The 115343-nt window shown below is 55.7% G+C and carries 102 protein-coding genes, 2 pseudogenes and 1 other annotated feature (1 of these 105 cut by a window edge); of the genes and pseudogenes, 60 read left to right on the top strand and 44 right to left on the bottom strand.

The genetic code is table 11. The annotated features are described in order from the left end of the window. Window positions 1-207: 207 nt before the first annotated feature. Window positions 208-1158 (top strand): DUF1471 family protein YdgH, encoded by a 951-nt coding sequence (ydgH, locus tag AAZT04_RS11290; protein ID WP_048758739.1) that lies wholly within the window; start codon window positions 208-210, stop codon window positions 1156-1158. A 15-nt stretch (window positions 1159-1173) separates the two neighbouring features. Here ydgH and AAZT04_RS11285 read toward each other — a convergent pair whose 3' ends face one another. Continuing rightward, window positions 1174-1341 (bottom strand): hypothetical protein, encoded by a 168-nt coding sequence (locus tag AAZT04_RS11285; protein WP_165367012.1) that lies wholly within the window; start codon window positions 1339-1341, stop codon window positions 1174-1176. Window positions 1342-1401: 60 nt separating this feature from the next. On the opposite strand from AAZT04_RS11285, the gene AAZT04_RS11280 reads away from it, so the two are divergent. Beyond that, complete coding sequence (locus AAZT04_RS11280) at window positions 1402-2793, top strand: amino acid permease (RefSeq protein WP_128865203.1); 1392 nt, start codon at window positions 1402-1404, stop codon at window positions 2791-2793. A gap of 28 nt (window positions 2794-2821) precedes the next feature. On the opposite strand, the gene AAZT04_RS11275 is transcribed toward AAZT04_RS11280, so the two are convergent. Beyond that, window positions 2822-3238 (bottom strand): hypothetical protein, encoded by a 417-nt coding sequence (locus tag AAZT04_RS11275; RefSeq protein WP_020827058.1) that lies wholly within the window; start codon window positions 3236-3238, stop codon window positions 2822-2824. 126 nt (window positions 3239-3364) lie between these two features. On the opposite strand from AAZT04_RS11275, the gene folM reads away from it, so the two are divergent. The 6 genes from folM (at window position 3365) to AAZT04_RS11245 (ending at window position 9527) form a co-directional block, all read left to right on the top strand. Then, on the top strand, window positions 3365-4087 hold the full coding sequence (gene folM / locus AAZT04_RS11270) for a dihydromonapterin reductase (protein ID WP_129982787.1): 723 nt from the start codon (window positions 3365-3367) through the stop codon (window positions 4085-4087). A 73-nt stretch (window positions 4088-4160) separates the two neighbouring features. Then, window positions 4161-4886 carry a two-component system response regulator RstA gene (rstA, locus tag AAZT04_RS11265; protein ID WP_172958991.1) on the top strand — a complete coding sequence of 242 codons (726 nt, stop codon included), beginning with the start codon at window positions 4161-4163 and terminating at the stop codon, window positions 4884-4886. Beyond that, window positions 4883-6187 carry a two-component system sensor histidine kinase RstB gene (gene rstB / locus AAZT04_RS11260; RefSeq protein ID WP_020827061.1) on the top strand — a complete coding sequence of 435 codons (1305 nt, stop codon included), beginning with the start codon at window positions 4883-4885 and terminating at the stop codon, window positions 6185-6187. Before rstA ends, rstB begins: the two co-directional genes overlap by 4 nt. A 66-nt stretch (window positions 6188-6253) precedes the next feature. Then, window positions 6254-7750 carry a carboxypeptidase M32 gene (locus AAZT04_RS11255; RefSeq protein ID WP_048758738.1) on the top strand — a complete coding sequence of 499 codons (1497 nt, stop codon included), beginning with the start codon at window positions 6254-6256 and terminating at the stop codon, window positions 7748-7750. A gap of 347 nt (window positions 7751-8097) precedes the next feature. Further along, window positions 8098-8403, top strand: a complete 306-nt coding sequence (gene asr / locus AAZT04_RS11250; protein WP_129982786.1) for an acid resistance repetitive basic protein Asr — start codon at window positions 8098-8100, stop codon at window positions 8401-8403. Between the two features lie 302 nt (window positions 8404-8705). Next, window positions 8706-9527 carry a trypsin-like serine peptidase gene (locus tag AAZT04_RS11245; protein ID WP_129982785.1) on the top strand — a complete coding sequence of 274 codons (822 nt, stop codon included), beginning with the start codon at window positions 8706-8708 and terminating at the stop codon, window positions 9525-9527. 3 nt (window positions 9528-9530) lie between these two features. Here the strand turns inward: AAZT04_RS11245 and AAZT04_RS11240 are convergent, their stop codons facing one another. Further along, the gene (locus AAZT04_RS11240) at window positions 9531-10346 is read right to left on the bottom strand and encodes an AraC family transcriptional regulator (protein ID WP_434680064.1); all 816 of its coding nucleotides are present in this window, start codon (window positions 10344-10346) and stop codon (window positions 9531-9533) included. Window positions 10347-10447: 101 nt separating this feature from the next. On the opposite strand from AAZT04_RS11240, the gene AAZT04_RS11235 reads away from it, so the two are divergent. Continuing rightward, complete coding sequence (locus tag AAZT04_RS11235) at window positions 10448-11596, top strand: MFS transporter (RefSeq protein WP_261439500.1); 1149 nt, start codon at window positions 10448-10450, stop codon at window positions 11594-11596. Here the strand turns inward: AAZT04_RS11235 and hrpA are convergent. Continuing rightward, window positions 11574-15461, bottom strand: a complete 3888-nt coding sequence (gene hrpA, locus AAZT04_RS11230) for an ATP-dependent RNA helicase HrpA (protein WP_434680061.1) — start codon at window positions 15459-15461, stop codon at window positions 11574-11576. The two genes, AAZT04_RS11235 and hrpA, sit on opposite strands and share 23 nt — an antisense overlap. Before the next feature lie 269 nt (window positions 15462-15730). Between hrpA and azoR the strand changes: the two genes are divergently transcribed. Further along, window positions 15731-16336: an FMN-dependent NADH-azoreductase gene (gene azoR / locus AAZT04_RS11225; protein WP_020827068.1), complete on the top strand. Its 606-nt coding sequence runs from the start codon at window positions 15731-15733 to the stop codon at window positions 16334-16336. Between the two features lie 128 nt (window positions 16337-16464). Here azoR and AAZT04_RS11220 read toward each other — a convergent pair whose 3' ends face one another. The 3 genes from AAZT04_RS11220 to AAZT04_RS11210 are packed head-to-tail and all read right to left on the bottom strand — an operon-like array spanning window position 16465 to window position 19603. Then, window positions 16465-16788 carry a YdbL family protein gene (locus AAZT04_RS11220; protein ID WP_122079464.1) on the bottom strand — a complete coding sequence of 108 codons (324 nt, stop codon included), beginning with the start codon at window positions 16786-16788 and terminating at the stop codon, window positions 16465-16467. An 8-nt stretch (window positions 16789-16796) separates the two neighbouring features. Next, on the bottom strand, window positions 16797-16994 hold the full coding sequence (locus tag AAZT04_RS11215) for a YnbE family lipoprotein (RefSeq protein WP_020827070.1): 198 nt from the start codon (window positions 16992-16994) through the stop codon (window positions 16797-16799). Beyond that, complete coding sequence (locus AAZT04_RS11210; protein WP_434680058.1) at window positions 16991-19603, bottom strand: YdbH family protein; 2613 nt, start codon at window positions 19601-19603, stop codon at window positions 16991-16993. The genes AAZT04_RS11215 and AAZT04_RS11210 overlap by 4 nt, the downstream gene beginning before the upstream one ends. Before the next feature lie 551 nt (window positions 19604-20154). On the opposite strand from AAZT04_RS11210, the gene AAZT04_RS11205 reads away from it, so the two are divergent. After that, on the top strand, window positions 20155-21147 hold the full coding sequence (locus AAZT04_RS11205; RefSeq protein ID WP_115058732.1) for a 2-hydroxyacid dehydrogenase: 993 nt from the start codon (window positions 20155-20157) through the stop codon (window positions 21145-21147). 19 nt (window positions 21148-21166) lie between these two features. Further along, entirely contained in the window at window positions 21167-21595 is a 429-nt protein-coding gene (hslJ, locus tag AAZT04_RS11200) for a heat shock protein HslJ (RefSeq protein ID WP_187961370.1), read from the top strand. Window positions 21596-21638: 43 nt separating this feature from the next. On the opposite strand, the gene AAZT04_RS11195 is transcribed toward hslJ, so the two are convergent. Continuing rightward, on the bottom strand, window positions 21639-21899 hold the full coding sequence (locus AAZT04_RS11195) for a putative hemolysin (protein ID WP_046373425.1): 261 nt from the start codon (window positions 21897-21899) through the stop codon (window positions 21639-21641). A gap of 471 nt (window positions 21900-22370) precedes the next feature. Continuing rightward, entirely contained in the window at window positions 22371-22703 is a 333-nt protein-coding gene (locus tag AAZT04_RS11190) for an SMR family transporter (RefSeq protein WP_044551516.1), read from the bottom strand. 248 nt (window positions 22704-22951) lie between these two features. Between AAZT04_RS11190 and nifJ the strand changes: the two genes are divergently transcribed. From nifJ to AAZT04_RS11135, 11 genes are all read left to right on the top strand, one after another. After that, on the top strand, window positions 22952-26485 hold the full coding sequence (gene nifJ / locus AAZT04_RS11185) for a pyruvate:ferredoxin (flavodoxin) oxidoreductase (protein ID WP_116690376.1): 3534 nt from the start codon (window positions 22952-22954) through the stop codon (window positions 26483-26485). A gap of 217 nt (window positions 26486-26702) precedes the next feature. After that, window positions 26703-27857, top strand: coding sequence for an efflux RND transporter periplasmic adaptor subunit (locus AAZT04_RS11180; RefSeq protein WP_434680053.1), 1155 nt, complete (start codon window positions 26703-26705; stop codon window positions 27855-27857). Continuing rightward, complete coding sequence (locus AAZT04_RS11175) at window positions 27857-31042, top strand: efflux RND transporter permease subunit (protein ID WP_434680051.1); 3186 nt, start codon at window positions 27857-27859, stop codon at window positions 31040-31042. The genes AAZT04_RS11180 and AAZT04_RS11175 overlap by 1 nt, the downstream gene beginning before the upstream one ends. Further along, window positions 31039-32535, top strand: a complete 1497-nt coding sequence (locus AAZT04_RS11170) for an efflux transporter outer membrane subunit (RefSeq protein ID WP_434680048.1) — start codon at window positions 31039-31041, stop codon at window positions 32533-32535. The genes AAZT04_RS11175 and AAZT04_RS11170 overlap by 4 nt, the downstream gene beginning before the upstream one ends. Window positions 32536-32595: 60 nt before the next feature. Then, window positions 32596-35136: a heavy metal translocating P-type ATPase gene (locus AAZT04_RS11165; RefSeq protein WP_434680045.1), complete on the top strand. Its 2541-nt coding sequence runs from the start codon at window positions 32596-32598 to the stop codon at window positions 35134-35136. Window positions 35137-35170: 34 nt separating this feature from the next. After that, on the top strand, window positions 35171-35479 hold the full coding sequence (locus tag AAZT04_RS11160; RefSeq protein ID WP_434680043.1) for a glutaredoxin family protein: 309 nt from the start codon (window positions 35171-35173) through the stop codon (window positions 35477-35479). A 34-nt stretch (window positions 35480-35513) separates the two neighbouring features. Then, window positions 35514-36014: a Cu(I)-responsive transcriptional regulator gene (cueR, locus tag AAZT04_RS11155; RefSeq protein WP_260628593.1), complete on the top strand. Its 501-nt coding sequence runs from the start codon at window positions 35514-35516 to the stop codon at window positions 36012-36014. 59 nt (window positions 36015-36073) lie between these two features. Continuing rightward, window positions 36074-36274: a heavy-metal-associated domain-containing protein gene (locus AAZT04_RS11150; protein ID WP_115058725.1), complete on the top strand. Its 201-nt coding sequence runs from the start codon at window positions 36074-36076 to the stop codon at window positions 36272-36274. Window positions 36275-36365: 91 nt separating this feature from the next. Continuing rightward, complete coding sequence (gene bhsA / locus AAZT04_RS11145; RefSeq protein WP_048758717.1) at window positions 36366-36626, top strand: multiple stress resistance protein BhsA; 261 nt, start codon at window positions 36366-36368, stop codon at window positions 36624-36626. A 306-nt stretch (window positions 36627-36932) separates the two neighbouring features. Further along, entirely contained in the window at window positions 36933-37865 is a 933-nt protein-coding gene (gene ttcA, locus AAZT04_RS11140; RefSeq protein ID WP_434680040.1) for a tRNA 2-thiocytidine(32) synthetase TtcA, read from the top strand. Between the two features lie 140 nt (window positions 37866-38005). Continuing rightward, complete coding sequence (locus AAZT04_RS11135) at window positions 38006-38404, top strand: VOC family protein (protein ID WP_048758715.1); 399 nt, start codon at window positions 38006-38008, stop codon at window positions 38402-38404. A gap of 215 nt (window positions 38405-38619) precedes the next feature. Here AAZT04_RS11135 and zntB read toward each other — a convergent pair whose 3' ends face one another. Next, complete coding sequence (gene zntB / locus AAZT04_RS11130) at window positions 38620-39603, bottom strand: zinc transporter ZntB (protein ID WP_020827086.1); 984 nt, start codon at window positions 39601-39603, stop codon at window positions 38620-38622. A 146-nt stretch (window positions 39604-39749) separates the two neighbouring features. Between zntB and AAZT04_RS11125 the strand changes: the two genes are divergently transcribed. Together AAZT04_RS11125 and AAZT04_RS11120 are read left to right on the top strand one after the other, a co-directional pair. After that, entirely contained in the window at window positions 39750-40832 is a 1083-nt protein-coding gene (locus AAZT04_RS11125; protein WP_373417536.1) for a hypothetical protein, read from the top strand. Window positions 40833-41025: 193 nt separating this feature from the next. Next, window positions 41026-41274 carry a hypothetical protein gene (locus tag AAZT04_RS11120; RefSeq protein WP_020827088.1) on the top strand — a complete coding sequence of 83 codons (249 nt, stop codon included), beginning with the start codon at window positions 41026-41028 and terminating at the stop codon, window positions 41272-41274. Between the two features lie 174 nt (window positions 41275-41448). Here the strand turns inward: AAZT04_RS11120 and AAZT04_RS11115 are convergent, their stop codons facing one another. Both AAZT04_RS11115 and AAZT04_RS11110 read right to left on the bottom strand, forming a co-directional pair. Continuing rightward, a complete protein-coding gene (locus AAZT04_RS11115) occupies window positions 41449-43083 on the bottom strand; it encodes a peptide ABC transporter substrate-binding protein (RefSeq protein ID WP_041414588.1) in 1635 nt (544 codons plus the stop codon). Window positions 43084-43241: 158 nt separating this feature from the next. Beyond that, window positions 43242-43592: a hypothetical protein gene (locus AAZT04_RS11110; RefSeq protein ID WP_020827090.1), complete on the bottom strand. Its 351-nt coding sequence runs from the start codon at window positions 43590-43592 to the stop codon at window positions 43242-43244. A gap of 207 nt (window positions 43593-43799) precedes the next feature. On the opposite strand from AAZT04_RS11110, the gene mpaA reads away from it, so the two are divergent. Further along, the gene (gene mpaA / locus AAZT04_RS11105) at window positions 43800-44507 is read left to right on the top strand and encodes a murein tripeptide amidase MpaA (protein ID WP_020827091.1); all 708 of its coding nucleotides are present in this window, start codon (window positions 43800-43802) and stop codon (window positions 44505-44507) included. 5 nt (window positions 44508-44512) lie between these two features. On the opposite strand, the gene ycjG is transcribed toward mpaA, so the two are convergent. Further along, window positions 44513-45484 carry an L-Ala-D/L-Glu epimerase gene (gene ycjG, locus AAZT04_RS11100; RefSeq protein WP_434680035.1) on the bottom strand — a complete coding sequence of 324 codons (972 nt, stop codon included), beginning with the start codon at window positions 45482-45484 and terminating at the stop codon, window positions 44513-44515. Window positions 45485-45708: 224 nt separating this feature from the next. Here ycjG and tpx point away from each other — a divergent pair, with 224 nt between their 5' ends. Then, on the top strand, window positions 45709-46212 hold the full coding sequence (gene tpx / locus AAZT04_RS11095) for a thiol peroxidase (protein ID WP_020827093.1): 504 nt from the start codon (window positions 45709-45711) through the stop codon (window positions 46210-46212). A gap of 72 nt (window positions 46213-46284) precedes the next feature. Here tpx and tyrR read toward each other — a convergent pair whose 3' ends face one another. The 7 genes from tyrR to pspA all read right to left on the bottom strand — a co-directional run bounded on the left by tyrR (window position 46285) and on the right by pspA (window position 52520). Beyond that, on the bottom strand, window positions 46285-47856 hold the full coding sequence (gene tyrR, locus AAZT04_RS11090; RefSeq protein ID WP_020827094.1) for a transcriptional regulator TyrR: 1572 nt from the start codon (window positions 47854-47856) through the stop codon (window positions 46285-46287). A gap of 328 nt (window positions 47857-48184) precedes the next feature. Further along, window positions 48185-49246 (bottom strand): TIGR01620 family protein, encoded by a 1062-nt coding sequence (locus AAZT04_RS11085; RefSeq protein ID WP_434680033.1) that lies wholly within the window; start codon window positions 49244-49246, stop codon window positions 48185-48187. Further along, the gene (locus AAZT04_RS11080; RefSeq protein WP_434680031.1) at window positions 49243-50640 is read right to left on the bottom strand and encodes a YcjX family protein; all 1398 of its coding nucleotides are present in this window, start codon (window positions 50638-50640) and stop codon (window positions 49243-49245) included. The genes AAZT04_RS11085 and AAZT04_RS11080 overlap by 4 nt, the downstream gene beginning before the upstream one ends. Window positions 50641-50762: 122 nt before the next feature. Further along, window positions 50763-51011: a phage shock protein PspD gene (gene pspD, locus AAZT04_RS11075; RefSeq protein WP_048758703.1), complete on the bottom strand. Its 249-nt coding sequence runs from the start codon at window positions 51009-51011 to the stop codon at window positions 50763-50765. Window positions 51012-51107: 96 nt separating this feature from the next. Then, the gene (gene pspC, locus AAZT04_RS11070; protein ID WP_020827098.1) at window positions 51108-51467 is read right to left on the bottom strand and encodes an envelope stress response membrane protein PspC; all 360 of its coding nucleotides are present in this window, start codon (window positions 51465-51467) and stop codon (window positions 51108-51110) included. Next, window positions 51467-51694 carry an envelope stress response membrane protein PspB gene (pspB, locus tag AAZT04_RS11065; protein ID WP_012145351.1) on the bottom strand — a complete coding sequence of 76 codons (228 nt, stop codon included), beginning with the start codon at window positions 51692-51694 and terminating at the stop codon, window positions 51467-51469. The genes pspC and pspB overlap by 1 nt, the downstream gene beginning before the upstream one ends. A 160-nt stretch (window positions 51695-51854) precedes the next feature. Then, window positions 51855-52520: a phage shock protein PspA gene (gene pspA / locus AAZT04_RS11060; RefSeq protein WP_020827099.1), complete on the bottom strand. Its 666-nt coding sequence runs from the start codon at window positions 52518-52520 to the stop codon at window positions 51855-51857. Window positions 52521-52704: 184 nt separating this feature from the next. On the opposite strand from pspA, the pseudogene pspF reads away from it, so the two are divergent. Next, window positions 52705-53712, top strand: a pseudogene (gene pspF, locus AAZT04_RS11055) (phage shock protein operon transcriptional activator). Window positions 53713-53904: 192 nt separating this feature from the next. Here pspF and zigA read toward each other — a convergent pair. Genes zigA through folE2 form a run of 3 tightly spaced genes read right to left on the bottom strand, consistent with a single transcriptional unit; the run spans window position 53905 to window position 56584 of the window. Then, a complete protein-coding gene (gene zigA, locus AAZT04_RS11050) occupies window positions 53905-55092 on the bottom strand; it encodes a zinc metallochaperone GTPase ZigA (protein WP_434680027.1) in 1188 nt (395 codons plus the stop codon). Window positions 55093-55104: 12 nt separating this feature from the next. Beyond that, window positions 55105-55665 carry a carbonate dehydratase gene (locus AAZT04_RS11045; protein WP_434680025.1) on the bottom strand — a complete coding sequence of 187 codons (561 nt, stop codon included), beginning with the start codon at window positions 55663-55665 and terminating at the stop codon, window positions 55105-55107. Further along, window positions 55655-56584, bottom strand: a complete 930-nt coding sequence (folE2, locus tag AAZT04_RS11040) for a GTP cyclohydrolase FolE2 (RefSeq protein WP_434680023.1) — start codon at window positions 56582-56584, stop codon at window positions 55655-55657. Before folE2 ends, AAZT04_RS11045 begins: the two co-directional genes overlap by 11 nt. A gap of 205 nt (window positions 56585-56789) precedes the next feature. On the opposite strand from folE2, the gene sapA reads away from it, so the two are divergent. From sapA to AAZT04_RS11010, 6 genes are all read left to right on the top strand, one after another. Continuing rightward, a complete protein-coding gene (gene sapA, locus AAZT04_RS11035; protein WP_262032929.1) occupies window positions 56790-58442 on the top strand; it encodes an ABC transporter substrate-binding protein SapA in 1653 nt (550 codons plus the stop codon). Then, window positions 58439-59404 carry a putrescine export ABC transporter permease SapB gene (sapB, locus tag AAZT04_RS11030; protein ID WP_046373407.1) on the top strand — a complete coding sequence of 322 codons (966 nt, stop codon included), beginning with the start codon at window positions 58439-58441 and terminating at the stop codon, window positions 59402-59404. The genes sapA and sapB overlap by 4 nt, the downstream gene beginning before the upstream one ends. Beyond that, complete coding sequence (sapC, locus tag AAZT04_RS11025; RefSeq protein WP_020827106.1) at window positions 59391-60281, top strand: putrescine export ABC transporter permease SapC; 891 nt, start codon at window positions 59391-59393, stop codon at window positions 60279-60281. The genes sapB and sapC overlap by 14 nt, the downstream gene beginning before the upstream one ends. Continuing rightward, the gene (sapD, locus tag AAZT04_RS11020; protein WP_020827107.1) at window positions 60281-61273 is read left to right on the top strand and encodes a putrescine export ABC transporter ATP-binding protein SapD; all 993 of its coding nucleotides are present in this window, start codon (window positions 60281-60283) and stop codon (window positions 61271-61273) included. Before sapC ends, sapD begins: the two co-directional genes overlap by 1 nt. A 1-nt stretch (window position 61274) precedes the next feature. Beyond that, window positions 61275-62087, top strand: a complete 813-nt coding sequence (sapF, locus tag AAZT04_RS11015) for a putrescine export ABC transporter ATP-binding protein SapF (protein WP_020827108.1) — start codon at window positions 61275-61277, stop codon at window positions 62085-62087. A 585-nt stretch (window positions 62088-62672) separates the two neighbouring features. Next, complete coding sequence (locus AAZT04_RS11010; RefSeq protein ID WP_046373406.1) at window positions 62673-63860, top strand: CMD domain-containing protein; 1188 nt, start codon at window positions 62673-62675, stop codon at window positions 63858-63860. Window positions 63861-63863: 3 nt separating this feature from the next. On the opposite strand, the gene AAZT04_RS11005 is transcribed toward AAZT04_RS11010, so the two are convergent. Together AAZT04_RS11005 and dacD are read right to left on the bottom strand one after the other, a co-directional pair. Further along, a complete protein-coding gene (locus tag AAZT04_RS11005; RefSeq protein WP_046373405.1) occupies window positions 63864-64760 on the bottom strand; it encodes a LysR family transcriptional regulator in 897 nt (298 codons plus the stop codon). A gap of 81 nt (window positions 64761-64841) precedes the next feature. Next, window positions 64842-66011, bottom strand: coding sequence for a serine-type D-Ala-D-Ala carboxypeptidase DacD (dacD, locus tag AAZT04_RS11000; RefSeq protein WP_048758691.1), 1170 nt, complete (start codon window positions 66009-66011; stop codon window positions 64842-64844). 280 nt (window positions 66012-66291) lie between these two features. Between dacD and AAZT04_RS10995 the strand changes: the two genes are divergently transcribed. Further along, window positions 66292-68598 (top strand): FdhF/YdeP family oxidoreductase, encoded by a 2307-nt coding sequence (locus AAZT04_RS10995; RefSeq protein WP_129982770.1) that lies wholly within the window; start codon window positions 66292-66294, stop codon window positions 68596-68598. A gap of 15 nt (window positions 68599-68613) precedes the next feature. Here the strand turns inward: AAZT04_RS10995 and AAZT04_RS10990 are convergent, their stop codons facing one another. Further along, window positions 68614-69468 (bottom strand): LysR family transcriptional regulator, encoded by an 855-nt coding sequence (locus tag AAZT04_RS10990; protein WP_129982769.1) that lies wholly within the window; start codon window positions 69466-69468, stop codon window positions 68614-68616. A gap of 99 nt (window positions 69469-69567) precedes the next feature. On the opposite strand from AAZT04_RS10990, the gene gloA reads away from it, so the two are divergent. From gloA to AAZT04_RS10975, 3 genes are all read left to right on the top strand, one after another. Next, window positions 69568-70095 (top strand): lactoylglutathione lyase, encoded by a 528-nt coding sequence (gene gloA / locus AAZT04_RS10985; RefSeq protein ID WP_020827114.1) that lies wholly within the window; start codon window positions 69568-69570, stop codon window positions 70093-70095. A gap of 185 nt (window positions 70096-70280) precedes the next feature. Then, window positions 70281-72215 (top strand): exoribonuclease II, encoded by a 1935-nt coding sequence (locus AAZT04_RS10980; RefSeq protein WP_046373401.1) that lies wholly within the window; start codon window positions 70281-70283, stop codon window positions 72213-72215. A 229-nt stretch (window positions 72216-72444) separates the two neighbouring features. Continuing rightward, window positions 72445-74502, top strand: coding sequence for a carbon starvation CstA family protein (locus AAZT04_RS10975; RefSeq protein WP_046373400.1), 2058 nt, complete (start codon window positions 72445-72447; stop codon window positions 74500-74502). Between the two features lie 199 nt (window positions 74503-74701). Here AAZT04_RS10975 and fsa read toward each other — a convergent pair whose 3' ends face one another. Continuing rightward, window positions 74702-75367 carry a fructose-6-phosphate aldolase gene (gene fsa, locus AAZT04_RS10970; RefSeq protein WP_048758681.1) on the bottom strand — a complete coding sequence of 222 codons (666 nt, stop codon included), beginning with the start codon at window positions 75365-75367 and terminating at the stop codon, window positions 74702-74704. Between the two features lie 147 nt (window positions 75368-75514). Here fsa and AAZT04_RS10965 point away from each other — a divergent pair, with 147 nt between their 5' ends. From AAZT04_RS10965 to AAZT04_RS10955, 3 genes are read left to right on the top strand one after another with little or no spacing between them, the layout of a single operon-like run. Beyond that, entirely contained in the window at window positions 75515-76414 is a 900-nt protein-coding gene (locus AAZT04_RS10965; protein WP_434680015.1) for a glycyl-radical enzyme activating protein, read from the top strand. A gap of 4 nt (window positions 76415-76418) precedes the next feature. After that, window positions 76419-78851 carry a formate C-acetyltransferase/glycerol dehydratase family glycyl radical enzyme gene (locus AAZT04_RS10960; protein ID WP_434680013.1) on the top strand — a complete coding sequence of 811 codons (2433 nt, stop codon included), beginning with the start codon at window positions 76419-76421 and terminating at the stop codon, window positions 78849-78851. Window positions 78852-78899: 48 nt separating this feature from the next. Beyond that, window positions 78900-79646, top strand: coding sequence for a DeoR/GlpR family DNA-binding transcription regulator (locus AAZT04_RS10955; RefSeq protein ID WP_041414595.1), 747 nt, complete (start codon window positions 78900-78902; stop codon window positions 79644-79646). A gap of 50 nt (window positions 79647-79696) precedes the next feature. Here the strand turns inward: AAZT04_RS10955 and araD are convergent, their stop codons facing one another. Then, a complete protein-coding gene (gene araD / locus AAZT04_RS10950; protein ID WP_020827121.1) occupies window positions 79697-80392 on the bottom strand; it encodes an L-ribulose-5-phosphate 4-epimerase in 696 nt (231 codons plus the stop codon). Between the two features lie 352 nt (window positions 80393-80744). Between araD and osmB the strand changes: the two genes are divergently transcribed. Then, window positions 80745-80963 (top strand): osmotically-inducible lipoprotein OsmB, encoded by a 219-nt coding sequence (osmB, locus tag AAZT04_RS10945; RefSeq protein ID WP_004945176.1) that lies wholly within the window; start codon window positions 80745-80747, stop codon window positions 80961-80963. A gap of 207 nt (window positions 80964-81170) precedes the next feature. On the opposite strand, the gene yciH is transcribed toward osmB, so the two are convergent. Next, window positions 81171-81497, bottom strand: coding sequence for a stress response translation initiation inhibitor YciH (gene yciH, locus AAZT04_RS10940; RefSeq protein WP_020827122.1), 327 nt, complete (start codon window positions 81495-81497; stop codon window positions 81171-81173). 10 nt (window positions 81498-81507) lie between these two features. Next, on the bottom strand, window positions 81508-82236 hold the full coding sequence (gene pyrF, locus AAZT04_RS10935) for an orotidine-5'-phosphate decarboxylase (RefSeq protein ID WP_187961439.1): 729 nt from the start codon (window positions 82234-82236) through the stop codon (window positions 81508-81510). Window positions 82237-82563: 327 nt separating this feature from the next. On the opposite strand from pyrF, the gene bhsA (AAZT04_RS10930) reads away from it, so the two are divergent. Continuing rightward, window positions 82564-82824, top strand: a complete 261-nt coding sequence (gene bhsA, locus AAZT04_RS10930) for a multiple stress resistance protein BhsA (RefSeq protein ID WP_048758666.1) — start codon at window positions 82564-82566, stop codon at window positions 82822-82824. Between the two features lie 170 nt (window positions 82825-82994). Beyond that, window positions 82995-83291 (top strand): Arc family DNA-binding protein, encoded by a 297-nt coding sequence (locus AAZT04_RS10925; protein ID WP_129982766.1) that lies wholly within the window; start codon window positions 82995-82997, stop codon window positions 83289-83291. A 57-nt stretch (window positions 83292-83348) separates the two neighbouring features. On the opposite strand, the gene lapB is transcribed toward AAZT04_RS10925, so the two are convergent. The 3 genes from lapB to pgpB all read right to left on the bottom strand — a co-directional run bounded on the left by lapB (window position 83349) and on the right by pgpB (window position 85883). Next, window positions 83349-84518, bottom strand: coding sequence for a lipopolysaccharide assembly protein LapB (gene lapB / locus AAZT04_RS10920; RefSeq protein WP_020827126.1), 1170 nt, complete (start codon window positions 84516-84518; stop codon window positions 83349-83351). 6 nt (window positions 84519-84524) lie between these two features. After that, entirely contained in the window at window positions 84525-84827 is a 303-nt protein-coding gene (locus tag AAZT04_RS10915; protein ID WP_020827127.1) for a LapA family protein, read from the bottom strand. A gap of 285 nt (window positions 84828-85112) precedes the next feature. Continuing rightward, a complete protein-coding gene (gene pgpB / locus AAZT04_RS10910) occupies window positions 85113-85883 on the bottom strand; it encodes a phosphatidylglycerophosphatase B (protein ID WP_020827128.1) in 771 nt (256 codons plus the stop codon). A 278-nt stretch (window positions 85884-86161) separates the two neighbouring features. Between pgpB and ribA the strand changes: the two genes are divergently transcribed. Further along, window positions 86162-86755, top strand: coding sequence for a GTP cyclohydrolase II (gene ribA, locus AAZT04_RS10905; protein WP_041415420.1), 594 nt, complete (start codon window positions 86162-86164; stop codon window positions 86753-86755). Between the two features lie 48 nt (window positions 86756-86803). Here the strand turns inward: ribA and acnA are convergent, their stop codons facing one another. Beyond that, window positions 86804-89476, bottom strand: a complete 2673-nt coding sequence (gene acnA / locus AAZT04_RS10900) for an aconitate hydratase AcnA (protein ID WP_129982765.1) — start codon at window positions 89474-89476, stop codon at window positions 86804-86806. Between the two features lie 346 nt (window positions 89477-89822). Between acnA and AAZT04_RS10895 the strand changes: the two genes are divergently transcribed. Further along, complete coding sequence (locus AAZT04_RS10895; RefSeq protein WP_434680007.1) at window positions 89823-90425, top strand: hypothetical protein; 603 nt, start codon at window positions 89823-89825, stop codon at window positions 90423-90425. Window positions 90426-90531: 106 nt separating this feature from the next. Here the strand turns inward: AAZT04_RS10895 and cysB are convergent, their stop codons facing one another. Further along, entirely contained in the window at window positions 90532-91506 is a 975-nt protein-coding gene (gene cysB, locus AAZT04_RS10890; protein ID WP_020827132.1) for an HTH-type transcriptional regulator CysB, read from the bottom strand. Window positions 91507-91866: 360 nt separating this feature from the next. Beyond that, entirely contained in the window at window positions 91867-94464 is a 2598-nt protein-coding gene (gene topA / locus AAZT04_RS10885) for a type I DNA topoisomerase (RefSeq protein WP_174574322.1), read from the bottom strand. A gap of 426 nt (window positions 94465-94890) precedes the next feature. On the opposite strand from topA, the gene AAZT04_RS10880 reads away from it, so the two are divergent. Further along, window positions 94891-95142 (top strand): YciN family protein, encoded by a 252-nt coding sequence (locus AAZT04_RS10880; RefSeq protein WP_434680004.1) that lies wholly within the window; start codon window positions 94891-94893, stop codon window positions 95140-95142. A 47-nt stretch (window positions 95143-95189) separates the two neighbouring features. Here AAZT04_RS10880 and sohB read toward each other — a convergent pair whose 3' ends face one another. Further along, window positions 95190-96236, bottom strand: a complete 1047-nt coding sequence (gene sohB, locus AAZT04_RS10875; RefSeq protein WP_020827135.1) for a protease SohB — start codon at window positions 96234-96236, stop codon at window positions 95190-95192. A 358-nt stretch (window positions 96237-96594) separates the two neighbouring features. Here sohB and AAZT04_RS10870 point away from each other — a divergent pair, with 358 nt between their 5' ends. Continuing rightward, complete coding sequence (locus tag AAZT04_RS10870; RefSeq protein WP_020827136.1) at window positions 96595-97356, top strand: YciK family oxidoreductase; 762 nt, start codon at window positions 96595-96597, stop codon at window positions 97354-97356. A 13-nt stretch (window positions 97357-97369) separates the two neighbouring features. Beyond that, on the top strand, window positions 97370-97960 hold the full coding sequence (gene cobO, locus AAZT04_RS10865) for a cob(I)yrinic acid a,c-diamide adenosyltransferase (RefSeq protein WP_261157126.1): 591 nt from the start codon (window positions 97370-97372) through the stop codon (window positions 97958-97960). A 44-nt stretch (window positions 97961-98004) separates the two neighbouring features. Here the strand turns inward: cobO and rluB are convergent, their stop codons facing one another. From rluB to rnm, 5 genes are all read right to left on the bottom strand, one after another. After that, complete coding sequence (gene rluB / locus AAZT04_RS10860; RefSeq protein ID WP_020827138.1) at window positions 98005-98901, bottom strand: 23S rRNA pseudouridine(2605) synthase RluB; 897 nt, start codon at window positions 98899-98901, stop codon at window positions 98005-98007. A gap of 229 nt (window positions 98902-99130) precedes the next feature. Further along, window positions 99131-99928, bottom strand: coding sequence for an alpha/beta fold hydrolase (locus AAZT04_RS10855; protein WP_434680001.1), 798 nt, complete (start codon window positions 99926-99928; stop codon window positions 99131-99133). Window positions 99929-100075: 147 nt separating this feature from the next. Further along, window positions 100076-100435 carry a Rap1a/Tai family immunity protein gene (locus AAZT04_RS10850; protein ID WP_020827148.1) on the bottom strand — a complete coding sequence of 120 codons (360 nt, stop codon included), beginning with the start codon at window positions 100433-100435 and terminating at the stop codon, window positions 100076-100078. A gap of 118 nt (window positions 100436-100553) precedes the next feature. Next, a complete protein-coding gene (locus tag AAZT04_RS10845; protein WP_020827149.1) occupies window positions 100554-101174 on the bottom strand; it encodes an L-threonylcarbamoyladenylate synthase in 621 nt (206 codons plus the stop codon). A gap of 48 nt (window positions 101175-101222) precedes the next feature. Continuing rightward, a complete protein-coding gene (gene rnm / locus AAZT04_RS10840; protein WP_046373391.1) occupies window positions 101223-102110 on the bottom strand; it encodes an RNase RNM in 888 nt (295 codons plus the stop codon). 243 nt (window positions 102111-102353) lie between these two features. Continuing rightward, window positions 102354-102457 (top strand) — a sequence feature (Trp leader region). Between the two features lie 27 nt (window positions 102458-102484). Between rnm and AAZT04_RS10835 the strand changes: the two genes are divergently transcribed. The 6 genes and pseudogenes from AAZT04_RS10835 (at window position 102485) to AAZT04_RS10810 (ending at window position 109566) form a co-directional block, all read left to right on the top strand. Continuing rightward, window positions 102485-104044: an anthranilate synthase component 1 gene (locus tag AAZT04_RS10835; RefSeq protein ID WP_404779963.1), complete on the top strand. Its 1560-nt coding sequence runs from the start codon at window positions 102485-102487 to the stop codon at window positions 104042-104044. Next, window positions 104044-105639 (top strand): annotated as a pseudogene (gene trpD / locus AAZT04_RS10830) (bifunctional anthranilate synthase glutamate amidotransferase component TrpG/anthranilate phosphoribosyltransferase TrpD). The gene AAZT04_RS10835 and the pseudogene trpD overlap by 1 nt, the downstream one beginning before the upstream one ends. A 3-nt stretch (window positions 105640-105642) precedes the next feature. Then, window positions 105643-107004, top strand: a complete 1362-nt coding sequence (gene trpCF / locus AAZT04_RS10825; RefSeq protein ID WP_434680253.1) for a bifunctional indole-3-glycerol-phosphate synthase TrpC/phosphoribosylanthranilate isomerase TrpF — start codon at window positions 105643-105645, stop codon at window positions 107002-107004. 31 nt (window positions 107005-107035) lie between these two features. After that, entirely contained in the window at window positions 107036-108226 is a 1191-nt protein-coding gene (gene trpB / locus AAZT04_RS10820; RefSeq protein WP_020827155.1) for a tryptophan synthase subunit beta, read from the top strand. Then, window positions 108226-109032, top strand: coding sequence for a tryptophan synthase subunit alpha (gene trpA, locus AAZT04_RS10815; protein WP_020827156.1), 807 nt, complete (start codon window positions 108226-108228; stop codon window positions 109030-109032). The genes trpB and trpA overlap by 1 nt, the downstream gene beginning before the upstream one ends. Before the next feature lie 219 nt (window positions 109033-109251). Further along, window positions 109252-109566: a BON domain-containing protein gene (locus AAZT04_RS10810; protein ID WP_020827157.1), complete on the top strand. Its 315-nt coding sequence runs from the start codon at window positions 109252-109254 to the stop codon at window positions 109564-109566. Between the two features lie 44 nt (window positions 109567-109610). On the opposite strand, the gene ompW is transcribed toward AAZT04_RS10810, so the two are convergent. After that, window positions 109611-110255 (bottom strand): outer membrane protein OmpW, encoded by a 645-nt coding sequence (gene ompW / locus AAZT04_RS10805; RefSeq protein ID WP_334647839.1) that lies wholly within the window; start codon window positions 110253-110255, stop codon window positions 109611-109613. A 283-nt stretch (window positions 110256-110538) separates the two neighbouring features. On the opposite strand from ompW, the gene AAZT04_RS10800 reads away from it, so the two are divergent. Both AAZT04_RS10800 and AAZT04_RS10795 read left to right on the top strand, forming a co-directional pair. Continuing rightward, on the top strand, window positions 110539-110979 hold the full coding sequence (locus AAZT04_RS10800; protein WP_020827159.1) for a YkgJ family cysteine cluster protein: 441 nt from the start codon (window positions 110539-110541) through the stop codon (window positions 110977-110979). Between the two features lie 39 nt (window positions 110980-111018). After that, complete coding sequence (locus AAZT04_RS10795) at window positions 111019-111771, top strand: YciC family protein (protein WP_116690350.1); 753 nt, start codon at window positions 111019-111021, stop codon at window positions 111769-111771. A 47-nt stretch (window positions 111772-111818) separates the two neighbouring features. Here AAZT04_RS10795 and AAZT04_RS10790 read toward each other — a convergent pair whose 3' ends face one another. After that, complete coding sequence (locus AAZT04_RS10790; protein WP_434679995.1) at window positions 111819-113522, bottom strand: SulP family inorganic anion transporter; 1704 nt, start codon at window positions 113520-113522, stop codon at window positions 111819-111821. 234 nt (window positions 113523-113756) lie between these two features. Between AAZT04_RS10790 and AAZT04_RS10785 the strand changes: the two genes are divergently transcribed. From AAZT04_RS10785 to AAZT04_RS10775, 3 genes are all read left to right on the top strand, one after another. Next, on the top strand, window positions 113757-114296 hold the full coding sequence (locus AAZT04_RS10785) for a septation protein A (protein WP_020827162.1): 540 nt from the start codon (window positions 113757-113759) through the stop codon (window positions 114294-114296). Between the two features lie 75 nt (window positions 114297-114371). Continuing rightward, on the top strand, window positions 114372-114800 hold the full coding sequence (gene yciA / locus AAZT04_RS10780; RefSeq protein ID WP_020827163.1) for an acyl-CoA thioester hydrolase YciA: 429 nt from the start codon (window positions 114372-114374) through the stop codon (window positions 114798-114800). Between the two features lie 248 nt (window positions 114801-115048). Continuing rightward, a protein-coding gene (locus AAZT04_RS10775; protein ID WP_434679991.1) for a LacI family DNA-binding transcriptional regulator crosses the window boundary here: on the top strand, window positions 115049-115343 show its 5' end (the start). The gene runs 731 nt beyond the window's last position; the window shows 295 of its 1026 coding nt (coding positions 1-295); it begins with the start codon at window positions 115049-115051; the stop codon falls past the right edge of the window.

Genomic DNA, 115343 nt, shown 5'->3' with positions numbered 1-115343 from the left:
ACACTTATGACATCAAAGGCTTTATTATTGAAACTTATGGTGATGCTGCGCAGAATGACGGACATCATTCTTCCGGGAATTTGTCTCATGAGATGACATAAAATGCTGAGACACTGCTCGAGATTACATGTAATAATCGGCGGCTGAATTACACCTAAACAGTTCAGCACGTTATAAACGTTAATGCGCTAGGCGAAAGGATTTTTTATGAAGCTGAAGAACACGATCATCGCGTCAGCCTTGTTATCACTCACTGCGCTGTCCGCTCATGCGGCGCAAGAGTTAACTCCTGAAAAAGCAGCGGCGCTGAAGCCGTTTGATCGCATCACGATTACCGGCCGCTTTAATGCCATCAATGAAGCTGCTGATGCCATTTCCCGCCGTGCAGACAAGCTGGGTGCAGACGCCTTCTACATCCAGGACAGCAACAACAGCAACAATGGCGGCAACTGGCGCGTTACCGCCGATCTTTACCACAAAGATGCGCCGGAAGTGAGCAAAGAACCGAAATACCGCGTGATTAACGGCGTTACCGAGCTGCCGAAAGAACAAGCCTTCCTGCTGGAGCCTTACGATACCGTAAGCGTCAGCGGTTTCTACCGCAGCCAGCCGGACATCAACGATGCCATCACCAAAGAAGCGAAAAAGAAAGGCGCAGCCTCCTTCTTTATCGTACGTCAGGTTGATGCCAACCAGGGCGGCAACCAGTTCATTACCGCCTACATCTATAAAGCCGATGCACCTAAACGTACCGTTCAGAACCCGGATGCCATCCCGGCCGACTCTGAAGCCGGTAAGGCCGCTCTGGCTGCCGGTGGCGCTGCTGCTGCCAATGTGGAAATCCCTGGCGTAGCCTCTTCAGGCTCACCAAGCCGTGACGTAGGTCGTTTCTTCGAAACCCAGTCTTCAACCGGTAAGCGTTATACTGTCACGTTGCCTAACGGCACCAAGATTCAAGAAGTAAACAACGTGACCGCCGCACAGATGGTGCCGTTTGACTCAGTGACCTTTACCGGCCACTTCAACAGCATGACCGACGTTTCTACCGAAGTGGCGAAACGCGCGGCTGAGAAAGGCGCCAAGTACTATCACGTAACCCGTCAGTGGCAGAACAAGAGCGGCGGCAACCTGACCGTCAGCGCTGATCTGTTCAAATAAGTTTCACTTTGCGGTTTACCATCGGGCAGCCATTGAGCTGCCCGTTTTTTTCCCCGCCTGTCGCCCGCCAGTTGAATAATTTTTTGCAAAAATCGCATATTCAATCATTGCATCCGCAGAGATCCATCCGTAGAATTTGCGCGAATTTTTAGGGCTATTGTCTATTTGTTCAGTAATTGCCATTACGTTGTTACTGCCGAGCAGTTCCCTCCCAGTTGTTTATTCTGTGTTCAGGATCCGTCATTGGAAAAGAAACTAGGTCTTACCGCGTTAACCGCATTGGTGCTCAGCTCAATGCTGGGCGCTGGGGTTTTCAGCCTGCCGCAAAACATGGCGCAAGTCGCCAGTCCGGCCGCCCTGCTATTGGGTTGGGCGATTACCGGCGTCGGCATCCTGTTTCTGGCTTTTGCCATGCTGTTGCTCACCCGCCTGAGGCCCGATCTGGACGGCGGTATTTTCACCTATGCGAAAGAAGGCTTCGGCGAACTGGTGGGTTTCTGCTCCGCCTGGGGGTATTGGCTGTGCGCCGTTATCGCCAATGTTTCTTACCTGGTGATCGTGTTTGCCGCGCTAAGTTTGTTCACCGATCGCGGCGGCGAGGTCATTTTAGGTGACGGCAATACCTGGCAGGCGCTGCTGGCTGAGTCGCTGCTGCTGTGGATTGTGCATGCGCTGGTACTGCGCGGCGTGCAAACTGCGGCCAGCATTAATTTGGTCGCCACCCTGGCCAAACTGTTGCCGCTAGGGATGTTTGCCGTCTTGGCGGCGGTTGCCTTCAAAATGGACGTATTCACGCTGGACTTCCACGGCGTCGCGCTTGGCAAACCGGTGTGGGAACAGGTTAAAAATACCATGCTGATCACCCTGTGGGTGTTTATCGGTGTGGAAGGCGCAGTGGTGGTTTCGGCCCGTGCACGCCATAAAAAAGATGTGGGCCGCGCCACTATGCTGGCCGTGGTTTCCGCACTGGCGGTTTATCTACTGGTAACGCTGCTCTCCTTGGGCGTGGTACCGCGCAGCGAATTGGCGGAGATGCGCAATCCGTCAATGGCAGTGTTGATGGTCGATCTTATTGGGCCATGGGGTGATGTGATTATCGCCGCCGGACTGATCGTCTCGGTCTGCGGCGCTTACCTGAGCTGGACGATCATGGCTGCCGAAGTGCCGCTGCTGGCGGCGCAACACGGCGCGTTTCCCAAAATATTCAGCAAGCAGAACAAGAACCACGCGCCTTCGGCTTCGCTGTGGCTGACCAACCTCGCGGTACAGTTCGCTCTGGTGCTGATCTGGCTGACCGGCAGCAACTACAACTCGCTGCTGACTATCGCTTCGGAAATGATCCTGGTGCCCTATTTCCTGGTCGGCGCCTTCCTGTTTAAGGTGGCGATCCGTCGTCAGGACAAGCGGCTGATGTTTGCCGCGACGGGCGCTTGCCTGTATGGCATTTGGCTGCTCTATGCGTCAGGCTTGATGCATCTGCTGATGTCGGTGCTGCTGTATGCGCCAGGGCTGTTGGTGTTTATCTATGCAAGGCGCGGACATGGTGATGTCAAATTGCTGAATCAGCTGGAGAAAGGCAGTATTTTTCTGTTGCTGGTGGCCACGGTACCGGCCGGCTGGTTTATGTTGCAGTAGTGAAAAACGACCGGGTGGAAACACCCGGTCAGTTAGATTGGGACAGGCCCAGGCTGATGCTCATGCGTTCACCCACCTGAGAGATAATCACTCCCTCAACGCACTCTTGTTGGATGGCTGCCAACTGCTGCTTATCGAGCGCATACGGTAGTTTAATGTCGAACACTGCCAGCCCCTGCTGCTGCGCCAGATCGATCAGACGCACAATGTTGGTTTCGTCGCTGACCTGGGTGGAAACCACCTGCAGCGCCAACGCCTTCAACTGCTCTTTCCGCGTTTGTGATGCGGAAGCCTGCGATTTCAATACCATGCCAAAAAACGGCATCACACCATAGATTGCATCTACAAAGCGCCAGTGCTTCTTGCACGATGCGGACAGAAAATCCATGTAATCAAAACAGATTTTCTCACTGCGGGCGACGGGTGCAAGGTGACTACTGTTCATCCCTTCCTCTCATTGCCAGTGTATTACATCCTGAAATGGATAATCGATGCGAAGCTTTAACGAATTTCCGCCGTATAATGGCATAATTCCCCTATTGTTTGCCAGTCTGTCCAGGAGCTTTAATCAATGGAACTTCACAACTCTGCGCCGGTCCTGATCACCGGCGGCGCACGTCGGATTGGGCTGGCCCTGGCCAGGTCATTCTTACAGCGCGATATCCCGGTGATCATTGCCTATCGCAGCACTTATCCGGCGCTGAGCGAGCTAAAAAGACTGGGCACTACCTGTATTCAAGGGGATTTTTCCACCCATGAGGGCATTTACAGTTTTGCCGAACAGGTGCGCCAAACAGCCCCAAAACTGCGCGCGGTGATCCACAACGCCAGCGCCTGGCAAGCCGAATCCCCAGAGGTGCCGCCAGAGCAGGTGATGGCGGCGATGCTGCAAATTCACGTTTATACCCCCTACTTGCTGAATCAGCTGCTGGAACCCTGCCTGCTGGGCCAGGGTCAAGCCGGGGCTGATATCATTCACCTGACAGATTATGTGGTGGAAAAAGGCAGCGACAAACACATTGCCTATGCCGCCAGTAAAGCCGCCCTGGACAATATGACCCGCTCGTTTGCCCGCAAGCTGGCACCGGAGGTCAAGGTCAACGCCATCGCGCCTGCGCTGATTATCTTTAACCCGGGCGACGACGAACATTATCGTCAGCAGGCGTTGGCAAAATCGCTGATGAAAATCGCCCCCGGCGAAAGTGAAGTGGTCAACCTGGTGAACTACTTGATGGACAGTCGTTACGTCACCGGCCGAACCCATGGCGTGGATGGCGGAAGACCCCTGCGTTAGCGCATGATCTGCATGGCTTATCGCGGTGCCCCGCGCTATGCTGAATTTCGTTATTCTGATAAAACCGCTGAATATGCATAAAATTGTTTTTGTTGAAGACGATCCGGAAGTCGGCAAACTGATTGCCGCCTATCTGGGCAAGCACGATATTGAGGTTCTGATCGAGCCGCGTGGCGACAGCGCACAGGCTCGCATCGAGCTGGAGCAACCTGATCTGGTGCTGCTCGACATTATGTTGCCCGGTAAGGACGGTATGACTTTATGCCGCGATTTGCGTCCGACCTTCGCAGGCCCGATCGTGCTGCTGACCTCGCTGGACAGCGACATGAACCATATCCTTTCGCTGGAAATGGGTGCCAACGATTACATCCTGAAAACCACGCCCCCGGCGGTGTTGTTGGCGCGGCTACGCCTGCATCTGCGCCAGCACGGACATCAGCCAAAGGAAGAGTTGACTCAACCAATCACCCAGCACAACGCCTTGCACTTTGGCTTGTTGTGCATCGACCCGGTCAACCGCCAGGTCACGTTGGGCGAAGAGATCATCACCCTTTCCACCTCGGATTTCGATCTGCTGTGGGAGCTGGCCACCCATGCCGGTCAAATCATGGATCGCGAAGCCCTACTGCAAAACCTGCGCGGCGTGAGCTATGACGGCCTGGACCGCAGTATCGACGTCGCGATTTCCCGCCTGCGCCGCAAGTTGTACGACAACGCACTGGAGCCTTTTCGCGTCAAAACCGTGCGCAATAAAGGTTACCTGTTCGCCCCGAACGCCTGGGAGTTCGTGCAGCAATGAGAAAGCTCTTTGTGCAGTTTTTCCTGCTGCTTTTCGTTTGCTTCCTGGTGATGGCGATGCTGGTTGGCCTGGTGTACAAAGTCACCGCTGAACGCGCCGGCCGCCAGTCGATGGACGACCTGATGAAAAGTTCGCTGTACCTGATGCGCAGCGAACTGCGGGAAATCCCGCTGAAAGACTGGAACAAGACCATCGCCACGCTGGATTTGAACCTGTCGTTCAAGCTGCACATTGAACCGCTGGGTAAACAGGATCTGAGTGAAGACCTGAAAAAGCGCCTGCGCCTTGGCGAAATTATCGCGCTCGACGATCAATACACCTTTATGCAGCGTATTCCCCGTAGCCACTATGTGTTGGTGGTGGGTCCGATCCCTTATCTGTTCTATCTGCATCAAATGCGGCTGCTGGATTTGGCGCTGCTGGTGTTTATCGGCATGTCGCTGGCGCTGCCGGTGTTTCTGTGGATGCGCCCGCACTGGCAGGATTTGTTGAAGTTGGAAAATGCGGCCCAGCGCCTGGGGGCCGGGCACCTGGATGAACGTACCCATTTCGATCCTACCTCCAGTCTGAACCGGCTTGGGGTGGCCTTTAACCAGATGGCGGATAACGTCAATACGCTGATCGCCAGCAAGAAACAGCTCATCGACGGCATCGCCCACGAGCTGCGTACGCCACTGGTACGGCTGCGTTATCGGCTGGCGATGAGCGATAATCTGTCCGATAGCGAGCAACAGGCATTGAATCGCGATATCGGCCAGTTGGAGTCACTTATCGATGAACTGCTTACCTACGCGCGGTTGGATCGTCCCCAGGTGGCGCTCAATATAGAGCCGCTCGACTTGCCCAAATGGTTGGAAGACAAGGCGGATGACCTGCGGCTTATCCATCCGGAACGAGAAATTCAACTGGATATCCCCCACGTCGGCGATTTTGGCGGCGTTGATTTGCGTCTGATGGAGCGGGTGCTGGATAACCTGGTAAACAACGCATTGCGTTACTCCGAACAGCGCCTGCGAATCGGCCTGTGGTTTGACGGCGACAATGCCTGCTTACAGGTAGAAGACGATGGCCCCGGCATTCCGCCGGAAGAGCGTGAACGGGTATTCGAACCCTTTGTCCGCCTCGATCCGAGCCGCGATCGTGCCACCGGCGGTTGCGGCCTGGGCCTGGCCATTGTGCATTCGATTGCCGTGGCCTATCAGGGCCAGGTTTATGTAGACGCCAGTTCGCTCGGCGGTGCCAGCTTCCGTTTCTGTTGGCCAATCAAGCCCACTTTCGATTTAAAAGCAGACCCGGTGTAACCCTGTTCACGCGCAGCATGACTACGCGAAAGAGTGATCCGGATTAAAATAATATGGAGCTAAACGATGACATCTGCACATACCCCATCCTCATACGACGAGCTGCGCGCCCTGTTCACCCGCCTGTCGCGCTTCGGCCACCTTTCCGCTATTGCCGGTTGGGACATGCAAACCATGATGCCACCGGGCGGCAGCAAAGCACGTTCGGAAGCGCTGGCTGAACTGAGCGTACTGCAACACCAAATTTTGACCGCAGAAAAAACCGGCCGCCTGTTTGAACGTGCACAGCAGGAAACCCTGGATGACATTGATCGCGCCAACCTGCTGGAAATGCGTCGCCAATATGACAATGCGGTGCTGGTACCGGAGTCGCTGGTCGAAGCCAAGTCGCTGGCCGGCGCGCGTTGTGAACATGCCTGGCGCGCTCAGCGTCCAGCCAACGACTGGGAAGGTTTCGCGGAGAACCTGCGTGAAGTGGTCAAGCTTAGCCGACAGGAAGCGCAGATCCGTGCCGAAGCAGCAGGCACCAGCCGCTATGATGCTCTACTGAATCTGTATGAACCGGGCATGCGCAGCAGCGATATCGACCGCATTTTTGGCGATCTGAAAACCTGGTTGCCTGACCTGCTGCAGAAAGTGGTGACCAAACAGGCTCAGGAACCTTGCCTGATCCCACAGGGGCCGTTCAATGTGGAGACCCAGCGTCAACTGAGTTTGAGCGTAATGAAACTGCTCGGTTTTAACTTTGATGGCGGCCGCGTGGACGTCAGTGCACACCCATTCTGCGGTGGCGTACCTGAAGACGTGCGCATCACCACTCGCTATAACGATAAAGAATTCCTGACGGCACTGCTCGGTATCGTGCATGAAACCGGCCATGCCCGTTACGAGCAAAACCTGCCGCGTGACTGGCTGGGCCAACCTGTAGCTCAGGCGCGCTCAACGGCCATCCACGAATCGCAAAGCCTGCTGTTTGAAATGCAGTTGGCGCGCGGCAGCGACTTTCTGAAGATCCTGCGCCCGTTGGTGACCCAGCAATTTGGCGAGCAGCCGGCGCTGGAAGAAGCTAACTTTATCCGTCTGAATCAGCGTGTAAAACCCGGCCTGATCCGTGTAGATGCTGACGAAGTGAGCTACCCGGCGCACGTAATCTTGCGTTATGAGATCGAGAAAGCCCTGGTTGAAGGCGAGATCGAGGTGGAGGACATTCCGGCACTGTGGAATGAGAAAATGAAGGGTTATCTCGGCCTGGATACCGTCGGCAACTACCGTAATGGCTGCATGCAGGACATTCACTGGACTGACGGTGCCTTCGGTTACTTCCCGACTTACACTCTGGGCGCCATGTATGCCGCGCAGCTGTTCCACAGCGCACGTGAAGCAATGCCATCGTTGAGCAGCGACATTGCCGAAGGCAACCTGAATCCGCTGTTCCACTGGCTGAAACAGAATATCTGGCGCCACGGCAGCCGCTTCCCTACCGATACGCTGATCGCTAACGCGACCGGCGAAGCGCTTAACCCGGCCTATTTCCGCAAGCATTTGGAAAACCGCTACCTGTAATCCTGTCCCCAGGCACAATGTCCCGTGCCTGGGCATTTTCCCCTGCTTTGCCAGCATGATTCCATAGCGCACTTCCCCCTCCTACGACACCTTGGCCGCAGAGAGTGGGTCGGTAACTCTCCATATGTATGTTGTAACTAAAATGGCAAAATTCAGTGCCTATTGGGCATCCGCTCTAACCACGGTTGTCGCTCGCCGGCGCTTTCATCTCCCTTTTCTGTGGGTTCGTACATTAGGTTACACGCCGAAACCAATCACTCACGGAAAGCATTCTGGCGTTTGCCTACTATCTTTACACCGGCCCCGCAGTGGGCTCGATACATGATGAGTCATTTGAGGAATCTACAATGAAAAAAGTATTAGCTCTGGTTGTTGCCGCTGCAATGGGTCTGTCTTCTGTTGCCTTCGCTGCTGACGCTGCCACCACCACGGCAACCCCTGCTGCGACAGCGACTACCACCAGCGCAGCTCCGGCTAAAACCACTCACGTGAAGAAACATCACGCGAAGAAAGCGCCAGTACAAAAAGCGCAGGCGGCTAAAAAGCACCACAAAGCTACTGCCAAAAAAGCGCCGGCTCAGAAAGCCCAGGCCGCCAAGAAACACCACAAAAAAGCCAGCCACAAAAAAGCCACCAGCACGCCAGCGGCATAATCGCAATCTGAAGTGAGGCTCCCCTCACCAGTCCAGGCTTGAGTTGTCCAACACCCGGTTCGCCGGGTGTTTTTTCATCGGGGGTTCTCATCATGCTGCGTCGCTACCTATTTGAAATCATTTTGGCCAGCCTGATCCTTTGCGGGCTCATTGCCGCCTTTTTTTATCTGTAGCCGCTCAGCCCCTCGGGATAAGAAATTATTGAAAAATCAATCACTGCCCATCCACACTGCGACTAAATCAGTCTATAGTTACCATTCAGTGTGTTTATGGATGACCCGTCATTTCCAGGCAAGAAACCTATGCGCATAACCGTTTTGCTGTTGCTGTGCTCATTCCCGCTCGCACTTTCCCTCTCAGCAAGGGCCGATAGCCCTTCCGATGCATCGATCGCTGAGCAAACACGCCTGTTTTTTGGCAAAGATGAACGCATCAAGGTCACCGAAACCGACGGCTGGCCGTGGCAGGCGATTGGTCAGGTAGAAACCGCCAGCGGTAATTTGTGCACCGCCACGCTGATCTCTCCTCATCTGGCACTCACCGCCGGTCACTGCGTGCTGGCACCGCCGGGCCAATTGGACAAGGCGATCGCACTGCGCTTTGTGGCCGGCAACAAGAGTTGGCAATACCAGACCGACAATATCGAGACGCTGGTTGACCGCAAGCTGGGCAAAAAGCTCAAGGCCGACGGCGACGGCTGGATCGTACCGCCCGCAGCCGCGGCGTATGACTTTGCCCTGATCCGCCTGAAGGATAAAAAGCCGCTGCCGATTAAGCCGTTGCCGCTGTGGCAAGGCGACAGCAAGGCTCTGACTCAGGCGCTGAAACAGGCCAAACGCCTGATTACCCAGGCCGGGTATCCGGGAGATCACCTCGACGATCTCTACAGTCACCAAAACTGTAAAGTGACGGGTTGGGCGCAACAAGGCGTACTGTCGCATCAATGCGATACCCTGCCCGGCGACAGCGGCTCGCCGTTATTGCTGAAAACCACCGCTGGCTGGAAGCTCATCGCCATTCAAAGCTCCGCACCGGCAGCCAAAGATCGTTACCGTGCCGATAACCGCGCACTGGCGGTGACCGGTATCCGCGATGCGCTGGACGCACTGGCCGCGGGGAAATAAGCGTTATAAGCTGGCGTGGGCTTCTGCGCCGGTTTCCCTTGAGACGTTTCCCGCCATAAAGCCCTTGGGCGTGGTGCCGGTGAACTGCCGGAAGAACGCGATAAAAGCGCTGTCGCTGGAAAAGCCCAAATGCTGTGCCACGGTGCTGACCCTGGGGATTTCCGCCAGCAGTTCAATCGCCCGCATCAACCGCCATTGTTGGCTCCACTGCTGATAGCTCAACCCGCTCTCGCGCTGAAAAATGCGCGTCAGCGTTTTGGCATGCAAATTCAATTCCTGTGCCAGTACGCTCAACCCCGGCAGTTCATCCCGCTTGTCGAGGTTCCCCAGCCAGCGAGCCAAACGAGCATCCCTGGGCAGTATCAGTCCGGTGCTCTCTAGCCGTGCCGCATTCAGTTCGTTGATCAGCACCTGCACCAGATCGCGCGCCGCCAGGCATTCGATCGCCTGATTAAACGGCCAATAAGCGATACGTTCAATCACCGCTGCCAGCAAGGGATTGACCGCCAATACCGCGCACTCTTGCAGCCTGGCAGGCGCCAATTCAGGCTCCAGATAGATTGAGCGATAGGCCACCTGGCCGTGCAGCTGTACCCGATGCCGGATCTCACCGGGGATCCACAAACAGCGCGTTGGCGGTAAAATCAGCCAACGATCGCTGAGCGTCACCGTCATGCATCCACGGGACGAATAGAGCAACTGAGCACGCCGATGACAGTGCTCTTTAGAGTCATGATTGGCTAGCTCGGCGGCAATCCCCAGCACCGGTGCAGGCCAGCTATCCGGTTCGAAGGCATCCCGTTGGGCAATCAAGGCCATTAATTGTCCTTTTCTCGTTATTTTTTGTCCTGATGATTGTAATTGAACATTTTGGCTTTCCCTATACTGGCGCGATTATTCATTGTTAAAGGTCAATTCCCATGTCGCGCCTTCCTCTGCCATTGATGGTCGCCAGCATAATGGCGCCACAGGTGCTCGAAACCCTTTATAGCCCGGCGCTCACCGCGATCCGCGCCGATTTCAACGTCAGTGCCGCCCAGGCCAGCCAGACGCTGTCGATCTATTTCTTCGCTTTTGCCTTCGGCGTCGCTTTCTGGGGGGTAATGTGCGATCGGTTTGGCCGCAGAGTGACCATGTTGGCAGGGCTGACACTGTATCTGGGCGGCGCGGTGGTGGCGTTGCTGAGCTCGCATTTCACGCTGTTGTTGACCGCTCGCGCCACCATCGCCTTCGGTGCTGCGGTCGGCTCTATCGTCACGCAAACCATGCTGCGTGACGTGTATCAGGGGCATGCTCTGGGGAAAGTCTTCGCCACCCTCGGCATTGCCCTGTCGATCAGCCCGGTTCTGGGTATGTTGGCGGGGGGAATTTTGGTCAGTTGGGGCGGCAGTATGGCGATATTCATTGCCCAGGGGATGCTGGCATGGGCCCTGCTGGTTTGGTGCTGGTACGCTCTGCCGGAAACGCAGCCACCGGGCGGCGCATTACAAGCCTCTGCGGCAAGCAGTGGCTGGATTATCCTGCGCGACCGGCATATCTGGTGTAGTGCCTTATTGGTGGCAGGTTTTAATATTATGGTGTTCAGCTACTTCAGCCTGGCACCGTTCATGTTTGAACGACTGGGGCTGAGCAGCCGACAGTTTGGCTACTCTGGCATCGCCCTGGCGCTGGGCAGCCTGCTTGGCGCATTAGCGAATCGCCATTTGTTGGCCAGGGATATCGGCGCAGAGCGTCAAATCCTGCTGGGTAGCCTGCTGGCGTGTGGCGCGGCGCTGGCATTAGGTTACTGGCAGCACAGCATAATGATGTTGCTGCCCTGCATGCTGATCAGCCTGGCCTTCGGCCTGGCGATCCCCAATGTATTGAGTCAGGCCCTGAATCGCTACCGGCAGCAACTGGGCACCGCCGGCGCGATTTTTGGACTGCTTTACTACCTGCTGATTGGCGCCGGGCTGTCCCTGGCCGCCGTTGGGCAAAACCTGCCCGCAACGCTGCTGGTGTGCAGCCTGCTGTGCCTGGTTTGCACAGGCTGCCTGTTCGCGTTGCTCAGCCCGAAAGCTGCTCGATAGTCTGCAAGATACGCTTGTCAGAGATCGGGTAAGGCGTGCCGAGTTGCTGAGCGAACAGACTGACGCGCAGTTCTTCGATCATCCAACGCACCTCTTTCACCTCTTCATCCTGCTGCCGCTTCGGCGGCAGTTTGTTCAGCCACTGTTGCCAGGCCTGTTGCACCTGTTCCACCCGCAGCATCTGCGCACGATCGCGATGCGGATCGGTCGCCAGCTTCTCCAGACGGCGCTCAATTGCCTGCAGATAGCGCAACGTATCCGACAGGCGCTTCCAGCCGTTGTTGGTCACAAAACCGCGATAAACCAGGCCGCCGAGCTGGTTTTTGATATCCGACAGCGCCAGCGCCAGGGAGATGTCCACCCGGCCTTTCAGCCGTTTATTGATGTTGAATACCGCAGTCAGGATCTGCTCGACCTGTTTGGCTACTGCTACCACCGTTTCATTCAGCTCGGCGCGCACTTTTTCCTGCAGGCGGGCAAAATCCTCTTCCTGCCAAACCGGCCCGCCGTGCTCGGCAATCAGCTTATCGATGCCGCACGAGATGCAGTCGTCAATCAAATCCAGCACCCTGCCATAAGGGTTAAAGTACAGCCCCAGCTTGGCTTTGTTAGGCAGTTTTTCATGCAGGTACTTGATGGGCGATGGAATGTTCAGCAACAGCAGGCGGCGCGTTCCCTGCCACATCGCCTGTTGCTGTTCCTGCTCGCTGTCGAACAAACGGATCGCCACGCTGTCTTTTTCATCCACCAGCGCCGGATAGGCCTTCATCGAATAGCCACCGCGTTTCTGCTCATAAAACTCCGGCAGTTTGCCGAAGCTCCAGATATGCAGATTGCTTTGCTCCAGCCCATCGTCTGCCACCGCAGACAGGGTTTCCTGCACCTTGTCTTTCAGTTGCAGCTTCAGCTCGGTCAGATTTTTGCCTTCCAGCAGGGTTTTGTGTTTTTCCCCCACCACCCGGAAAGTCATTTTAAGGTGATCGGGCACCTGTTCCCACTGCCAGTCATCTCGTGACACCGTCACGCCAGTCATACGACGCAGCTCGCGCTCCAGCGCATCCAACAGCGGCAATTCCAGCGCGGTGACCCGTCCCAGAAAAGCCTCGGCATAGTTCGGTGCCGGTACAAAGTTGCGACGAACCGGCTTGGGCAGCGACTTAATCAGGGCGATCACCAATTCACGGCGAATGCCTGGAATTTGCCACTCAAAACCCTGATCCTCAACCTGATTAAGGATCGGCAGAGGAATATGCACCGTCACGCCGTCGGCGTCGGTACCTGGCTCAAACTGATAGGTCAGGCGCAGCTTAAGGTTGCCCTGATGCCAGGTATTCGGATAGTCCAGCGCACTGACCTTATTGGCGCCGTCCTTGATCAGCATCTCTTTTTCAAAGCTGAGCAAATCCGCGTTCTGTTTTGCGGCGTTTTTCCACCAGTTGTCAAAATGACGCCCGGAGATCACCTCGCCAGGGATGCGCTGATCGTAGAAACTGAACAGGGTTTCATCATCAACCAAAATGTCACGACGGCGCGACTTATGCTCCAGTTCCTCCACTTCCGCACGCAGCTTCAGGTTGGCACTGAAGAATGCATGGCGCGTCTGCCAGTCGCCTTCCACCAGCGCATGGCGGATAAACAGTTCCCGGCACAGCAGCGGATCTATGGTGCTGTAATTAACCTGTCGCGCAGCGACGATGGGCAACCCAAACAGCGTCACTTTTTCGGTGGCCATCACCGCACCCTGGGATTTCGACCAATGGGGTTCGCTGTAGCTGTGCTTCACCAGGTGCTGGGCTAACGGCTCAATCCACTCCGGTTCGATACGTGCGGCGATACGCCCCCACAGGCGGCTGGTCTCAACCAGTTCGGCCACCATGGTCCATTTCGGCGGCTTCTTGAACAGACCTGAACCTGGGAAGATAGAAAATCTTGCGTTGCGAGCGCCCGTGTACTCTTGCTTATCAGCATCTTTCTGGCCGATATGCGATAGCAAACCGGTCAATAACGCGGTGTGTACGCTGCGGTAATCGGAAGGTTCGCTGTTGACCGGCAGCCCCAGCTCTTTCACCACCTGACGCAGCTGGGTATAAATATCCTGCCATTCACGCACCCGCAAATAGTTAAGGAAATCATTGCGGCACAGCCGACGGAACTGACTGGATGAGTGCTCTTTCTGCTGCTCTTTCAGCCAGTCCCACAGGTTGACGTAAGCCAGGAAATCCGAATCTTTGTCGGCAAAGCGTCGGTGTTTCTCGTCCGAGGCCTGCTGCTTGTCCATTGGCCGTTCGCGCGGATCCTGTATCGACAGCGCAGCGGTGATGATCATCACTTCACGCACGCTGCCGCTTTTCTGCGCCTCCAGTACCATGCGCGCTAAACGCGGGTCGATCGGCAACTGCGCTAATTGACGCCCCTGAGGCGTGAGCTGGTAGTGGCCATTGTCGGCCGTTTTAATTGCGCCCAGCTCTTCGAGCAGGCGTACGCCATCGAGAATATTGCGCTTGTCCGGCGCCTCAACGAACGGGAAAGCGGCGATATCCCCTAACCCAAGCGACGTCATCTGCAAGATAACCGACGCCAGGTTGGTGCGCAGGATCTCCGGATCGGTAAACTCCGGACGCGACAGGAAGTCCTGTTCCGAGTACAGACGAATGCAAATACCGTCGGAGACGCGCCCGCAGCGGCCCTTGCGCTGATTGGCGGAAGCCTGCGAAACCGGTTCGATCGGCAGACGCTGCACCTTGGTGCGGAAACTGTAACGACTGATACGCGCGGTACCGGGATCAATCACGTACTTGATGCCGGGCACGGTCAGTGAGGTTTCCGCCACGTTGGTCGCCAGCACGATGCGCCGTCCGTGATGCGACTGGAATACCCGGTTCTGTTCGCTGTTCGACAGACGGGCATACAGCGGCAGGACCTCGGTATGCGGCAAATTAAGACGGTTCAGGGCGTCGGCGGTGTCGCGAATTTCGCGCTCGCCGCTCATGAAGATCAGGATATCCCCCGGCCCTTCGCGGCCCAGCTCATCTACCGCATCGAAAATCGCCTGCAGTTGATCGCGGTCGGTATCGTCGGCATCGTCCACTACCGGACGATAACGCACTTCGACCGGATAAGTACGACCAGAGACTTCGATAATTGGCGCGTTATTGAAATGGCGCGAAAAACGCTGCGGATCGATAGTCGCCGAAGTGATGATGACTTTGAGATCCGGGCGCTTTGGCAGCAGTTCACGCAGGTAACCCAGGATGAAATCAATGTTCAGGCTGCGTTCGTGCGCTTCATCGATAATCAACGTGTCGTACTGCATCAGCAGCCGGTCCTGCTGGATTTCCGCCAACAGGATCCCGTCGGTCATCAGCTTGACCAGCGTGTTTTCGCCGACCTGATCGTTAAAGCGCACCTTATAACCGACGCTGCCGCCCAACGGCGTTTCCAGCTCGTCGGCAATGCGGTTGGCTACGGTACGCGCCGCCAGGCGTCGAGGTTGGGTATGGCCGATCAGCCCTTTTACCCCGCGCCCCAGCTCCAGACAGATCTTCGGCAACTGGGTGGTTTTCCCCGAACCGGTTTCACCGGCAACAATCACCACCTGATGGTCGCGGATGGCCTGCAGAATATCCTGTTTTTTCTGACTGACCGGCAGGTTTTCCGGGTAGGTGACTTTCGGACAGGATGCGGCGCGCGATTGCACTTTTTGCAACGCTGTCGTTATGTCACTTTCCAGCTCGGCGGCGACGGCCAACTGAGCATCGGGATTTTTGATTTTTCGTGCGCCCTGCAGCCGACGTTGCAGACGTTGTTGGTCACGGAGCATCAGCTCGCCCAGTTGGGCAGACAGTGCCGCGAGCGGAGATTTCACGTTCGGTATTCCTTGTTTCATCGCTGCTGTATCAAGCTTTAGCAGCGGTTTGGTAATGGGTTAGCGAGTTTTCAGCTTTAAGTGCGCAGAATAACATAAGCCCCTTTTTCCCCATAATCTCGCCGCTTATGTCCCGGCAGCTTATTCAATAAAATCGAACAAAGGTCTCGAAATATTGCGCTATCACTGCTGAAAAAATGTGAATAGAGTGTACTGCATGCAAAGGACGCGTTGTCCTGATGTCACTGTCATAACGTAAGGAATTACCGATGAGCAAAGTATTGGTTCTTAAATCAAGCATCCTGGCGGGCTACTCGCAGTCTAACCAACTGGCAGATTTCTTCGTTGAGCAGTGGGCAAAGGCTCATGGCAACGACACCATCACCGTGCGTGACCTGGCTGCACAGCCAATCCCGGTACTGGACGGTGAACTGGTTGGCGCCCTGCGTCCTTCCGACACGCCGCTGACCCCGCGTCAAACCGAAGCCCTGGCGTTGTCCGACGAGTTGATCGCCGAACTGCAAGCCAATGACACCATCGTTATGGCAGCCCCGATGTATAACTTCAACATTCCGACCCAGTTGAAGAACTATTTCGACCTGATTGCCCGTGCCGGCGTCACCTTCCGCTACACCGAAAACGGTCCGGAAGGCCTGGTGAAAGGTAAGCGTGCCATCATTCTGACCAGCCGCGGTGGCATTCACAAAGGCACCCCGACTGACCTGGTCGAACCTTACCTGCGTCTGTTCCTGGGCTTTATCGGTATCACCGACGTCGAGTTTGTGTTCGCTGAAGGTATCGCCTACGGGCCGGATGTTGCCACCAAAGCGCAGGCCGATGCCAAAGCCACGCTGGCACAGGTTGTTGCCGCCTGATGCCCGTTGCAGGGGTTTGATGCCCCTGCAAAGCTACAACAGAACAAGCCAAATCCTGTCAAACCCGCTCTACCCTCATAAAAATCCAATGTTATATCGCTATTGCGCGCCTCAGGGCGCGCTTTTTTTTATTTCTTCAACCATTGGCCGTTTATGCCGCGTACGTATTCCCCCACGGGGGCACGTGCGACCAGTTTTTGCCCGGCCATGCGCGCCACATCGTCGATGGCGATATGGTTGCTGTCCGCCACCTGTTGGTATTTCTCGGTGCGTCCGGCATTAATATTTTTCACCAGGGTCAAGGTTTCGGCGTCCTGCTTCACCGGCGCAATATAGCCGTTGAGCGTTTCACCGACGCGCCCCTGTTGCTTGGCCTCATCCAGCGTCAATGCCATTGCCATGCTGCTGAACAGCCAGGCGGCGCCAATCAAGCCTAAATAACGTTTTTTCATGTTGGCTCCTAGAACAGACCGCTTTTGTCTTTCAGCAGATTCTCGACGTCTTTATCCACTTTGATGTGAATTTCATGTTCAATCTTGACGTTCATATTGATGGTGATCGGATCTTTAGGCGTGGCGACCTCGATGCGTGGCACGCAGCCGCTCAGCATTGAGGTGCCGAGCACGGCGGCCAGTAATGGCCCGCTGATGATTTTCATGGTTGTTCCCCAGGTTTGGTGAGGGCCTGTTCCAGCCACTCCTGTAAATTGTCGCCAAAGCGCAGGCTGCGCCAAAGCTGAAACACGTTTTCCTGATGGCTATAGTTCAGGATAACCTCTCTTTTAGCGCTTTTTTGCGGGTTAACCCCGTCAATGCGCGCCTTCAGCGTCAGTTCACCGAGGTTGTCGAGATCGACTCTGGCCTTGGAGCGGTTAATCTCCATATAGCGCAGCCAATCTATCGCGGCGCCGGTCGCCATATTATTACTGCCGATGGCATCGGCCATGTCCTTGTCCAGGCGCAGCGTCAACATGCCAGCGTTGGCAATCCAACCGTTGCGCACCAGCCATTTAGGATGATTCAGGAATAGCGGCAATTCGCCGTCTACCCGTCCTGACATGGCAAACTGTTTTGGCTTCAACGCGGTAAACAAGGCACTGAGATCCACCTTATCCAGCTTCAATACGGCGGCGTCATGCTGCGGCATGCGCAGCGCAGACAGGCTGATGTGGCCGTTCAACGCGTCCATACCGACGTTGCTCAGCGTCAGCGGTGCCTGCTCGCTGTAAGGATAAGCGCCCTGAAGATCGGCGGTAATATTCTGCATTTCGAACAAGTTGCGGAAAGACTTGATGCGCAGCATCATCGGTTGCTTGGCGCCGAGCTGCCAAATGTGATTTTTCAGGCGGTAGGACATGACGAAATCCAGCCCGCTCATCTCACCGTCTTTCAGCCACATGCCGCCCTGCTTCACCACCCAATGGCCACCGGCCTCAAAACCCTGCACCCGTGCGGCAGAGAAGGCCGATTGCGCATAGAATTCACCGTCGCGCAGTTTGAAATTGAGATCCGGCGAGATGAGCGGTTGGAACACCTTCAGCGACTGCTTCGGCCACCAGCCCTCTCCGCGTAAACGATCACCGTCCCAGCGGCCACGTAGCGCTATAGGGCCAATCTGTTCCGCCTGCAGTTTGCCCTGCAGCTGGAAATTATCCGGCGTTGTGCCCTTCATCTGAAGCGCCAACACCGGTGCCGGCAGGTAACCGCCGTTAGTAAAGCTGACCTTGCCCGAAACCAGTTGCAGTTCGCCATTAAACGCCGGGGCTTTCTCGTCCCGCTGCCAACGCAGCGGCTGGCTGAGGCTAAGGCGCGGCGCATCCACCGTTACCATGCTGTACTTCAAACGATCAAAACCAGTGGAAAGCCGATCGAGGATCAGCGTGCTGTCCTGCCAACTGCCGCTGCCGGCAACGTCCCAGGCAGCCTGCAACGGCGGTAATTGTCCGTTGCCCCAGTAGCGCCATTGCCAGTTGCCGTGGTCCGGCCAAAAATCTTGCGCCTTGCCGTCCAGATGCAGTTTAAAACGTCCCCAGTAGCTGTCACTGGCGTTAATAATGGCCTGCAACCGACCGGTGATGCCGGCGGCAGTCACTTTCACCCCGGCCAATGGCAAACGCGCCTCTTCCAATTTCATTTCCGGCGTGGCGTTGCCCCACAGTCGCAGCAGTGAACCGGACTGCAAGACCAGCGTCGGGTTGAGGATGGTGCCGCTGACAATACCGGGGATCGAGGCAGTCATTGAAAAGTCAGACAGATTCGCCTGGCCGGTCAGTTGGAAACGCAGATCGCTGTCGGTCAGGCCGACTTTACCCGGCCCCAGCGTCAATACCGCGTTGCCTTTGCCGTTATGGCCGTCGGTGATGACATTCAAACGGGCGCTGATCTGCGTCTCATCAAAACCTTTACTCCAGTCGTGCAGCGCAATGTTCACCCCGCCGTTTAGCGGTTGCTGGCTGTATGGCCAGCGCCATTCGCCCTGTTTAATGCTGACCTGTTGGGCGTTGATCTCCCAGGGTAGCGTCGCCAGGGGTTTGTTTTCCCCCTTTTCCGTCAGCGTCAGCACGCCCTGCTGCTGTTGCCAGCGCATGTCCAACAGTAAGGGTTTGTCCAGATAGCCGGTCTGCATTTCACCCTGCAGCGCCCCTTGTGCCGGAATACTGTCCAAATCGAGCGGAATGGCTATTTTGCCGGTCAGGTGCAGCGGTTGTGGGCTGTCTGGCGCAGTGATCGTCAGGCCGTTGAGCGTCAATTGCTGCTGCGGATCCAACAGCGCATCGACCTGAATATTCGGCCCCTGATAATGCAGGCGCTGGCCCTCTGCAGAGGAATGTATCTGTAATTTACCGGCGTAGTACTGCCACGGCACCACCGCGAAATCCTTGATGGTAACGTCCAGCAGCGGCAGTTGTTTTTGCAATTGGTCCAGCGCCAGTGGTGCACTGCTGGCGTCAGCGGCGGGTAACTTTGATAAGCAGGCAGTATTAACATTCAGCTTATCGCTGATGAGCTCCCACCGCCCCTGCTGATAGGCCAATCGGGTCGGTCCGACGGCGGCAAGCAAACAGTCTTGTGCCAGAAAACGCGCGCCATCCAGCTGCAATGCCCCCTGACGCCAATGCGGTTTGCCTTGCAAAACCAACTGGCTGCCCTGTGGCAGCCAGTGAGAGATCACACGCGGCAACCAGCGCGGCAGAGTTTGCCACAGCACCAGCAGCAAGATCGCCGTACTGACCACAATCCCTATGAATACTTTCAATCGCTTAGTCATTAAATGATTGCTTCATTCCTGAGTTAGGCCGCTTACCCTGGCCAGAGGGCGTTTTAAGTAAGTCTATGCCTGAATTGGCAATAATGATGGCATGAATTTGACATAGGGTGAAGCCAACGCCGACGAAGATGCCCCGTTTCGGCGCTTTTGCAGCCGTTGATAGGGATACTGTAAATTTTAGTTACATATTCATCACATGAATGCGAACTGTTTCGGACTTTTGTTATTGTCGTTACCTTTGATAATTAATAGTCTTGCAAGCATTCTAACAAAAGTCAGCTGCTAGCTAACTATACTAGAGAAGCCATTCCCCACACCCCCGTGGGGATTTTTTTGCCTGGAACCAACCTCTCTCTCATCTCTCGCGCTTCGCTTTTCAGCCACTCCGCGCCGAATATTCACCCTGTTGTGACGTTGCCAGCTACCCTTAATCAATACCCTTTGCGGCAACGATAACTGCTGCCATTCAAGGCGCATCAAACAGGCTAACCAATTGTAGAATTTACTAAAATCTGTTAAATTGATCACAAAATCACGCGGGAGAAACCACGATGAAATTGGCGATATACAGCACCAAACAGTATGACCGTAAATATCTCGAACTGGTGAATCAGCAGTTTGGTTACGAGCTGGAGTTCTTCGACTTCCTGCTCAGTAAAAAAACCGCCAAAAACGCCGCCGGCTGCAAAGCCATCTGCATCTTCGTCAACGACGACGGCAGCCGTGAAGTGCTTGAAGAACTGGCGGCGTTGGGGGTCGAAATTTTGGCTCTGCGCTGCGCCGGCTTCAATAATGTCGATTTGGACGCCGCCAAAGAACTGGGCATCAAGGTGGTGCGCGTACCGGCCTACTCGCCGGAAGCGGTCGCTGAACATGCCGTGGGCATGATGATGTGCCTGAATCGTCGTATTCACCGTGCCTATCAACGCACCCGCGATGCCAATTTCTCGCTCGAGGGATTGATCGGTTTCAATATGCATAACCGTACTGCCGGGGTGATTGGCACCGGTAAGATCGGCGTCGCCACCATGCGCATCCTGAAAGGCTTCGGCATGAAACTTCTGGCTTATGACCCGTACCCAAGCGAACAGGCATTGGAGCTGGGCGCGGAATATGTCGATCTGCAAACGCTGTACGCGCAATCTGACGTCATTACCCTGCACTGCCCGCTGACGCCGGAAAATCACCACCTGTTGAACACCGACGCTTTTGCGGCGATGAAAGACGGCGTAATGATCATCAACACCAGCCGCGGCGGTCTGATTGACTCATCAGCCGCAATTGATGCCCTGAAGCAACAGAAGATTGGCGCTCTGGGGATGGACGTGTATGAGAATGAACGCGACCTGTTCTTCGAAGATAAATCCAATGACGTGATCCAGGACGATATTTTCCGTCGTCTGTCTGCTTGCCACAACGTGTTGTTCACCGGTCATCAGGCTTTCCTGACCGAAGAGGCGCTGACCAGCATCTCGGAAACCACGTTGCAGAACGTGAGCCAATTGGATCGTGGTGAGCCTTGCCCTAATCAGCTCAATGCCTGATTTGTCCTAAGGAGAGCCGATGAAAAAGTTTATGTTGGTGGCGTTAATACCGCTGCTGTTAGCCGGGTGTGGAATGAGTCAAAACGGAAACACGGTAAAGGAAAGCGACCTGTTGCATCATAACTTTATTTTGCAAAGCGTCGACGGCGTAGCGGTGAAAGCGGGCCAGGGCAAGCAGCCCAACATCGAGTTCGGTGAAACCCTGCACGTTTCCGGTGCCATGTGTAACCGTTTCTTTGGCAATGGCCAATTGCAAAATGGCGTGCTGACGGTAAAAGGTCTGGCTTCAACACGCATGCTGTGCGCAGACCCGCAACTCAATCAGTGGGATCGGGTGATCGGCGACGTGCTGGGCAAAGGAGCAAAAGTCACCCTCAGCGCTCAGCAATTAACGCTGAGCGGCGGCGACCATACCCTGGTTTATACACTGCGCGATTGGGTGCAGTGATCCCTGTGCACCAGGCTGCTCTGCGGCCTGGTGTTATTAACCGTTAGCCGGCGCTCGCGCAGGCACCCCGCCCCAGCGTCGACTCTTCGCACTGTTTACCATTCGGCATTTGGCACATTCTGATCGCTTCGCCGTTTAAATTGTGGGTCACGGTCGTGACGCCGCCAACAATGGCACAGTTAGCACTGGTCTGTAAGTTATTGATTCTTGCACTGTTAGCCTGCTGCACTGGTTCTTCGTTGTTGCTGCTGCAGGCGGCCAAAAGCAGTACGGTGCCGGCCAGCAACCCTTTTAATATTGTCATTAATCCACTCCTGAACCCGAAACTGCGCTGTGTAAAATCGCCATTGCCGATAACTCGCATCACTTTATTGCGGACACGTTAGGTTATCTTTGATGCAAACCTGTTTAATCTAGCCTGATATATAAATAATGAAAATATATTCCTGCAATTATTTGCCGTTTATTTGAACAGCGACGAAATTATTATGGTTACTGGATTTTTCCGCTCTGTCCGCGGAGCAAACGTCGAACATCCCTGCCCGACCTGAACAAGGGTCAGTCACAGCCGGGTTAAACAGGCATTTTAGGAGAGGTTAACGCTTTGAGGCGGGGCGAACAGCACCAAAATGCGGTGTCAAAATGGCGCATTTTTTGCCGGTAAAAGGAAGATCCAAGTTTGGGGGTAATCTATTATTTTCCGTTATTTATTAATAAGGTTTTCTGCCAGCGCCACTGAATTTCGCGCTGGCGATTGTTTCGGTTTAAATAAGGATCAGTGCGCTGCGGTTTTCGACAGTAAATTAATCACCAACACGCCGGCAATAATTAATCCCATCCCCAGCACGGCTGGCCAATCCAGCTTTTGTTGATAAACAAATACCGCGGCAATTGACACCAGAACAATGCCCATGCCTGACCAGATGGCGTAAACAATGCCCAGCGGCATGGTTTTCACCACCATCGACAGCCCCCAGAAAGCTACGCCATAGCCGACCACGACCACCAGCGACGGCCACAAGCGAGTGAATCCCTCAGAGGCTTTCAGCATGGTGGTGGCGATCACTTCTGCGACTATCGCCATGGTCAAATACATAAATCCGCTCATCGTTTTTTCTTCTGTAAGTTTACCTATTCACCAGTATGACGCGCCGGAAATAAATTGTCGTTAAACAACGATGACAATTTTTCTTCAGGGCCATTTAAAGTCGTGAAATATCTCTTTGTCGCATTTTTTGTCGATTTATCATCCGCCACACAAACGCGATAAAGGGCCAATATATCCCTCTGCTAGACTTTGTTAATTACTGCGAGAGGTGACTTTCGCAGCTTTTTGAGCAATGAAAGGTAAAGTTGATGATTACTACAGATGGTAATAATGCAGTCGCTTCCGTCGCCTACCGCGCCAGCGAAGTGATTGCCATCTACCCAATCACCCCCAGTTCGACCATGGCGGAACAGGCGGATGCCTGGTCCGGCGACGGCCGTCAAAATATCTGGGGCGACGTGCCGCGAGTGGTGGAAATGCAGTCGGAAGGCGGTGCGATCGCCACGGTACATGGCGCATTGCAAACCGGCGCGCTGTCGACCTCGTTTACCTCATCGCAGGGCCTGCTGCTGATGATCCCGACGTTGTACAAACTGGCCGGTGAACTGACGCCGTTTGTGCTGCATGTTGCTGCGCGCACCATCGCCACCCATGCGCTGTCGATTTTTGGCGACCATTCCGACGTGATGGCGGTACGCCAAACCGGCTGCGCCATGCTGTGTGCCAGCAACGTCCAGGAAGCACAGGATTTTGCGCTGATTTCCCAAACGGCCAGTCTCAACAGCCGCCTGCCGTTTATTCACTTTTTTGATGGTTTCCGCACCTCGCATGAAATCAACAAAATCGTGCCGCTGAGCGACGATACCCTGCGCCAGATGCTGCCTCAGGACGCGATTGACGCGCACCGCAGCCGCGCACTGTCGCCTGATCATCCCGTGGTGCGGGGCACCTCTGCCAACCCGGACACCTATTTCCAATCGCGCGAAGCCACCAACCCCTGGTATAACGCGACCTGCCAGCATGTGATTGACGCGATGGACAAGTTCGCCGAGATCACCGGCCGGGCGTATCAGCCCTTCGAATATTACGGCCATCCGCAGGCCGAGCGCGTGGTGATCCTGATGGGGTCCGCCATCGGCACCTGCGAAGAAGCGATCGACGCCCTGTTGACCCGTGGTGAAAAAGTCGGCGTGCTGAAAGTGCGGCTGTTTCGGCCGTTTTCCGCGCAGCACCTGCTCAGCGTGTTGCCGGAAAGCGCGAAGAAAATCGCCGTACTGGACCGTACTAAGGAGCCCGGCGCGCTGGCGGAGCCCCTGTATCTGGACGTGATGACCGCACTGGCTGAAGCGTTCAGCCGGGGTGAGCGCGCCCATATGCCGATGGTGATCGGCGGCCGTTATGGGCTCTCCTCGAAAGAGTTTGGCCCTGACTGCGCGTTAGCCGTGTTTAACGAGCTGGCTCTGGATCGCCCGCGTCCACGCTTTACCGTCGGTATTTTCGACGATGTGACCGGTCTTTCCCTGCCACTCAGTGAAGAAACCCTGCCGCAGCGCGCGTCGCTGGAGGCCCTGTTCTACGGTCTTGGCAGTGACGGCTCCGTTTCCGCTACCAAGAACAACATCAAAATCATCGGCAACAGTACGTCCATGTATGCCCAGGGCTATTTCGTTTATGACTCGAAAAAGGCCGGAGGCCTGACGGTATCCCACCTGCGCGTCAGCGAACAGCCCATCAACTCGGCCTATCTGGTCAGTCGCGCCGACTTTGTCGGCTGCCACCAACTTCAGTTTATCGATACTTACCAGATGGCGGAGCGCCTGAAACCCGGCGGCATTTTCCTGCTCAATACTCCCTATGGTGCCGAAGAGGCCTGGTCGCGGCTGCCGCAGGAAGTGCAAGCCGTCTTGCAGCAACGTCAGGCACGCTTCTATATCATCAACGCGGCGAAACTGGCGCGTGAATGCCGGCTCGGTGCACGTATCAACACCGTAATGCAGATGGCGTTTTTCCATCTGACCCAAATTCTGCCGGGCGACGTAGCACTCCAGCAATTGCGGGATGCTATCGAACGCAGCTACAGCAACAAAGGCCAGGATATTGTTGAGCGCAACTGGCAGGCGCTGGCCGCCACGCTTGACGCGCTGATTGAAATCCCCCTGCAGCCGGTTAACGAAAGCAGCCCAATGCGACCGCCGATTGTCTCGGATGCGGCGCCTGACTTTGTCAAAACCGTGACCGCCGCGATGCTGGCCGGACTGGGGGATGCGTTGCCGGTGTCAGCCTTCCCGCCGGACGGTACCTGGCCGGTGGGGACCACTCAGTGGGAAAAGCGCAATATCGCCGAGGATATCCCCATTTGGCAGCCGGATCTGTGCACCCAGTGCAACCACTGCGTTGCCGCCTGCCCGCACTCCGCCATCCGCGCCAAAGTGGTTCAGCCGGAGGCCATGGAGCACGCCCCTGCCTCGCTACAATCGCTGGATGTGAAAGCGCGCGACATGCGCGGCCAGAAATACGTACTGCAGGTCGCGCCGGAAGACTGTACCGGCTGCAATCTGTGCGTTGAAGTCTGCCCGGCAAAAGATCGCCAGAACCCGGACATCAAGGCCATCAACATGGCATCGCGCCTTGAGCATCTGACTGAAGAAAAAGCGCATTACGACTTCTTCCTGCAGTTGCCGGAAATTGATCCCTCGCAGATCGAGCGGATCGACATCCGTACCTCGCAGTTGATTTCGCCGCTGTTCGAATACTCCGGTGCCTGTTCCGGCTGTGGGGAAACACCGTACATCAAGCTGCTGACCCAGCTTTATGGCGACAGGTTGCTGATTGCCAACGCCACCGGCTGTTCGTCCATTTACGGCGGCAACCTGCCGACTACACCTTATACCACCAATGCCGAAGGCCGCGGTCCAGCCTGGGCCAACTCGTTGTTCGAGGATAATGCGGAGTTCGGTCTGGGCTTCCGCTTAACGGTCGATCAGCACCGCAGCCGCGTACTGCGTTTGCTGAACACCTTGGCGCCGCAGCTGCCGGCACAGTTGGTCAACGCTCTGCAGATGACGGATATCGCACCAGAGCCGCGTCGCCAACAGATTAAGGAACTGCGCGGCTTGCTGGCGCAGATTGAAGGTCACGACGCGCGCCAACTGGCGACCGACGCCGATTATCTGGTGGATAAATCCATCTGGCTGATTGGCGGCGACGGCTGGGCCTACGATATCGGGTTCGGCGGGTTGGATCACGTCCTCAGCCTGACCGAAAACGTCAACGTGCTAGTGTTGGACACTCAGTGTTACTCCAACACTGGCGGCCAGCAATCGAAGGCCACCCCGCTCGGGGCGGTGACCAAGTTCGGCGAACACGGCAAGCGCAAGGCACGTAAGGATCTGGGCGTCAGCATGATGATGTACGGCCATGTTTACGTGGCGCAAATCTCGCTGGGTGCGCAGCTTAATCAGACGGTGAAAGCCATTCAGGAAGCCGAAGCTTATCCGGGGCCATCCCTGATCATTGCCTACAGCCCCTGTGAAGAACACGGTTACGATCTGGCACTCAGTCACGACCAGATGAAACAGCTGACCGCGACCGGATTCTGGCCGCTATATCGCTTCGATCCACGTCGCGCCGATGAGGGCAAACCGGCGCTGGCGCTGGATTCCCGGCCGCCAAACAGCAATTTGACCGATACGTTGTTGAAAGAACAGCGCTTCCGCCGCCTGAACTCACAGCAGCCGGAAGTCGCCAGCGCGCTGTATCAGGCCGCAGAAAAAGAGCTGAAGGAGAAGTACGACTTCCTCAGCCTGCTGGCCGGCAAGGGGGAAACCTCCTCCGCCGAGTAAACCCACGGGGCGCGACCGATTCGCGCCCCGCTTTTCTTTTTTACCACTGCGTAATTCTCTCCACGCCAGACGCCCTTGCGCAACACAGTATCGAATAGCCTGAATCAGCCCTCAAAAACAGCTTGACCTTCCAAACGTGGTAAGTCCGATAAGTGCAATCAGAACCGCTTCGGTTCAATAAATTCCACTGTCGACTTCAGTCGCGAAAGGTCAAATGATGAAAGCCAAACGTGTCACTATAATCACTGCGGCGATAAGCGTCGCATTCGCTGTCGCCGGTTGCAAAGAGACGGTGTCCGCAGCTGCTCCCGCCAAGCCTCCGAGCGTACCAGTAGCCGAAGTGGTCGTTCGCCCGGTCACGCCTTTTGTCGAGTTCACCGGTTCGCTAACCGCTGTCAAACAGGTTGAACTGCGCCCAAGAGTAGCCGGATATCTGCAAGATGTCAGCGTGCCGGAAGGTCGCTGGGTTGAGAAAGGCCAACGGCTGTTTCTCATTGACTCTCGGGTGTACGAAGCCGCGCTGAGTGCCGCCAAAGCTCGCTTGCGCGAGGCTGAAGCAGCAGCGCGGCTCGCTCAAACGGAATATGCCCGTGCCACACAGCTGTTTGCTCAAAAGGTTTTTGCGCGTGCTCAGCTCGATACGGCAACAGCTTCGTTGAATGCAGGCAAAGCGCAGGTCGATGCCGCGAAAGCCGCCCTGGCTGCGGCAGAGCTGGATATGGAGTTCACGCACGTCACGGCGCCCATCAGCGGGCGCGTCGGCCAGGTGCTGGTCACCGAGGGCAACTACGTTACCAATGGCGTAACGCCGCTCACGACGATTGTCTCGACCAACCCGCTCCAGGTTTATTTCGACGTCGACGAGCGCACCTATTTGCGTTCGCTCGCCGCAGACCGCACTCATGCCACCCCGCCGGCAACCAAGGTGATGGTCGCGCTGATCACCGACAAAACCTATACCCGAACTGGCCGTGTCGATTTTCTTGCCAACTCCGCCGACCGTGGGACGGGCACCGTGCGTATTCGCGCCGTTGTCGATAATGCCGATGGACAATTGACCCCTGGCCTGTTTGCCAAGGTCAAACTGGAAACCGGTGCACCGCGCGCCCGCGTACTGGTGTCCGATCAATCAATTGGCACCGATCAGGGCCACCGCTATGTGTTGGTCGTCGGCAAAGGTGACAAAACCGAATATCGGCCAGTCGAGCTGGGCCCGATGGTCGAAGGCATGCGGGTGATCGAACAGGGTCTGCAGCCGGGTGAGCGTATCGTGGTCAAGGGCCTGGTACGCCCCGGTATGCAGATCACGCCGCAAACAACCGCCATTGATGGTGCTCCCATGACGGCGCCGACAACCACGGGAGCCGCGTAATGACTTTCCCTCGTTTCTTCATCGCTCGCCCGATATTTGCCATCGTCCTGTCAATTTTGATGGTGCTCGCCGGCGGCGTGGCCTTCTTCCAACTGCCGCTTAGCGAGTATCCGGCAGTCACTCCGCCAACGGTGCAAGTGACCGCATCTTACCCCGGAGCCAACCCCAAGGTGATCGCTGAAACGGTAGCGGCTCCGCTCGAACAGGCAATCACCGGGGTTGAGGGCATGTTGTACATGTCGTCGCAGTCGGCAACCGATGGCCGAATGATCCTGACCGTCACTTTCGCCCAGGGCACCAATGCCGATATGGCGCAGGTTCAGGTGCAAAACCGGGTTTCGCGCGCGCTGCCGCGGTTACCTGAAGAGGTTCAACGCCAGGGCGTCGTCACGCAAAAAACCTCGCCGGATATCCTGATGGTCGTTCACCTGCTGTCGCCCGATCAGCGTTACGATCCTCTCTACATTTCAAATTACGCTTACCTCCAGGTACGCGATGAGCTGTCCCGCATCCCCGGAGTCAGTGACGTTTTGGTATGGGGTGCCGGCGAGTACAGCATGCGGCTTTGGCTCGATCCTGATTTGATCGCTGCGCGAGGGTTGACGGCCGGTGACGTTATCGCCGCCGTACGTGAACAGAACGTTCAGGTGGCGGCCGGCTCGGTTGGCCAGACGCCCAACTCCAACGCCGCATTCCAGGTGACGGTCAATACCCTCGGCCGCCTGACCGACGAGGAACAGTTTGGCGATATCATTATTCGCACCGGTAGCGACGGCCAAATCACTCGCCTGCGCGATGTCGCCCGCATCGAAATGGGAGCTGATGCCTACGCGTTGCGCAGCCTGCTCGATGGTGAGCCGGCCGTCGCGCTGCAAATTATTCAAAGCCCGGGAGCTAACGCGCTAGACGTTTCTAAGGCCGTGAGGGCCACCATGCAACGGCTCGAAACTCACTTTCCGGCAGGACTCACTTCGCGCATAGCTTATGACCCAACGGTCTTCGTCAGTGCTTCGCTGGAGTCGGTAGCCACCACCCTGCTGGAGGCGATCCTGTTGGTGGTGATCGTGGTAGTGCTGTTCCTGCACAACTGGCGCGCGTCGCTGATCCCATTGATGGCGGTGCCGGTATCGCTGATAGGGACCTTTGCCGTCATGCATCTGATGGGTTTTTCGCTCAATACCTTGTCGCTGTTTGGCCTGGTGTTGTCGATCGGGATAGTAGTCGACGACGCGATCGTCGTGGTCGAAAATGTCGAACGACATATCGAAAATGGCGAGGAGCCTCCCCAAGCCGCAAGGCGCGCCATGGATGAAGTGACCGGCCCCATCATCGCCATTACCTCGGTGCTTGCCGCCGTATTCATCCCCACTGCCTTCCTGAGCGGCCTGCAGGGGGAGTTTTATCAACAATTTGCGCTCACCATCGCCATTTCAACCATTCTGTCGGCCATCAACTCCCTGACACTCAGCCCGGCGCTGGCCGGACTTTTGCTGCGTCCGCGCAAGGCTGCAATCGCCCGAGATCCGCGTACCCTGCGCGGTCGAGCCGATCGGTTGTTCCGTGCGTTTGGCCGGCCTTTCCGACACGCGCCTAGCGCTTATGGCAATACGGTCCGCAAAGTGGTCCGGGTTAGCGGTCTGGCGCTTTTGGTCTACGGTGGCTTACTGGCACTGACCTTCTTCGGCTTTAAGGCGGTTCCGCCCGGCTTCGTACCGATGCAGGACAAATACTACCTGGTTGGTATTGCCCAACTGCCCAATTCGGCCTCGCTGGAACGCACCGATGCGGTCGTCAAACAGATGTCGAAAATCGCGCTGGCGGAACCCGGTGTCGAGAGCGTCGTAGCCTTCCCAGGGCTGTCGATCAACGGCTTCGTCAACGTACCGAATGCCGCCGTCATGTTCGTTATGCTTGACCCGTTTGAAGCTCGTACGACAGACGATCTCAGCGCAACCGCGATTGCCGGCCGCCTGCAAGCAAAATTCGCCGGCATTCCCGACGGCTTCCTCGGCGTATTCCCACCGCCACCGGTACCGGGACTGGGCGCCACCGGCGGTTTTAAAATGCAAATTGAGGATCGCAGCGGCGCCGGATTGGATGCTCTGGTTCAGCAGACCCAGATCCTGATGACCAAAGCCACCGAGTCGGGACAGGTGGCCGGACTGATGACCAGCTTTGACGTCAATGCCCCACAACTCGACGTTGCCATCGATCGTACCAAAGCCATGAGTCAGGGCGTCCGTCTGGCGGATATCTTCGAATCGCTGCAGGTCTATCTCGGTTCTCTCTATGTCAACGATTTCAACCGTTTTGGCCGCACCTACAAAGTGACCGCCCAGGCCGATGCAGACCATCGCATGCAGGCAGAAGCCATCGGTCGCCTGCAAGTACGCAATGCTGCCGGGAAAATGCTGCCTTTATCTTCATTTGTTACCGTCACACCGAGCTCAGGCCCAGACCGAGTGATCCACTACAACGGCTATCCTTCCGCCGACATCTCCGGCGGCGCGATGGCCGGCATCAGTTCGGGTCAGGCGGTAGCCGTGATGGAGCGTCTGGCGAAAGAAGTGCTGCCGGAAGGCATGACTTTTGAATGGACCGACCTTACCTACCAGCAAAAGCTGGCCGGGGATTCGGCGTTGTTCATCTTCCCGCTGTGTGTGCTTCTGGCCTATCTCATCCTTGCCGCTCAGTACAACAGCTGGTTGTTGCCGCTGGCCGTCCTGTTGATCGTGCCGATGTGTCTGCTGAGCGCCATTATTGGCGTGTGGATGACCGACGGTGACAACAACGTCTTTGTGCAAATCGGGCTGATCGTGCTGGTCGGTTTGGCCGCCAAAAATGCCATTCTTATCGTCGAGTTCGCCCGCACTCTCGAGGCCGAGGGCGCAAGCGCGCTGGATGCGGTTATCGAGGCTTGTCGGCTGCGACTGCGGCCAATCCTGATGACCTCCCTGGCCTTTATCGCCGGTGTGGTTCCTCTGGTCTTTGCCGGCGGTGCCGGGGCGGAGATGCGCCATGCAATGGGTATCGCCGTCTTCGCCGGCATGCTAGGCGTGACGCTGTTCGGTCTGTTCCTGACGCCGGTGTTTTATGTGGTGATGCGTAACCTGGCCGTTCGTATCGAACGCCGCCGGGCAGAATCGAAGCTGCGCAAACAGCGCATTAAGGAGATCACCTCATGAAAAGCCTCTATCAATCGCTGTGGTTCCCCCTGAGTGCGCTTACCCTGTTAACCGGGTGTTCATCTGTAGGGCCAGACTATTCACCGCCTTCGTTGTCTTCGGCACGGCTTCCCGCCAGCTTTGGTGAAGCTTCGCCAGGCATTAATTACGCTGCCGTGGAGGTTGAGTGGTGGCGTGCCTTCGACGATCCGATATTGAGCGGACTGATCCGGCAGGCGCTTTCGGTTAATCATGATATCGGCATTGCCGCCATGCGGCTCGAAGAAGCAAAAGCCCTGCTGCGCGAGGATCGTCAGAGCTTTCTGCCAAGCGGCGGCCCTGCTTTCAGCTATGAAAACCGTCGCAAGAGCGAGATAGAGACATCGCCTGATCAGTCTCGTCAGCAGGAAACCTATCGCGGTGCCGTAGACACCGCCTGGGAAATCGATCTGTTCGGTCGCGTGCGCCGTTCGGTTGAGGAAGCCCAGGCGCAGGCAGGTTCGCGTGAAGCCCTGCTGCGCGATGTGCAAGCCGGCGTTGCAGCAGCGGTGGCCGCCACCTGGTTTGAACTGCGCGGTATCGAGGCCGAGCTTGCTGTCGTTGAAGATATCACCCGAAGCCAGCGCGAGAGCCTGGCTCAGGTTGAACGTCTGGCGAATGCCGGTTCAGCCAGTGAGTTTGACCGACTGCGCGCCGAGGCGTTATTGCGCAATGTTGAGGTTGTCGCCCCCGAGCTCGAGCGCCGTCGCGCGGTTTCCGTCAATGCGCTGGCGGTATTGCTTGGCGAAACGCCGCAAAGGTTTAGCCCTCCAGTCGCCATACCTGGGCGTGATGAACTGAAGGTTACCTCCCTCGCCGTCGGCAACCCCGAGGCGCTCCTGGCACGACGTGCCGATATTGCGGCGGCCGAACGCACTCTGGCGGCAGCAACCGCGCGGATTGGGATAGAAACGGCAGATCTCTACCCCGAGATCCAGATACAAGGCTCGATCGGATTCATTGCTGGGAACCTCGATGCAGTGAACGGTGCCGAAGCTTTGTCCGGTTTTATCCTTCCGGTCATTCGCTGGTCTCTGCTCGATAACGGTCGCGTCCGAGCGCGGATTGCCGCCAGTGAAGCTCGTGCCCAAGAAGCCCTGCTCCTCTACGATCAAACCCTATTGCGCGCGCTGCAAGAAACCGACGACGCCTTCAAAGCCTATAAAGCAACAGGCAGCACGCTCGAACTGCGCCTGCTTGAATCAGCAGCCAATCGTGAGGCCGCTCGTCTCGCCCGGTTGCAGTTTTCCCAGGGGCAAGGCCTCTATCTGGAGGTCCTTGACGCTGAGCGTTCCGACTTTAACAGCCGGCGAGCACTGGCGGTCGCACGCACCGAACAACAACTCGCCGTGGTCAGCATCTATAAGGCTTTGGGAGGTGGTTGGCAGGTGTGTACTGGTGAGACGACGCTCTGCGGCGGTGCCAAAACGAGGCCGAATCTGCCCCTGGCAAAACAAATCCCTGACAGGTCTTGACCTTCCCACAGTGGGAAGCTTTAAGCTTTTCGATATCCGAATCAGTAAAGGGGTAGTTCAATGACTTCCGTCTCTGTGCAACAAGGTTCTAATTCAGCCCTGCGCACCACTCGTTTGAGTCTGCCGGTCGAAGGTATGACCTGTGCTTCCTGCGTTGGCCGCGTCGAACGTGCGCTAAAAGCCGTTCCCGGCGTGCAAACGGCAACGGTCAATCTGGCCACCGAGCGCGCCGATATCACTTTCGGCGATCGCGCCGATCCGCAGGCAGCCGTTGGTGCCATCGAGAGCGCCGGTTACGCCGTTCGTGAAGAAACCACTGAACTCGGCATCGAAGATATGACCTGCGCGTCCTGTGTCGGTCGGGTTGAGAAAGCGCTCAGGCAAATTCCGGGCGTGATCGAAGCGAATGTCAACCTGGCGACCGAGCGTGCCCGGGTGCGCCATAGTGCCGGGCTCGTCACCACGGCCATGCTTGAAGCCGCGGTCGAACAGGCCGGTTATAAGGCCCGCCGCTTGTCTGCCGCCACGGCAAGTTCGGACGATCAAGACAGTGAAAGGCGCGAGAACGAAGCACGTGGGCTACGCCGATCTTTACTGATTGCCGCCCTCCTGACCTTGCCAGTATTCGTCCTCGAAATGGGCTCGCACCTGATTCCCGCGATGCATCATTGGGTGTTAGGGGTTCTGGGTGAACAGCGCAATGGGTATCTGCAGTTCGTGCTTACCACGCTGGTGCTGTTTGGGCCCGGCCTGCGCTTCTTCCGCAAGGGCGTGCCGGCGTTGCTGCGCGGTGCCCCTGACATGAACTCGCTGGTGTCGGTGGGTACCGCGGCGGCTTATGGCTATTCGGTGGTGGCCACTTTCATTCCGCAAGTGCTGCCGCAAGGTACCGCCAACATCTATTTCGAAGCCGCCGCGGTGATCGTTACGCTGATTTTGCTTGGGCGCACGCTGGAGGCTCGCGCCAAGGGGCGAACCTCTCAGGCGATAAAACGGTTGGTTGGGCTGCAGGCCAAAACGGCGCGCGTCGAGCGTAACGGTGAAACCCTGGAAATCCCGCTCGACCAGGTGACCACCGGTGATGTCGTGTTCGTTCGCCCGGGCGAGAAGATCCCGGTCGACGGTCAGGTCGTCGAAGGTGCCTCTTATGTAGATGAAAGCATGATCACCGGCGAACCGGTGCCGGTGTCCAAGGGGGTCGATGCCGAAGTGGTCGGCGGCACCATCAACAAAACCGGGGCATTCAGCTTCCGCGTCACCAAAGTCGGTGCCAATACGGTACTCGCGCAAATTATCCGCTTGGTTGAGGAAGCCCAGGGTTCCAAGCTGCCGATCCAGGCGTTGGTCGACAAGGTGACCCTGTGGTTCGTCCCGGCGGTGATGGCGGCGGCAGCGCTGACGTTCCTGATCTGGTTGATCTTCGGACCGACGCCGGCACTGACTTTCGCGCTGGTGAATGCGGTGGCCGTGCTGATTATTGCCTGCCCTTGCGCCATGGGGCTGGCCACCCCCACCTCGATAATGGTCGGCACTGGCCGCGCCGCCGAGCTCGGCGTGCTGTTCCGTAAAGGCGAAGCCTTACAGGCACTACGAGATGTCAGCGTTATCGCGCTGGACAAAACTGGCACCCTAACCAAAGGTCGCCCTGAGTTGACCGACTTGGTACCGGCCGAGGGCTTCGATTACGACGAGGTTCTGGCGTTGGTTGCCGCCGTGGAGACCCGTTCGGAGCACCCTATCGCCGAAGCCATCGTCGCCGCCGCAAAACAGCGCGACCTCAAGATCGCCGCTATTGAAGCCTTCGATGCCACACCGGGCTTCGGTGTATCAGCCAAGGTCAGCGGCCGAACCGTCTCCGTTGGAGCCGACCGCTTCATGACGCAGCTCGGTCTGGACGTGGCCAGTTTCCTGCCGACCGCCCAGCGTCTCGGTGAGCAAGGCAAGAGCCCGCTTTATGCTGCGATAGACGGTCGTTTGGCGGCGGTGATCGCCGTTGCCGACCCGATTAAAGAGACCACGCCAGAGGCAATCAAGGCGCTGCACGCATTGGGGCTCAAGGTCGCGATGATCACCGGTGATAATGCAGCAACCGCCTCGGCAATCGCCCGACAGCTCGGTATCGATGAGGTCGCGGCTGAGGTTTTACCCGACGGTAAGGTTGCGGCGCTGAAGCAGTTCCGCAGCCATGGTGCACGCGTCGCTTTCGTGGGGGATGGCATCAACGACGCTCCGGCGCTGGCCGAAGCAGATGTTGGGTTGGCCATCGGTACGGGAACCGATGTAGCTATCGAAGCGGCAGACGTGGTGTTGATGTCCGGTGACCTGCGTGGTGTGGCAAATGCCATTGCGCTCAGCCAGGCGACGATCCGCAACATCAAGCAGAACCTGTTCTGGGCCTTTGCCTACAACGCAGTGCTGATCCCGGTTGCAGCAGGCATGCTTTACCCGATAAACGGCACCTTGCTTTCGCCGATCTTCGCCGCTGCAGCGATGGCGCTCTCCAGCGTCTTCGTGCTCGGCAACGCGCTCCGTCTAAAGCGTTTCCAGGCACCGATGGGTATCGAATCCCGCCCTGTCGGGCCGGAAAACGTAAAGGTTTAGGCGGCAACACTACAACAGGTTTGAGGAGGCCAGCATGGCCGGTGAATTTCATCCTCAGGTCGTCATCTACACCATGCCGACGTGCTCAGACTGCCAAACGTTGAAATCCTGGCTCGAAAATGAAGGGATCGCTTTCGAAGAACGCGATCTCTCCAACCCCGAGATCAGCGAGGAGGCCAAGGCGCGTGGCGGTGTATGTATCGCGCCAACCACTCAGGTGAACGCGAAAGTGTTCTATCGCACCTATCACCTGGATTGGTTGTGGTACTCGATGTGTCCAATCGCGCCAGCGAGTGCCAGCGATAACGCTACCTGTCGATCCATAGCCGATCCCCCGCTTTAGGGGGATTTAATGAATCCCCCAGAAGGAGTGAATAATGAACATCGGTCAAGCAGCCAAGTCCTCTGGCGTTTCGGCAAAGATGATCCGCTATTACGAACAAATTGGCCTGATCCCGAAAGCCCTTCGTTCTGATGCCGGTTACCGGCATTACAGCCCACAGGACGTACACAGTCTGCGATTTATTCGTCGTGCACGCGATCTGGGGTTTTCTGTCGAGCAGATCTCGGCCCTGCTGGTCTTGTGGAACGACCGCGATCGTGCCAGCGCCGACGTTAAAGAGATGGCGCTTTCCCATGTTGCCAGGTTGAAAGCCAAGATCGCCGAACTGCAAGAGATGGCGCAAACGCTCGAATACCTTGCCGATCACTGCCATGGCAACGATCGCCCGGACTGCCCGATCCTGGCGGATTTGGCTGAGCCTGCCACAACCACGGAGCCCAGCCTGCAAACCCCTCGTGAGGCGCCACGCTTTGGCGCTTATACACCGGTATCGTCATTGAATTCAAAGCAAAAATTTTCACTGAAAAGCATTTGACCTTGCCACGTTGTCAACCCGCATAGTGGCCAGACACCCTAAAGAACCAGGAGATTGATATGCACAGTTTCTACATTCCCAATATGACCTGCGGCGGTTGCGCGAAATCCGTAACCAAGGCACTGCACAGTGTCGATCCGCAGGCCCAGATTGAAACCGACCCGGCCGCGCGTCAGGTTCAGGTCGATAGCACTCAGGACGAAAGTGATTTTCTCGCGGTGCTGCGTGAAGCAGGCTATCCGGCGCGAGAAGACCAATAACCAACCACATTGGTCTGAAAAACTCACACTGAGCGAATCAACGTCGTCGCCAGTCTTAATCGATACAGGCCACAGAAAAGGAAATCACAGCATGAAAAACGTCAATCTGGCCCTCACTGCCCTCGCGCTGGCCACCCTGTCGTTCACGACCGTCGCCGCTACCCTGGTTGACTCAGCACCCGCCGATCGGCAAAAAGCCGGGATCATTAGCGCCTGCGCAGCAAGCAATAATCTTTCTAGTCTACAGCGGGAACTGGAAGCCAAGGCGGCCGAAGCCGGCGCCGAGGTTTATCGCATCATCGGCGCCTCCGGCAATAACCGTCTGTGTGGCACAGCTGAAATTTATAAGTAAGATTGAGTCGGTAAGACATGAGGCCCAAATGCGGCCTCATGTGGGTTTGGCACCCATTATTTTCCGTTTTCCATCCCCACCACGCAAAACACGCTGGTATTCGTTCTCACAATCCGTACCATACACGCCACATTGATGCATGTTGGGTGCGTTTATCCCCAGACAACCAGGCATGACAGCACGCCAAGGTTCTTCACGGCCCCGAGAGCGAAATGAATAATGACCCAATCAGCCTGTTGAATGCTAAACTTGCTGCCTAAAACGTCATGCCCATAGTGCCCCCAATTGAGAACGAGCACGATTTAAATGTCAGAAAAACAAACCGTTAGTCAAAAAGAGCAATACAACCTCAACAAATTGCACAAGCGTCTGCGCCGCAACGTGGGCGAAGCGATTGCCGACTTCAACATGATTGAAGAAGGCGACCGCATCATGGTCTGCCTGTCCGGCGGTAAAGACAGCTACACCATGCTGGAAATTCTGCGCAACCTGCAGCAAAGTGCACCGGTCAATTTCTCACTGATTGCCGTTAACCTCGATCAGAAACAGCCTGGCTTCCCTGAGCATATCCTGCCAGCCTATCTGGAAAGTTTGGGGGTGGAATACAAGATCGTTGAGGAGAACACCTACAGCATCGTCAAGGACAAGATCCCCGAGGGCAAAACCACCTGTTCCCTGTGTTCGCGTCTGCGCCGCGGTATCCTTTACCGCACCGCCACCGAGCTGGGTGCCACCAAGATTGCGCTCGGCCATCACCGTGATGACATTCTGCAGACCCTGTTCCTCAATATGTTCTACGGCGGCAAACTGAAAGGCATGCCACCTAAACTAATGAGCGACGACGGTAAGCACGTGGTGATCCGTCCGCTGGCCTACTGCCGTGAAAAAGATATTGAGCGTTTCTCGGTGGCGAAAGCATTCCCGATTATTCCGTGCAACCTGTGCGGTTCGCAGCCTAACCTGCAGCGTCAGGTAATTGGCGACATGCTGCGCGACTGGGATAAACGCTATCCAGGCCGCCTGGAAACCATGTTCAGCGCAATGCAAAACGTGGTGCCTTCGCACCTGAGCGACTTTAACCTGTTTGATTTCAAAGGCATTCACCACGGCAGTGAAGTCGTTGACGGTGGCGATTTGGCCTTCGATCGCGAAGACATTCCGATGCAGCCGGTGGGTTGGCAACCGGAAGAGACGGATGAACTTGCCCCGGCACGTTTAGACGTGCTCGAAATCAAGTAAGCCGTTGTTCCGCCCGCACACTGCGGGCGGCTCTTTACCCCCTTCAGTTGGCGATCCCGCTCGCATTTTCAGCAGAATTCACCAGACAGTGCGGTTTTTATCCTATACTGTGTTTTTATACAGTCACCAGGAGATTACCGATGAACATCACGCCCTGCTTGTCTCACGTTTCTCTCGGCAGCAATAATTTTGACGCCGCAGCTGATTTTTACGATCGCACCCTCGCCGCCTTAGGTTGCCACCGGGTTTTGGAACATCCAGGGGCCATAGGCTATGGCCGCGATTATCCGGAGTTTTGGTTGCAGCTGCCGATCGACGGCAAACCGGCGACCACCGGCAACGGCATTCATGTGGGTTTTTTCGCCACCAGCAAGCAGCAGGTTGATGATTTTTACCGGCAGGCGCTGCTGGCAGGGGCGACGGATGAAGGTGCCCCCGGTTCACGGCCGCACTATGGTGAAGCCTATTACGGCTGCTTTGTGCGTGACCTGGACGGGCACAAGATTGAAGCCAGTTTCTGGGATGAGAGTGCGGCCTGAGGGCAAATTGCGGACAAAAAAATGCCGGTGATTAAACCGGCATCGTATGAATCAATGTGCTATGCAGTAATTCTAAATATAAGAAAGTAAGACAATTATGGAGCGCAACGCCCATCGCTTGACGTTGCATTCACCTGCGAGATAGATCATGCCTCATTTCCCCCCGACAAAAGTTGATATCGCTCAATGTTAACCGGGGTTTTACCTCTTTTTGGCTACAACCAACGACGTCGCTTCAGCCACCAGCCCACGCCGAACACCAATCCGGCCAGCATCAGGCAAAATGCCGCAAAGCCGAATGGATTACCGCCCCCAGGGATCCCGCCCAGGTTGACGCCGAACAAACCAGTCAAAAAGGTCGTAGGCAAAAACACCATCGCCAGTAGCGACATGGTGTAAGTACGGCGGTTCATGGCATCGGCCATTACCGTGGTGATTTCGTCAGAAAGGATCGCGGTACGTGCAATGCTACCGTCCAGGTCATCCAGCCCGCGCCCCAGCCGATCGGCAATATCCTGCATGCGGCGACGATCGTCGTCATTCATCCAGGGCAAACGATCGCTGGCTAAACGCGAGAACACGTCGCGTTGCGGTGCCATATAACGACGCAGCACAATCAACTGCTTGCGGATCAGCGCCAATTGCCCCCGTTCGGGGACCTGCTGCTCCAGTAACGAATCTTCCAAATCGATGATTTTATCGTGCAGATCTTCGATAAACTCGCTGGCGTGGTCGGTCAATGCGTCCGATATCTCCACCAGCCAGTTACCACTGTTGGTTGGCCCACTGCCGCTTTGCAGATCGTTCACCACCTGGTCAATGGAATAGACCTTGCGATGGCGGGTAGAAACGATGAGTTTATCGGTCATGTAAACGCGGATAGTGACCAGCTGATCCGGCCGCGAGTTGGCGTTAAAGTTAATGCTGCGCAGCGTGATCATGGTGCCTTCGCCCACCTTGCTGACGCGCGGCCGGGAACTCTCCCCGGATAAGGCCTCTCTTACCGCATCCGGCAAAAGCGGTGTGGTAGCCAGCCACTCGGCGCTGGCTGGGTGCGCATAATCGAGATGCAGCCAGCAAGGCTCATCGCAGGTGACTTTATCATCGTAATCAATCGATGTTACACCGCCCTTACCATCGAGTTGGTAGGCATAGACTGCGTCAGGAACCTGTAACTCGCGCCCCTCAATGACTTCCATTCCTCATCCTCTTTGCTTTTCAGTTACCTCAGAGTCTAGCGTTAATGTCAGGCGGATCAAAGATGAAGCCGTGCGAATGCTACGCTCGAAATAGCCTTATAGGCTAACATGGAGGAATAATGCGCAAACCCTACAGTTGGTGCTTAATGCCCCCCACTCGAACATTGGTATTGGCCTCAGTAGCGGCAGTTATCGCAACCCCGTTTCATCTACTGTTTGCCGCAGATAGCACACTCGACACCCTTGCCGACGCATACCGGGTGAAACTGGGACCAACAGCAGGAAATTTGCCCTACTTTGTCGCACGCCCCCAGGTAATCACACCAGATAGCGCGTTAATCGTGCTGCACGGACATCCCAGAGATGCGGGGAAAACCCTGGCCGCCGCGGTAAAAGCGGCTCAACTTGCAGGCAAAACCGGCCAGGCGCTGTTGGTCGCCCCGCTGTTCCCGGTCAGTAATGCTCAGTCCACACGCTGCCATTCTCCCGGCGTTCCACAAGCGCAGGCCGGGGACGCGCTGTGGAGTTGCAGTTCCTGGATCGAAGGCGGTTTGGACAACCAGGGAAGAACCAGCTCGTTTGCCGCGCTTGATCGCCTGGTTGCCGAATTGAAAGTAAAATGGCCGCAGATACGCTGGGTCACCGTTGCAGGGTTTTCCGCCGGCGCACAGTTTGTACAGCACTATGTCGGTTTCGCCAATCCGCCGCCCGGCGTAAAACTGCGCTTTGTGATATCCGACCCCGGCAGTTGGCTCTATTTTGACAGTCACCGACCGCTGCCGGTAAACAACGAGCGCCCTGTCGATTGGCGCGATTGTGATTCAACAGGGGGCTGCACCTTCGATTGGGTTGAGGTTAACAGTGACGCCTGCCCGAGCGTCAATCGTTGGAAATACGGCATTGAGGCTATTCCGAGCTACCTCGACCAACAGACTGAATCAGTACGCCAACGCTATGCCACGGCGAATATCACCTACATGGTTGGCGCAAAGGACAGCGGCGACGCGCCAGGAAGCTTCTACAAAATACTCGACAAATCTTGTGCGGCACAGGCGCAAGGCCCCGATCGTCTACAACGCGGCATCGCCTATGCGGCTTACGATCGACGTTTTATTGCCCCGCGCGCCAAACGTGATTTAGCGATCGTTCCCGACTGTGCACATGACGTGTCCTGCGTATTTCCCTCACCCATTGGGCGTCAGGTATTATTTAACAAAAATGCAGACTAATAATAACGGAGATGAAATAAAACCCGACCGATAAATGCGGATATCGTGGAATAAAGCGCTGGCTATCGCGCCATTATTATGACTTAACATATTCACAGCAATCTTAATTCATAATGACAATAAAAAATTAACAAAAAGCTGTTCCAGCTCAAATTTGAGAGGCATATACTTCCCTCACTACGAGGAGGTAGTTATGTTACGCGACCATTTAAAATTAAACGACAGCGATACGCTGGAGAAAATCCGCAGCGTTAATTTTCAAAACCAGGGCCAGGAAGAGATCAGCGAGTTTATCGTTAAGAATGCCAGCGGTGCGCAGGTTGGCAAGGTATCGGTACACGATCACCTCAGCACCCGACGCTCATACCCAACCAGCTATCGCATTACCCAAACGGACATGAGCGGACGCATCCTGGTTGATGCCATGCGGGACAGCTTATAAAGCATAAATAACGACCTGTTTTACCCACTATTCATTGCCGAATATAAAGGGCTCTCCGGTTATTTCAACGGACAGCATCGCCCTGGCTGAAATAAGCTATTGGGGTTTGTTTTATTATTCGACAAATATTCATAACCAGGCCCCGAATTAACGGAGCCTGGTTAAATGCAGTTATTAATGCTTGATAATATACATCGTCTGGCTGTAAGCCACGTCTTCCGGATTGGTGATCGGGTAACCTTTTACCCAAGGCTTGATCAGACGGCCATTGGTGTATTGGTAAATCGGCGCGATCGGCGCCTGTTCCGCGATGATCTGTTCCAGTTTGTTGTAATCCGCCGTCAGGGCCGCGGCGCTGGTTTCACGGCTGGCCTGCGCCAACAGCTTGTCGTAATCCGCGCTCTTGAATTTGGCGATGTTGCCGCTGTGGGTGGAGCTCAACAACGACAGGAAGGTCGAAGCTTCATTGTAATCGCCCACCCAGGAAGCGCGCACCACGTCGAAATTGCCGGTGTTACGGCTGTCGATATAAGTTTTCCATTCCTGATTCTGCAACTTAACGTCGATCCCAAGGGTTTTCTTCCACATTGAGGCCACGGCTATGGCTATTTTCTGGTGGCTTTCTGAAGTGTTATACAACAGCGTCAGCTTCAAAGGGTTATTAGGGCCATAACCGGCCGCCTGCATCAGCGCCTTGGCCTGGGCATCCAGTTCGGCCTGCGGCTGCTGTTGCAACAGACTCACTTCCGGTTTAAACCCTGCGGTCACATCCGGCGTAAAGTGATAAGCCGGTTTCTCACCGGTGCCTAACACTTTTTCGGCGATAATTTTGCGATCGATCGCGTAAGACAGCGCCTTGCGCACCCGCACATCGTTGGTCGGCGCCCGTTGGGTGTTGAAAGCATAATAATAGGTGCCGAGTTGGTCCGGGGTATACACCTGATCCGGAATGTCTTTCAGCAGTTTTTGGTACATGTTTTTAGGGAAGGATTCGGTGATATCGATATCGCCGGCCAGGTAGCGTTTAGTGGCGTTAGACTCCTGGTTGATTGGCACAAAGGTCACTTTGGTCAAAACGGTATGCGCATGATCCCAATAGTGTTCGTTGGGCGTCAGCACCAGTTTCTCGTTGACCACCCGCTCCTGTAGCTTATACGCACCGTTGCCCACCAGATTGCCGACTTTTGTCCAGTCATTGCCAAATTTCTCCACCACCGCCTTGTTCGCCGGGAACAGGCTGAAGTTGGCCGTCAGGCTGACAAAATAGGGTACCGGCTTATTCAACTGTACTTTTAAGGTGTAATCATCCAGCGCCGTTACGCCCAGCTTGTCCGCTGGCAATTTACCGGTAATGATCTCATCGGCATTCTGGATACCTGCCAGTTGAGCAAACCAGGCAAAGGGAGACAGACTTTTTGGTTCGACCAGGCGTTGCCAGCTATAGACAAAGTCTTTTGCCGTGACAGGGTCACCGTTAGACCAGCGTGCGTCCTTACGCAGTGTGAAAATATAGGTTTGGTTATCCGTGGTTTGCCAACGGGTGGCAACGCCAGGGATCACTTTGCCGTTGGCATCCTGATTCACCAAACCTTCAAACAGATCGCGCGCCAATTGTGCTTCCGGCAGCCCGACCGCCTTGATGGGATCGAGCGAAGCAGGCTCATCTTTGATATGGCGAACAATTTCCTGCTTTTCCGCCAGAGTGGTACCCGGGGGAACCTGCGCCGCCATTGCGCTGCTCAATCCTGCGCCGATCGCTACCGCACACAGCGCCAAACGAAAACCCTGTTGAATTATTTTTCTCGTCATTCTGATTCATCCCCGTTAACCATCTGAATTTTTTATCTTATAGCACAAGATTAGTCTCACCTAGAGTTCCAGGCGGACAAGATGTAAAAACTGGGGGCCAGGCAATAAAAAATGCCCGTACGACGAAGTCGACACGGGCATTTTGATCTCGACGAGGATTATTCGTAAAGATGGATGCTGTTGATACGGTAGCTGAATTCTTCGCCCTCTTCTTCATCGAAGATAGTGAAGAAGCCTTTCTCCACCAGCGGCTTGGCATGGATATCGGTCTTTTGCATCTGACGTGACTCGGCATCGTCATAGCCATAGTCCAGATAGAAGCTGTTTTTTTGATAGTCGACGTGCAGGGTAAACGGATAGTTGGACTCATCGCCGCGCCCGTCGTCGTTTTTCACCACGCCGAACCATTCACCCTGGCGGATTTGGTTTTCCTCGTCCACGCCGCACAGCAGCGTGATGGTATCTTTTTCATTTTCGCTATAGCTGGCAATAATTCTGGCTACTGGCATGTTAAATCCCCTGTTTGGTTATTGGGTTAGCTTTGCCGATAGTATAACAACAGCGAATTGACCGGCGGGGTTTTATTGTTACCTGCGCTAACGCACAGTTCACATAACGCGCGATAGCTGAACAATAGCTCTGGGAAAGTGCAGCTAAAGCGTAATACACTGAATAAAATGATAATCACTCTCGACCTTTAAATCAGGGAACGCATCATGATCCAGCATCGACCGCGCAGTGAACGTGGCCAATTGGCCGTTGCAGGAGAGAATTACGGCAGTTCGCTGCTGGGCGCACCGCTGCTCTATTTCCCGGCGGCCATCAGTAGCCCGGATACCGGGCTGATCATCGCCGGTACGCACGGTGACGAAGGTGCCGCTATTGTCACGCTGTCCTGTGCGCTGCGCAGCATCGCCCCCAATCAGTTGCGTCACCATGTGGTGCTGGCCGTCAACCCGGATGGCTGCCAACTCGGGCTGCGCGCCAATGCCAACGGGGTCGACCTGAATCGCAATTTCCCGGCGGCCAACTGGCGCTCTGGCGACACGGTTTATCGCTGGAACAGCGCGGCGGAGGCTCGGGACGTTAAGCTTTCGACCGGTGGCCGTCCGGGTTCCGAGCCGGAGACCCAGGCGCTGTGCCACCTGATCCATCGGCTGAAACCTCGCTGGGTAGTCTCCTTCCACGAACCCTTGGCCTGTATTGAAGACCCTGCCAGCTCTCAGCTTGGCGTCTGGCTTTCGCACAAATTTGCCCTGCCGCTGGTCACCAGCGTCGGTTACGAGACGCCGGGATCGTTCGGCAGTTGGTGCGCCGATCTTTCGCTGCCCTGCATTACCGCAGAGTTCCCACCAATCTCTGCCGATGCCGCCAGCGAAAGCTACCTCGACGCCATGGTGGAATTACTGACCTACCCGGACTGAGTCGGTTACGGGGCGAGGTTGATCGCCCCACATTCGAAATCCAGACCCGGTTCAACGTCCTTCGCCAGCCAGGTTGGCCCGTCCAAATCGACGAATCGCGCCCCCGGAGCCAAGGGTAATGCCGCGCCGATCGCTCGAGAAGTGCAGAGCATGCAGCCCAGCATGATGGCGAACCCTTGCTCTCGCGCCAATGCCGCCAACGCCAACCCCTCCGTCAGACCGCCGGTCTTGTCCAGCTTGATATTGACCATCTGATAGCGTCCGGCCAACCGCGGTAGATCGCTACGCGTGTGGCAGCTCTCATCGGCGCAAATCGGTAACGGGTGGATAAAGTTTTCCAGCGCGCTGTCGTCCTTCGCCGGCAGCGGTTGCTCCAGCATCGCCACGTCCAGATCCGCCAACAGCTGACAACGTGACGCCAACCCCTCCGCCTGCCAGGACTCATTGGCGTCGACGATCAAGGTGGCCGTCGGCACTGCCGCACGGATCGCCACCAGTCGTTCACTGATCAGGTGGTTATCCAGCTTGATTTTCAACAGCCGGGCCCCCTGTTGCTCAAGCTCACGCGCGGCGAACGCCATCGCCTCCGGCGAGCCGATGCTGACGGTTTGCGCCATCACAATGCGTTCCGGCTCTACGACTGCGCTGCGTTGCCACAGGCTCTGGCCGTTCAGGCGACATTCCAGATCCCACAGTGCAGAATCCACCGCATTACGCGCTGCACCTGCCGGCATTAGCCGCTGCAGTTGCTCCCGTGTCACGCCCTGTTCCACAGCCGTTGCCACTTCAGCCAGCTGCGCCATCACCGAGGCTTCACTTTCGCCGTAACGCGCATATGGCGTACATTCGCCGCTGGCACGCACGCCCTGCAGTTCAATTTCGACCACCACGACTTTGGCTTCGGTACGGCTACCGCGAGCTATCACAAAGGCAGTATGCAGCGGCCAGGCTTCTGGGTAAAAACGCATGCTTCTCATAACGGCTCCTGAGGCGAAAATTGCGCATAAACAAGGGCGACCAGAAGGATAAATTCTGGACACAACCTAATATATACAACTATTTAGCAAACTTTATATATCCAACCCGCAATTGTTGACATAAACTGATGCCAGGGTGTGAACCTAATGTTAAGCGCGGCGTAAAGTCCCTTTTCATTAGGCTCATGCCCTTTGTATAAACACCTGTAAAAGGAATCAAGCTAATGACTCAGACAGTACATTTTCAAGGCAACCCGGTTAGCGTTGCAGGCCATCTGCCACAGTCCGGCGAACAAGCCAAAGCCTTCTCTCTGGTTGCCAAAGACCTGTCAGATGTGGCGCTGAGCAGCTTCGCGGGTCAACGCAAAGTTCTGAACATTTTCCCAAGCATCGATACCGGCGTTTGTGCGACTTCAGTGCGTAAATTCAACCAGTTGGCCAGCGGCCTGGATAACACCGTAGTGTTGTGCATTTCATCCGACCTACCGTTTGCACAGTCACGTTTCTGTGGCGCGGAAGGCCTGAGCAACGTGGTGACCCTGTCCACTCTGCGCGGTGCAGAATTCAAACAAGCCTACGGCGTTGAAATCGCCGAGGGCCCACTGGCCGGTCTGACTGCACGTGCGGTCGTGGTGCTGGATGGCCAGGATAACGTGTTGTACAGCGAGCTGGTGAATGAAATCACCAACGAACCAGACTATGACGCGGCGCTGGCTGCATTGAAGTAATGTCATAAGGCCCGCGAATGCCGGGCTCTGATAGCCAAGTATTAAAATGGGCGCCTAAGGCGCCCATTCTTTTTACTCTTCGCTTTCCCCAGCCGGCTTGCGGCTGCTAAGACCATACTCGCGCAGCTTGTTGGCGATCGCGGTATGTGAAACCCCCAGGCGTTTCGCCAGCTTTCGCGTGCTTGGGTAAGTGCGGTACAGCCGCGTCAACACCGAGCGTTCAAAACGCTTGCTGATGTCGTCAAGCGAGCCGTCCAACACTTCATCGCCCAGTGACATTTCAACTTCAAATTCCGGCAGAACGATATCTTGTGGACGAAGTTCGAAACCTTCCGTTTGCGTCAGCGCGCGATATATGGCGTTCTTCAACTGCCGCACGTTGCCCGGCCAGCCGTATTTGCTGAGGAAGCTGCCCAGATCGTTGGACAATTTCGGCCGCGCAACGCCCTGCTCATCGGCAAAGCGCGCCACGAACAGTTCGGTCAGCGGCATGATGTCCTGCGGACGTTCGCGCAGCGGCGGAAGGGTAATGGTCAGTACGTTAAGGCGATAATACAAGTCCTCACGGAACTCACCGCGTTGCACCAGTTCGGTCAGGTTTTTCTGCGTCGCGCAGATCACGCGTACATCGACATGCACTTCGTGTTCTTCGCCAACCCGGCGGAAAGTGCCGTCGTTAATAAAGCGCAGCAGTTTGGTCTGCATGCGCGGCGACATTTCACCGATTTCATCGAGCAATACCGAACCGCCGTGTGCCTGCTCAAAGAAGCCCTTCTTGCCTTCCAGCGCATTGGGGTAAGCGCCCGGCGCATGGCCGAACAGCTCGCTTTCCGCTACGTCGTCCGGCAAAGCGGCACAGTTTAGCGCCAGGAACGGCTGCTTGCCGCGCGGACTGCGCAGGTGACAGGCCCGGGCCAGGATATCTTTACCGGTACCGGTATCCCCGACAATCAACAGTGGCGCATCCAACATCGCCAGCTTGCGCGCCTGATCCAGCACCTGGCGCATTTTCGGGCTGGCGGCGACGATGTGATCAAATTCGGTATCGTCGTTCACCGACAAGTTCTGTAGCTGACGGCCCATGCGCGCCGTGGACTTCAGCATCACAACCGCGCCGACGGTATCTTTCTGCTGGTTTTCGTCTTCCAGATAGATGGGGGTGATATCCATCAGGAAATCCTGACTGCGGATCACCACCCGCTCAGATTGCGGAGTCGCCTGTTCGCTCTCCAGCCAGCGGCTGAAGTTATAACCGCCAATCAACGCAGTGGCGGTCTGGTTGCGGATTTTGTCTTCGCTGAAACCGAACAGCGCCTGAGCCGCCGGGTTAGCCAGCTCGACCTTGCCCTTCATATCTATCGAGAAGACCGGTTCCGGCATCGACTCCAGCAGCGCCCGCAGGGCGCGGTGCTCACGCTCGGACGGCATGAAATTCACTGTGCGTACGTCGGTCACGCCGGCGATGCGGCGGATCTCTGCCATCAAGGCACGGAAGGTGTCAAAATCCAGCTGGGAAAAATTGAGGTAAATGCGGCCGATGGGATCGATTTCGATGCCACGTAAATCTATGCTGCGCAATACCAAAAGATCGAGTAACTCTCGAGTCAGACCGATTCGGTCTTCGCAAAAAACTTCCAAACGCATCAGTATTGGCCTTATCTCTGCAGGTGCGGGGATGACTGGCAATGATGATACTCTCTCACCCCGAACGGTAGAAGCAATCTGTCAGCAAAAGTTGACAGAACTCTGATTTATCGCTGTTGTTGATGTTTTTAAACGCAAGTGAATAACACCATCGGCGTCATTTTAGCTGATCGGCAGAGAGTTATCACAACCGCCAATAAATTTGCAGATAAATATAATGTATTTGCAGGGGGATCGTCTTTCGTCAAGTGAAGGTTACGTATTGGCTTTGCACGGCGTGACAGAGGCAGAAAGGAAGCACGGCGTCCAAATGGACGCCGTGAGGAGATTATTTGGCTTTGCTGTCGCCTTTCTTCATGGTTTCTTTCAGTTGGCCGACCAATTGGCTGCGGAAATCACCCAGTTTGGGTTTCTCACCTTCCAGCCAAGGCAGTGGACGGCACAGCTCCATCGCCTTGATGCCTAGCCGCGCGGTCAGCAAACCGGCACCGATCCCCTGTGCTGCACGGGCAGACAAACGAGCCGCCAGATCTTGCGACATCCAGTCCATCCCCACTTCGCGCACCAGTTCGGACGCACCGGCAAAGGCAATGTTCAACAACACCAGGCGGAATAGCCGCAGACGACTAAAGTAGCCCAGTTCGATGCCATACAGCGCCGCGATGCGGTTGATAAGACGAATATTGCGCCAGGCGATAAACGCCATATCCACCAGCGCCAACGGACTGACGGCAATCATTAACGTAGATTCCGCGGCCGAACGGCTGATTTCACGCCGGGCCTGGTTGTCCAGCACCGGCTGCACCAGTTTGGCGTACAGCGCCACCACTTCACGGTCGTTTTGGGTTTCATGCAGCGAGGCCTGCCAGCGCTGCAACGCCGGATGCCCTTGATCCAGACCGGCCTGGCGTGCCAACTTCTCGCAGAACTCCCGCCCTTTGCCCAAACCGTGGCTGTGCAGTAGTTCTCGAGCCACATCTCGCTCTTCAGCACGCTGGCGCAGACGGTATAACCGGCGCCATTCGGTCACCACCGACCCCACACCGGCAAAGACGATCAAGCCACCCGCTACGCCACCGCCCATGGCAATCCAATCCTGCTGGCCCCAGGCGGTATGTACCCACTGTACGCCCTGCGCCACCACGCTGACGCCAAACAGCGCCAGCCCGGCAGTGACCATTTTGCGCCACAGGCTGCGTTTGGGTTTCAGGGCCGCATTGATGATGCCTTCGGCGCGCCCCTCTTCGTCTTCCTGCTGCAGCTCCGGCGCCGCCGGGAAAAAGCTTTCCGCCTGCTGTTCGTCGAAAGCGACGTTAGCACGCAGCACGGGCTCCTGCGGCGGTTGCAGCGGTTGTTCAAAATCGATACGCGGTTTTATTGGCTCGCTCATCGCAATTTATCTCCCAGTAGAAACTCCATCACCGCGTCCAGGCGAATATGTGGCAACGGGCTGTCCACGCTCATCGCGCGTGGACGAAACTCATCGAAATGGAAGCCCTGGTTTTGCCAAAACGCCGGCCCAGGCAGGCGCGCCGGCACTTCGCCGGGGAAAACCGTCAGCGGCGCTCCGTCGTTCAGACGATTGCCTTTTAACGCCGGGATGCGCTGCCCCTGATGATCAACGATACCGCTCTCGGTAGCCTGTACTGAGGCCAGCCCAACGCAGTCCATGCTGATGCCTTCAAATGCGGCGTTCTGCCACGCTTCCTGCACCAACTGCTGCAGCAGCGACACCAGATTGGCGTGCTGATCGGCGGTAATATGGTCGGCTTTGGTGGCGGCGAACATCAGCTTGTCGATGGTCGGCGAAAACAACCGGCGAAACAGCGTGCGCTTGCCATAGTGGAAACTCTGCATCAACTGGGTCAGCGCCAGACGCATGTCGTTAAACGCCTGCGGGCCGCTATTGAGCGGCTGCAAGCAGTCCACCAACACGATTTGGCGGTCGAAACGGACAAAATGCTCTTTATAAAAGTTTTTGACGATCGACTGGCAGTAATAATTAAAACGCGCACGCAGCATGCCGATGTTGCTGTGTTTATCCGCCTGCGCCAGCTTCGATTCCCCCTGAGCGTCCACATTCGGCCACGGGAAAAACTGCAACGCCGGCGCACCGGCCAGATCCCCCGGCAGGACAAAGCGCCCCGGCTGAATAAAGTGCAGCCCTTCACTTTTGCAACGCAGGAGATAATCGGTGTAAGCCTGTGCGATAGCCGCCAGTTTGTTTTCATCCGCCGGAGCCAGTGGATCGCAGCTTTTGCACAGCGCCAGCCAAGGCTTGGCCCACTCGGCGCGCTCGCCCTGCAGCAGGCCGGCCATTTGCCGCGACCAGGCCAGATAGTCCTGTTCCAGCATCGGCAGGTCCAGCAACCACTCGCCGGGATAATCGACGATTTCCAGGTACAGGGTCGACGTGTCTTTGAAATGACGCAGCAGTGAATCGTTGGAGCGGTAACGCAGCGCCAGGCGAATTTCGCTGACGCCACGCGTCGGGGTCGGCCAGCTCGGCGGTGTGCCATACAGCTGCGCCAACCCTTCATCATAGGTAAAACGTTGAATGCCGAGATCGCGCTGCGGAATGCGCTTCACGCCCAGCAGGCGCTCTTCACGCACCGGCGAGAACAGCGGCATGCGCGCACCGCTGTGAACGTGCAGCAATTGGTTGACGAAAGCGGTGATAAAGGCGGTTTTGCCGCTACGGCTCAGACCGGTCACCGCCAGGCGCAGATGGCGATCCATTCCGCGGTTGACCAGCGACGTTAACTCATTTTGCAGTCGTTTCATTGTTCTCCTTGGCATAGGCCCTAAATAATTGGAGTTGCATCGCGGCGGCCAGTTTGTAAGTCCTGGAAGCATAGCGCACTATGTGACCAGGGCGGGCAAGCGCAGCCAACAAAGAGGCAGCTTCAAGTATGACGGGTATAACGCCCAAACACCTTGTTCAGGCCTTTGCGGAACAAAGGTTCCAGCACCAGCGCCAATACAAAGCGAATCGGTTTGCGACCCACGGTCCGCAGCAGCCAGCCGGCCGCCCCTGCCGGGCCGTAATTCAGTAACGCTATGATGATGACTTTAGACACTGTCTTCAACATTGCACCTGCTCCTCGTTTAAATCCACCGGTTTTAGCGGCGCTTGCGGCATAGGTTTTGTTCATTATCAATGCCCTCCGGCACAGTTCGGGTCAATAAAGGATGATGACGGGTGCAATGCCTGACCTGCGCACGGCGCAGGCCATAGCATGCGGGGCGGGTTACAGCTTGCGGAAACGGCTCTGTACGCCGAAAGTGTCCGACGTGACGTAACGCTCAACCTGTCGCAGCTGTTGTTCGCCGCTGCCCAGTTGATATTCAAGTTGGTCGAGCAACTGACGCGGCGTTTTTTGCTGTTCGCCGTCAAAACGGCTGGCCGGCGCTTCATCCAACACGAACACCAGCGCGAAATAAGCAATCAGGGTGAAGAAAAACAGCCCGAAGAACATCGATAACACCACGATCACCCGGATCAGGCGTACCGGCACGTCGAAATAATGGGCCAGACCGGCGCAGACGCCCTTCACCATCCCTTCTTCAGGTACGCGATAAAGCTTTTTACTGCCCAGAGTGTTGTTCATCAAGACTGTCTCCAGTTCGGGTGTTCTGCATCGAGGATCTCTTCCAGCGCCTGAATGCGTTCACGCATACGCTTGGCATCTTCTGCCAGCTGTGCCAGACGCTGCATTTCCTGATGGCTCAGTTGAATGCCGTTTTGTTGCCGATTGCTGTAATGCAGCCAAAGCCAAATCGGTGCGACAAACAACACAAAGATTGTCAACGGAATGGCAAGTAATAGAGCACTCATTTCTTTTCCTTCTTAATGCGTCTTTGGTGGGCTGCCACCCTACCGTGGCCGCCCAGGTTATTGACAAAAGGGGATAAAAGCGTGGTTTTTCCCCCTTTGTGTTATCAGCCGAAAATCAATAAATTGATTTTCCTGATTTATTTTCAAAACCTTTATTGCCTTACTCGGAACGATTCATTTTTGCTTTCAGCGCCGCTAACTGCTCGCTGATGGCGTCGTCGGCTTTCAGCTCGGCAAACTCTTGATCCAGAGACTTCTTTTTACCGATGCTGACGCTTTCCGCTTCGGCTTCCATATGGTCAATGCGACGTTCGAACTGCTCGAAACGCGCCATTGCCTCATCGAGTTTGCCGCTGTCGAGCTGACGACGCACTTCGCGGGAAGACGACGCCGCCTGATGACGCAATGTCAGTGCTTGTTGGCGTGCGCGTGTTTCGGTCAGCTTGTTTTCCAGCTCGCCGATTTCGCTTTTCATGCGGGCCAGGGTTTCTTCTACGGTCGAGACTTCATGAGTCAGCGTAGAGATCAGGTCGGCCACTTTTTGTTTTTCGATCAGCGCCGCACGGGCCAGATCTTCTTTATCTTTACGCAGCGCCAGTTCGGCTTTGTCCTGCCAGTCGCTCAGTTGGTTTTCACCCTGCTCGATACGCCGTAACAGCTGCTTTTTCTCCGCCAGCGCACGCGCTGAGGTAGAACGGACTTCGACCAGCGTGTCTTCCATCTCTTGGATCATCAACCGCACCAGTTTTTGCGGATCTTCTGCCTTATCCAGCAACGTATTGATGTTGGCGTTCACGATGTCGGCAAAACGAGAAAAAATACCCATAATTCACTTCCTCTTGGTTCTGATGGCGTCTGAAGCGCCGCGTTAAATCATGCAGATTGCCCAAAGACTTAATCAAAACCCGTGCCAATTTTTATTTCATTGAATGATAACGACTATTTATTTTTGACTCTCTGAAAACATCCTGTAGAGTGATTATTTTCACCAAACATTGGCGAATTTCATCATGAGCGAACAGTTAGAAAACCTGCTGGGCGAAGCAAACGCCTTTGTCGAAGTATTGGAGCAAGTCTCGCAACTGGCAAAGTTGAACAAGCCGGTGTTGGTTATTGGTGAGCGCGGAACCGGTAAGGAGTTGATTGCCCACCGTTTACATTACCTCTCCAACCGTTGGCAAGGGCCATTTATCTCGCTTAACTGCGCGGCCCTGAATGAGAACCTGCTTGATTCGGAACTGTTCGGCCACGAGGCCGGAGCTTTTACCGGTGCGCAGAAGCGCCACCTGGGTCGCTTTGAACGTGCCGACGGCGGCACTTTGTTTCTCGATGAACTGGCGACCGCGCCGATGCTGGTACAGGAAAAATTGCTGCGGGTGATTGAATACGGCCATCTGGAACGCGTCGGCGGTAGCCAACCGCTGCAGGTCGATGTCCGGCTGGTGTGTGCCACTAACGACGACTTGCCCGCGCTGGCGGCGGCAGGAAAATTCCGCGCCGACCTGCTGGACCGCCTGGCGTTCGACGTGGTGCAGTTGCCGCCGCTGCGCCGGCGCCAGCAAGACATCATGTTGCTGGCCGAACACTTTGCGATCCAGATGTGTCGTGAGCTGTCGTTGCCGCTGTTTCCTGGCTTTACCGAGCGCGCCAGAGATACCCTGCTCGGCTATCACTGGCCAGGTAACGTACGCGAATTGAAAAACGTGGTGGAGCGTTCGGTCTACCGCCACGGCACCAGCGCGTAAGCGCTGGATAACATCGTCATCAACCCGTTCTCCCAGAGGGAAAGTGTGCCATTGCCTGTAGAGGCCGAAGCGCATGATGGCCTGCCGGTACTGCCGCTGGATTTAAAAGCCTGGCAATTGGCGCAGGAGAAGTCTCTGATCGAAGCGGCACTGCAACAGGGAAGGTTTAACCAACGTAAAGCGGCGGAGTTGCTGGGGCTGACCTACCACCAGCTACGCGGCATGCTGAAAAAACATGCGTTACTGCAAAATGGCGAGGCGGACGACGAATAGCGGGCAAAAAAAAGCCAGCACCCGAGCTGGCTTAAAAAACACTGGAAGCAATGTGAGCAATGTCGTGCCTTTCACAGCAGAACCACAGGGAGTGGCCTTCCGTGAACTGCCAAACGATGATAATAGTTATCAGTATCATCTGTAAAGTACTTTGTTGAGAATTTTTCTCATTACCACACTGTCATTGTGCAATTACCACTCAGGGAAGGGGTCGGCCATCTCGTGCCAGTAATCCACCCCGGCGGCCATTTCCTCATCGTTTAGCAGGCAAGCGTCCAGCAAACGCGTTATTTTGGCCTGCTGCAAATGCTGGCCGATGAACACCAACTCCTGGCGCATGTCACCGAAGGGCTCCACCCATTTCTCCATAATCTGCGCCCTCGTCTCTTCATCTTCCGGCCATCTATCTTGCGCTATTGCGCGCCAGAAGGTGCCTGCCAACCCATAATGAGCAATCCCTCCCGCCTGGCTCCACTGCCCGGCCTGACGCGGGCGCGTCGCCAGCCAAAAGAACCCTTTGGAACGCAGTAGCTTGCCACCGCCCCAGTCACCGTTGATCACCCGGTAGAATTTGTCCGGTGCAAAGGGACGGCGCGCCTGATAAACAAAGCTGCTGATCCCGTAGTTTTCAGTTTCGGGCAGGTGCTCGCCGCGTAGCTCCTTCAACCAGCCCGGCGCCTGCTGCGCTTTGTCGAAGCTGAAACTGTTGGTGTTCAATACCGCCTCCAGCGGCAATTTGCCTGGCGATACGGGCAGAATACGGGCATCCGGATTCAAACTGGTCAGCAGCGCCATCACTTCTCCCTGCTGTTCTGGCGTCAGCAGGTCGGTTTTGCTTACCAGCATCACGTCACAGAACTCAATCTGTTCGATCAACAGATCCGCAACGCTGCGCAGATCGTCTTCTCCCAGGCTTTGACCGGCCTCCTGCAGCGTCTGCGCCTGCTGGTACTGCTGGATAAAATTAACCCCGTCCACCACGGTGACCAAGGTATCCAGCCTTGCAAATTGCGACAGGCTTTCCCCCTGTTCGTCCTCAAAGGTAAAGGTTTCCGCCACCGGCAAAGGTTCGGAAATGCCGCTGGATTCGATCAGCAGGTAATCGAAGCGCCCGGCCTGCGCCAGTTCGCGTACCGAAATCAGCAGATCTTCGCGCAGCGTGCAGCAGATGCAGCCATTGCTCATTTCCACCAATTTTTCCTGCTGGCGATCGAGCTGGACTTCGTTCTCGACCAGCGCAGCGTCAATGTTGACTTCGCTCATGTCGTTGACGATAACCGCCACGCGCATGCCCTGACGATTGTTCAAAATATGGTTCAATACCGTCGTTTTACCGGCGCCGAGAAAGCCGGAAAGCACGGTTACGGGTAATGGATTCATGGAATTCCTCACTCAAAACTCATTGCGTAATGCCTGGTAACCGCGCACCAGTTCAACGTTGGTGGCGGTGACTTCTTCAGAAAATTGCAGTGCGCCGCGATCGACCTGCCGGTAAAGCGACAGATCGCTGTCGGCGCCGACCCGCTCGGTTGACGGGATATACAGGTTCTGCGGCAACGTCACGCCATCCACCACCGCGTTGTAGCGCACCACGCAGCCGGAACCGATGTGACAGTTGAACAACACGCTGTTGAAACCGATAAACACCCGGTCTTCGATGCAGCACGGCCCATGGACAATGGCGCGATGGGCGATGGAGCTGAAGCGGCCGATGGTAACCGCCGCGCCGCTTTTCGAGTGGATCACCACGCCATCCTGAATATTGGAATGAGAGCCGATCACGATCGGTTCCATGTCTCCGGCCGCATTGAGTTCGTCGGCACGGATCACCGCGTACGGCCCAACGTAGACAAAATCCTCGATAATCACCCGGCCGCAGATTATCGCGGTAGGATCGATATAGGCCTGCGGTGAGACCTGCGGCAGGTGTCCACTGGGGTTTTTACGCAGCATCCTGATCCTCCCGCCAGCTCAACTCCGCCACGGCATTGTGGGCATGCAGGCTTTCCTGATGTTCGACCCGCAGTGAAAAGGCGCGGTGGCTGCACTGGCTGCGCAGCATTCGGTACAGGCGGCGAGCGGCATCTTCGCAGAACATCAGGTTCTGGCCGTTAGCCAGGGCAAACGCCTGCTCGTCACTGCGTTTCACCAGCGTCTGCAACGGCGTGCCGAGCGCGTGTTCGATGCGATCTATCAGGTTGACCACCGGCAATGCCGTTTCGCGCTCATTGAGCGTCACCGTCACCCAGGCCCAGCTACGCTGACTGTGAGGCGTCCCCGGCATGCCGTGATCGCCCAGCCAGTCGATGACCTGCTGCTGGTCGACCTTTTGCGCCGAATGTTCGAAATCAAACTGAAACTGCTGCTGCGCCAGTTGACGACTGAGCGCCGCCGAACTCGGACAAGTGGACGAATAGGGCACGCCCACCGTCAGCGTCAGGGTGAGTGCGCTTGCCAGCGAGGCACTAATTTCCAGCGGGTAGGCTTTCCAGCCCCGGTGTGGCGAAAGCAGCGCCGGACGCGACAACAGCAGCTCACCGCTGATGTGCAGGCTGGCGCGGTCGCTGTTTTCCGGCTGCGATGCCAAAAAAGCGTGCAGTTGATCGGCAATGCGTTGCGGCGTCAGTTCGCCCTGGGTTAACTCATCCAGCGCCAGATACAGCCGCGACATGTGTATACCCCGCGCACCTTGGCTGCCGGCGCGCAAATTGATCCCGGCGTTGACCCTTGCGATCAACGGCTTTCCAGCCAACTCCAGCGGCAACGCTATCCCTTGCATCCCGACCCAATCGAGCCCGACATCACTCATTGCGCCCTGCCAGGCCTGCGCGTCCGGCAGCGGCTGGCGTGGTGGAAGTGCAACCTTGTTCATACATCCCCTTGCTGTTATCAGTACATTGCCAGGGAACGGTAACATGATTTTGTTATGTTATAACATATCAATTGTAACTTTTTTGTCTGAAGTGCCGAATTGTTCAATCAAGTAGCAGAAAACTCAGCCATTTTGCTCAATGGATTGGGCTGTTCGCCAGAGTGCGATACACTAATGCTATTGCTTATTAACCCATGAAGCCTCTATGCGTGGTTTACCCCTTTGGATATTGTCACTGAGCTGCCTTGCCGGCAGCGCTCTGGCCTCCACACCCCCTGCGCCCACCGCGGCATCGCCATTGCCGGACATCCGCCAAAGCGGCTTTGTCTATTGCGTCAGCGGCATACTGAACACCTTCAACCCGCAGATGGCCAGCAGCGGCCTGACGGTCGATACCCTGGCCGCACAGCTTTATGACCGCTTGCTGGACGTCGATCCGTACACCTACCGGCTGATCCCCGAATTGGCGCAAAGCTGGGAAGTGCTGGATAACGGGGCCACTTACCGGTTTCACCTGCGCAAAGACGTGCCGTTCCAGACTACCGACTGGTTCAAACCGACCCGCAAGCTGAATGCCGACGACGTGGTCTTCAGCTTCGAGCGCGTGTTTAACCAGAAGCACCCCTACCATGACGTCAACGGCGGCGAGTACCCTTATTTCGACAGTTTGCAATTTGGCGACTCGGTGCAAAGCGTGAAGAAGCTGGACGAGTACACGGTGGAAATCCGCCTGCAGGCGCCGGACGCCTCATTCTTGTGGCACATCGCCACCCACTATGCGCCGGTATTGTCGGCAGAATACGCAGACGATCTGACGCGTGAAGGCCGTCAGGAGATGATTGACCGCGAACCGGTCGGTACCGGGCCGTTCATGCTCAATGAATATCGCTCAGGGCAATATATCCGCCTGGCGCGCAACGATGTTTACTGGAAAGGTAAACCGCGTATGCCGCAGGTGGTGATCGATCTGGGCGCCGGCGGTACCGGACGGCTATCGAAATTGCTGACCGGTGAGTGCGACGTGCTGGCCTATCCCGCCGCCAGCCAGCTTTCAATTCTGCGCGATGACCCGCGCCTGCGGCTGACGCTGCGCCCTGGCATGAACATCGCCTATCTGGCGTTTAACACCCGCAAACCGCCGCTGGACGATTTGAACGTCCGTCAGGCGATTTCGCTGGCGATCAACAACCAGCGTCTGATGCAGTCGATTTACTATGGCACCGCGGAAACCGCCGCCTCCATCTTGCCGCGCGCCTCCTGGGCCTACGACAATGAAGCGCACGTTACCGAATTCAATCCGGCCAAATCGCGCGAAATGCTCAAGCAAGCGGGTATTGAGTCGCTGAACCTGCGCCTGTGGGTACCGACCGCCTCGCAATCCTACAACCCCAGTCCGTTAAAAACCGCCGAGCTGATCCAGGCCGATTTGGCTCAGGTCGGCATTAACGTGACCATAGTGCCGGTCGAAGGCCGTTTCCAGGAGGCGCGGCTGATGGAGATGAATCACGATCTGACCCTCACCGGCTGGGCCACCGACAGTAACGACCCGGACAGCTTCTTCCGGCCCCTGCTGAGCTGCGCGGCAATCCGTTCGCAAACCAACTATGCTCACTGGTGTGACCCGGCGTTTGACGAAGTGCTGCAAAATGCCCTGCTGTCACAACAGCTGGCGCAGCGCATCGAAAACTATCAGAAGGCGCAGAAAATTCTTGAGCAGCAGTTGCCGGTGTTGCCGCTGGCGTCGTCATTGCGCCTGCAGGCCTATCGTTACGACATCAAAGGACTGGTACTGAGCCCGTTCGGCAATGCGTCCTTTGCCGGGGTGTACCGTGAGTCTGCGGAGGGGCCGAAAAAGTGATTATCTTTACCTTACGCCGTTTCTTGCTGCTGCTGATCACCTTGTTCTTCCTGACATTGGTCAGCTTTAGCCTCAGCTATTTCACACCGCGGGCACCGCTGAACGGCGCTGCCCTGCTGGATGCCTACCAGTTTTACTTTGTCAGCCTGCTGCACTGGGATTTTGGCGTCTCCAGCATTAATGGCCAGGCAATCAGCGAACAGCTGCGCGAAGTGTTTCCTGCCACTATGGAGCTGTGCCTGCTCGCCTTCACTCTGGCGCTGTTTATCGGCATTCCTCTGGGCATTATTGCCGGCGTGATGCGAGGCAAATGGCAGGACACCGCTATCAGCACCTTTGCGCTGTTGGGCTTTTCGATGCCGGTTTTCTGGCTGGCGCTGCTGCTGATGCTGTTTTTCTCGCTGCACCTTGGCTGGCTGCCGGTCTCTGGACGTTTCGATCTGCTGTATCAGGTCAAGCCCATCACCGGCTTTGCCCTGATTGACGCCTGGTTGTCCGATTCACCCTACCGCACGGAAATGATCGGCAGCGCGCTGCGCCATATGATTTTGCCGATTACCGCACTGGCGGTAGCGCCCACCACCGAGGTGGTGCGTTTGATGCGTATCAGCACCGACGACGTGCTCAATCAGAACTACATCAAAGCCGCCGCAACCCGCGGCTTATCCCGTTTCACCATTATCCGCCGCCACGTGCTGCACAATGCGTTGCCGCCTATCGTGCCCAAGCTGGGGTTGCAGTTTTCCACCATGCTGACGCTGGCGATGATCACCGAAGTGGTGTTCAGTTGGCCGGGCCTCGGGCGTTGGATGATCAATGCCATTCGCCAACAGGATTATGCGGCGATCTCCGCCGGCGTTATGGTGGTCGGCACGCTGGTGATCACCATTAACGTCCTGGCCGATATTTTAGGCGCTGCCACCAACCCACTGAAACATAAGGAATGGTATGCCCTTAGATAACGTATACCGCGAAAAGAAAATGCCGAGCCCGCTGCTGTATACCTGGCGGATTTTTTACGGCGATGCGCTGGCGATGATCGGCTTCTACGGCGTGATAGCGCTGCTGCTGCTTTCCGTGTTCGGCAGCCTGCTGGCCCCTTATGCGCTCGATCAACAGTTCCTGGGTTATCAACTGTTGCCGCCTTCCTGGTCACGTTACGGCAACGTTTCCTTCTTCCTGGGCACCGACGATCTCGGCCGCGACATTCTCAGCCGCCTGCTGACCGGCACCGCCGCCACCTTCGGTTCCGCATTGCTGGTTACCGTTGCCGCCGCCTTTGTCGGGGTGATCCTCGGGGTGTTTGCCGGGGTAACCCGCGGCCTGCGCTCGGCGGTGCTCAATCACATTCTCGACACCCTGCTCTCCATCCCTTCGCTGCTGCTGGCGATCGTGGTGGTGGCGTTCCTTGGGCCAAAACTCGAGCACGCCATGCTGGCCGTCTGGCTGGCGCTGCTGCCTCGCATGGTGCGCACTATCTACAGCGCAGTGCATGACGAGTTGGAAAAAGAATATGTGGTGGCGGTGCGTCTCGATGGCGCGTCAACCTTGCAAATACTGTGGTACGCCGTGATGCCCAACATTGTGGCGGTGCTGGTGACGGAGTTCACCCGAGCGCTGTCGATGGCGATCCTGGACATTGCCGCCCTCGGCTTCCTCGATCTTGGCGCACAGCTGCCGTCCCCTGAATGGGGCGCTATGCTCGGCGATTCGCTGGAGCTGGTGTATGTCGCCCCCTGGACGGTGATGCTGCCCGGCGCGGCAATCCTGGTCAGCGTGTTGCTGGTTAACCTGTTGGGCGACGGTATGCGCCGCGCAATCAATACGGGGGTGGAATAATGCCATTACTTGATATCCGCAACCTGACGATTGAATTTATGACCGCCGAAGGCCCGGTAAAGGCAGTCGATCGCGTCAGCATGACCCTGAGTGAGGGGGAAGTCCGCGGCCTGGTGGGCGAGTCCGGTTCCGGTAAAAGCCTGATCGCCAAAGCGATCTGTGGCGTCACCAAAGACAACTGGCGCGTCACCGCCGACCGTTTCCGTTTCGATGATATCGACCTGTTGCAGCTAACACCGCGTGAACGACGCAAGCTGGTCGGGCATAACGTGTCGATGATTTTCCAGGAGCCACAATCCTGTCTGGATCCTTCCGAAAGCATCGGCCGTCAGCTGGTGCAGGCCATTCCGGGTTGGACCTACAAAGGCCGCTGGTGGCAGCGCTTTAACTGGCGCAAACGCCGCGCCATAGAGCTGCTGCACCGGGTGGGCATCAAGGATCACAAAGACATCATGGGCAGCTTTCCTTATGAGCTGACCGACGGTGAGTGCCAGAAAGTGATGATCGCCATCGCCCTGGCCAATCAGCCGCGCCTGCTGATCGCCGATGAACCGACCAACGCCATGGAACCGACCACTCAGGCGCAGATTTTCCGTCTGCTGGCGCGTTTGAATCAAAACAACAACACCACCATTTTGCTGATCAGCCACGATCTGCAAATGATGAGCAAATGGGCCGATCGGGTCAACGTGTTGTACTGCGGGCAGACGGTAGAAAGCGCTCAGTGCGAAGACCTGCTGGCCGCACCGCACCACCCTTACACTCAGGCGCTGATCCGCGCAATGCCGGACTTTGGCCGCGCATTGCCGCATAAAAGCCGCCTCAATACCCTGCCGGGAGCCATTCCGTCGCTGGAGCATTTGCCGATAGGTTGTCGGCTGGGGCCGCGCTGCCCCTATGCGCAGAAGAAATGCATTGAGACACCTCGCCTGCGTCCGGTGAAAAACCACCTGTTCGCCTGTCACTTCCCGCTGAACATGGAGGAGCAATAACATGGAAACGCTGTTGGAAGTGCGCAATCTGAGCAAAACCTACCGTTACCGCACCGGGCTGTTTCGCCGCCAGCATGTGGAAGCGGTCAAATCGGTCAGCTTTACCCTGCGTGAACGGCAAACGCTGGCGATCATCGGTGAAAACGGCTCTGGCAAGTCCACCCTGGCCAAGATGCTGTCCGGCATGGTCGAGCCCTCAGCCGGAGAACTGCTGATTGACGACCATCGGCTTAACTATGGCGATTATCGTTACCGCAGCCAGCGTATCCGCATGATATTTCAGGATCCGAGCACCTCGCTCAATCCTCGTCAGCGTATCGGCCAGCTATTGGACGCCCCGCTGCGGCTCAATACCGAAATGGCCGCCCCTGAACGTGAGCAACAGATCAACCGAACCCTGCGTCAGGTGGGGATGCTGCCGGATCACGCCAATTATTACCCGCATATGCTGGCGTCCGGCCAGAAACAGCGGGTGGCTTTGGCCCGCGCCTTGATCCTGCAACCGAAGGTGATCGTAGCCGATGAGGCGCTGGCCTCGCTGGATATGTCGATGCGTTCGCAAATCATCAACCTGATGCTGGAACTGCAGGAGAAACACGGTATTTCCTATATTTATGTGACTCAACACCTGGGCATGATGAAACACATCAGCGATCAGGTGATGGTGATGCATGAAGGGGAAATCGTCGAACGCGGCAGTACGGCCGAGGTATTGGCTTCACCGCTGCATGAGCTGACCAAACGCCTGATTGCCAGCCACTTTGGCGAGGCGCTTACCGCAGACGCCTGGCGACGTGACGGCGGCAGATTCTGATCGTCAAATCATAAAGAGAACCCGCCTTAAAGCGGGTTCAGACTGCAGATATCCGTGAAAGGCTGAACCGGTAGGGGTCGAACATGTTCGACCCGATTTAACTCATTGATTATGCCATTGGGCGCAGCTTGCAGCGCCCCTACAGAAAAACAACAGAGCACTTCGTCAACGGTCTCAACCCGCCTTAAAGCGGGTTTTTTATCGCCCCGATTCAGTGAGCGCTTAGCCAAAAACCGCAAATACAAATTACAATCTTGCTATATATCATTATATTTTATTCCATTCAGTTATTGATTAGTCCTTAACATTATTTTATCTCGCCAATCGAATCGGTGAGGATATCCCCTACGTTGAGCTTATTAAACGACAGGATATCGCACTGATGAACAGCCATCGCAATCGCCGACTCTCGCAGTTTCTACTCGCTTTAGCCGCAGGTTTCTCTGTTTATGGTCACGCGCTGTGTTGTGATGACCAAGGCTGATCCTGTCATTCCGTGTCCCTCTGCGGGCATGTTGCCATTTTGTCTTGCCGCCGTTGCCTGCCGCACCGGGGGCTGTTGCTCATGATTAAGGATCATCCCCTATGGAACTACTACGTCGACAACATAATGCCCAGTGGTATCACGAAACCCAAAGCAGCGTGCGCGGTGAGCAGCCGTTGGAGCCGCAGGCGGCCGGCATCCGCGATCGATTTTTGCTGGGGCTGGGCGCTTTTGCCGACGAAGCGCTGAACACCGCGCTGACTGCACGCGCCGGGGTATTTAACGCCTCCCTGGCCGGATATCACGTGCTGTTTCCCGATCGGGTCGAATTGTCACGCACAGTGACATTGTCACCTTATGATCGCCTCAGCACCGCATTAACCGTGGCACAGGTGACCGGCGTTCAGTCTCTTTGTAGCCACTACGCCGCCCGCCTCGCCCCCTTGTACAGCCCCGACGCCTCACGTGAAAGTAATATCCGCCTGGCCCAAATCACCCAGTATGCCCGCCAGCTCGCCAGTCAACCGACGTTGATTTGCAGCAAGGCGTTGCAGCAGCTGAGCGACGTCGGGTTAAGCCCATCGGATATCGTGACCTTTTCGCAGATTATCGGTTTTGTTAGCTACCAGGCACGCGTGGTCGCCGGCGTGGCTGCCTTGGCCGGGCGGCCAACGGGAGTGGTGCCCGGTTTCCCGAACATCGCTGACGCCGAAGGCATTGTGTTCACCGAGGAAGAACTGGCATGGCAAGCGCGTCTTCCCGTGGTGGTGCCGGAAGAGGCCCGTGCCGAACAGCTCGACGTGCTGGATCAAAGCCATCCCGACGCTCGCAGCGAATCCTATTATCTGTTGCTGGCCCACGATGCGCCCGCGCTGCGTGAACGCAATGGCGTGTTCAACAGTATCAATGCCGACGGTTATGGCCTGTCGGCGCGGCTCAAAGCGCTGGCGACGCTGGCAGTTTCCCGCATTAACGGCAGCCGCTACTGCGCAGCGACCGTCGCACAGGATATTCAACAGGAAGAACTGGTCGGCGCCCTGTTCAATAGCATTGAACAGGGGCTGGAGAGTACCAATGACCCGGTTAACCAGGCTGTGATCCGCGTAGCAACCGACCTGACCCGCACGCCTGAAAAGTTCACGCCGCGCAGCGTGCAGCCGCTGTTTATCAGTGGGTTGAATCAGGCTCAGGCGCTGGACGTGATCCTCACCGGCGCGCTGTATGCCTGGGAGAACCGCCTGCGTCAAACGCTCGGCGACACCCAACTTCTCAGTGAAAACCTGGCGTAATCGCTAGCGCAGCAACCAACCTCGCGCGGCATCAAAGAAATGCTGCGCCAACGGCGATGCGCGTCCCGGCTCGGCGACCACGACCGCAGCATGACGTGACATCGCCGCAATCGCTATCGGTCGGTGTTGCAACTCCGGCATCATTGCCGGTAACAGGTTGCCATGCGGGAAAAGCCCACAGCCCAGACCGACGAAAATGCCCTGCAACAGTTGGAATATTGAGGTGGTTTCCATTCGAACGTGCAGCGTCAGTCCGGCTTCACGGAAGTTTTGATCAAGATAACGGCGGAAGTAACGCGTAGGCTCAGCCAGGCACAGCGGCAGCGTGGCTACATCCTCCAGCGTCAGGGGGGTATCTCCTACCAAATCAGGAAAATGCTGCGGGTGGAAAACCAGCTCGACCCCGGCGTCCGCCAATGGCTGGGACTGAAAGTGCAGCTCTTGCAGCGTGGAAAGCTCGAAGAAACCAATGCCGACATCTACGGTATGTGCCGTCAACGCCTCCAGCAACTGATCGGCACTCAGCACCGCTACCCGATAATCCAACTGAGGGTAACGCTCACTGACGTCCTTTAACATTTGCGCCAGCGAGATGCTGCATTGCGGTACCACACCGATGCGCAACGTGCCGTTAAGCCCGTGTTTAAGCGACTCGACCTCCAGCTTCAGCCCCTGATAAACCGACACGATCTCACGCGCCCACGACAGCACCCGCTCGCCTTCGGCAGTAAAACCTTCGAAGTTGTTACCGCGGTTGATTAAGGATACGCCCAGCTCTTTTTCCAAATTTTTCAGCCGCATAGACAATGTCGGCTGACTGACAAAGCTGGCCTCAGCCGCACGGCCGAAGTGGCGCTCGCGTTCGAGATTACACAGGTAGATCAGTTGCTTAATATCCATAAAACGGCTCAATAAGTCATGACTGACCTGAGTATACCATCGCTGTAGGGTTTCGGGCGCAGCTGGCTACGCCCGGAGGGGTCAAATCTTCAGTTTTACGTAGTCCATCAATCGTGAGAACGCGCCGCCTTGCTGGACCGGTTGCAATGCCACCAGCGGCAAGGTTTTGAGCAGCTTGCCGTTATCGCTGATACGGATTTCGCCAATCGTCTGCCCTTGGGTCAACGGGGCATCCAGGCGCGGAACGCTGACCACATACTGCGCCTTCAGTTTGTCGGCTTCACTTTTCGGCAGGCTGAGATATTCCTCTTTTGCACTGCCCACCGCGACCTCATGACGGTCGCCATACCACACTTTTTCCTGCCCCAGATTTTGCCCGGCGCTGAACAGATGCACGGTGGTGAAATCACGCAGGCCCCAGGTCAGCAATTTGCGCGCCTGCTCTTCACGCCCTTTCGAACTTTTACCGCCCATCACCACCGCAATCAGCCGCCGGTCTCCTTCGGTAGCAGAGGCAATAATGTTAAAGCCGGCCGAGGCGGTATGGCCGGTTTTCAACCCGTCGACGTGCAGGTTTTTATCCCACAGCAGCCCATTGCGATTTTGCTGGGTGATGCCGTTCCAGGTCAGCGATTTCTCGCTGTACATGTGATACTCCGCCGGTTCGCTCATGATGATAGCGCGTGAAATCACTGCCAAATCGCCTGCCGTAGTGAATTGCCCCGGCGCATCCAGCCCATGCACGGTTTCGAAATGGGTATTCTGCAGGCCAAGCTGGGCACTCTTTTCATTCATCAACTTAACGAATGCCGCCTGGCTACCTGCCACATAATCCGCCATCGCGACACAGGCATCGTTGCCCGAATCAATGATGATACCGCGGCTGAGATCGCGAACCGTGACCCTGTCACCTGGCTTTAAGAACATCAATGATGATCCCTTAAACACCGGGTTGCCCTGCGCCCAGGCGTCATTGCCCACCGTCACCACGTCATCCAGGCCAATTTTGTGCTGATCGAGCGCGTGATCAATCACCAATCCGGTCATCAGCTTCGTCAGGCTGGCTGGGTTGCGGCGCTGATCTGCGTTTGCCTGCGCCAACACCTGTCCGGTGGTGTAATCCATCAATACGTAAGAGGCGGCGTCTATCGCCGGCGGTGTGTTTTGCGCAATACTGGAGGAAACATCTGCTGCCTGTACCGCCAGCGGCACTAACATGCCGGCGATCATCACCCATACTGAACGCTTCAATCACTGTTCCTCAGGCCCTGCGGGCTAAATAAAATGCCAATATAATCCGTGATATAGACTGCATTAATTATCGGGAAAGCGGAATCGTTACTCTTTTTCAGCAGGTGTCATAATGCAACGATTTGTTTGCCCGGTACCGCTACGCGATAAATCTGCTCTATGCCGCCATTGTCCCATTCGATTAGACGCTCACACCGCCCCAACCTAAACTTGTGACATAAACACTGAAAGCGCTTAAAAAAGCGTTCACTTATTAGCTACATCACCTGCGAAGAACAATATGAAATTTAAACCGTCAATAAAGCCGTATACCGGCGCGGCGGGCGGCTGGGGTTCACTCGAAGCCACTACCCGCTATGTGCTCGACAGTAAACAGACGCTGCAAAACCTGCGTAACCTGATGCGCGTGAACAAGGCTCGCGGCTTCGACTGCCCAGGTTGTGCCTGGGGCGACGACAACCACAGCACCTTCAGTTTCTGCGAAAACGGCGCCAAGGCGGTCAGTTGGGAAGCCACGCGTAACGCGGTCGAGCCGGAGTTTTTCGCGGCTCACAGCGTCAGCACCCTGCTGCAGCAAAGTGATTATTTCCTGGAATACCAGGGCCGTCTCACCCACCCCATGCGCTATAACGCCGAAACAGACCACTACCAGCCGATCAGTTGGCCGGACGCGCTGGCGTTAATCGCCCAGCATATTAACCAGATGGATAACCCGAACCAGATCGAGTTGTATACTTCGGGCCGCGCCAGCAATGAAGCTTCTTATCTGTATCAATTGTTTGGTCGTATGCTCGGCACCAGCAATTTCCCTGACTGCTCCAATATGTGCCACGAAGCCAGCGGCGTGGGCCTGAAACAAAGTATCGGCGTAGGGAAAGGCACCATTCGCATGGACGACTTTGAAAAAGCCGATGCCATCTTCGTGTTTGGTCAGAATCCCGGCACCAACCACCCGCGCATGCTGCATAGCCTGAAAAATGCCGCCAACCGCGGTGCGCGCATCGTCAGTTTTAACACCCTGCGCGAACGTGGCCTCGAGCGTTTTGCCGATCCGCAAAGCCCGATTCAAATGCTGACGCCCAAGTCGTCGCCGATCAGTTCATCCTATTACCAACCCAATCTCGGCGGGGATATGGCGGCCGTGCGCGGCATGGTGAAAGCGCTGCTGGAAAGTCATCGTGAGCGCCTGGCGGCCGGTGAACCCGGCCTGTTCGATCAGGCATTCATCAGTCAACACAGCGTCGGCGTCGAGGCGTATCTTGCGCAGGTCGATGCTACGACCTGGCAACAAATCACCCAGCAGTCCGGCCTCAGCGAGGAACAATTGCGTCAGGCGGCGGCGATTTATCAGGGTGCCGAACGCGTGATCTGCACCTGGGCGATGGGCGTCACCCAGCATAAGCATTCTGTGCCAACGGTACGTGAGATCACCAACCTGCAGCTGCTGTTCGGTCAGTTGGGTAAACCGGGCGCCGGCCTGTGTCCGGTACGCGGCCACAGCAACGTGCAAGGCAACCGTACCATGGGCATTGATGAGAAGTCCCCCAAGGCACTGCTCGACAGCCTGGAGCAGCACTTTAACTTCTCGCCGCGACGCGAACCGGGCCATAACACCGTAGAGGCCATTGAGGCGATGCTGCGCGGTGAGGTTAAGGTCTTGCTGGCTTTGGGCGGCAATCTGGCCGCGGCTGCGCCGGACACCGAACGCACTGCCCGCGCCCTGCGCCGTTGTGATCTGACGGTGCATATCAGCACCAAGCTCAACCGCAGTCATCTGGTCACCGGCAAAGACGCGCTGATCCTGCCGACCCTGGGCCGTACCGAACAGGATATGCAGGCCAGCGGCCCACAGTACATTACGGTTGAAGACTCCTTCAGCATGGTGCATGCGTCGGAAGGCGTCGGTAAACCACTGGCGGAGACCCAGCGTTCTGAAACCGCCATCGTGTGCGGCATCGCCGATGCGGTGTTGGGCAACCAGCAGCTCGACTGGCTGGAGCTGGCAGACGATTATTCGTTGATCCGCGACCATATCGCCGCCACCATTCCCGGTTTCGAAGATTTCAACCGGCGCTGCGACCAGCCCGGTGGTTTCTACCTGGGTAACGCCGCCGCAGAACTGCGCTTTGACACCCCAAGCGGCAAGGCCGAATTTAGCGCTGCGCCTCTGCCAACCAGCCTGTTCCCGCAGTTGGATGGCCGACAGGCGCCCTTCACGCTGCAAACACTGCGTTCGCACGATCAGTACAACACCACTATCTACGGACTGGATGACCGTTACCGCGGCGTCTACGGCCAACGAGAGGTGCTGTTTATACATCCTGAAGATCTGGCGGCGTTGGATATGCAAGACGGTGAGCTGGTAGAGATTGAAACGCTGTGGAATGACGGCATTACACGTAAGGTCAGTGGCTTCAAACTGGTAAGCTACGATATCCCACGCGGTAATCTGGCGGCTTACTACCCAGAGACTAACCCGTTGGTTCCGTTGGCCAGCTTTGGTGACGGCACCGGCACGCCAACGTCGAAGTCGATACCGGTGGCGATCCGCCGTTGTGTGGCGCAACCGACGCTGCGTATTGCCTGAATGGATGCGCCCGGTTCACGCCGGGTGCATTAACAGATCGAGCGCCGTCTGCAACTCGTCAGAGAGCTGATGGCGGCGCCACACGAAGTACAAATTGCTGACCCCTTCCGCCCCCATTTCCACCACTTTTAACGCATGCTCAGGCAAGATCATCGGCAGCAAAGACCCCGGAACACAGGCGACGCCACAACCCGCTTTTACGCAGGCTGCCATCGCCGTGTACGACTCCATCTCCAGCGTCATCCGCGGCTTTAGCTGGCGTGAGGCCAACCAGCGATCGATTTTCAGGCGGAAAGAGCACTCGCGGCTGAAGGTATAAAACTCTAACTGCGCAAGGGTTGTGGCGTCCAACTGCGGCACCGAGGCCGGCATCAACAGCACCAGGCGCTCATCAAACGCCGCGCGACTGGCCAGCAGCGGGTGCTCTATCGGCCCGTCGGTCAACGCCAGATCGATCTCGCTGTCAATCAGCATTCGCTCCAGCACCAGCGAGTCTCGGCTCAGCACGTTGACCTGCATGTGGGGTTGGCTGCGGCGCAAGTGAGCGATGCGTGACGGCAGATGACTGATCAGAGAAAAATCCAGCGCCCCCAGATTCAGCAGGCCCTGCGGTTGCCGACCGACGAACAATTGTTGGCTGCGGTCTGCCAGCGTCAGGATGTCGACGGCCTGTTGATAGAACAGTCGGCCTTTCGGCGTGACATAGAGTCGGTTTTTATCGCGAAAAAACAACTCGCCGCCAAGTGAGTCTTCTAACTCTTTGATGCGCAACGTGACGTTGGAGGGGACACAGTGCAATTCCCGCGCGGCGGCGGCAATGGTTTTATACTCCACCACGGCGCAGAAAAATCTAAGCTGACTCAGCTTCATGATTCATTCACTTTTAGTTAGTGTTTTGGTTAGAAACAATCACTTTAGATTAGCATTTATTTGCCCTAAAGTCGTATCGACAACCTAAGAGGGATCCCTATGCCACTGAATGATTTACTGAACCTGCCGGGCGTAACCGCGCAGCCGGAAACCGTCACCGACGGCTACGTGTTCAATCACACCATGATCCGCGTGAAGGACTTAACCCAAGCGCTGGACTTTTATACCCGCGTGCTGGGCTTTACCCCGGTGTATCTGGAAACCTTCAATGAAGCCGCGTTTACCATTTGCTACCTGACCCGCAGCCCGCGCGACCAGATCCCACAGGATGACGATGCCCGTAAACGCTGGGTCCTGAGTCAACCGGGTATTTTGGAGCTCACCCATAACCACGGCACCGAGCAGCAGGCCGATTTTCATTACCACAACGGCAACAGTGAGCCGCGTGGCTTTGGCCACCTCTGTGTGACGGTGCCTGACGTGCACGCTGCCTGCGAGCGTTTTGAGCGCCTTGGCGTGAACTTCCAGAAACGTCTGCATGAAGGTCGCATGAATTACGTGGCCTTTATCAAGGATCCCGACGACTACTGGATTGAAATCCTGCAGCCTACGCCGCTACAGAACTGATTTACTCCCCGTTTCCCCCCGGCGTTTCGAGCCGGGGTTTTCTTCCCGCCTTTTGAACGCCCAATATTCCATAAAATCGCGCCCAAACGCGGGAAAACCGTGACGTTTGGCTTGCCCGCAGCGGGTGATTCGCGTAAAACTGTCAGCCGCAAATCTTGCCACTCACAACCCATTCACTGGACGATATGTTTCAAGATAACCCGCTGCTGGCGCAGCTTAAACAGCAACTTCACTCTCAGACCCCGCGCGTTGAAGGCGTAGTAAAAGGGACTGAGAAAGGCTTTGGCTTTCTTGAGGTCGACGGTCAAAAAAGCTATTTCATTCCGCCACCGTACATGAAGAAAGTCATGCACGGGGACCGAGTGACCGCAACCCTGCATACCGAGAAAGAACGTGAAATCGCCGAGCCGGAAACCCTGATCGAGCCCTTCCTGTCGCGCTTTGTCGGCCGTGTGCAAAAGCGTGATGACCGTCTGTCCATCGTACCCGATCATCCGTTGCTGAAAGACGCGATCCCTTGCCGTCCGGTGCGTGAACTGAAACATAACTTCCAGGCCGGTGACTGGGCGGTAGCGGAAATGTGCCGCCACCCGCTGAAAGGCGATCGTGGCTTCAATGCCGACCTGACCCAATTTATTACCGACGGCGAAGATCACCTGGCGCCGTGGTGGGTCACGCTGGCCCGTCACAGCCTGGAAAAAGAAGCGCCGGAGATGATCGCGATCGATGAGCCGGATGCTTCCGTGCCGCGTGAAGATCTGACCGCTCTGAATTTTGTCACCATCGACAGCGCCAGCACCGAAGATATGGACGATGCGCTGTTTGTGCAGGACAACGGCGACGGCTCGCTGCAATTGACCATCGCCATTGCCGATCCGACCGCCTACGTCGCGCAAGGCAGCGCGCTGGATGAAATCGCCCGCAAGCGCGCCTTTACCAACTACCTGCCAGGTTTCAACATCCCTATGTTGCCGCGCGATCTGTCAGACAACCTGTGTTCACTACGTCCGAACCAACGCCGTCCGGTGCTGGCTTGCCGCGTGACCATCGGTGCAGACGGCGCATTGGGTGACGATATTCGCTTCTTCGGCGCCGAGATCGAATCAAAAGCCAAACTGGTTTATGACGAAGTCTCCGACTGGCTGGAAGGCATTGCCGGCTGGCAGCCGCCGAGCGATGAAATCGCACAGCAAATCACCCTGCTCAAGCGCGTGTGCGATGCACGTAACGCCTGGCGCCACCAGCATGCTCTGGTATTCAAAGATCGCCCAGACTACCGCTTTGTGCTGGGTGAAAAAGGCGAAGTGCTAGAGATCATCACCGAGCAGCGCCGCACCGCCAACCGCATCGTTGAAGAGTGCATGATTGCTTCCAACGTCTGCGCCGCCATTGTGCTGCGCGACCGTCTGGGCTTTGGCATTTACAACGTGCACACCGGTTTCGATCCACTGTTGGTTGAGCAAGCCGTAACCGTGCTGCAAGCCAACGGCGTTGAGGCCGAAGCCGAGAAGCTGCTGACGCTGGAAGGTTTCTGCGAACTGCGTCGTCACCTGGATTCGCAACCGACCCAGTTCCTCGACAGCCGTATTCGCCGTTCTCAGACGTATGCCGAAATCAGCACTACGCCGGGGCCACACTTCGGTCTGGGCCTGGAGGCTTACGCCACCTGGACCTCTCCGATCCGTAAATACGGTGATATGGTCAACCACCGCTTGCTGAAAGCCGTTATCACCGGGCAGTCCGCAGAGAAACCGCTGGACGAAGTGACAATCCAACTGGCCGAACGTCGTCGTCTGAACCGGATGGCGGAACGTGACGTCGGCGATTGGCTCTACGCGCGTTACCTCAAGGATAAAGCAGGCACTGATGAACGCTTCAACGCGGAAATCATCGACGTAACCCGCGGCGGCCTGCGCGTTCGTCTGCTGGACAATGGCGCAGTGGCCTTTATCCCGGCGCCCTTCATTCACGCGGTACGTGATGAAATGGTATGCAGCCAGGATACCGGCACGGTGCAGATCAAAGGCGAAGTCGTTTATCGCCAGGGGGATACCCTGCAGGTCACCATCGCCGAAGTGCGTATGGAAACCCGCAGCGTGATCGCCAGACCGGCGGCTTAACCCGCAACATAAACGTTATGCCAGACAAACACCGGACGGGTCTCCCTCCGGTGTTTTTTTATTCCCAGCAACATCCTCATCACTTTGTTTTTACGCTATTACTCAACCGGCTTCACATTTCTCATCCGACCTGCTTCTCTTCGCCTGCAAAACTCCTACTTTTAATTTGTAGCCATTCTCCCTAAGAACACTTCTTTCTTTTTTTCTGCACACCAAGGAGTTGTTGAACATGAAAAACGTCAAGTCCGGGATCATCTGGCTGGTGGTGGCGTTGGTCGGTGCATTCGCCTTCGCCATGCTGGCGCTAAGCCGCGGTGAACACGTCAATGCGGTTTGGCTGGTGGTAGCGGCGGTCGCCTGTTACAGCATCGCTTACCGCTTCTACAGCCTGTTTATCGCCAAAAAAGTCTTTGAGCTCGACGACCGCCGCATGACCCCGGCCGAACGTCGCAACGACGGGTTGGACTATGTCCCCACCAACAAATGGGTGTTGTTTGGCCACCACTTTGCCGCCATCGCCGGGGCCGGGCCGCTGGTTGGCCCTATTCTGGCAGCGCAAATGGGCTTTCTGCCCGGCACTATCTGGATCCTGGTCGGGGTAATGCTGGCCGGCGCCGTGCAGGACTTCCTGATCCTGTTCATCTCTACCCGTCGTGACGGTCGTTCGCTGGGTGAAATGGCCAAGCAGGAACTGGGTGCCTTCGCCGGTGTGATCACCATGCTGGGCGCGCTGGGGGTGATGATTATCATTCTGTCCGCGCTGGCGCTGGTGGTGGTTAAAGCCCTGGCCGACAGCCCCTGGGGCTTGTTCACCATCGCTGCAACCATCCCAATCGCCCTGTTTATGGGCGTGTATATGCGTTTTATCCGGCCGGGTAAAATCGCTGAAATCTCGGTGATCGGTTTCGCGCTGATGCTGCTGGCGATCATCTACGGCGGCAACGTGGCACAAGACCCCTACTGGGGCCCGTTCTTTACGCTGCACGGCACCACGCTGACCTGGGTGTTGGTGATTTACGGCTTTGTCGCTTCGGTGTTGCCGGTGTGGCTGCTGTTGGCACCGCGTGACTATTTGTCCACCTTTATGAAGATTGGCGTCATTATCGGTTTGGCTGTAGGTATCGTCTTCGCCATGCCGGAAATGAAAATGCCGGCGGTATCGCGCTTTATCGACGGCAGCGGCCCGGTGTTCGCCGGCTCGCTGTTCCCGTTCCTGTTTATCACCATCGCCTGTGGTTCGATTTCCGGTTTCCATGCGCTGGTCTCCAGCGGTACCACGCCAAAGCTGGTGGAGCGCGAGAGCCATATTCGCTTTATCGGCTACGGCGCCATGTTGATGGAGTCCTTCGTGGCTATCATGGCGTTGATTTGTGCGTCGGTGATCGACCCAGGCGTTTACTTCGCCATGAACTCGCCGGCGGCGCTGATCGGCACCACGGTGGAAAATGCCTCTCAGGTGATTAACAGCTGGGGCTTTATGATCACCCCGGAAACCCTGACAATGATTGCCAAGGACGTCGGGGAGCACTCCATCCTGTCGCGCGCCGGCGGCGCCCCGACCTTCGCCGTGGGCATGGCACACATCATTACCGAGGTGTTTAACAGCCGCGCAATGATGGCCTTCTGGTACCACTTCGCCATTCTGTTCGAGGCGCTGTTTATTCTGACCGCCGTCGATGCCGGGACCCGTGCCTGTCGCTTTATGGTGCAGGATCTGGTCGGTGTGGCGATCCCAAGGTTAGCTAACAACCGTTCTTGGTTCGGTAATCTGGCGGGAACCACCGTGGCCGTCGCTGGCTGGGGCTTCTTTGTCTATCAGGGGGTGGTCGATCCGCTCGGCGGCATCAATACGCTGTGGCCGCTGTTCGGTATCGGCAACCAGATGCTGGCTTCGATGGCGCTGATCCTCGGTACCGTGGTGCTGTTCAAAATGAAAAAACAGCGCTATGCCTGGGTGACCATTTTGCCGACCGTCTGGTTGTTTATTACCTCAATGACCGCCGGCTGGCAGAAAATATTCCACGAGAAACCGAGCATCGGCTTCCTGGCGCAGGCGAAGAAATTCTCTGCCGGTATTGAACAAGGCACGCTGATCGCACCGGCCAAGACGCTGAAGGATATGGAGACCATCGTTTTCAGTAACCAGATTAACGCCGCACTGTGCGCTTTCTTTATGCTGGTGGCGGTAACCATGCTGGTCTCCGCCTTCTTTGTGATCCGTCGTGCGCTGAATGCCAGCCAGCCCACGGCGCAGGAGTCGCCGATCGTCCTGCGTGAAAATGTATAAATTCAGTTGGTTATAATCAGGGCGCTGCGGCGCCCTCAGACTGCTGACAAACCTGCGTAAAGGCTAAACCGGTAGGGGTCGAACATGTTCGACCCGATTTAACCATTGATTATGCTATTGGGCACAGCATGCAGCGCCCCTACCATTAAACAACAGAGCACTTTGTCAACGGGCGCCCTTTTCTTTGCTTATGCGGTTCTCAGTTCAGCAGATTAGTGCCGAACGCCCCCTGCCAATCTTGCTCGAATTTCTCTACCGCGGCCTGAACCGCCGGTGCCGCGAGGAACTGCTCAGCCACGTCGACCGGCAGAGTGATGGCCTGACAACCCGCCAGCAAGCATTCCAGCGCCTGACGCGGCGTTTTGAAACTGGCCGCCAGCACCCGGGCTCCCGGCGCGTGCAGCGTCAGCAATTGCTGCAGCTCGTGAACCATTTCAATGCCGTCACCGCCCTGCGCGTCCAGGCGGTTCACGTATGGGGCCACATACTCAGCTCCCGCCAGCGCCGCCAGCAGTCCCTGACCCGCACCATAAACCGCCGTCCCCAGCGTAGGAATCGACATCGACTTCAGTTTTTTAATCGCTGCCAGGCCTTCTGTGGTCGCCGGTACCTTAACCACCAGCCCAGGCACTCGCTGATGAAGCAACGCCGCTTCCGCCACCATGCGCTCGGCGTCGTTAGCCATCACCTGAGCAAAGAGTTTGCCGGTGCCCCCCAGCGCATCGCGCAGCGCCGGTAACACTTCCCAAATCGGTTTTCCCTCTTTGGCAACAATGCTCGGATTGGTGGTCACACCGTGCAAAGGCAGGATGCGCGCCAGTCGTTTTACTGCGTTCACATCGGCGGTATCGAGATAAAGCTCCATTACGGACTCCTGAATCTTTTGTGGACGAATTCAAACTCTCATCATAGTAGGAACATGCAACGCATTTATATTTGATCGAAATCAAATCAACTTTCATTCGAAACAACTTTAATGAAAAAAGAAAAGCAACCGAATGACAGGTGACTCGTGATCTTCAATCTGCAGCGCTATTCCACCCATGATGGTCCAGGCATCCGCAGCGTAGTGTTCCTGAAGGGCTGCTCGTTGGGCTGTCTCTGGTGCCAGAATCCGGAAAGCCGCTCGCGAAAAGCGGATTTGCTGTTCGATCCGCGTTTATGCCTCAGCGGCTGTACCCTGTGCGCCGAAGGCCATCCTCAGGCGATTCAACGAATCGACGACAACCTGCTGATCCATCGCGAGTTACTCAGCCACGAAGAGTATGCCGCATTAGCCGCCCGTTGCCCAACCGACGCACTCAGCCTGTGCGGCAGCGCAGTAAATATCGACGATATCATGACCGAGGTGCTGCGCGATCGGCCTTTTTATCTGCGCACCGGTGGCGGCCTGACACTCTCCGGCGGTGAATCCTTTATGCAGCCTGCCGTGGCGGCAGAACTGCTGAAGCGCGGCCGTGAGGCCGGCATTCATACCGCGGTAGAGTCTTGCCTGCATACGCCCTGGTCACACATAGCACCTTCGCTGCCTTGGCTCGATCTGATGCTGGCGGATTTGAAACACGTCGATGAAAAACGTTTCAAGCAGTGGACCGGCGGCTCCGCCAAACGGGTAATGGAAAACTTCCGCCGCCTGGCCGCGCACGGTACCCGAACGACCGTGCGCGTCCCGCTGATCCCCGACTTTAACGCCGATCGCCGCTCAATTCGCGCGATTGTCGATTTCGCCGCCGATGAGGCCGGCGTTACAGAGATTCATTTCTTGCCGTACCACACGTTGGGTATCAACAAATATAACCTGCTCGGCGAGCCTTATCACGCGGCCCGCACCCCACTAGATGCCCCTGAACTGCTGGCCTATGCCGAACAGTACGCCGAGGCCAAAGGGCTGACTGCCATTTTGCGAGGATAACACCATGACTAAGCTGGATCTGACCACCCTGTCCGAACGCACCCAGGCTCACAAGAACGCGCTGATCCATATCGTCAAACCGCCGGTTTGCACCGAACGCGCCCAGCACTACACCGAAGCCTATCAGCAGCATCAGGACAAACCCTTGCCGGTTCGTCGGGCACTGGCATTGGCTAACCATTTGGCTAAGCGAACTTTGCGAATCGATAACGACGAGTTGATTATCGGCAACCAGGCCAGCGAATTACGCGCTGCGCCGATTTTCCCCGAATATACCGTCAGTTGGATCGAAGACGAGATTGACCAACTGGCCGACCGTCCGGGCGCCGGTTTCTCAGTCAGCGAAGAGAACAAGGCCATTTTGCATCGGCTATGCCCGTGGTGGCGCGGCCAGACGGTGCAAGATCGCTGCTACGGCATGTTTACCGACGAACAAAAGGCCCTGCTAGCCACCGGTATCATCAAGGCTGAAGGCAATATGACCTCAGGGGATGCCCATCTCGCGGTGAATTTCCCATTACTGTTGGAAAAAGGCCTCGACGGGCTGCGCGAGAAAGTCGATGAACGTCGCAGTCGTATCCGGCTTACCGACTGGGAAGAGTTACATCAGGAGCAATTCCTTAAGGCAATCGATCTGACCCTGGAAGCGCTGAGCGCGCATATCTTGCGCTTTGCCCAGTTGGCGCGCGACATGGCGCAGACGGAAAACCGTTTGTGGCGGCGTGAAGAGCTGCTGGCCATCGCGGAAAACTGTGAGCTGATTGCCCATCGGCCACCACAAACCTTCTGGCAGGCCCTGCAACTGTGCTACTTCATTCAACTGACGCTACAGATTGAATCCAACGGCCATTCGGTGTCCTTTGGCCGCCTCGACCAATATCTCTACCCCTGGTACCGTCGTGACGTAGAGTTGGAACAGACGTTGCCACGCGAGCGTGCGATTGAAATGCTGCACAGTTGTTGGTTGAAGCTGTTGGAGATCAACAAGATCCGTTCCGGTTCTCACTCCAAAGCCTCGGCAGGTAGTCCGCTGTATCAGAACGTCACTATTGGCGGACAGCAACTGATCAACGGCAAACCCTGCGATGCGGTTAACCCCTTGTCCTATGCCATTTTGGAGTCCTGCGGGCGCTTACGCTCCACCCAGCCTAATCTCAGCGTGCGTTACCATGCAGAAATGAGTAACGACTTCCTCGACGCCTGCGTGCAAGTGATCCGCTGTGGGTTCGGCATGCCGGCCTTCAACAACGATGAAATCGTTATCCCTGAGTTTATCAAACTGGGCGTGGAGCCGCAGGATGCCTATGACTACGCGGCGATCGGCTGTATCGAAACCGCCGTGGGCGGGAAATGGGGTTACCGCTGCACCGGCATGAGCTTTATCAACTTCGCTCGTGTCATGCTGGCGGCACTGGAACAAGGGCGCGATGCGACCTCCGGCAAAGTTTTCCTGCCACAAGCAGAGGCGCTCTCGAAGGAAAACTTCGCCGACTTTGAGCAGGTGCTGGGTGCCTGGGACAACCAGATCCGCTATTACACGCGTAAGTCGATTGAAATTGAATGCGTGGTCGATACCGTATTAGAAGAGAACGCTCACGATATCCTCTGCTCAGCGCTGGTGGATGACTGCATCGAACGCGGCAAAAGTATCAAGCAAGGTGGCGCAAAATACGATTGGGTTTCTGGTCTGCAGGTCGGCATAGCCAACCTGGGCAACAGCCTGGCGGCGGTGCGCAAGCTGGTCTTCGAACAAGGGGTTATTGGCCAACGGCAATTGGCGGCAGCGCTGGAAAATGACTTCGACGGATTGAGCGGCGAACAATTACGCCAGCGTCTGCTCAACGCCGCTCCAAAATACGGTAACGACGAGGATGAGGTCGATCAACTGCTGGTGCGTGCTTATCAGACTTATATCGACGAACTGAAGCAGTACCATAACACCCGCTTTGGTCGTGGCCCGATAGGCGGCACCTACTACGCCGGAACGTCGTCTATTTCGGCTAATGTGCCGTTTGGCGCGGCTACCCTGGCCACGCCAGACGGCCGTAAAGCGCATACGCCGTTGGCGGAGGGAGCCAGCCCGGCCTCCGGTACCGATCATCTGGGACCGACCGCCGTGTTCAATTCGCTGTCCAAACTGCCCACCGCTTCTATCCTCGGCGGCGTGTTGCTGAATCAGAAACTGAACCCGGCGACGTTGGAGGATCCGCGGGACCGAGAAAAACTGATGTTAATGCTGCGCACCTTCTTTGAGGACTATCAGGGTTGGCACGTGCAATACAACATCGTGTCGCGGGAAACGCTGCTGAAAGCGAAGCAACATCCTGACCAATATCGTGATTTAGTGGTCCGCGTTGCTGGATATTCCGCTTTCTTTACCGCATTATCCCCTGACGCGCAGGATGATATTATTGCGCGAACAGAACATACTATTTAAACAATAAATATTAGCGGCCGCACATTGGTGGCCGCACATCAGGTTGATATGAATTCAAGACAACAGACAATACTTCAATTGGTAAACGATCGCCGGCGTATCAGCGTCAGCGATTTGGCCGCGGCCACCGGCGTTTCAGAGGTGACGATCCGCCAGGATTTGAACCTGCTGGAGAAACGCAGCTACCTGAAACGGGTGCACGGTTCCGCGCTGGCATTAGAAAGCGACGACGTCGATGCGCGCATGATGTCCAACTTCACCCTCAAGCAAAAGCTGGCGCAGTATGCCGCCTCGCTGGTTAACGACGATGAAACCATTTTTATCGAAAGCGGCAGCGCCAACGCGCTGCTGGCGCGTTATATCGCCGAGCGCAAACGCATCACGCTGATCACCGTCAGCCACTATATCGCCCATCTGCTAAAAGAGACGGATTGCGAAGTGATCGTGCTGGGCGGCATGTACCAGAAAAAGAGCGAGACCGTGGTCGGGCCATTAACCCGCCAATGCATTCAGCAAGTGCATTTCAGCAAGGCGTTTATTGGCGTCGATGGCTATCATGCGGATACTGGCTTCACCGGCCGCGATATGATGCGCGCCGACGTGGTCAACGCCGTGCTGGCGAAGGGCGTAGAAAATATTGTCCTGACCGACTCGTCAAAATTCGGTCAAATTCAGCCTAATCCGCTGGCCCAGCAGGGCAAGGTTCAGAGGGTAATCACCGATTCGCGGCTGTCGTTGGAGTATCAACACCTGTTGAAGCGCCAGGGAATACAGTTGGATATGGTGAGCGACTAGCCTTCCGACGAAACAACGGGAGAGCCGCCGACAGGCGGACCTCCTGATGCTCACTGGCCGTAGTAGGCGTTTTTACCGTGCTTGCGCAGGTAATGTTTGTCCAGCAGGGTTTGCTGCATATTCGCCAGACCCGGCGACAATTGGCGCGAAAAAATCCCCATATAGGCAATTTCTTCCAGTACCACCGCATTATGAACCGCGGTTTCTGCGTTTTCCCCCCAGGTAAAGGGGCCATGAGAATGCACCAGCACGCCCGGCACCGCCGCCGGATTTAACCGGCGCTGGCCAAAGGTTTCGACAATCACTCTGCCGGTCTCCCATTCATAGCGGCCATTAATTTCCTCATCCTGCATCCGCCGGGTACAGGGAATGTCGCCGTAGAAATAGTCGGCGTGCGTTGTGCCCCAGGCAGGAATATCCAACCCGGCCTGCGCCCAAATGGTGGCATGCCGCGAATGGGTGTGCACTATGCCCCCGGCATCGCCAAATTCCAGGTACAGCACGCGGTGGGTATCGCTGTCTGAAGAGGGCTTTTTGTCCCCCTCCACCACCTTGCCGCTTTCCAGTTCCAGCACCACCATATCGTCACGGGTCATCACCCCGTATTCCACCCCCGAGGGTTTGATCACCATCAATCCCTCACGCCGATCGACAGCGCTGACATTCCCCCAGGTGAAGGTCACCAGACGATGGCGTGGCAGCGCCAGATTGGCCTCCAATACCTGCTGCTTGAGATCGTTAAGCATGTTTCTTTCCCGGTTAACCCTGTTGGGAATATTGTCGGCAGGCAGGCTTGGGGGCGGTATGGCGTAAATCGCTAAAGACCGCGTAGTCTTCTGCTGGAAACGGCAATTTGCGCGCTGGGGATTAAATAGCGCGCAATGGACTTTAAGACTATTTACCTGTTTATCGTTCAGCAGAAGCTTATAGTGAATATTGGCGGAGGGAGCGCTCTGGGCGTTTCAATTATTCTGCCTTTAACAAAAAATGCCATTTTTTATAGCGATACTTACTGGGAGCGACTAGCAGGCCGAAATTCGGGTTCATGCCTATACTTAATAGGCACTCCCAGATAGCCAATGCTAAGGAGAATTCATTATGATGATTATCAATAAACGTTTTGCCACCGCCGCTCTGGCGCTTACTCTGGCGTTTTCACTCAGCGCTTGTTCAAACATGTCCAAACGTGACCGTAACACCGCCATTGGTGCCGGTGCAGGGGCCGTAGGCGGCGCGGTGTTGACCGATGGTAGCGCACTGGGTACGCTCGGCGGGGCTGCGGTAGGGGGCATCATTGGTCATCAGGTAGGTAAATAACCTGTTCGGCCAGTATTCAGATACCTCTGCCGACAGGCTGGCAAAAGCGATATCGCTTTGACGTATTACGCATAATAAAGATTATTTCAGGTCTGTTTTACCTTTCATCGATGGCGGGTTGCCATCAACGGGTTAACGCCCGGCAGCAGTATCCCAGCCATGCCGCAGTATTGCACCGCGGCATGGCCATTCGCTCAGGCGATTCGATTAGCCGCCCGCCAGCTTGACCTTCATCCCTTTGGCTTCTAACAGCTGTTTAAGCAGATCCCGCTTATCGCCCTGGATCTCGATCACGCCCTCTTTCACCGAACCGCCGCAGCCGCATTTTTTCTTGAGCTCTGCCGCCAGCTTGTCCAATGCGGCATCATCCAGATCAACGCCGGTGATCAGGCAAACGCCCTTTCCCTTGCGCCCGCTGGTCTGGCGCTGAATACGCACGATACCGTCGCCCTTTTCACGCGGCGGTTTGACGTCTTCCTGCTTGATACGCCCGCTATCGGTGGAATACACCAGCCGGCTGTTATCGTTGTTCATTGTCATCTCCTTAAGCCAGAGAAGCGCGGATCGCACTTAGCGTAGCAGCGGGATCGGCGGATTGGGTGATCGGGCGCCCAATCACCATGTAGTCAACACCAGCCGCTTGCGCCTGTACCGGCGTCATGATGCGTCGCTGATCGCCGGCGTCGCTACCTTCAGGACGGATGCCCGGCGTCACCAGTTGGAATTGTTGGCCACAGGCTGCTTTGAGACGCTCGGCTTCGTGCGCTGAACAAACTACGCCATCCAACCCACAATCGCGGGTCAGACGTGCCAAGCGCTCCGCATGCTCGGCCGGAGAAAGCTCGATACCGATACCACGCAGATCTTCTGCTTCCATGCTGGTCAGCACGGTGACGGCGATCAGCAACGGGGCCTGAGCGCCATAGGGCTGCAATGCTTCTTTCGCTGCGGTCATCATGCGTGCACCACCGCTGGCATGCACATTCACCATCCATACACCCAACTCGGCCGCAGCAGCAACGGCACGGGCGGTGGTGTTGGGAATGTCATGGAATTTCAAATCCAGGAACACGTCGAAACCACGCGAGTGTAAATCGCGCACCAGCTGCGGCCCAAACAGGGTGAACATTTCCTTGCCCACTTTTAACCGGCAGTCCTGCGGATCAATACGATCGGCAAATGCCAGTGCCGCGCCAATATCTGCGTAATCCAGCGCAACGATGATCGGAGATGATTTTAAGTCATTGTTATTGATGTTATTTTCAGACTTCATTTCTTCTACCTTCTGTAAAATGGACATAAATAGGTAATAACCCGCCAAACTGACCGCCGCATTCTACATGCCGGCCGACAGAAATCCCAGCCGCACGCGCTCTGCGCTTAAGTAATGTTATCCCCTCGTACGTCATCAAGCGTCAATAACCCCTGACCGCCCTTAACCCAGCCTGCGTAAACCGCCGTAAAGATGCGTAAATTATGAATCAAATAATTTGAACAACATACTCAGCATTATCAGATTTTAAATCCCTGCGGATGCTTTATTATTCAACACATCGGAAGCATACGCCTTCCAACCTAAACAAACAGACTGGAGTCCCTCATGAAAAGCATCAAATATTTTGCAGCAGCAGCCGTTATCGCCATGACCTCTTTCGCTACCTTCGCCGCTGAACCGGTGGATCAGCAACAGGCCAGCAGCCTGACCGCTTCAGGCGTCGTTTCCGCCGGACATGCCACTACCCTGAGTGGCCTGGAAGCCAAACTGGCCGCTAAAGCCGACGCCCAAGGCGCCAGCAGCTACCGCATCATTTCTGCCGGTGGTAACAACATGCTGAGTGGTACCGCAGTTATCTACAAATAAGCTATTAGGTATAGGGCCCGGCACGCCGGGCTTTACTTTATTTCCCCCGCCAGATCGTTCGCTATTCCCGCACTGCAATGTTACAAAAATATTAAATTTTTATTACACACTAGACTCTCTCCCCATAGTGGCTTAGCTTGAAGGCAATCCTCCCGCAGAAAGGCTTCAAAATGAGCGAGATATCTACATTAACCATTAAAATTCCTCTGGAACTCAAAGAAAAAATTCGTGCCATTGCTGCCGATAATCAACGCTCTCTGAGTGCCGAGGTTTGCCAGCGTCTAGAAAGCAGCTTCGATCTTCCGACCAAAGCGGAAAAAACCGCTAAAAAAGCAGCCGAGTTGCATCATGGCGAAATCGATAATCAGGGGATTGAAGAAGAAGTTGAGCAACCGCTGAATCAGAAAGAGTTGAAGAAGCTGCGTCAGCTGTTGAAAGGTAGCGCGAAGACCGGCAAGAAAAAATAAGTCGGTTTAGTGATCATAAGAAAACGGGGCCTGATTAGGCCCCGTTTTTTATTGTCGTTATTGTCCGTCCAACCCGCGGATCGGCTTAACCGATGACCAGGCCCGACATGACGGGCAATGCCAATACAGCGAGTGAGCGGTAAAACCGCATTTATGACAGCGGTAGCGCGGTTTGGTCCGAATTTGCTCACCGACCATATCGCGCAGCAGTAACAGACTCTCTTTGGCACGACCATCTTCCGCATCCGCCAGGTGATAATCCATCAGGCGGTAAAATACTCGCATGGTCGGGTGGCGCTGTAGCTGGCGGTTGATATACACCTGCACCACGTCACGCCCTTCATGCTGTTCAATTATTTCCGCCAGCATCAGTTCCGCAGTAGCACCGGTATTCTCTTCCACGCAGCGCTTGAGAAAGTCAGCCCAACCCTGCTGCTGTTCCAGATGCTGGTAACACTCTTGCAGCATCGGGAGGGTTTCGCTCACCAGTTCTTTATCCTGATTCAGCACGCGCTGTAGCGACTCAACCGCCTTGGCATACTCACCCTGGGCCATATAAATACGTCCCACCATGATAGAGACACGCGCACACTGATTGTCGGCGGAAGCCGCGCGTTTCAACAATCCCATCGCTTTATCGAGATCGTCGCTGCCCATCGCCTGCAAGGCCAGTTCGCAATAGAAATGTGCGATCTCGACGCGCTGTTTGTCTTTGCCTAATTTGACCAGTTTTTCCGCCACGTCGATGGCTTTCAACCAGTCGCTGGTGGCCTGATGGATAGCCAACAGCTGCTGTAGCGCAGAAAGACGGAAATCCTCTTCGCCAACCAGTTGGCCAAACATGTCTTCGGCACGATCGTACATGCCAGCGGCCATGTAGTCGCGGCCCAGCTGTTGCACGGCCAGCAAACGTTGTTCGAAGGTCAGGGAAGCGCTTTCCATCAGCGCCTGGTGGATGCGGATAGCGCGGTCGACTTCACCACGCGAACGGAACAGGTTACCCAGCGTCAGGTGGGCTTCAACGGTGTTGCTGTCCTCTTTCAACATATCAAGGAACAGATCGACCGCTTTATCCTGCTGGTTGGAGAGCAGGAAGTTAACCCCGGCCACGTACTCGCGCGACAGACGGTTGGCTTCCTGTTGTTTATCCTGTTGAGCACTTCTGCGCCCCATGTACCATCCGTACGCGGCAGCCACGGGCAGCAACAGAAACAGCAGCTCTAACATAGAAGATTATTCCTTGCTGACAACGGACTGAGCTGCCGGCTCAGCAGGTTGTTCAAGCTGCAGTTCCAGCCTTTTGATTTTGCGTTCGGCACGCCCCAGCGCAATGCGGGTACGCAGATAAAACAGGCCGCAAATGACCCAACCGAGAACAAAACCGGCGCCAAACAACGCCGCCAACAGAGTCGATACGCGATAGTCGCCCTGCGCAACCAGATAGTTAAAACTCACCACCTGATCGTTATGCGCGCCCAACGTGACAGAAATCACGAAGATCACCAGAACCAACAAAAAAATCAGCAAATATTTCACATTCTTTCCCGCGATGCCGAGTTAATCGGATGAACTATGCCAATACGTGGCGTCCCTAACTAATAAGTTAGCATTTCCCGTCGTAGCAGGGAAACCCTGCGGCACGATAAAACCATATATGCTGGCATATTCGACAGTAAACGGCACTCCCGAACAAATTAATGAGAAAGCTTCTCAAAATAATGGATTAATAAAGATATGGGGGCGTTAATGCGAATTGCAATGAAGTGCTATGTAAGTGGTTAATACGGCGCCATGCTGACGCCGTAAAAGTGACACAGTCACCTAGTTTTTGTCAGACAGAGTTCTTTCTGCGATTTCCTGTTGCTCTTGCGGTGGTGGCGTCAACGGCCCGAACCAGCGTTGCACCAGCCAACAGGCCAAGGTGACCAGCAACCAGCTAATCAAGGTCGCCACCGCCAGATCACGTGGCCAATGCATCCCCAGCAACAAACGGCTCCCCATCACCCCTACTGCCCAAACCATCAGTATCGCCACGGTCTTGTAGTGCCTACGCGGCCACAGCAACCCCACGCCCAGCAGCGCCCAACTGGCGGCAAACATGGTATGGCCCGAAGGAAACGCAAAACCGGTCTCAAACTGCCAATGTTCGCGCAACCATACGGGCACCAGCGGCTGGTCCTGCAGTTGCTCTTTGACCAACGCCCCCCGCTCTTTGCGCTTGAGTGAGTAGAAGTACTTTTCATCAATCTGATGGGCTGATTCCAGCCACAGCACGAAAGGCCGTGGCTCTTGTACCCGGTCCTTGATAAAGGACTTCACGCCCTGGCCAATCATTATCGACGCGCTGAGCAGCACCAGCAGGCCAATGGCCGGCTTGATGCGAAAGCGCAGGCACCACAGGAACCAGGCGCAGAGAATGATGTTGGTGATAATGCCCCATGGCGAAGTGACCGTTTCGGTCAACCAATACAGGCCTTTCAGAAGGCGTCCGTCGCCCCCCGGTTGCCATTGCCAGCCGGAAAGCCACACCGCCAAAGGCATCAGCAACAGAACTATGGCACCTGCCGCCGTGCGTTTTGCTATCTCAAACATTCCTATCGTCCTTTGCTTAAGCCAATTTGCAGTGTAACAATCTTGTAATATCGATAACACTCTAAAAATTAAACAGATAAAAAACCTATCGCAATAATAGTTGGCTGAAAACGCCGGATGCTGGTTTGCTGAGCACCGCAGGGCAAGAAGTTATGGCAAAATAGCCGATAATTAACGAAATGCCGATCGTCGTTGCGCATTTTAATACTGGTCAGTTCACCGTACCGGAAGTAGGATGCGCAACCATGATTGAATCGGATGTATTTGTGGAGAGCAACATGCAGCTTAAACGGGTGGCAGAGGCCAAATTGCCAACACCTTGGGGCGATTTCCTGATGGTAGGATTCGAAGAACTGGCTACCGGACACGACCATTTGGCGCTGGTGTTCGGTGATATTTCTGGCGCGACGCCGGTACTCTCACGCGTACATTCTGAGTGTCTGACCGGTGATGCATTATTCAGCCTGCGCTGCGACTGCGGTTTTCAGTTGGAAGCTGCGCTGGAGCATATCGCAGAGGAAGGTCGCGGTATCCTGCTCTACCATCGTCAGGAAGGTCGCAATATCGGTTTGCTGAATAAAATCCGCGCTTATGCTTTGCAGGACAAAGGCGCGGATACGGTAGAGGCCAACCATCAGCTAGGTTTCGCCGCCGATGAGCGCGACTTCACCCTGTGCGCCGACATGTTCAAGCTATTGGGCGTCGATGCGGTACGCTTGCTGACCAACAACCCGAAAAAGGTTGAGATCCTGACGGAAGCCGGCATCAACATCACCGAGCGCGTGCCGCTGATCGTTGGCCGCAATCCGAAGAACGAACGTTACCTGGCCACCAAGGCAGCTAAAATGGGCCATTTGCTGGACCAGAAATAATTTTCCTGCGGGAAAAAATCAGGGCGCCGAATAAGGCGCCCTTTTTTATTACAGCATTTTCCTGATTACATAGTGCAGGATACCGTCGTTTTCATAGTAAGTGAGCTCGTTGCCAGTATCGATACGACAACGGGTATTCACCACTTCCTTGCGCCCGTCGGCATAGGTGATATGTACCGGCACCGTCTGCCCCGGCTGCAGCGTTTGCAGCCCGCTGACGCTGATCTGCTCGTCACCGCTCAACCCCAGCGTTTTGCGCGTCACGCCTGCCGGGAATTCCAGCGGCAGAATGCCCATCCCAATCAGGTTAGAACGGTGAATACGCTCAAAGGACTCGGCAATCACCACCCGAACACCCAGCAACCGCGGCCCCTTCGCCGCCCAGTCACGGCTGGAGCCTGAACCGTATTCTTTACCGGCAATCACCGCCAACGGCACGCTTTCTTGTTGATACTGCATGGCGGCGTCATAGATCGACAACTGATTCTGCGACGGAATATGGCGCGTGTAGCCCCCCTCGACACCAGGTACCATTTCGTTACGAATACGAATATTGGCAAAGGTGCCGCGCATCATCACTTCATGGTTACCACGGCGAGAGCCGTAGGAGTTAAAGTCCTGCGCCGCAACGCCATGATCGCTCAGATAACGTCCCGCCGGGCTGTCACGCTTGATATTCCCCGCTGGAGAGATATGGTCGGTGGTCACCGAGTCGGCCAGGATCGCCAGAATGCGCGCATCCTTGATATCCTGCACCGGATCCGGCTTCACCTTCATGGTGCTGAAGAATGGCGGATGCCGGATATAGGTAGAATCGCCCTGCCATTGGTAGGTGGCCGAGCCGGCAACCTGAATCGACTGCCAGTTGGCGTCACCGTCAAATACCGCGCCGTATTCCTTATGGAACATCTCAGTGCGAACTTCTTCCACCGCCTGGGCAATATCTTTGCTGCTCGGCCAGATATCCTTCAGATAGACCGGCTGCCCGTCGTGACCTTCGCCCAGTGGCTCTTTGGTCAGATCAATCTTCATGCTGCCGGCCAGCGCATAAGCGACCACCAGCGGCGGTGAAGCCAACCAGTTGGTTTTAACCAGTGGATGGATACGGCCTTCAAAGTTACGGTTGCCGGATAGCACCGCCCCTACGGTCAAATCACCCTCTTTAATCGCCTGCTCGATCGGATCAGGCAATGGCCCGGAGTTACCGATACAGGTGGTACAGCCGTAACCGACCAGATTAAAACCGAGTTCCTCCAGGTAGGCGGTCAGTTTGGCGCTGTCAAAATAGTCAGTCACCACTTTGGACCCCGGTGCCAACGAGGTTTTCACCCAAGGCTTGGTTCGCAAACCTTTGTTAACCGCGTTCTTCGCCAACAGGCCGGCTGCCATCATTACGCTGGGGTTCGAGGTGTTGGTGCAAGAAGTAATGGCCGCGATAACCACCGCGCCGTTATGCAGCTCATGCTGCTGTTGGTTCAAAGTGAAGGTTTTGAATTCGGACTTGCGATGCTGATTGCCGATCTCGAGTTCTGTCGCGGCGTTGAACGCCTTAGGCACGTCCGGCAGCGCCACGCGATCCTGAGGGCGCTTCGGCCCTGCCAGGCTGGCGACCACCGTCGACATATCCAACGCCAACGTGCTGGTAAACACCGGTTCATCGCCCGGGTTACGCCACATGCCTTGCGCTTTGGCATAGGCTTCTACCAGTGCGATTTGCTCGTCGCTACGGCCACTGAGTTTCATGTAACCCAGCGTCACTTCGTCCACCGGGAAGAAGCCGCAGGTTGCGCCAAACTCTGGCGACATGTTGGCAATGGTTGCCCGGTCGGCCAACGGCAGGTCTGCCAGGCCGTCACCGTAAAACTCGACAAATTTCCCCACCACGCCGTGTTTGCGCAGCATTTGGGTCACGGTCAACACCAGATCGGTGGCGGTAATGCCTTCGCTCAGCTTACCGGTCAGTTTAAAGCCTACCACGTCAGGGATCAGCATAGACACCGGTTGACCCAACATCGCCGCTTCGGCTTCAATACCGCCCACACCCCAGCCCAGAATGCCCAGGCCGTTGATCATGGTGGTGTGAGAATCGGTACCGACCAAGGTATCCGGGTAAGCGATACGCTGCCCGCTCTCGTCCGTATGCCATACGGTTTGGCCGAGATACTCCAGGTTGACCTGGTGGCAGATACCGGTGCCCGGCGGCACAACGCGGAAGCGGTTAAAGGCTTTTTGCCCCCAACGCAGGAAGGTGTAACGCTCGTGGTTGCGCTCCATTTCAATGCGCACGTTTTCTTCAAAAGCGTCGTCATCGCCGAACTCATCAACGGTGACCGAGTGGTCAATCACCAAATCGACCGGTGACAACGGGTTGACCTGGTCAACGTTCCCGCCTAACCGCTGCACCGCTTCACGCATCGCAGCCAAATCCACGACCGCAGGCACTCCGGTAAAATCCTGCATCAGCACGCGGGCCGGGCGGTAGGCAATCTCACGATCGGCATGGCCCGTTTGCAACCAGCCAACAATAGCTTTCAGATCGTCAACCTGCACGGTGTCGCCATCCACATGGCGCAGCAAGTTTTCCAACAGTACTTTCATTGATTTTGGCAGTCGGTCGATGTTGCCCAACTGTTTTGCCGCCAATGGCAGGCTGTAATAGCCGTACTCAGTATTGAGCGCCACCAGCTTATCCATACTCGTTTCACGAAGATCGGACGACATAGCTCCTCCATTTCTTATTATGTCTAAAACAGGGTAATCACTGAGGTCTTATTTAAAGATAACACAAAGATGACGTAACGTTTTGATAACAACACGTTTTGATCATAACGATAGGCAATAACAATCAATGAAGGTAAGTGCTTGTTAGGTCTGCGGATTAGTCTAAAAATGGCAGCTAACTGGTCGGACAGGCGTCGATGGCAGTGCAAAAGCAAAGGTTTCATCATCACACTAGTGGGAACATAGCGCGCAATGCCAGTATAGTATCGTTCGACAATGCCCCCGCGTCCCGACCTCCGTTGGCGCGGCGACGGATGGCTAACAACTTGAGCTTAAGGAGCGCGCAGTGGCATTTTTGGGGTTCGTCAGTGAACGGCAGTGTCCTGGCTGGCAAGATGCATCAGTTTACCTTCCCGCGTTCAGTTTTTATGAAAAACACCAGTCAGAACCTATCGACGCTGCACCCGAAGCCATTATTCAAGCGGTGTTATCACTGGATATGGCGGAAGACCCGATCATCCGCAGGCTGCTGATGCTACGCCAACTGCCGGGTACGGTGCGCCAAAGGCTCTTCAAAACCGAGCTTACTACGCCGCCAGCGGCCTTTGGCTTCGACACCTTTACCCTGCTCCATCAGGACAGCCATGAAGTCTCGCTGGGGCTGGCCGGGCGTTTTTGGCGGCCTATGTTGGGCGTCAATAAACTGGCAACTGCAGAGGATTTTCACCAATTTAACGACCAGAAAGCCGCAAAACTGGTGCTGCGTTTTAAGGTTATCCCGGAGGCTTCCGGGCTCTCTATGCTGCGTACTGAAACCTTTATCTGGTGCCCGACATCGCAGGTTAAAGCGCGGCTTGCCGGCTATTGGGCGATGATCCGTCCTGCCAGCGGGTGGATCCGACGGCGCACCCTGCTTTCAGTACAGCGTAAACTGGCAAAAGGCGGTTAACAGAGGAACTAAAGCCTGAATGAAGGAAGTCAGTAAGAGGGGAAAGCAGGAGAGAACGTGCCTCTCCTGCTGAATAAATCTTTTTACTAGTCGTTAGATTACCGGCTTATTTTTCCGGCAGCTTGATGTCCTTGAACATCGCTTCGATTTCTTCGTTGGAACGCAGTGCAACCGCGTTGTCGACCACGTCACGCGTCAGGTGTGGCGCAAAACGCTGGATAAAATCGTACATATAGCTGCGCAGGAAGGTACTGCGACGGAAGCCGATTTTGGTGGTGCTGTAGGTGAAGATATCGCGGGCATCTACCGTCACCAGATCCGGATCTTGTATCGGGTCCACCGCCATGCTGGCGATCACACCCACCCCAAGGCCCAGACGCACGTATGTTTTAATCACGTCGGCATCGGTAGCCGTAAATACGATGCGCGGTGTCAGTCCGGCACGGTTGAATGCCGTATCCAACTCAGAGCGGCCGGTGAAGCCGAAGGTATAGGTCACGATAGGATAAGCCGCCAGTTCTTCGATGGTAATGTGGCTTTTACCGGCTAAAGGATGATCGGGCTTCACCACTACCGCGCGGTTCCAGTGATAGCACGGCAGCATGATTAAATCGTCGTAGAGGTGCAGCGCTTCAGTGGCAATGGCGAAATCTGCCGTGCCTTTAGAGACGGCTTCCGCAATTTGCGTCGGCGATCCCTGATGCATGTGCAGAGAGACTCGCGGATAGCGCTCAATAAAGCCTTTAATGACGTTAGGCAGCGCGTAGCGCGCCTGGGTGTGGGTGGTCGCTACGTACAACGAGCCTTTGTCCGGGTAGGTATGCTCGCCGGCGACGGCTTTGATAGCATCCACTTTGGACAAAACTTCACGCGCAATACGGATGATTTCCAATCCTGCCGGCGTGACCTGAGTCAGGTGCTTGCCACTGCGGGCGAAAATCTGGATACCCAGCTCATCTTCCAGCATCCGTACCTGCTTACTGATGCCGGGCTGCGAGGTGTAAAGCCCTTCTGCCGTCGAGGAGACATTCAGGTTGTGGTTAACCACTTCCACGATGTAACGAAGCTGCTGCAATTTCATATCTTATACCATCCTAGGTTAAACACTGCGTTGAGCCGCAGCCAGGTATATCGGTGTCGCCCCGGTATGCTGAAAACGAATAAGCCATGAACACAGTGTTTCACTCAGAGGCTGAAGAAACCGCCGTTGCTAATAAGCTTTAATCATAAAAAAACTTTTTATATAACCACTATATCACGCTACAGCTTCAAGTATAGATCCGCGTCACACTATGGTAACGATTATTTTGCATTGCGATCAACGTGAAACCCGGGGGCCAGGATGGAAAAAGGAGCAAAGAATAGATCTGTTCGCCAGCTTTAGCCAATAAAAAACCAGCCACGGGGGCTGGTTTTTTTATGTTGCATTCAGGCTGCAAATTTACTTTTTGCCTTCAACCCATTTGCCATCGATGTAGAAAGCGGACCAGCCGGTGGCTTTGCCGTCTTTCTCCGAAGAGACATACTGCTGTTTGGTTTTACGGCTGAAACGCACCATGGTTTTGTTGCCTTCCGCATCCGTTACCGGCGCATCTGCCAGATAACGCAGCTTTTCAGGCAGGCGATCCTTGAAGCGAGCCAGTTCTTCCACCAATGGCGCACGGGTTTCGCGCGATTTAGGGAAGGTATTGGCCGCCAGGAACACCCCGGCTGCGCCGTCACGCAGAACAAAGTAAGCATCCGACTTTTCGCACGGCAGTTCCGGCAATGGAACCGGATCTTCCTTCGGCGGTGCAACATCACCGTTACGCAGGATCTTGCGGGTGTTTTTACAGTTCTCGTTGGTGCATCCCATGTACTTGCCGAAGCGCCCCATTTTCAGGTGCATTTCGGAACCACATTTATCGCACTCAACCACCGGGCCGTCATAGCCTTTCAGGCGGAATTCGCCCTCTTCGATCTCGTAGCCGTCACACGCCGGGTTATTACCGCACACGTGCAGCTTGCGCTGGTTATCGATCAGGTAGCTGTCCATCGCCGTGCCGCATTTCTGGCAACGACGGCGTGCACGCAATGCGTTGGTTTCCGCATCATCCCCTTCGAGAACGTTCAGCACTTCCGTTTCCGGCACCAGGTTAATGGTGGTTTTGCAGCGTTCTTTCGGCGTCAGCGCATAGCCGGAACAGCCCAGAAAGACGCCGGTGCTGGCGGTACGAATGCCCATCTTGCGACCGCAGGTCGGGCAGTCGATGCTGGTCATCACCATCTGATTCGGGCGCATACCGCCTTCTTCAGGATCTTTTTCCGCCGTTTCCAGCTGTTCGCTGAATTCGGCAAAGAATTCATCCAGCACCGCTTTCCACTCGGCGTGGTTGTTCGCTACCTGGTCCAGGCCATCTTCCATGCGGGCGGTGAAGTCATAGTTCATCAGCTCGCGGAAGTTTTCTTCCAGACGGTCAGTAACGATCTCGCCCATTTTTTCGGCGTAGAAACGGCGGCTTTCAACCCGCACATAGCCACGATCCTGAATGGTTGAGATAATCGAAGCGTAGGTAGATGGACGGCCGATACCGCGTTTTTCCAGCTCTTTGACCAACGAGGCTTCACTGTAACGTGCAGGCGGTTTGGTAAAGTGCTGGCTTGGGATCAGCTTTTGCAGTTCCAGCTCGCTGCCCACTTCTACATACGGCAAGGTGCGGTCTTCATCGCCCTTGCGCAGCGCAGGCATCACTTTGGTCCAGCCATCGAAACGCAGCGTACGGCCTTTGGCGCGCAACAGGTAATCAGCGGCTTTAACCGACAGCGTGGTGGAGTCGTACTGCGCTGGCGTCATCTGGCAGGCGACGAACTGGCGCCAAATCAGCTGATACAGTTTCTGCGCATCCGCTTCCATGTCTTTCAACTGTTCGGCCAGCACGTTCACATCCGAAGGTCGGATAGCTTCATGCGCTTCCTGCGAGTTTTCTTTGCTGCTGTAATGGTTCGGCGCTTTCGGCAGGTACTTATCACCGAAGTTTTCGCCGATGTAACCACGCACCATGTTGAGCGCATCCTGGCTCAGGTTGGTGGAGTCGGTACGCATGTAGGTGATGTGACCGGCTTCATACAGACGCTGGGCCATCATCATGGTTTTCTTCACGCCAAAGCTCAGACGGGTACTGGCTGCCTGCTGCAACGTAGAAGTAATGTAAGGCGCACCCGGCTTGCTGCTGGTCGGTTTGTCTTCGCGATCCAGTACCGTATAGCGGGCTTTTTCCAGCAGTTTAAGCGCGGCGTGAGTCTGCTCGCGGTTAACCGGCTTGAAAGGTTTGTCGTGGGCATGCGTAACTTCCATTTGCAGCGCGGTATCGCCCTTCGCTAACAAATCGGCGTGCAATTCCCAATATTCTTCCGGCACGAAGGCTTTGATATCGCGTTCACGCTCTACCACCAGCCGTACCGCAACGGATTGCACACGCCCAGCAGACAGGCCACGGGCAATTTTCTTCCACAGCAGTGGCGAAACCATGTAACCCACAACGCGGTCCATAAAACGACGCGCCTGCTGTGCGTTAACACGATCGATATTCAGCTCACCCGGCTGTTTGAACGCATTTTGGATCGCGTTCTTGGTAATTTCGTTAAACACCACGCGGCTAAAGCGTTTGTCGTCACCCCCGATCACTTCCCGCAGGTGCCAGGCAATGGCTTCCCCTTCGCGGTCAAGGTCGGTTGCGAGATAAATGTGGTCAGCGTTTTCCGCTAACGACTTTAACTCGGCGACAACTTTTTCTTTACCCGGCAGAATTTCATATTGCGCTTCCCAGCCATGGTAAGGATCGACGCCCATCCGATTTACCAGCGCCGTCTTCTCATCTTTTTTAACTTTCTTCTTGGCTTTGTTTTCGGTTGAGTCAGCGCTCTTTTTGCTGGCTGAGCCACTGGTCGGCAAATCACGGATATGACCGACGCTGGACTTCACCACGTAGTCATTACCTAAGTATTTATTAATAGTTTTGGCTTTTGCCGGGGACTCAACTATTACGAGAGCTTTACCCATATTTACCTTTACCTAATTTTATTTCTTCTAAAAAGAAGTCTTTTATCTCGCCGTGCCGCAGCGATTCATATCTCTTTTTTATATTGCGGCAGTCTGGCAAGAGATCAACATGTTTTTTTCTGTTGGCTGCTTAACTGCTCAACCTGAACGCAAGTTGTTGATCCTGCCTGCTATTCACCCATGCCCCAGAAGTATGGCTGTGTGAGACTCATTTATGGCGTAAACAAAACCTTCCACCCGACGCCGCAAAATCCCACACTGTACCTGATAAAAAGCGTCACGCAACCTAATTAGCACGGAAAGGCAGATTTCGCCAATCGGCAGATACCGCTAGCCATCCAGACGGCAAATAAACCTTAGTCTGTTTGCGGATAAATGCGAACTGACGTTAGAATATGAGCAGAATTTATGTTTGGAGTGTAATAAATGCGCGCTAATACCTTACCCATTGATCGTGAAACCTTACTGCAAGAAGCAAATAACCTGATTCGCCAGCACGATGATTATCTGCATGGCATGGTTGCTACCGATGTTGAACAAAAAGGCAGCGTTTTAGTTTTTCGCGGAGAATTCTTTTTAGATCCTGATGGATTGCCAACGGCAAAAACTACCGAAGTATTTAATATGTTTAAACACCTGGCTCACGTGTTTTCTGAGAAATACCATTTGGTCGATTAAGCATAAAAAAAGGGGGGCCAAGCCCCCCTGCTATTTAATCGCTACGCTTAAAGCAGCGGTTTTTCCCCGCGCTGCCACCAACGTAACAGCAGACGATCGACACTTTCGGCCGCGCTGCCGGTAAAACGGTCCATCAGGCGTTTACGACGTGCATAGCGCACCCCCACCACCTCGTGATTTTCCATTTCAGCAATCAGCAGATCGTCACTGGTGCCAATTGCATCAACCAACCCTTTTTCTTTCGCCTGGGTACCGAACCAGTGTTCACCGGTCGCCACGCTGTCGATATCCAGCGATGGGCGCTGCTGATGCACAAACTCTTTAAACAGTTCGTGGGTTTCGTTCAGATCTTCACGGAACTTCTCACGCCCCTGCTCAGTGTTTTCGCCAAACAGCGTCAATGTGCGTTTGAACTCGCCGGCGGTGTGCAACTCCACATCAATATCATTCTTTTTCAGCAAGCGGTGGAAGTTCGGGATTTGCGCCACGACGCCGATCGAACCAATGATGGCAAAGGGCGCGGCGACAATGCGATCCGCCACGCAGGCCATCATGTAACCGCCGCTGGCGGCGACTTTGTCTACCGCGACCGTCAGGCGAATGCCGCCGGCACGCAAACGGGCTAACTGCGATGAGGCCAACCCGTAGCCATGAACCACCCCGCCCGGGCTTTCCAACCGCAGAAGAACTTCATCTTGCGGCGTCGCCACGGCCAGCACCGCGGAGACTTCCTCGCGCAGTGAAGTCACTTCATGGGCATCCATGCTGCCTTTGAAATCCAGCACGTAAAGACAAGGTTTGGTGGCTTCCACCGCCCCGGCTTTGGCACGTTGCTTCTTCAGTTTATCGTCGGCTTTGGTCTGCTTTTTAAACTGCTTGCTCCAGGCCTTTTGTTCCGCTTCGCCCATCCGCGCCAAACGCATATCGCGCTGCATGTCCCGGTATTGTTCTCCGAGATCGGTAAGCTGCAGTTCCCCTTTGTGTCGGGCTTTGCGTTGCCCAAGGCTGACCGCCAGCAACGCCAGCGCGGCGATGGCAATCACAACCGTCGCGACTTTGGCCAGAAACAGGCCGTAAACAGATATAAACTCCACAGATTCCGCCTTTATTAACAGGTTGTTAGTACTATCTCATTCATTCTAGCCAACCGAAGCGGTGGCTGTCGCGACTAAATAAAAATTCCTTGTGCGGCCTCTTTACTATGTGGGCGGGTTTTGGCTTAACCAAGCTGGCCCCCTGCCATTTTTGTTACAAAAGAATGCCGTTTCTGCCGCCTAATCATTGAAAATACGATCCATTTAAGGCATATAACACGGATTATTCATCAAGATGATGATCCAAATTCGCTGCGGGGCCTGCATGCGGTCGAGCCTTTGCTCCTGTCATGGCCCCTCAATCCACCCCCTCCCCGATGCAAGCGGGAGACCAGCCACCAAGGCGCGAGGAATTATTGTGCATTACCAACCCAAGCAGGATCTGTTGCAACAACGTATTATTCTGGTCACCGGCGCCGGTGACGGCATCGGCCGCGAAGCCGCCCTCACCTATGCTAAATTTGGCGCGCAATTGGTGTTGCTGGGCCGTACCGAAAGCAAACTAAAGGCGGTACAGGCCGAAATCGCCAAACTCAGTGACGCCCCCACTTACACCATCACGCTGGACCTGCTGCATACTACGCAAGAGCAGTGCCAACAGGTGGCGAATGAGCTGGCAACCCGCGTCCCGCGTCTCGACGGCGTGTTGCACAATGCCGGCCTGCTGGGTGACATCGCCCCGATGGCCGAGCTGTCAATGACGATGTGGAACGAGGTGATGCAAGTGAACGTCAATGCGACCTTTATGCTCACCCAGGCGCTACTGCCTCTGCTGTTGAAATCCCCCGCCGGATCGCTGGTGTTTACCAGTTCCAGCGTTGGCCGCACCGGGCGTGCCAACTGGGGCGCCTACGCCGTGTCAAAATTCGCCACCGAAGGCATGATGCAGGTGCTGGCCGATGAATACAAAAATCGCAATCTTCGGGTTAATTGCATCAATCCGGGCGGAACTCGCACCCAAATGCGCGCATCTGCGTTTCCTGACGAAGACAAAAGCAAGCTCAAAACCCCGGCTGACATCATGCCGCTTTACCTCTATTTGATGGGGGATGACAGCCGCCGTAAAACCGGTATGAGTTTCGATGCTCAACCTAACCGTAAACCCGGCGCGGCCGAATAAAAGGGGCTTTATCATGGCTGAAGATCGCCACCAACAACGACAACAGCGCCTTAAAGAGCAGGTGGATGCGCGCATTACTGCTGCTCAGGAAGTTCGGGGGCTGCTGCTGGTATTCACCGGCAACGGTAAAGGTAAAACCACTGCGGCGTTTGGCACCGTGACCCGGGCCGTTGGCCACGGGATGAAAGCTGGCGTCATTCAGTTCATCAAGGGTGAATGGCCGAACGGTGAGAAAAATCTGCTGCAACAGCACGGCGTCGAGTTTCAGGTAATGGCGACCGGCTTTACCTGGGAAACACAGGATAAGGCCAGCGATACCGCCGCCTGTCAGGCCGTATGGCAACACGGCAAGCGCATGCTGGCAGACAGCAGCCTGGATCTGGTGCTACTGGACGAACTGACCTATATGGTCAGCTACGGCTACCTTGAACTGGATGAGCTACTGGAAGCGCTACGACACCGTCCTGCGCACCAGACGGTGATCATCACCGGGCGTGGCTGCCATCGTGATTTGTTGGAGCTGGCGGATACGGTGACCGAGATGCGGCCGGTGAAGCACGCGTTTGACGCGGGTATCAAGGCACAACAGGGAATTGACTGGTAACGAAAAGAAAAACGCCGCAGCCTGAATGGGCTACGGCGTGATAATCAGCTGCGTTTGCTCGGTTTACCCGGCTTGCTGCCTGCAGCACTGCGGCGACCGCTGCCGGCTACCTGGGTGTGACGCTTAACAGCACGACGGATCTGGTTAGCCTTCACACGGCGACGCTCGCGCTCAACAGGCATCTTGCTGACGGTTTCAGGCTTGAGGTCAACCAGTTCGCGCAGGTAGTTAATCGCCGGCAGTTCAAGCTCGGTCCAACCGCCACGAGGAATGCCTTTTGGCAGGTCGATATCGCCGTAACGCACGCGGATCAGGCGGCTAACCTGAACGCCAACGGCTTCCCACAGACGACGAACCTCGCGGTTACGCCCTTCGGTCAGGGTTACGTTGTACCACTGGTTTATGCCTTCGCCACCCTGGAAAGTGATGGTGCGGAAAGCCGCCGGGCCATCTTCCAGTTGAACGCCTTTGCTTAGCTGCTTCACTTTTTCGTCGTCAATCTGGCCAAATACGCGCACGGCATATTCACGCTCAACTTCACGGCTTGGGTGCATCAGGCGGTTAGCCAGTTCACCGTCGGTGGTGAACAACAGCAGGCCTGAGGTGTTGACGTCCAGGCGCCCTACCGCTACCCAGCGCGAACCACGCAGCTTGGGCAAGCGATCGAAGACCGTCGGGCGACCTTCTGGGTCGCTGCGAGTACACAATTCGCCTTCCGGCTTGTAATAAGCCAGCACGCGGCAAACCGCTTCTTCAGATTCTTTAACCGAAACGACGTGACCATCCAGACGGATTTTCATTGAAGGGGTTACTTCAACGCGATCACCCAGTTTGGCAATTTTACCGTCGACGCTGACGCGCCCGGCCTCAATAATGGTTTCGATTTCACGACGCGAGCCATGACCGGCGCGCGCTAAAACTTTCTGTAACTTTTCGCTCATTGAGCAACCTCTAGTGTCGCCTTCACAGGCGTCGGGGGGATGACCATCGCGGCGTCAGGCGCCACAGCGGTAACAATACGTTTACTTGGATCGAACCGCGCATTATACAGGCTTTCAATAGGGTTGAAACCCACTTTGTTGTCTGGTCGATTATCGAAAGCTATCGATTGCGTGAGAACTCGCTGAAAAGCGGGTCTGCCCCCGCTTTATAACCTACTCGGAAAGCGGATTAATCATCGAGGAAATCGACTACCGCCCGATACACTGCCGCTGGCTGCTCGAGAATACCAAGGTGAGTACGGGCATTCTCCAGCCGCACGACCGAGAAAAATGGATGGTTGGCGGCAAAGCTCTGCTGTTGCCGCAAATAGTCTTCGCCACGATCCAGTGAGTAAATATGCCGGCAAGCAGGCGGTGAGGTTAATTCCCCCAGCCGGTTTAGCGGCGAACCGTATTGCCTGTAGGCTTGCTCAATCGCCACGCCGGCGGCCTGCCAAACGCGATAATCCTCCTGCGCCATTTCAACGGTCAAATGCTGTTTTACCTGTGGGTGTTCAATACCGCCCTGCCAGAATGTGAATAAATCATCCCGCGCCGCCAGCCAGTGTTCAGGCCGCTGCATTTGCTGAACGGAATAGAAAAATGCAGGCTCAGGCTGGGTCATGATCCAATCGAGAAACACCATTCCCTGCATCTGCTGCGGCATGTTCTCGGCCAACGCCACCGCTATCCAACTGGCGTGCGCTACCGACAGCGTCACAAACCGCTCCACTTGCAACTCAAGCAGCAATTGCTGGAGATCTGCCAGCAGATCCTGTGCGCCAAGGGAGAGTCCGGCATCGCGATCAGACAGGGCGTGCCCCCGCCAGTCGAGGCTGATCACCCGATACTTTTGCGACGCCAGTGCGGTAAAGGGGGCAAATACGGTTTTTGGTTCACACCAACCGGGCAGCAGGACCAACGTCTGCGGGCCTGAACCGGAATCATGATAATCGAGAGAAAGGGTGCCATGGCGAAACGCTGTCATTTTGTCTCCTAAACGTCATATCCCCCACGATAAGGGGATTTGTGCATTAGCAGTAAAATGACAGCCTTCGTCAGTTTCATCTATTGGAATAGATGCTAAATAAGGGGCTTCGCACCTAATGAAAATATACGCACTAAATAAACGCGATTAATGCCGTTCACAGGGATAAGCGGCGGTTAATGCCAGCATAATCACCGAAGGCGCGGAATAGTGAAGCTGTTCCGGGTGTTCATTTAAATACTGCATCACCGCGTCCGCCGCCATCCCCACGCTCATCCCGGCATCCGGACAAATGCTACGATTGCCCTGCATTGAGAAGGTATCGAATACGCCGGCCACATAGCCCATAAACATCCCGCCATCGAGCGCTTCGGCGACGGTAGCCGCTCCGTTCTTATTTTTCACATAGCCGCTGGTTTCCGACAGCAAGGCGCTGCCGGAATAAAAACCCGCGCTGGCCGCAGAGGAAAACAATATGGCCACCAAAAGAGAAATCCGCTTAATCATTGCTACGCATCCTGCCTATTATCAGTTTTTGATATTGTAGAATAGCGGCTTTACCGGCAAATGACGCCGTTACCGCCACTTTTCAGAAAATGAGCAAAAGCGGCAGCGTAATTATGCATCAACGGAAAGGCGTTGCGTCGCCTGCCCCTTCACGCACCACTTCCGGCGCGGACTCGGTCAGATCAATCACCGTGGTCGGTTGCTGGCCCAGGAAGCCGCCGTGGATCACCAGATCCACCTGCTTGCCCAGATGATCGTTGATCTCTTCCGGATCGGATTCGGCAAAATCATTGCCTGGCAGCATCAACGTGGTCGACATCATCGGCTCATTCAGCACTTCCAGCAGCGCCAACGCAATCGGGTTAGACGGCACGCGCAGACCGATGGTTTTACGCTTGTCGTTCATCAGGCGACGCGGGACTTCTTTGGTCGCTTTCAGAATGAACGTGTAGTTGCCGGGGGTGTTGTTCTTGATCAGTCGAAACGCGGTATTGTCGACATAAGCGTAAGTAGACAGCTCGGACAGATCGCGGCACATCAAGGTAAAATTATGATTGCTGTCCAATTGACGGATACGGCAGATGCGTTCCATAGCCGTCTTGTCTTCCAGTTTGCAACCCAACGCGTAGCCGGAATCGGTAGGATAGACGATCACCCCACCTTTACGCAGCACATCCACCGCTTGGTTGATCAGGCGCGGTTGTGGGTTATCTGGATGGATATAAAAAAGCTGACTCATGACTTGCTCCTAAAAATGATGCACGCGGGCGGCATCGCCCACGTTAAATCAACTGACCTTGCCCTGCTGCGGTTGTGGCCAGTCACGCCACACGGGTTCAACCCCGCCGGGTAACCACAGTTTGCGGCCCAGTTCGATCCACGAGCAGGGCTGATGAAAGTCAGAGCCCTGCGACGCCAATAATTGATATTCCTGCGCATACTTTGCCAGTTGCGAACGCTCATGCGGTGCCTGCTGACACTGGGCAACCTCCATCGCATCCCCCCCTTGTTCGGCAAAGTGCGCCAACAACCGTTTCAGCCATTTGGCCGTCAGGTCGTAACGGCCCGGGTGCGCTATCACCGCCTGACCGCCGGATTGATGAATCACATCAATGGCTTGTTTTATTGTACACCACTGTGGCGGAACGTAGCCGGTTTTGCCTTTGGCCAGGTATTTCTTGAACACCTGAGCCATATTGTCTGCGATGCCAATCTGCACCAGATAACGGGCGAAGTGACCACGCGTCACCGCCCCACCGTCCGCCAACTTTTGCGCGCCTTCAAATGCACCGTCAATACGCGCTTTCGCCAGCCGGACGCCAATTTCCTGTGCGCGCAGGTTGCGGCGCTCAGTCTGCTCGGCCAACAATTGCACCATCGCCGGATGTGCAGTTTCAATCCCCAGACCCACGATATGAATCTCATGATTTTCCCACAGCGTGGAGATCTCCACCCCGTTCACCAACTGCAGCGGTAACGACAGCTCGGCAATGGTTGCGGCTGCGGCGGCTAAACCTTCGGTGGTGTCGTGGTCGGTAATCGCCAATACGCCTACCCGCATCTCGACGGCCCGCTGCACCAACTGCGCCGGCGTCAAATAGCCGTCAGAGGCGGTGGTATGGCTGTGGAGATCGTACAGGGTAAAGGCGGAAGGCTGGGGGCTGCTGTCTGTCAAAAGAAATATCCGTCAAAGGTTTGGCCTTCTATCATACCCGCGTTCGCCCGCAGGACGGAAATCTATTCTGGCCGACGGCCTGTTCCTCTCGATGAAAATTATTCACGCTTGCGGCTAAAACATTGTGTGAAAAGAGGGTTGACTTTATTCTCGCGAACCAGTTAACTAGTACACAAGTTCAGGGCGATACCCTGGTTGGATGATAAACAAGAGAGCACAGAAATGAATAAGCAAACTTCTCTTCTTCGTTGGTGGCGTACCTCCCTTTCGCGGGCGGTGTAATCACGCATACCTGTCATCTGACACTGCAGATTCCCTAAGCCCGCTGGTAACGCGGGCTTTTTTATGGACAAATTTTAACTGGAAGACCCAAGATGAACATCAAACCACAGCTTAAATTACTGAAGGCGGAGGCCAGTTACCGGGGCGATCCGACCACTATTTTCCACCAGTTGTGTGGCGCGCGTCCGGCGACCTTGCTGTTGGAATCCGCTGAAATCAACAGCAAGCAAAACCTGCAAAGCCTGCTGGTGATCGACAGTGCCCTGCGTATCACCGCACTGGGTCGTATCGTCACCCTGCAGGCGCTGACCGCCAACGGTGCGGCAATGCTGCCGCTGCTGGATGAGGCGCTGCCGCCTGAAGTACAGATTCAGGTGCGTCCTAACGGCCGGGAACTGACTTTCCCGCCGATTGACGCTATCCAGGATGAAGACGCTCGCCTGCGGTCGCTGTCGGTATTTGACGCGCTGCGCACCCTGCTAACATTGGTGGATTCTCCCGCCGACGAACGTGAAGCCGTCATGCTTGGTGGCCTGTTTGCTTACGATTTGGTCGCCGGCTTCGAAGACCTGCCGGCACTGCGTCAGGATCAGCGCTGCCCGGACTTCTGCTTCTATTTGGCGGAAACCCTGTTGGTGCTGGATCACCAACGCGGCGTCGCCCGTCTGCAGGCCAGCGTATTCACGGCCGACCCGACCGAGGAGCAACGCTTGCAACTGCGCCTGGAACAGCTGCAGGTTCAATTGAAACAGACGCCGCAACCCATCCCTCACCAGAAGCTGGAAAACATGCAGCTGAGCTGCAACCAGACCGATGAAGAATACGGTGCCGTGGTCAGCGAGCTGCAACAAGCCATTCGTCAGGGTGAAATTTTCCAGGTGGTGCCGTCGCGTCGTTTCTCACTGCCCTGCCCGGCCCCGCTGGCCGCGTATCAGACGCTGAAAGACAACAACCCAAGCCCCTATATGTTCTTTATGCAGGATGACGAGTTCACCCTGTTCGGCGCGTCGCCGGAAAGTGCCTTGAAATACGACGCCAACACCCGCCAGATTGAAATCTACCCGATTGCCGGTACCCGCCCACGCGGTCGTCGTGCCGACGGTTCACTGGACCTGGATCTGGACAGCCGTATCGAGCTGGAAATGCGTACTGACCATAAAGAACTGGCTGAGCACCTGATGCTGGTCGATCTGGCGCGAAACGATCTGGCGCGCATCTGCCAGGCCGGCAGCCGCTACGTGGCCGATCTGACCAAAGTGGACCGCTACTCTTTCGTAATGCACCTGGTTTCCCGTGTGATCGGCACCTTGCGCGCCGACCTTGACGTGCTGCACGCCTATCAGGCCTGTATGAACATGGGCACGTTGAGCGGAGCACCTAAAGTGCGCGCCATGCAGCTGATCGCCGCTTCCGAAGGCACCCGTCGTGGCAGCTACGGCGGCGCAGTGGGTTACTTCACCGCCACCGGTGATTTGGATACCTGTATTGTCATCCGTTCCGCGTATGTTGAAGACGGCATTGCCACCGTGCAAGCCGGTGCCGGCGTAGTGCTGGATTCTGTACCACAGGCGGAAGCCGATGAAACCCGTAATAAGGCACGTGCCGTGCTGCGCGCCATTGCCAGTGCGCACCAGGCCAAGGAGGTGTTCTGATGGCCGATATCTTACTGCTCGATAACGTTGATTCCTTTACCTACAACCTGGTCGATCAGCTGCGCGCCAGCGGCCACCAGGTGGTGATTTATCGCAACCAAATTTCTGCCGAGGTGATTATCGAGCGCCTTCAGCAGCTGACCCAGCCGGTGCTGATGCTGTCTCCTGGCCCGGGCACACCGGCCGAAGCCGGCTGCATGCCGGAGCTGTTGCAGCGCCTGCGCGGCCAGTTACCCATTATCGGCATCTGTCTGGGCCATCAGGCAATCGTCGAAGCCTATGGCGGGCACGTCGGCCAGGCCGGGGAAATCCTGCATGGCAAGGCGTCGGCCATCAGCCACGATGGCGAAGGGATGTTTGCCGGTATGGTGAACCCACTGCCGGTAGCCCGTTATCATTCCCTGGTCGGCAGCAATATCCCGGCCGAACTCACCGTTAACGCCCACTTCGGCGACATGGTGATGGCAGTTCGTCATGACAAGCATCGCGTATGCGGTTTCCAGTTCCATCCGGAATCTATCCTGACCACTCACGGCGCGCGTTTGCTTGAGCAAACTCTGGCCTGGGCGCTGGCGAAATAACGAGAGGAAACGACGATGCAAACTATTCTTGAAAAACTGTACCGCTCAGAGTCGATGAACCAGCAGGAAAGCCAGCAGTTGTTCAGCGCCATTGTTCGCGGTGAGCTGGAGCCAAGCCAGTTGGCCGCGGCGCTGATCAGCATGAAAATTCGCGGCGAACGTCCGGAAGAGATCGCCGGCGCGGCTAAAGCGCTGCTGGCCGATGCCCTGCCGTTCCCGCGCCCGGACTACCCATTTGCCGATATCGTCGGCACCGGCGGGGACGGCACCAACAGCATTAATATTTCCACCGCCAGCGCCTTTGTGGCGGCCGCGTGCGGCGCCAAAGTGGCAAAACACGGTAACCGCAGCGTTTCCAGTCGGTCAGGATCATCCGATCTGCTGGCGGCGTTCGGCATTCGTCTGGATCTGCCAGCGGAACAGGCGCGCCAAGCGCTGGATGACCTGGGCGTCTGCTTCCTGTTTGCGCCGCAGTATCACACCGGTTTCCGCCATGCGATGCCGGTACGTCAGCAGTTGAAAACCCGTACGGTATTCAACGTACTTGGCCCGCTGATCAACCCGGCGCGTCCGCCGCTGGCGCTGATCGGCGTTTATAGCCCGGAGTTGGTGCTGCCGATTGCCGAAACCCTGCGCGTGCTGGGTTACCAACGAGCCGCTGTTGTGCACGGCGGTGGCATGGATGAAGTGGCGATCCACACCGCGACCCACGTGGCCGAGCTGAACAACGGCGAAATTGAAAGCTATCAGCTGACGCCAGAATCCTTCGGGCTGCAACGCTACCCGCTGGAGGCCCTGCTGGGCGGTTCGCCGGAAGAAAATCGTGACATTCTGGCAAGGTTGTTACAAGGTAAAGGTGACCCGGCGCACGCCGCTGCGGTGGCCGCTAACGTGGCGCTGCTGCTGAAGTTATTCGGGCATGAAGACCTGCGCCAAAACGCGCAGCAGGCACTGGACATGATTCACAGCGGGAAAGCTTACGAGCGCGTAACCGCACTGGCAGCAAGAGGATAAATGATGCAGGAAACCGTGCTCAACAAGATTGTTCGTGATAAAGCGCAATGGGTCGCAGCACGACAGCAACAACAGCCACTGGCCAGTTTTCAAAATGAAATCGTCCCCAGCGAGCGTGGCTTTTATCACGCGCTGCAGGGTGCCAGAACGGCGTTTATTCTTGAATGTAAAAAGGCATCCCCTTCCAAAGGACTAATCCGCGAGAATTTCGATCCCGTGGAAATTGCTTCGGTCTACAAAGATTTCGCCTCGGCGATCTCGGTGTTGACCGATGAAAAATACTTCCAGGGCAGCTTCGACTTCCTGCCGCTGGTCAGCAAGACGGTGACACAGCCGGTGCTGTGCAAAGACTTTATTATCGACCCGTATCAGATCTATCTGGCGCGCTTCTATCAGGCCGACGCCATTCTGCTGATGCTGTCCGTGCTGAACGACGATCAGTACCGTCAATTGGCTGCGGTAGCGCACAGCCTGAACATGGGCGTGCTGACCGAAGTGATCAGCGAAGAAGAGCTGCAACGGGCCATTGCTTTGGAAGCGCGCGTGGTCGGTATCAATAACCGCGATCTGCGTGACCTGAGTATCGATCTGGATCGCACTCGCCAGTTGGCGCCTCGCGCCCCACACGGGGTGACGGTGATCAGCGAATCCGGCATCAACAATTACGGTCAGATCCGCGAACTGAGCCACTTTGCCAACGGTTTCCTGATTGGCAGCGCATTAATGTCGGAAACCGATCTCCGTGCCGCCGTACGCCGGGTGATCCTGGGCGACAACAAAGTCTGCGGGCTGACCCGTCCGCAGGATGCCAGCGCGGCCTATCAGGCAGGTGCGGTGTATGGCGGACTGATTTTCGTCGGGCGTTCACCGCGCTATGTTGATATCAACCGCGCCCGTGAAGTTATCTCGGGTGCCCCCCTGAAATATGTCGGCGTATTCTGCGACGCGCAGGTAGAGACCCTGGTTAAAACCGTCGAACGCCTGGGGCTGAAAGCGGTGCAACTGCACGGTTCGGAAGATCAGGCCTATATCAGCGCCCTGCGCGCCGAACTGCCTGCCGAGTGCCAGATTTGGAAAGCCTTGAGCGTAAAAGACCATTTACCGCAGCGCGATTTGCAGCACGTTGACCGTTATCTGCTGGATAACGGCGCGGGTGGCACCGGCCAGCGTTTCGACTGGTCGGTACTGCACGGCGAAAACCTGGAAAACGTGATGCTGGCCGGTGGCCTGAGCGCAGACAACTGCGTTGATGCAGCCAAACTCGGCTGTGCCGGGTTGGACTTTAACTCCGGCGTAGAGAGCCAGCCCGGCATTAAGGATCCTGCCCGCCTGGCGGCGGTGTTCCAGACCCTGCGCGCTTACTAATTATGATTAACGGATAATAACGGGAACTAAAATGACGCTGCTTAACCCCTACTTCGGCGAATTTGGTGGCCAATATGTGCCGCAGATTCTGATGCCGGCCTTAAAACAACTGGAAGAAGCCTTTGTCAGCGCCCAGCGCGATCCAGAATTCCAGGCTGAATTTATCGACCTGTTGAAAAACTACGCCGGTCGCCCGACGGCTTTGACGCTGTGCAAAAACCTCACTGCCGGTACCAAAACCAAGCTATATCTGAAGCGTGAAGATCTGCTGCACGGTGGCGCGCACAAAACTAACCAGGTATTGGGTCAGGCGCTGTTGGCCAAGCGCATGGGCAAAACCGAAATCATCGCCGAGACCGGTGCCGGTCAACACGGCGTTGCCTCCGCACTGGCCTGTGCTCTGCTCGGCCTGAAGTGCCGCATTTATATGGGCGCCAAAGATATCGAGCGCCAGTCACCCAACGTCTTCCGCATGCGCCTGATGGGAGCAGAAGTGATCCCGGTGCACAGCGGTTCCTCCACGCTGAAAGATGCCTGTAACGAAGCGCTGCGCGACTGGTCCGGCAGCTACAAAACCGCCCACTATATGCTGGGTACCGCTGCAGGTCCGCACCCGTATCCGACGATTGTGCGTGAATTCCAGCGCATGATCGGCGAAGAAACCAAAGCACAAATGCTGGAACGTGAAGGCCGTCTGCCGGATGCCGTACTGGCCTGCGTTGGCGGTGGCTCGAACGCCATCGGTATGTTTGCCGACTTTATCGACGATACCAGCGTTGGGTTGATCGGCGTTGAACCTGCAGGTTTAGGGATTGAAACCGGCCAGCACGGCGCACCGCTCAAACACGGTCACGTGGGCATCTATTTCGGCATGAAGGCGCCGATGATGCAGACTTCCGAAGGCCAGATCGAAGAGTCCTACTCGATTTCCGCCGGCTTGGACTTCCCTTCAGTCGGGCCGCAACACGCCTATCTGAACAGCATCGGTCGGGCTGAATACGTGTCTATTACCGATGACGAAGCGCTGGACGCTTTCAAAGCGCTGTCGCGTAGCGAAGGGATTATCCCGGCGCTGGAGTCTTCCCATGCTCTGGCGCACGCACTGAAAATGATCCGTGAAACGCCGCAAAAAGAACAGATTCTGGTGGTTAACCTGTCCGGCCGCGGCGACAAAGACATATTTACCGTTCACGACATTCTGAAAGCTCGGGGAGAAATCTGATGGAACGTTACCAACAACTGTTCAACCGTCTGGCAGATAAGAAAGAAGGCGCGTTCGTCCCGTTCGTTACCCTCGGCGATCCGAACCCGGCGCTTTCGTTGCAGATCGTCGATACCCTGGTGGAAGCCGGTGCCGACGCGCTGGAACTGGGCATTCCGTTCTCCGATCCGCTGGCCGATGGCCCAACGATTCAAAGTGCTGCGCTGCGCGCCTTCGCCTCAGGCGTGACGCCAACCCAGTGCTTCGAAATGCTGGCGGCGATCCGCCAGAAACACCCGAGCATTCCTATCGGTCTGCTGATGTACGCCAACCTGGTGTTCCATAAAGGCATCGATGCATTTTACCAACGCTGTGCCGAAGTCGGCGTTGATTCGGTACTGATTGCCGACGTGCCATATGAAGAGTCCGCGCCATTCCGTGCTGCAGCAACGCGCCATGGCATTGCACCTATCTTTATCTGCCCACCCAATGCAGACGACGATTTACTGCGTGAAATATCCTCACACGGCCGCGGCTACACCTACCTGTTGTCTCGTGCGGGCGTCACCGGCACCGAAAGTCGCGCTGAATTGCCACTTCATCACCTGGTGAATAAATTGCGCGAATACCATGCGGCACCGCCGCTGCAAGGGTTTGGCATTTCCGAACCGGCGCAGGTTCGCGATGCGCTGCAGGCCGGTGCTGCCGGGGCGATATCCGGTTCGGCTATCGTTAAAATTATCGAGCAGAATCAAGCTAATCCGACAGAAATGCTGACGAAACTGGCGAGTTTTACGCGTGAAATGAAAGCGGCTACCCGGGCATAAGGCTTCAACGGCGGGTGCAGAAGATTGCGCCCGCCGATAACATCTTGTTTACCCTCAAAGTTGTGCGATTTTTTTTACATCTAAAGTTTGAACAAACCCAATTCTTGTCTCACACTTAGCGTTGCGCGTCGGGCATTTCTTTATTTTTAGGGGTGCACTACGTCTTCAGGTGAAAACCCGAATGTAGTTTCAACAATAACATTGCATGGAGAGTAATTTATGAAGCTATTTAAAACCCTTTCAGTCTTATGCATGGCTGCCGTTGTGGCATTCGCAGTGAGTGCCTGCGCGCCAACAGCGAAATCTGAAGGGACTGGCGGTTATATTGATGACACGGTAGTGACGACCAAGGTGAAGTCAGCGCTGCTGGCGGATAAAACCATCAAATCTACCGAAATCAGCGTCGAGACCTTTAAAGGTCGTGTGCAATTGAGTGGCTTTGTCACTTCGAGCGCCGATGCCAACCGTGCGGTGCAGGTAACTCGTGGCGTAGCGGGTGTGAAATCCGTCGAGAACGTCATGCAGATCAAGTAAAAATAAAACGGAGGCGCTGTATGCGCCTCCCTGTTCCACCGCTATCAGAAACGATAACCTGCCCCGAACATAAATACCCACGGATCCAAACGCGTATCTATGCTGTGATGATTACCGGCCGCATCGTCAAAGCGTGTTTTGGTTTCGATGTTCATCCACCAGACTGACATGTTCAGCATCCAGTGCTCATCCAGGTTGTAATCCAGGCCCGCCTGCGCGGCCACACCCCAGGAGTCTTTCAAACTCAGGTTGCTCAACCCGGCATCTTTGCCGTTGTCGTTGAATTTTTCATCGAAGAAGGTGGTGTAGTTCACGCCCACGCCCAGATACGGACGCAGTTTGTCCTGCTTGTCGCCAAAGTAATACTGCGCCATCAGGCTCGGCGGCAAGTCGTGCACCGTAGCGATATCACCGTTCACGGCGGAACCGTTCAAGCCCACCTTGTGGCGAAACGGCGTTGCGGCCAGCAGTTCGACACCAATATTGTCCGTAACCATATAGCCGAAGGTCAGGCCAAGCTGGGTGTTATTATTGGCGCTGAATGAGCCCTGCCCAAGTACATCATCCGATCCGGCATTTGGTCGTACGGTCGCAGAACCTGCACGGAAAAGAAAATCGCCTGCCTGATGCGCACTTACCAACATAGGGGCCATCATCGCCGCCAATACAACCAGAGTTGTCTTTTTCATTATCCATTCCATTTGTGTGGTTATCATCCAAGGGGAATATACCTACTTACGGGTATTTATGATCCCATCGAGATCACATCTTATGTGTAAAAATTTTAATTCCTACTAAAAACAAGGTTACCTAAGAGACTAATAAATCGAGAATTGATCTGAATCAAAAAACGCTTTTTGTTGCAAATTATTTACATGTTCAAATATCAGTTGCTAAAAAAAATGCCGCTGCGTAATTTCATCTTCCGTGTTGGTTTTGGTTGGTGTCGTAAGGAGTCGGCGGGCAATCAAGATGAGCGAAATTCAAAATCCCTGTGTCAGTTGCGGCGCGTGCTGCGGCTATTTTCGAGTGTCATTCTATTGGGCCGAAGCGGAAGATGGCGGCGGCGTGGTTCCTTTATCCCTAACAGAGCCGTTAACCCCCTTCCTGCGCTGTATGCAGGGGACCAACAGCAAGTCCCCACGCTGCACCGCACTCGACGGCGAAATCGGCAAAGCGGTTTCCTGTTCTATTTATCTTAATCGCCCCAGCCCCTGCCGTGAGTTCGATCAGTCGGGAGAGAATGGCCTGCGTAACGAAGCGTGCGACCGCGCTCGCGAACGTTATGGCCTGCCGCCATTGCCGGTTCCGTTGCCACTTTCTTTACCGATCGCCAAGATCGACGAAGAAATAGCCGTAGTGCAATTCGCGGGGTGCCACAGCGACGTGGAACAGGGTACAATCGCCCACTGATTTTGATTTATCTCTGTTTCTCGATGCCAAGGAGTCTGCATGCCTATCACGGCCAACACGTTGTACCGTGACAGTTTTAATTTTTTCCGTAACCAACTGGCCAGTATTCTGATACTGGCGCTGTTGACCGCGTTCATCTCTGTGATGCTCAATCAGGTTTTCAGCCCTGACATCGAGCAGTTGAAGATTCTGAGCGCAACGGAAGGTGACTTTGCTGCGTCCGCCGGTATGGGGATCCAGGAAATCATTCAACAAATGACGCCTGAGCAGCAGATGGTGTTATTGAAGGTCTCAGCCGCCGCCACTTTCTCTGCGTTAGTGGGTAACGTGCTGCTGGTAGGCGGGATGTTGACGCTGGTTCGCCTGGTTTCTCAGGGGCAACGCCTGAGCGCCCTGCGCGCTATCGGGGCTTCCGCGCCGGAACTGCCGCGTTTGCTGCTGCTGCTGTTTATTTGCACGCTGCTGATCCAACTGGGGCTGACGCTGTTTGTCGTGCCGGGTGTGATTATGGCGATCGCCTTCTCGCTGGCCCCGGTAATCACCACCGCCGACAAGAAAGGCGTGTTCGCGTCGATCAAACTGAGCTGCAGGCTGGCTTTCGCCAATGCGCGCGTGATTGTTCCGGCAATGATGCTGTGGCTGGCAGCCAAACTGCTGGTGCTGTTTATGGTGAGCCACCTGTCGGTGCTGACCCCGAACGTCGCTAGCGTGGTACTGACGGCTCTGAGCAACCTGGTTTCCGCCCTGTTGCTGATTTACCTGTTCCGCCTGTATATGCTGCTGCGCAGCTGATCTTGCGACAGGATGCATAAAAGGCACGCTTCTGCGTGCCTTTTTGTTTATGGGGCCGCGGCTGGTTCCGCCTGCTCCTTGCTTTGAATCAGCTTCAGTGCCAGGTACAAATCCGGTACCAGTATTAATTCCCGATCGCGTCCTACCCGGTTGATGCGGAACCAGCGCGTCAATTCGGTGCGTCGCCCTGCCAACACCAATTTAACGTTACGCTGTAACAAATCACGTTTCAACTCATCAATTGCCGCCAGCACGCTGATATCGGCATGGGTAAAGCTGGCCACGGCGTCCACCACCACCCAACGCGGTTGAAACGGCGTGCTATCCACCAGGTTCAGGATCCGTCGTTTGAAATACGCCACGTTGAAATAGGTCAACGGCGAGTTGAAGCGATACATCATCACCCCAGGCACCGGCTTAATGCCGTTATTGTTGCCCATCGAGTGGATCATGCCTTCGTCATTGACGCCCAACAGCTGCTCCGTCGGGCGGAATACCGTGCGCAAGAACTGCATCAACCCCAGTAATACCGCCAGGCCAATACCGCTGATTACCCCCACCAGCAGTACACAAAGGAAGGTAAACATCGCCAACCTGAAGGCCTGCGCATTGCGGCGCCGCATAATCCAGATACCGCGAATATCCAACAGCGACCAGGCGGCATACATCAGTACCACCCCCAGTCCTGCCACCGGAATAAACTGCAGCGGAGCCATCAGAAACAGCAACACGAAGGCAATCACCCCTGCCGCAATGATCGACACCAGTTGGCTCTTGCCACCGTTGGCGTCATTGACAGCCGTGCGCGAATCCGCCCCGCTGATGGCGAAACCCTGCGATAACGCCGAGACGATGTTCACCAGCCCCAGTGCGCGAAACTCCGCGTCCGCATTGACCTCATAGCCGTTCTTGGCCGCAAAGCTGCGGGCGGTCAGCATCATGCTGACGAAGCTCACGACCGCCAGGTTAAGCGCCGGGATCACCATATCGCGCAGCAAGCCTGGCTGAAAATCCGGCCACTGCACGATCGGCAATACGTCGCTAAAACCGCCTACCGTCACTACGCCGTGCTGCTGCAGCCCACCGGCCCAGGTAACAAAGGCCGCCAAAACGATGGCAAACAGCGGAGCTGGCCAGTTAGGCCGCCATTTTTTGAACCCGATCAGCGTAACCAGGGTCAGCAGCGAAACCGCCATGGTCAATACATCGCTGTGCATCAGATTGCCCGGTAAAGCGTAGATTCGTTCGATCAACTGCGCCGGATGCACGCCGAAACCCAGTACCTTGCCAATCTGATCGACCATGATGGTAATAGCCACCCCGTTGAGCAGCCCGCTGAGTATCGGTCTGGAGAGCAAGTCAGCAAGCGCGCCCAGCTTGAAACGGCTGGCTAACAGACACCAGGCGCCCATCATCGCCGTCATCATGATGGTAAGCTGCCAGTGACGTTCCATGTTGCCCGCCGCCAGCGGCGTCACCACCGCGGCAATGACCGCACAGGTTGCAGCATCCGGCCCGATAATGAGCTGGCGTGAGGAACCGAAGAAGGCATAGGCAACCATCGGGAAAATACAGGAATAAAGCCCCACCACCGGACTAACCCCGGCCAATTCGGCATAGGCAATTGCCACCGGCAAGGCAACGGCGGCAACGGAAAGGCCGGCACGAATGTCCGTTTTAAGCCAACTGCGTTGATACCCTAATAAATGCGTCAAACCGGGCGTTAGCGCCTGGAGAGATTTCCACTGCATAACCTGTTTTCCGTTATAAATTATCCGGCTATTATTGGGCGTATCATGCGATGCCAATGCCGCGCTGGCAATCCACACGCCGCGAACTCGCGACTTCAATCGTAAGTTTATGCAAATTCCTGCTTTCATGGCGGAAATCCGTTGGCCAAACGCCGATAATCAGCGCTTCCCAGCGGTACACAGAACCCGCCAAATCCGGTATAGTCGGCCGATGAACAGATGATGGATTGATTTATGAAGCAGTTTCTTGATTTCCTCCCGCTAATTGTCTTTTTCGCCTTTTATAAGCTCTACGATATTTACGTGGCCTCTGGCGCGCTGATTGTCGCCACCGCCCTGGCACTGGTGTTCACCTGGTTCAAGTACCGCAAAATCGAGAAGATGACGCTGATCACCTTCCTGATGGTGCTGGTGTTCGGCACCCTGACGTTGGTGTTCCATAATGATTTGTTTATCAAATGGAAAGTGACCATCATCTACACGCTGTTCGCGCTGGCACTACTGATCAGCCAACTGGTGCTCAAGAAGCCGTTGGTGCAGCGCATGCTGGGGAAAGAGCTGACGCTGCCGGATAAAGTCTGGAACAACCTCAATCTGGCCTGGGCGGTGTTCTTCCTGGTCTGCGGCCTGGCGAACATCTACGTCGCTTTCTGGCTGCCTCAAAGCGTTTGGGTCAATTTTAAGGTGTTCGGCCTGACCGCGCTGACGCTGGTATTTACCCTGCTAAGCGGTATTTATATTTATCGGCACATGCCGGAAGAACAGAAAAAATAGTTACAAAATTGTTAATGCCCGTAGTCCTTGCTACGGGCAGTATAGTGAAATCCCTTCTTTGATAAGCAGACAGCTATGACTCAACAACGACCTTTACCCAGTGGCGAAATGGTACTGCGCACGCTGGCGATGCCGGCAGATACCAATGCCAACGGTGATATTTTTGGCGGCTGGCTGATGTCGCAGATGGACATCGGCGGCGCTATTCAGGCAAAAGAAATTGCCGAGGGACGCGTAGTAACAGTACGCGTCGATGGTATGACCTTCCTGAAACCTGTCGCCGTGGGTGATGTGGTATGTTGCTATGCGCACTGTATCCGTACCGGGCGCAGTTCTATCACCATCAATATCGAAGTGTGGGTCAAAAAAGTGTCCTCCGCCCCGATAGGCCAGCGTTATCGCGCAACCGAGGCAGTATTTACCTATGTCGCGGTGGACGATGAGGGCAATTCACGGGCCCTGCCCGACGGAAAAATGAATTTCCGTGTAGGTTTCGATGAATAAGCCGTAGCGACAAAATTCGTTTTCAATCAGCCCGATGCATCCCATCGGGCTTTTTTATTGCTGCTGATTAATCAACGCGTTTCAATAACGCCTTTTGGCGGTTAAAGGCCTGTATCTTGATTTTGCTTGTGTATAATCAACCGGGTACCCTCACGACGTGGGACGCCAGAGTCGGCCTATCGCTATCTTGGTCAGTGCTCCGCCTATCAATTCATCTTGTGGCATAAAACTGAGGTTATAAGTAGAGAATGGCTACCCTTAAAGACGTTGCACGCCATGCCGGTGTCTCTGTAACAACCGTATCTAACTTTATTAATAATAAAAAAAAGCTAAAAGATGATACCCGGCAGAGCATTCTGGAAGCCATTCAGGCTACCGGCTACCGACACAATGCCTTGGCCGCCTCACTCAAGAAAAACTCTGCCAGTTTAAAAAGCATTGGCATCATTTCGATCGTCGACCAAAACCCCTTTTTCTCCGAGCTGTTTTTCAAGCTGGAAAATGAATGCTTCAAGCAGGACTTTACCGTTATCTCCTGCTTCC

The organism is Serratia sp. Je.1.23.a, from assembly GCF_051129805.1.
Lineage (GTDB): Bacteria > Pseudomonadota > Gammaproteobacteria > Enterobacterales > Enterobacteriaceae > Serratia > Serratia liquefaciens.
This window is presented reverse-complemented; position numbering and strand designations above follow the sequence as displayed.

Excerpts from the sequence above, each read along its gene's own strand:
- tyrR (WP_020827094.1), bottom strand. The coding sequence starts at position 47,856 with ATGCGTTTGGAAGTTTTTTGCGAAGACCGAATCGGTCTGACTCGAGAG.
- AAZT04_RS11150 (WP_115058725.1), top strand. The coding sequence starts at position 36,074 with ATGCACAGTTTCTACATTCCCAATATGACCTGCGGCGGTTGCGCGAAA.
- folE2 (WP_434680023.1), bottom strand. The coding sequence starts at position 56,584 with ATGAACAAGGTTGCACTTCCACCACGCCAGCCGCTGCCGGACGCGCAG.
- AAZT04_RS10785 (WP_020827162.1), top strand. The coding sequence starts at position 113,757 with ATGAAGCAGTTTCTTGATTTCCTCCCGCTAATTGTCTTTTTCGCCTTT.
- AAZT04_RS11160 (WP_434680043.1), top strand. The coding sequence starts at position 35,171 with ATGGCCGGTGAATTTCATCCTCAGGTCGTCATCTACACCATGCCGACG.
- rluB (WP_020827138.1), bottom strand. The coding sequence starts at position 98,901 with ATGAGCGAAAAGTTACAGAAAGTTTTAGCGCGCGCCGGTCATGGCTCG.
- AAZT04_RS11205 (WP_115058732.1), top strand. The coding sequence starts at position 20,155 with ATGAAATTGGCGATATACAGCACCAAACAGTATGACCGTAAATATCTC.
- AAZT04_RS11045 (WP_434680025.1), bottom strand. The coding sequence starts at position 55,665 with ATGCTGCGTAAAAACCCCAGTGGACACCTGCCGCAGGTCTCACCGCAG.
- bhsA (WP_048758717.1), top strand. The coding sequence starts at position 36,366 with ATGAAAAACGTCAATCTGGCCCTCACTGCCCTCGCGCTGGCCACCCTG.
- AAZT04_RS11195 (WP_046373425.1), bottom strand. The coding sequence starts at position 21,899 with ATGACAATATTAAAAGGGTTGCTGGCCGGCACCGTACTGCTTTTGGCC.
- yciH (WP_020827122.1), bottom strand. The coding sequence starts at position 81,497 with ATGAACAACGATAACAGCCGGCTGGTGTATTCCACCGATAGCGGGCGT.
- pspA (WP_020827099.1), bottom strand. The coding sequence starts at position 52,520 with ATGGGTATTTTTTCTCGTTTTGCCGACATCGTGAACGCCAACATCAAT.
- rstB (WP_020827061.1), top strand. The coding sequence starts at position 4,883 with ATGAGAAAGCTCTTTGTGCAGTTTTTCCTGCTGCTTTTCGTTTGCTTC.
- sapD (WP_020827107.1), top strand. The coding sequence starts at position 60,281 with ATGCCATTACTTGATATCCGCAACCTGACGATTGAATTTATGACCGCC.
- folM (WP_129982787.1), top strand. The coding sequence starts at position 3,365 with ATGGAACTTCACAACTCTGCGCCGGTCCTGATCACCGGCGGCGCACGT.
- trpA (WP_020827156.1), top strand. The coding sequence starts at position 108,226 with ATGGAACGTTACCAACAACTGTTCAACCGTCTGGCAGATAAGAAAGAA.
- topA (WP_174574322.1), bottom strand. The coding sequence starts at position 94,464 with ATGGGTAAAGCTCTCGTAATAGTTGAGTCCCCGGCAAAAGCCAAAACT.
- AAZT04_RS10850 (WP_020827148.1), bottom strand. The coding sequence starts at position 100,435 with ATGATTAAGCGGATTTCTCTTTTGGTGGCCATATTGTTTTCCTCTGCG.
- AAZT04_RS11115 (WP_041414588.1), bottom strand. The coding sequence starts at position 43,083 with ATGACGAGAAAAATAATTCAACAGGGTTTTCGTTTGGCGCTGTGTGCG.
- osmB (WP_004945176.1), top strand. The coding sequence starts at position 80,745 with ATGATGATTATCAATAAACGTTTTGCCACCGCCGCTCTGGCGCTTACT.
- AAZT04_RS11210 (WP_434680058.1), bottom strand. The coding sequence starts at position 19,603 with ATGACTAAGCGATTGAAAGTATTCATAGGGATTGTGGTCAGTACGGCG.
- AAZT04_RS11110 (WP_020827090.1), bottom strand. The coding sequence starts at position 43,592 with ATGCCAGTAGCCAGAATTATTGCCAGCTATAGCGAAAATGAAAAAGAT.
- ompW (WP_334647839.1), bottom strand. The coding sequence starts at position 110,255 with ATGAAAAAGACAACTCTGGTTGTATTGGCGGCGATGATGGCCCCTATG.
- AAZT04_RS10925 (WP_129982766.1), top strand. The coding sequence starts at position 82,995 with ATGAGCGAGATATCTACATTAACCATTAAAATTCCTCTGGAACTCAAA.
- AAZT04_RS10845 (WP_020827149.1), bottom strand. The coding sequence starts at position 101,174 with ATGAGTCAGCTTTTTTATATCCATCCAGATAACCCACAACCGCGCCTG.
- AAZT04_RS11125 (WP_373417536.1), top strand. The coding sequence starts at position 39,750 with ATGCCCCCCACTCGAACATTGGTATTGGCCTCAGTAGCGGCAGTTATC.
- AAZT04_RS11080 (WP_434680031.1), bottom strand. The coding sequence starts at position 50,640 with ATGAAACGACTGCAAAATGAGTTAACGTCGCTGGTCAACCGCGGAATG.
- cobO (WP_261157126.1), top strand. The coding sequence starts at position 97,370 with ATGGCTGAAGATCGCCACCAACAACGACAACAGCGCCTTAAAGAGCAG.
- AAZT04_RS11005 (WP_046373405.1), bottom strand. The coding sequence starts at position 64,760 with ATGGATATTAAGCAACTGATCTACCTGTGTAATCTCGAACGCGAGCGC.
- AAZT04_RS11285 (WP_165367012.1), bottom strand. The coding sequence starts at position 1,341 with ATGGCAATTACTGAACAAATAGACAATAGCCCTAAAAATTCGCGCAAA.
- AAZT04_RS10800 (WP_020827159.1), top strand. The coding sequence starts at position 110,539 with ATGAGCGAAATTCAAAATCCCTGTGTCAGTTGCGGCGCGTGCTGCGGC.
- nifJ (WP_116690376.1), top strand. The coding sequence starts at position 22,952 with ATGATTACTACAGATGGTAATAATGCAGTCGCTTCCGTCGCCTACCGC.
- AAZT04_RS10995 (WP_129982770.1), top strand. The coding sequence starts at position 66,292 with ATGAAATTTAAACCGTCAATAAAGCCGTATACCGGCGCGGCGGGCGGC.
- AAZT04_RS10960 (WP_434680013.1), top strand. The coding sequence starts at position 76,419 with ATGACTAAGCTGGATCTGACCACCCTGTCCGAACGCACCCAGGCTCAC.
- fsa (WP_048758681.1), bottom strand. The coding sequence starts at position 75,367 with ATGGAGCTTTATCTCGATACCGCCGATGTGAACGCAGTAAAACGACTG.
- AAZT04_RS11220 (WP_122079464.1), bottom strand. The coding sequence starts at position 16,788 with ATGAAAAAACGTTATTTAGGCTTGATTGGCGCCGCCTGGCTGTTCAGC.
- AAZT04_RS11180 (WP_434680053.1), top strand. The coding sequence starts at position 26,703 with ATGAAAGCCAAACGTGTCACTATAATCACTGCGGCGATAAGCGTCGCA.
- hslJ (WP_187961370.1), top strand. The coding sequence starts at position 21,167 with ATGAAAAAGTTTATGTTGGTGGCGTTAATACCGCTGCTGTTAGCCGGG.
- ycjG (WP_434680035.1), bottom strand. The coding sequence starts at position 45,484 with ATGAGAAGCATGCGTTTTTACCCAGAAGCCTGGCCGCTGCATACTGCC.
- pyrF (WP_187961439.1), bottom strand. The coding sequence starts at position 82,236 with ATGAAGTCTGAAAATAACATCAATAACAATGACTTAAAATCATCTCCG.
- ydgH (WP_048758739.1), top strand. The coding sequence starts at position 208 with ATGAAGCTGAAGAACACGATCATCGCGTCAGCCTTGTTATCACTCACT.
- trpB (WP_020827155.1), top strand. The coding sequence starts at position 107,036 with ATGACGCTGCTTAACCCCTACTTCGGCGAATTTGGTGGCCAATATGTG.
- AAZT04_RS10975 (WP_046373400.1), top strand. The coding sequence starts at position 72,445 with ATGAAAAACGTCAAGTCCGGGATCATCTGGCTGGTGGTGGCGTTGGTC.
- yciA (WP_020827163.1), top strand. The coding sequence starts at position 114,372 with ATGACTCAACAACGACCTTTACCCAGTGGCGAAATGGTACTGCGCACG.
- AAZT04_RS10795 (WP_116690350.1), top strand. The coding sequence starts at position 111,019 with ATGCCTATCACGGCCAACACGTTGTACCGTGACAGTTTTAATTTTTTC.
- AAZT04_RS10880 (WP_434680004.1), top strand. The coding sequence starts at position 94,891 with ATGCGCGCTAATACCTTACCCATTGATCGTGAAACCTTACTGCAAGAA.
- rstA (WP_172958991.1), top strand. The coding sequence starts at position 4,161 with ATGCATAAAATTGTTTTTGTTGAAGACGATCCGGAAGTCGGCAAACTG.
- AAZT04_RS11120 (WP_020827088.1), top strand. The coding sequence starts at position 41,026 with ATGTTACGCGACCATTTAAAATTAAACGACAGCGATACGCTGGAGAAA.
- bhsA (WP_048758666.1), top strand. The coding sequence starts at position 82,564 with ATGAAAAGCATCAAATATTTTGCAGCAGCAGCCGTTATCGCCATGACC.
- araD (WP_020827121.1), bottom strand. The coding sequence starts at position 80,392 with ATGCTTAACGATCTCAAGCAGCAGGTATTGGAGGCCAATCTGGCGCTG.
- AAZT04_RS10835 (WP_404779963.1), top strand. The coding sequence starts at position 102,485 with ATGAACATCAAACCACAGCTTAAATTACTGAAGGCGGAGGCCAGTTAC.
- AAZT04_RS11245 (WP_129982785.1), top strand. The coding sequence starts at position 8,706 with ATGCGCATAACCGTTTTGCTGTTGCTGTGCTCATTCCCGCTCGCACTT.
- trpCF (WP_434680253.1), top strand. The coding sequence starts at position 105,643 with ATGCAGGAAACCGTGCTCAACAAGATTGTTCGTGATAAAGCGCAATGG.
- AAZT04_RS11255 (WP_048758738.1), top strand. The coding sequence starts at position 6,254 with ATGACATCTGCACATACCCCATCCTCATACGACGAGCTGCGCGCCCTG.
- asr (WP_129982786.1), top strand. The coding sequence starts at position 8,098 with ATGAAAAAAGTATTAGCTCTGGTTGTTGCCGCTGCAATGGGTCTGTCT.
- AAZT04_RS11275 (WP_020827058.1), bottom strand. The coding sequence starts at position 3,238 with ATGAACAGTAGTCACCTTGCACCCGTCGCCCGCAGTGAGAAAATCTGT.
- AAZT04_RS10810 (WP_020827157.1), top strand. The coding sequence starts at position 109,252 with ATGAAGCTATTTAAAACCCTTTCAGTCTTATGCATGGCTGCCGTTGTG.
- ttcA (WP_434680040.1), top strand. The coding sequence starts at position 36,933 with ATGTCAGAAAAACAAACCGTTAGTCAAAAAGAGCAATACAACCTCAAC.
- AAZT04_RS11135 (WP_048758715.1), top strand. The coding sequence starts at position 38,006 with ATGAACATCACGCCCTGCTTGTCTCACGTTTCTCTCGGCAGCAATAAT.
- AAZT04_RS11190 (WP_044551516.1), bottom strand. The coding sequence starts at position 22,703 with ATGAGCGGATTTATGTATTTGACCATGGCGATAGTCGCAGAAGTGATC.
- AAZT04_RS11215 (WP_020827070.1), bottom strand. The coding sequence starts at position 16,994 with ATGAAAATCATCAGCGGGCCATTACTGGCCGCCGTGCTCGGCACCTCA.
- azoR (WP_020827068.1), top strand. The coding sequence starts at position 15,731 with ATGAGCAAAGTATTGGTTCTTAAATCAAGCATCCTGGCGGGCTACTCG.
- ribA (WP_041415420.1), top strand. The coding sequence starts at position 86,162 with ATGCAGCTTAAACGGGTGGCAGAGGCCAAATTGCCAACACCTTGGGGC.
- AAZT04_RS10855 (WP_434680001.1), bottom strand. The coding sequence starts at position 99,928 with ATGACAGCGTTTCGCCATGGCACCCTTTCTCTCGATTATCATGATTCC.
- AAZT04_RS11175 (WP_434680051.1), top strand. The coding sequence starts at position 27,857 with ATGACTTTCCCTCGTTTCTTCATCGCTCGCCCGATATTTGCCATCGTC.
- AAZT04_RS11240 (WP_434680064.1), bottom strand. The coding sequence starts at position 10,346 with ATGGCCTTGATTGCCCAACGGGATGCCTTCGAACCGGATAGCTGGCCT.
- lapB (WP_020827126.1), bottom strand. The coding sequence starts at position 84,518 with ATGTTAGAGCTGCTGTTTCTGTTGCTGCCCGTGGCTGCCGCGTACGGA.
- AAZT04_RS11085 (WP_434680033.1), bottom strand. The coding sequence starts at position 49,246 with ATGAGCGAGCCAATAAAACCGCGTATCGATTTTGAACAACCGCTGCAA.
- AAZT04_RS11010 (WP_046373406.1), top strand. The coding sequence starts at position 62,673 with ATGGAACTACTACGTCGACAACATAATGCCCAGTGGTATCACGAAACC.
- tpx (WP_020827093.1), top strand. The coding sequence starts at position 45,709 with ATGACTCAGACAGTACATTTTCAAGGCAACCCGGTTAGCGTTGCAGGC.
- AAZT04_RS11170 (WP_434680048.1), top strand. The coding sequence starts at position 31,039 with ATGAAAAGCCTCTATCAATCGCTGTGGTTCCCCCTGAGTGCGCTTACC.
- gloA (WP_020827114.1), top strand. The coding sequence starts at position 69,568 with ATGCCACTGAATGATTTACTGAACCTGCCGGGCGTAACCGCGCAGCCG.
- AAZT04_RS10955 (WP_041414595.1), top strand. The coding sequence starts at position 78,900 with ATGAATTCAAGACAACAGACAATACTTCAATTGGTAAACGATCGCCGG.
- sapC (WP_020827106.1), top strand. The coding sequence starts at position 59,391 with ATGCCCTTAGATAACGTATACCGCGAAAAGAAAATGCCGAGCCCGCTG.
- zntB (WP_020827086.1), bottom strand. The coding sequence starts at position 39,603 with ATGGAAGTCATTGAGGGGCGCGAGTTACAGGTTCCTGACGCAGTCTAT.
- AAZT04_RS11165 (WP_434680045.1), top strand. The coding sequence starts at position 32,596 with ATGACTTCCGTCTCTGTGCAACAAGGTTCTAATTCAGCCCTGCGCACC.
- acnA (WP_129982765.1), bottom strand. The coding sequence starts at position 89,476 with ATGTCGTCCGATCTTCGTGAAACGAGTATGGATAAGCTGGTGGCGCTC.
- pgpB (WP_020827128.1), bottom strand. The coding sequence starts at position 85,883 with ATGTTTGAGATAGCAAAACGCACGGCGGCAGGTGCCATAGTTCTGTTG.
- AAZT04_RS10790 (WP_434679995.1), bottom strand. The coding sequence starts at position 113,522 with ATGCAGTGGAAATCTCTCCAGGCGCTAACGCCCGGTTTGACGCATTTA.
- pspB (WP_012145351.1), bottom strand. The coding sequence starts at position 51,694 with ATGAGTGCTCTATTACTTGCCATTCCGTTGACAATCTTTGTGTTGTTT.
- cysB (WP_020827132.1), bottom strand. The coding sequence starts at position 91,506 with ATGAAATTGCAGCAGCTTCGTTACATCGTGGAAGTGGTTAACCACAAC.
- mpaA (WP_020827091.1), top strand. The coding sequence starts at position 43,800 with ATGATCCAGCATCGACCGCGCAGTGAACGTGGCCAATTGGCCGTTGCA.
- pspC (WP_020827098.1), bottom strand. The coding sequence starts at position 51,467 with ATGAACAACACTCTGGGCAGTAAAAAGCTTTATCGCGTACCTGAAGAA.
- sapF (WP_020827108.1), top strand. The coding sequence starts at position 61,275 with ATGGAAACGCTGTTGGAAGTGCGCAATCTGAGCAAAACCTACCGTTAC.
- AAZT04_RS10980 (WP_046373401.1), top strand. The coding sequence starts at position 70,281 with ATGTTTCAAGATAACCCGCTGCTGGCGCAGCTTAAACAGCAACTTCAC.
- cueR (WP_260628593.1), top strand. The coding sequence starts at position 35,514 with ATGAACATCGGTCAAGCAGCCAAGTCCTCTGGCGTTTCGGCAAAGATG.
- zigA (WP_434680027.1), bottom strand. The coding sequence starts at position 55,092 with ATGAATCCATTACCCGTAACCGTGCTTTCCGGCTTTCTCGGCGCCGGT.
- AAZT04_RS10990 (WP_129982769.1), bottom strand. The coding sequence starts at position 69,468 with ATGAAGCTGAGTCAGCTTAGATTTTTCTGCGCCGTGGTGGAGTATAAA.
- sapA (WP_262032929.1), top strand. The coding sequence starts at position 56,790 with ATGCGTGGTTTACCCCTTTGGATATTGTCACTGAGCTGCCTTGCCGGC.
- pspD (WP_048758703.1), bottom strand. The coding sequence starts at position 51,011 with ATGAACAAAACCTATGCCGCAAGCGCCGCTAAAACCGGTGGATTTAAA.
- AAZT04_RS11235 (WP_261439500.1), top strand. The coding sequence starts at position 10,448 with ATGTCGCGCCTTCCTCTGCCATTGATGGTCGCCAGCATAATGGCGCCA.